The organism is Amycolatopsis sp. NPDC000009 (assembly GCF_055563465.1).
Map to the genome: position 1 here is coordinate 502,244 of NZ_JBVHDI010000003.1, position 113,781 is coordinate 616,024.

Consider the following 113,781-nt stretch of genomic DNA (forward strand, 5'->3'; position numbering starts at 1 on the left):
GAGAACCGACGGCACTGTCATCGCTTCATCACAGGCCGCCCGGACTGGCCACCGAGGCAAGGTCGCGAAAGTGGCTTTCGCGACACGCCCTCGCTACCCGACCGAGGTACCGCCGAGGCGACCGTCCGTCCACTCTGGACCCAACCGCTGCCTTCAACGAATGCCGCGACGCCGATTCGCCGCGACCAGCGCGACAATGCTCAACGACGCGGTCGCCAAAAGATAGTAACCGGGCGAAACCGGTGATCCGGTCGCCGCGATCATCGCGGTCGCGATGGTCGGCGTGAATCCGCCGAAGATCCCGACGGTGGCGTTGTAGGCGAACGAGAGTCCCGTCGCCCTGGTGTTCGCCGGGAACACGTCCGCCATCACGGACGGAAGCGCGCCGAAGTAGGTGGCCTTCAGCAGCCCCAGGATCGTCATCGTGATCGTGAGGGTCAGGAACGACGGCGACGTGGTGACCCACAGGTACAGCGGCACCACGCCGGCCCCGATCACCGCCGCGGCCGCGATCATGATCCTGATGCGGCCGTGCCGGTCGGTGAGCAGCCCGACGATCGGCGTCACGACGGTCAGGATGGCGGCGGTGATCATCAGGGCGACGAACGACAGTGAGTCGTCCAGGCCGAGGTTCTTGATCGCGAACGTCGGCAGCGACTGAAGGATGAAGTTCAACGAGGTCGAGACGACCAGCGCACCCCCGGCGATCAGCAGGCCACCCCATTGGAAGCGGAACAGCGTCCGGACCGGCGTGGACTTCGGCTGCTCCTCCTTCGTGGCCTCGGGTTCGTCGACATGGCGCCGGATGTAATAGCCGACCGGGCCGACGAGCAGCCCGAAGACGAACGGGATCCGCCAGCCCCAGGACGTCATCGCGTCGGCGCTGAGCGAAGCGGTCAGCCCGGCGGCGAACCCGGCGGACATCAGTGTCGCGAAACCCTGGCTGGCGAACTGGAAGCTGCCGAGGAAGCCTTTGCGGCGATCGTCCTGTTCGATCAGGAACGACGTGGCCGCCCCGAATTCCCCGCCCGCGGCGAAGCCCTGGATCAGCCGCGCCACGATCACGCCGACCGGGGCGAGGAAACCGATCGTCGCGTAGCCCGGCATCACCGCCAGCAGGAACGTCCCGGCGACCATCAGCCAGATGGTCAGCACCAGCGCCTTCTTGCGGCCGAACCGGTCGGCGTAGGCGCCGAGCACGAGACCGCCGAGCGGACGCACGAGGAACGTGATGCCGAAGACCGCGTACGCCTGCACGAGCTGGACGGCGGCGTTCCCACCAGGGAAGAAGGTCTTACCGATGTAGGCCGCCATGAGCGCGTAAACGCCGAGGTCGAACCATTCGAGCGCGTTGCCGATGGTCGCGGCGGCGATCGCGCGCCGCGTGGACGACGGCGTACGCGGCCTCGCCACCGTCTGCTCGCTCATCACGCCTCCCCGCCGCGCCGCCCGAGCGCGTGGAACAGGGCCGCGGCGAGGGCGATCCCCTCGCGGGCGATGGGCGCGAGCAGGTGTTCGTCGGGCGCGTGTTGCAGGCATCCGGGGTAGGAGTGCGGCAGCCACAGCGTCGGGAGGCCGAGGAGATCGGTGAACACATGGTTCGGCAGTCCCCCGCCGAAGCTCGGCAGGATCGCCACGCGCCGCTCGGAAACCTCGTCGAGGACGCTCTTCGCCCAACCCACCCATGGGTCGTCGACCGGCGTACGGCTGGCACGGAAACTGCCCTCGGCGCTGACGTCGACCATGGAGAACCCGTGTGCGGCAAGGTGTTTCGTGATCGCCTCGCCCACCCCGTCGACGTCGGTGCCCGCGACGTAGCGCAGTTGCAGCATCGCCCGCGCGCGGCCGGGGATGGCGTTGACCGGCCGGTCGATGTCCGCGGCGCCGAGCGAGAGGACTTCGAGGGTGTTCCAGCCGTACAGCCGCTCCGCCGCGGTCAGCCCGGTGTCGCCCCAGCTCGCGTCGAGCGCCGGATCGCCCGGTGTGTTCCCGATTTCGAGTTCGGCGAGCGCCGCGCGGACGCTGTCCGGGAGGGCGGGTGGCAGGAGTTCCGGCACCTGGACGCGGCCGTGGCCGTCGACGAGACAGGCGATCGCCCCGGCGAGGGTGGTGGCGGGATTGCGCAGCACACCGCCCCAGTTCCCCGAGTGGTAGGCGTCGGGGCGGAGGTCGACATCGAGAGCGATCCGGACACTGCCCCGCGCGCCGAGGAACAGCGTCGGTGTGGCCGCGTCCAGGCGCGGGCCATCGGACGCGATGAGGACGTCTGCGCTCAGTGCCTCCCGGTGCGCCGAGACGAACTCGTCCAGCCCCGGCGAGCCGATCTCCTCCCCGGTCTCGAACAGGAACTTGAGGTTGAACCCGAGCGAACCCGTCTCGGCGAGGAGCAGCCTGAGTGCGGTCAGGTTGATCAGGTGCTGCCCCTTGTTGTCCGCCGAACCGCGGCCGTACCAGCGCTCGCCGTCGGCGGTCAGCGTCCACGGGTCCCGGCCGTCGCTCCACCGGCCTTCGTGCCCGTCGACGACGTCCGCGTGGCCGTAGCACAGGAGTGTCGGCAGCTCTGGCGACTCGATCCGGGTGCCGAGCAGGAACGGTCCTCCACCGGGATCCGGATTGGGAAAGGTCTCCACGGAACAGCCGAGCGCGGTGAGCGCCGGGGCCAGTACCTCATCCAGGTATGCCTTGATGGCAACGCGGCCGCTCGGATGATCACTCACGGTCGGATACCGGACGAGCTCGGCGAGTTCGGTGAAGAACGCACCCGAGTCGACGTGCTCGTGGGCTTTCGCGACCAGTTCTGCAGGGGTCACCGCGCTGTCTCCCGATTCGCTCGACGAGTGTCGCAGAGGAGCGTAAGTCGGTTTGCGCACCCTGACCATTGCCGTTTACCGTGCTCCGCGTTCTCATTACGGCAAACCAGCGGAGATCTGATGCGACTACTGCCGATCGCGTTGACGTACTTCCTCGAAGTCGCTCGCACCGGCTCGGTGTCCGAGGCCGCGACGGAACTGACGGTGGCGCCCTCAGCGATCAGCCGTCAGATCGCCAAACTCGAAGCAGGTCTCGGGGTGCCGTTGTTCGTCCGGCATCCCCGCGGCATGGTGCCGACCGAGGCCGGGACCCGGCTGCTCGACCACGTCCGGCGCAGCGAGGCCGAATCGGCCGTCCTCGTCGACGAACTCCGCACCGGCCGCGGCCTGCACGCCCGGTCCCTGACGGTCGCCTGCTCAGAGGGGTTCGCCCGCCGTGTGGTCCCCCAGGCGATCGCCGCCTTCCGGCGCGACCACGACGTCACGTTCCACATCGACGTCGTCACCAGGGATGAGGCGACCCGGCGGGTGCTCGACGGCGCGGCCGACGTCGCCGTCACGTTCGCGACCGGGCCTCAGCACGGAGTGCGGGTCGAGAGCGCGGTCGTCGTCCCGGTGTACGCGATCGTCCCGCTCGATCATCCGCTGACCAGTCGCGACTCCGTCGGACTCGCCGAACTGTGCCGGCATCCGCTCGCGCTCCCGGCGCCTGGCCAGAGCCTGCGCGATCTGTTCGACATCGCCGCCCGGATCGAGAATCTCACGGCCCATCCGGTGCTGGAGTGCAACGAACTGAGCCCGAAGTACGAGTTCGTCCGCTGCGGCGGCGGGATCGCGCTCGTCGGCGGTCTGGGTGACATCGAGCAGGACGCGGCCACCGAAGGCGTCGCCTACGTGCTGCTCGACAACGCCGTGTTCCGCAAACGCGAAGCCCAGGTGCAGACCATGGCGGGACGGACGTTGTCCCTGGCGGCCATGCGGTTCACCGCGCTGCTGACCTCGTCCGTCCGTCCGCCGGTCAGCCGATCAGCACCCCGGGATTGAGGATTCCCGCCGGGTCGAGCGCGGCCTTGGCGGCGGCCAGCGCGGTGGCGAACGGGCCGGGACGCTGCCGGTCGTACCAGGGCCGGTGATCGCGGCCGACGGCGTGATGATGGGTGATCGTGCCGCCGTGGACCGCGATCGCCTCGGAAACCGCGGCCTTGATCTCGTCCCACTGGGCGACCGTGCTCCCCCAGCGCCCGGCGGCGTAGATCCCGTAGTACGGCGCGGGGCCGTCGGGGTACACGTGACTGAACCGGCACGTGACGACACCGGCGCCGCCGCACACCTCGTCGATCGCGGCGCGTGCCGCCGAGATGATCGCGTCGTGGAACTCCGGGAAGTCGTCCCAGGTGCAGGCAGTCTCGAAGGTCTCCACGATCAGCGACCGGCGGGCGAGCGCGTCGCGTTGGTAGGGCATCCGCAGGAAGGACGACCGCCACGTCGAAGCACTGTCCTGTCCGGCGGATTCCTTGCTACGCCTCGCTTTCACGACACCACCGTGACCGGCCGCCAGTTCCAGCGCGCGGTCGAGCCAGATGTCGACCGGGTGATCGGCGGATTCGAACGCGACCAGCAGGAGACCTCCGCCCACACTCGCGCCCGCGTTGATGAACGCCTCCGCCGGGTCCAGGAGGCGGCAGTTCGACGGATGGAGCGCGGACTGCGCGATCGCCCGGGTGGCGGCGACCGCGTCCTCCTGCCGTTCGAAAGCGACGGACGCCGTCACCTGCCACACCGGCCGGTCCTGCAGCCGCATCCAGGCTTCGGTGATCACGCCGAGCGTGCCTTCGGAGCCGAGGAACATCCGGTCCGGCGAGGGTCCGGCGCCCGAGCCCGGCAGGCGCCGCGATTCACTGATCCCGGCGGGCGTGACGATGCGCAGCGCTTCGGTGAGATCGTCGATATGCGTGGCGAGCGTGGCGAAATGCCCGCCCGCTCGGGTGGCGAGCCAGCCGCCGAGTGTCGAATGGGCGAACGACTGCGGGAAATGCCGCAAGGTCAGTCCCAGCGGGCGAAGGCGGTCTTCCAGGGCCGGCCCGAAGATCCCTGCCTGGATCCGCGCCGCACGGCTGACCGTGTCCACTTCGAGCACGTCGCCGAGGCCCGCCAAATCCATCGAGATCGCCGGGCCGTCGAACCGCGGCTCGACCCCGCCGACCACGGAACTGCCGCCACCGTAAGGAATCAGCGGGGTGCCGGAAGCGGTGCACCAGTCCAGGAGGTCGACGACGTCCTGTTCCGTACGCGGGCGGGCGACCAGATCCGGGACGTGGTCGACCTGCCCGAGCAGATTGCGGACGACGTCGCGGAACGCCTTGCCGCGGGCGTGGGACAGCCGGTCGGCCGGAACGTCACTGCACAACGCGGCGAGCGTCGCGGGCGGGCGGAGCCGCGATGCCGGGACGCCGAGTTCCGCCGGGTCGGGCGGGGCGTGGTCGGTGAAGTCGTGGCCGGGCAGCACACCCGCGGTGCGGGCGACCAGCGCGTCGGACTCCTCTCGGGACAGTTCGCCGTCGAGGGTGCCCCAGCCCCACCAAGACCGCTCTTCGGTCGGCATCTTCGCCTCCGGTTGATCTGACTCCCCAGTAAGTTACTTATCGGTCAGTTATCGTGTCAACGAATACCGATAACGTGTGCCGCCGTGGCACCAGGTCCCCTGATCTACCTCGATGTCGATGGCCCGCTCATCCCGTTCGGACTGGAACCTTCCCGCTATCCGTTGTTCGGTCCCTCGCCACGGGATGACGAAAATCCGCTTCTCGGCAGGCTCGATCCCTCGCATGGGGCGCGCCTGAAGGCACTCCCCGGAGAACTCGTCTGGGCCACGACTTGGCTGCACGACGCCAACGACTCCCTCGCCCCAAGGCTCGGCCTGCCCCGCTTGCCAGTGCTGGACTGGCCCGAGCCGTCCGACACCGATGAGGTCGACGCCCGCATCGGCCTGCACTGGAAGATCCGGCCCCTGCTGGAGCACGCCCGGGGCCGTCCGTTCGCCTGGGTCGACGACGAGATCTCCGAGATCGATCGTGACTGGGTGTCCGCCCACCACGCCGGGCCCGCCCTGCTCCACCGCGTCGATCCCCGCCGCGGCCTGACCGGCGCCGACTACCGCGAACTCGACGCGTGGCTGCGGGAATCCCACTGCTCCTGACACACAGGACAGCTCTTCCGCCCAGGACCGATTCGAGGCCGTCGACGCTTTACAACGTTGTATCAACGATGTAAAAACATCCTGACGGCCAGCCGTGGCCCGGCTCACACCGGTTCCCATCGGCCACGGGGCCGTGGTTTCACGCCTGCACAAGTCCAGTGGGAGGCGCACCTCCGCCGAGGCGGCCGCCCCCGGAGAAGGGTGTCGAGCAGATGTTGCCAACGTTGTCACCACAACGCCCCCGGAGGCCGAGACGCTTCCGGAAACCCCTGACCGCCGCGCTGGTCGCCCTGACCGCCCTGGCGTTGACGTCGGGGACCGCGACGGCCGCGGAGAGCGGCTGGAAGATGGGCAAGCCACGCCTGACCACCCCGTGGACGAACCAGGTGTCGCCCACCAACGCGTTGCCCGAGTACCCCCGCCCGCAACTGGTGCGCGATAACTGGCAGAACCTCAACGGGGTCTGGGAGTTCGCCGGCGCCGCCCCCGGCGAGGTCCCGCCCTTCGGCGAGAAGCTCGCCGAGAAGATCCTGGTCCCCTATCCCACCGAATCAGCGCTTTCCGGGATCCAGCGGCACGAGGACTTCATGTGGTACCGGCGGACGTTCACCGTGCCCCGGCACTGGAACGTCGGCAGGGACAACACGCTCCGGATCAACTTCGGCGCCGTCGACTACAAGGCGAAGGTCTACGTCAACGGCAAGGAGGTGGCCGCACACCAAGGCGGCTACGGCGCGTTCTCCGCGGACGTGACCTCGGCGCTGAAACCCCGCGGAGAACAAGAGATCATCGTCGGCGTCGAGGATCGCGCCGACGCGACCTGGCAGCCCGTCGGCAAGCAGCGGCTGGTTCCCGACCGGGGGATCTTCTACGAGGGCGCCTCGGGTATCTGGCAGACGGTCTGGATGGAGCCGGTCGCGGCGAAGCACATCGGCACGCTCGGCATGGTCCCGGATCTCAAGTCCTCCACGCTCAAGCTCACCGTCGACACCGGCGGAAACTCCGGGCTCACGGTCGAGGCCGTGGTCCGCGACGGCAGGAAGGTGGTCAGCCGCAGCAAGGCGTCCTCGGCCGGGACGATCTCCCTGCCGGTGCCCAAGGCGAAGCTCTGGTCGCCGGATTCGCCGTTCCTCTACGACCTCGACGTCGAACTGAAGGACGGCCGCCGGACCGTGGACAAGGTGTCGTCCTACTTCGGCATGCGCGAATTCGGCACCGCCAAGGGCGCCGACGGCAAACTCCGGTTCACCCTCAACGGCAAGATCCTCTTCCTTCAGTCCACTTTGGACCAGGGCTACTGGCCGGACGGCATCTACACCGCGCCGACCGACCAGGCGCTGCGCTTCGACCTCGAACAGCACAAGGTCCTCGGCTTCAACACGGTCCGCAAGCACATCAAGACCGAACCCGACCGCTGGTACCACCACGCCGACAAACTCGGCCTGCTCGTCTGGCAGGACATGCCGTCGATGCGCACCGGCGGGCGTCCGCCCGCCGACGCCCAGCGGCAGTTCCAGGTCGAGCTGAAGGAACTGGTGGAGCAGAAGAAGAACTGGACCTCGATCGTCGGCTACGTGCCGTTCAACGAGGGCTGGGGCGAGTGGTCGCGCGAGACCACCGGCAAGATCGCCGACGACGTCAAGGCCCAGGATCCGACCCGGCTGGTCAACGCGCACAGCGGCGTCAACTGCTGTGACTCCCTCGGCGACTCCGGCAAGGGTGACGTCATCGACTGGCACGCCTACCCCGGCCCCGCCAAACCGATGCCCGACGCCAAGCGGATCTCGATCGACGGCGAACACGGCGGCTACGGCCTCGAAGTCGAGAACCACATGTGGTTCGGCGAAGGCCACGCCTACGAGATGGTCAAGGACCAGGCGACCTTGAACAGCCGCTACGTCCAGAATCAGCGCGACGTGCTCGCGTCGGCGCAGAGCTGCGGCATCAGCGGCTCGATCTACACGCAGATCACCGACGTCGAGCACGAGGTCAACGGCTTCTTCACCTACGACAGGCAGGTGAAGAAGATGGACTTCGCGCAGGTGCGCGCGGTCAACCAGGCGATCATCCGCAACGCCGACGGCAGCGGCTCCGGCGCTCCCGACCCGGGCCCCGGCACTCCGGGACTCACCGGCGTGCACGCCTACAAGTTCGACGAGGGCACGGGATCCAGCGCCAAGGACTCGGTCGGCACCGCGCACGCCACGCTGACCAACACGCAGTGGGCGGGCGGTGTCCAGGGCGGCGCGCTGGCCTTCGCGGGCAACGGGCAGGCCGACACCGGGGCGAATCTCGTGAACACGGCCGGCAGTTACTCGGTTTCGGCGTGGGCCAAGCTGGACGAGGCGAGCGGCACGTTCCAGACCGTCGTCAGCCAGGACACCGGCCGCGACAGCGCGTTCTTCCTGCAGTACTCCGGACAGGACCAGCGGTGGGCGATGAGCTTCATCGGTCTCCGCGCCCTGTCGCCGGAGAAGCCGGAAGTCGGCCGCTGGTACCACCTGGCCGGGGTCCGCGACGCCAAGGCGGGCACGTTGTCGCTCTACGTCGACGGCAAGAAGGTCGCCGCGCAGAACGCCTGCTCCGCCGCGCCGAGCACCGGGCACACGGTGATCGGCCGTGGGCAGTACGGCGGTCAGCAGGTCGACTTCCTGCGCGGCGCGGTGGACGACGTCCGGCTCTACGACCGGCCGTTGACCGACGCCGAAGTCGCGACGCTCGCGAAGCGCGACTGAGCCCGGACACGCGGCGCCGGGGTCACTCCCGGCGCCGCGTGCCGTCCACCCACTCCCGCACGATGCCGTCGAGCACGGGCAGCGGCACCTGTCCGTTCCTCAAGACGACGTCGTGGAAATCCCGGATGTCGAAGGCCTCGCCCAGTTGCTCCTCGGCGAAGGCGCGTAATCGCTGGATTTCCAGCCTGCCTGTCATGTACGACAGGGCCTGACCGGGCCATTCGATGTACCGGTCGGTCTCGGATCGCACTTCGACGTCGCTGAGCACGCACTGTTCGATGAGGTAGTCCACGCAGTGCTGCCGCGTCCAGCCCAGCGCGTGCAGCCCCGTGTCCACCACGAGCCGCGCCGCGCGCAGCGAATCCTCGGCGACCATGCCCAGCCGCATGACGTCGTCGGAGTACAGACCCATCTCGTCCGCGAGCCGCTCGGTGTAGAGCGCCCAGCCTTCGTCGAAGGCCGAGAGCGGGACGAGTCTGCGCAACCGGGGCACGTCTTCCAGCTCGTAGGACACGCAAGCCTGGAAATGATGCCCTGGAACGGCTTCGTGGAAAGCGACCGATTCGGCGATGAACCGGAAGCGTTCGGTCACCCGGTAGGTGTTGGTGGAGTAGACGCCGGGCCGGGTGCCGTCGGCCGAGGGCGGCATGTAGTACGCCTGCGCGGCGGAGGGCCCGTCGGCTTCCGGCACGGCCCGCACCACGCATTCGGCCGACGGCACCCGGCGGAACCAGTCCGGCGCGGCGGCCGTGGCCCGCGCGACCGCTTCCGTCGCGGTCGTGATCATCTCGTCCGCGTCCCGCCAGCGCAGCGACGGATCGGCGCGCATCCGTCGCCGGACCGCGACGGGGTCGTCCTCGCCGAACACGGCCGCACCGAGTCGCCGGTACTCGTCGTCCAGCGCCCGGCCGAGCGCGAGGCCGGTCTCGTGCAGTTCCTCCGGCGAGATCCCGGTGGTGGTGTGCGTCTTGACCAGACCCGCGTAGCTCTCCTTGCCGCCGTCCAGCCAGCAGAGGCCCGGCCGATCGTCGGGACGGCCATGTCCGGCGATCTCGCGGGAGAGCACCTCGCGATAGGTGACGAGTGCCGGGCGCACCTTCTCCGTGAACAGCCGCTGCCGTCGCTCCGCGCGGTCGCCGGTCAGCGGCGGGACGAGCAGCGGGTTGGGCTCGGCGGCCAGGAACCGGTCGACGTGGTCGATCGCGCCGCGCACCGCCCGTTCCACCGGCGTCCGGCCCGCCGCGACCCCGGCGCGGTGACGGTCGGCCAGCGCCGCGAAGAATTCGGGGAACGCGGCCAGCCTGGCCAGATAATCCTCTTCCGCCTGCTCCCCCGACGGCGCGAGCTGCGGAAGCCAGGACAGCACCCCGGTCCCCTCGGCCACCATCTGGTCGGCGAGGACGAACTCGGTCAGCCGTGAATCCAGTCTGGTCAGCAACGATTCGGCGTGGTGGGCGATCACCGCGAGGGTGGTCCGGTCCGGATCCGTGGACCGGGCGGCGTGTGCGGCGATACGAGCGGCCTGCTCCCTCAGCCGGTCGTCGCCCGCCTCCGAGACGTCCCGCAGCTCGTGATCGTGTCCCGGGACGTTGTCGAAGGTCGCCATCAAGGGCATTTCGGTCGCGAGGACGTCGAGGAGTTCGTCGGCAAGCTCCGCCGCTGTGGGCTGTTCGCTCATATCCGATGACTACCAGAATCCTCGCGGCGCCCGCCCGCAGGTATTCGCACTCGCGAACGCGCCCGGACAGCGCTGAGGCGTGCGCCACAAGCTCCACATGGTCGGACTTCCGACTTTTAGGGTGGCTTCGTGAATGACGTCCAGTTCCTCGTCGAGAGCGGAATCGGCCGGATCACGCTGAACCGGCCGCGTGCGCTGAACTCGCTGAACCACGGCATGGTCCTCGCCATGCTCGAGAACCTCGAAGCGTGGCGCACCGACCCGGGTGTCCGCGCCGTGCTGATCGACGGCGCCGGCGATCGCGGGCTCTGCGCGGGCGGCGACATCCGTGCCATCTACGAGGACGCCCGTGCCCGCGGCACCGCGTCCCTGCGATTCTGGGCCGACGAGTATCGCCTCAACACCGTGATCTCGCGCTATCCGAAGCCCTATCTCGCGCTGATGGACGGGCTCGTCATGGGCGGCGGGGTCGGCGTCTCCGCGCACGGCAGCCACCGGATCGTCACCGAACGCTCCCGGGTCGGCATGCCCGAGACCGGGATCGGCTTCGTCCCGGACGTCGGCGGCACGTACCTGTTGTCCCGCACGCCCGGCGAACTCGGGACGCATATGGCGCTCACCGCCGGGGCGATCTCCGGGCCCGACGCGATCCATTGTGGACTCGCCGACCATTTCGTGCCCAGTGAACGGATCCCGGACCTGCTCGACGCCCTCGCGACCCGCACTCCGGACGACGCCCTGGAACTGATCGCCGAACCCGCGCCGCCGAGCACGCTGGCCGCCGACGCCACCTGGATCGACCGGTGCTACGCGGCGGACACCGTCGAGGAGATCCTGGCGAGGCTCCACGCCGAGGGTGACATCGCGGCCACCGCGGCCAAGGAGATCGAGGCGAAGTCACCGACCGCGCTGAAGGTGACCCTGCGGGCGCTCCGGTCGGCCGCCGCGATGCCCGATCTGGAAACCGCGCTGGCGCAGGAACTCCGGATCTCGACCCACGCGTTCTCGACCGCCGAGTTCGCCGAGGGGATCCGAGCACAGATCATCGACAAGGACCGCTCCCCGAAGTGGTCCCCCGCCACACTGTCCGAAGTGGACGACGAGCTCGTCGGCGCCTACTTCGCCTGACCGGTGATCGCCCGGTAGAGCGGCCGCAGCAGGGCGGTGACCGACGTTCCGTCCACTGTGGCCGTGAGCGGCGGGACCTCGTCGAGCAGTCCCGCCGGGTCCCCGGCCCGCGTCCGCCGCGTGTTCGTGACGTCGCCGGCCGGACCCCAGCCGAAGAAGTCGTCCATCACCTCGTCGAGCGCTGGAGTCTCGGCCTCCGCCGGCGGGGCGGTCACCCGGGCGCCCGCCTGCCGTCCGATCTCCTCGAGCAAGGCCGTCCGGTCCCGCCCGCGGAGCGCGAAGATCGCGAACGGGTCCGCCTCTTCTTCGAGCGCGATCAGCGCGGCGACGAGGTGATCGCAGGGAACGCGGGTGCCAGGGCACGTGCAGTCCAGCGACAGTTCCCACGCCGCCTCGGGGAACAGCGGCACCTGCTCGGCGGCGAAGAAGCGATCGATGTCGTCCGGGACCCGGCCGTCGAGCAAGGCCGTCTTCGTGGCCTCGTCCTCGGCGACGGCGGCGATGACCGCCGTCCACACCTGCTTGCCGAACGTCGGCAGGCCGATGCGGACCTCGTAGAACCGTTGCCGGGTCACCCGGACGACGGCGACCGCGGCGCCGGGACCGATCGTGAGCGTGTCGACCCGGCAGGGCGGCACGAGTCCTTTGTGGACACCCAATTCGCCGAGTGCCCGGCGGAATCCGTCAGTCATCGCCCGCCTCCCGCCCGAGCGCGAAGACCTCGCGCAGTGACTCGGTGGACAGCTCCGTGAGCCAGTCCTCCCCATCGGTGACGACGAGTCCGGCCAGCGCCTCCTTCTTCGTGATGACGGCGTCGATCCGCTCCTCGATGGTGCCGGGGCAGACGAACTTCCGCACCTGGACGCTCCGCCGCTGGCCGATCCGGAAGGCGCGGTCGGTGGCCTGCTCCTCGACCGCCGGATTCCACCACCGGTCGAGATGCAGGACATGGGTGGCCGCGGTGAGCGTCAGCCCCGCTCCCCCAGTCTTCAGTGACGCGAGCAGGATCGACGGGCCCTCGCCCGACTGGAAGTGCTCGACGATGGAGTCGCGGCGCCGCTGCGAAAGCCCGCCGTGCAGGAAGGCGATCTTCGCGTTCAACCGATGCGAAAGATGCGGTACGAGCAGGTGCCCGAATTCCGCGAACTGGGTGAAGCACAACGCGCGATCACCGGCCTCCAGGATCTCCGCCAGCAGCTCTTCGAGCCGGTTGACCTTGCCGGAGCGGTGCCCGATCGGCGAGCCGTCGTGCAGCAGATGCGCGGGATGGTTGCAGATCTGCTTGAGCTTGGTGATCGCGGCGAGGATGTTGCCACGCCGTTTGACCCCGGCACTGTCGGCGATCTTGGTCATCATCTCGTCCACGGTGGCGCGGTACAGCGTCACCTGTTCGCGGGTGAGGCGGTACTCCTGGAGGATCTCGATCTTCTCGGGAAGATCGGCGAGCACGGTGGGATCGGTTTTGAGGCGTCGCAACAGGAACGGCCGGGTCAGCCGCCGCAGTTCGGTGGCCGCGGGAAGATCGCCCCGGCGCTCGATGGGCACCTCGAACCGCTCGCGGAACTCCTGTCTCCCTCCGAGCACGCCGGGGTTGAGCAGATCCGAAAGCGACCACAGGTCGGCGAGCCGGTTCTCCACGGGCGTCCCGGTCAGCGCGATCCGGTGCCCGGCGGGAATCCGGCGCAAGGCCTGCGCGGGCCCGGTGTTCTGGTTCTTGACCGCCTGCGCCTCGTCGAGCACGAGCCGATGCCACCGGATCGCCGCGAGCTCGTCGGCGTCGCGGGCGGCGGTCGAGTAGGTGGTGACGACGAGATCCGCGCCCTCGGCCCGCACGCGTCCGCGATCCGCGCCGTGGTGGAGGTGGACACGCAACTCCGGGGCGAATCTGGCGGCTTCACGCTGCCACGTCCCGAGCAACGACATCGGACAGACCAGCAGTGTCGGCCCCGTGTCGTCCTGAGCCCGCTCGATCGCTTCGAGCGCGAGCAGCTGGACGGTCTTGCCCAGCCCCATGTCGTCGGCGAGGCAGGCACCGAGCCCGATCGACGCCATGAACGACAGCCACGCGACACCACGGCTCTGATAAGGCCGGAGGGTCGCCAGGAACGCCGGCGGCGGCTCCACCGGCTCGATCGTCCGCTGGACACGGCCGGCGAGGAAGTCGTCGATCCAGCCGCCGGTCGTGACCTCGGTGACCGGCAGGGGTGTTTCGAAGCCGCCGCGGAGCAACGCCAGCAGGTCCGCTGGAGTGGGCAGGGGAGGTTTCTCGCGGTCCGGATCGCGACGGAGGTATTCGAGCCCGGCGCGCAGCAGGTCCGGGTCCACGCTCACCCAGCGGCCGCGTAGCCGGACCAGTGACGACTTCGCGGCCGCGAGCCCGGCGAGTTCTTCGTCGGTCAGCGCGTCCTCCCCGACCGCGAGCGCCCAGCGGTAGGAGGCGAGCTGGTGACGGCCGAGCCGGTGCACAGCGGCCTGGTCCACCGGCGCGCCGCGGACGGACAGCTTGAGCGCGAGTTTGCGCCTGCCGCCCCAGCTCGCCGGGAGCTGGACGTCGAATCCGGCCGCCACCATTCGTTCCGCGCCGCCGTCGAGGAACTCCACGGTTTCGGCGACAGTGAGGTCGTAGATCCCCGGCTTCTCCACCTCGACCGCGGGGCCGAGCAGCGGCAGGACGCCGGCGGCGCGCTCCAGCTCGGCGCTGAACAGGCCCTCGGGATCGGTGAACCTGGCGCCGGCCTTGCCGGACCAGACGTCTTCCGCGGGAAGCAGGAGGCTCGGATCGGCGGTGGAGCGCAGGAGGAACCGCAGCTGCCACTTGGTCCCGTCGCCGGTCTGGTCGTCGGGGTCGTCGGCCGGGCCGTGCAACGTGGGAACCTCGTCGAGCCGCACGCAGACGGTGCCCTCGGTCAGGTCGGTGTCGCCGACCGCGTCCCAGGCGGCGATGCCCTCGGCGACGATCCCCATGCGGCCCGGGGCCTGGCCGATCCGGTCGTCGGCGCTCTTCAGCGCGTGGAGCCACGACCCGAACGGGCCCTCGCGGCCATCGCTTTCCGTGGCGTGGCCGGCGGCGGCGAGCCGATCGCGGACCGCGGCGTCGACCAGGGTGTGGAGCGCGTCGGTGACGAGCGCCGCCGGATCCGGCCCGGGATGTTCGGCCCGGCCGACCGGCGGCGTGGCCGCGATCAGCGCCCGGACGGCGACCGCGTCACCGCCCCTGGCCACGGGCCGCCAGCGGGCCCGCGCGACGATCTCGTCGCGCACGAGCGTGGGCAGCACCCGGCCGCGGCGCACCAGATCGTCCGCCAGGCGGACGACGGCGCGGAGATGGCGGACCGACGTGCCGTAGCCGACCGTCTCGGCCAGGTCCTCCAGCTCCGAGGGGTCGACCAGGAGCGCGGGCACCGACCACGATTCCAGTGTCAGTTCCTGCTGCGGGCGGCTTCGGGAGCCCAGTTCGGGTGAGGCGACCGGTCCGCCGCGACGCGACGGAAGCAGAAGGACGGCCGACGCCGGTTTGCCGGGGTGCAGGGCCGTCAGATCCGCGACCGAGGCGGCGAACGGATGCGGCCGGGCCGCGCTCGACGGCCGCATCGACGTCGTCGCCGGGCGGTCACCGTGCTCGCCCCAGAGCACGATCCCGCGGCCACGGGACCACAGGCCGTGCACGACGAGTGGCGACATGGTCCTCCTTCCGCGGTCGGGTCCCTCCAGCATGCCCGGGACCGATCAGCATCCGGTCAGCGAGGCGCCTTAGGGTTCGCGGGTGACCGTTCTGAACGCGATCGAGCCGAGCGAGAGCCTGATCGTCCTCGGCCCCTCGAAGGCGAAGAACCGAGGCGGCGACGCCACCGCGGAATCCGGCGCGCTTTGGCCCGAGCCGATGCTTCGCGCACGGGCCGAGGTCCTGACGCGGTCCAAGGTCGACGGCGGCGGCTTGCGACCCGCGTGGCTCCGCTACACGGGGAACTTTTACCGGAACGCCGGTGGTGCCCTCGGCGAGGCCGCCGCGTCCGGGCGGTTGCTGATTCTCAGCGGTGGCTACGGAATCCTGCGCGCCGACGAGCCGATCTCCTCCTACGACCGGAAACTCAAGCTCGGCGACTGGCCGCCGGGAGTGCTCGAAGACGCCGTGCTCGGCGAGGCCCGCCGCATCGGGGCGTCGAAGGTGGTCACCTTCGTGTCCGCCAGTGCCGACTACGCGAAGCTGATCCGGCGAATCCCTTGGGACACCACGGAAACCGGCGGAGTGCTGGTCACGATCGACTTCCACGGCGGCGGCGCGCAGGTCGAGGTGCCGCGGCGGCTGGCTCAGGCCTTCGGCGCTTGGTGGCGGCATTCGCCGTCGGACTACCCGCCGGGGATGGTCACCGAAGTCCTCGGGTGAACCCGGTCACGGCCACTCGGCTTCGGACAGCACACGCGCGGCGCGAAGGAAGGCTTCGCGATCGGCGGCGGGAAGCCGGCCGAGCAGCCGCTCCTCCTGCTCCTGGATCTTCGACTGGGCCGACCTTCGCGCGGCACGGCCGGCATCGGTGATCCCCAGCAGCCTGACCCGGCGGTCCTTCGGATCCGGCTCGCGGGTGATCAGCCCGTCCTCCTGAAGTTCGTCCAGGGTGCCGATGATCCGGGTCTTGTCCGCCCCGATCGCCTTCGCGAGGGCGGCCTGCGTGCGGACGGGTCCGTCGTCGAGCGCGCTCAGCACCACGTAACCCCACATGGTCAACCCGTGCTCGGCCAGCACCGGCGTCTCGGCGTTCATCAGCCGTCGCATCAGTCCGCCGAGCATCGCCGCGAGATCCGGCCTCCCCTGCTCCGCCATGCGCAGACCATACCGACCTGGTGCGCGAAACCTGTTGACGAACTCGTACGCACATGTAGATGATATGCGTATGCCTATCGATGAACTCCGCATCCTCGACGCCCTCGTGACCCGGACCAGCCTCGACCTCGTCAGCAAGATCACCCCCGCCGATCTGACCAAGCCAACCCCGTGCAGCGCCTGGACTTTGCACGGACTGCTGGCGCATATGACGACCCAGCACCACGGTTTCGCCGCCGCGGCCGAGGGCGAGAGCCACCTCGACCATTGGCGCCTGCTCCCGCTGGGCGACGACCCCATCGCCACCTACCGCGCCTCGGTGAACCGGGTCCTGAACGCCTTCCTCCCCCACGACCTCGCCGAGCGAAAGTTCGCCCTTCCCGAGTTCTCCACCGAAATCACCTTCACCGCCGAACAGGCGCTGGGCTTCCATTTCGTCGACTACCTGGTGCACTCCTGGGACGTGGCCAAAACCCTCGGCCTGCCGCTGAAGTTCCAGCGCGAGGTACTCGACGCCGGGCTGGACTTCGCCAAGGCGATCCCGGACGGGAAGAACCGGAAGGCTCCAGGCGCCGCCTTCGCCCCGGCCGTCGACGAGAAGGGGCCGTCCGACCTGGACACGATCGTCGCCCTGCTCGGCCGTTCGCCGTCATGGCCGGATCAGGTGGCCGCGGCGTGACGAGCGGCCTCGAGGATCCGGACGGTGACCAGCTCCGGCTTCTCCAGGGAAAGCCCATGAGTCGTCCTGGGAACGACCTCGACCTCGATATGCGGGTTCAGTGAATCGAGCCGGGCCGCCACCTCGCGGGCACGGTGGATGACGCTGCGCTCGCCGACGATGATCCGGGTCGGCACGTCGATCGCCGACAGCTCGTCGTCGCCGAACAGGTGCATCTCCGGTAGCCGCTGTTTGTACTTGAGCGCGGCGAACAGCAGGGGCCGCACGGTGTGCCGCACGTCCGGATCGCCGGACGCCACCAGCCGCAGGACCCACTTGGGCAGGAACCAGAGGAAGATCTCCCGGAAGCTCCACCAGATGAAACTCCGGCCGATCACGCCGAACCCCGCGGCTTCGATGGCGACGACACCGGCGATCCGGTCGGTCGTCCGGGTGGCGAGGTTCAGGGCGAGCCAGCCACCTCGCGAAACACCGGCGAGGTGGACCTTTTCGTGGCCGGTTCCCGCGAGCACTCCGTCGACGACCTCGGCGAGCCAGTCCGCACAGTCCTCTGTGGACTCGATGGGCGCGGTCTGGATCGACCGCCCCGGCTCGCCGATGCTGTCCACCGCGTGGATCCGGTGCCGGGCGGCGAGTTCGGCGATATGCGGATACCAGGACAGCGACGTGCCCATTCCTCCCGAAAGCAGCACGATCGGCGGACCGTCTTCCGGCCCGCAACTCCGGACGCGGGTCGGCCCGAATCTCGTCGCGATGTCCAGTTCCTCGGCGGGGACCGGCCACTTCCGCAGGATCGCGTCATAGGTCGCGAAGAACCGCTCTTCGGCCTTCTTGTCGACGAATTCCCCCAGCATCGGACCTCCTCGAATTTTTATGGTGCACTTGCACCATAACAGTGGGTGGTCGTTCCGGCCACCCCTGGCCGGCATGGCAGAGTGATCGCGTGCCGAAACGTGTCGACCACCAAGAGCGCAGGCGCGAGATCGCGGAGGCCCTCTTCCGGATCGCCGCCGCCCAAGGCCTGCAGGCGGTCACCCTGCGTGCGGTGGCAGCGGAGGCGGGCATCTCGATGAACCTGGTCCAGTACTACTTCCCGACCAAGGAGGAGATGCTGCGGTTCGCCTGGCAGCGGGTCGTCGAACTGACCGGCGAGATCGCCGGAAAGACCATCGGCGAAGCGATGAAGACGGGGGACGAACGCGCCATCGTGCGCGCCTACCTCACCGCCGTCCTGCCGGACGGCGAACGCCGCCGCATGCTGGCCGCGGTCCAGATCGCGTACTTCGCCGTCGACGTCACACGCGGGAGCCAGGATCCCGCTCAGGAACCGCTGCTACCCCATCTGGTCCACGCGATCACCGAACTGCTCCGGGCGGCCCAGAAGAAAGGCGACGTCCCCGCCCGCCTCGACCCCCAGCTGGAGGCGGACGCGCTCGCGACGATGTCCGCCGGCCTCGTCACGGGGATCATGGTCGACGCCTACACGGCCGAACGCGCGTCGGAGATCGTCGACTACCGGCTCGACGGGGTGTTCACCGGCGCTCGATGAGCGCCTCGATGCCGTCCAGGATGCGGCCGAGACCGAACTCGACGTCGGCTTCCTCCATGCCCTCTTCGCCGTACGCCTCACCGGAAACCACGGCGGCGACGCGCGCGTAGCCCCGCTCTTCGAGGCGCGGGCCGAGGAACGCGCTCAGCGCACGGACCTGATCAGGCGGGCTCGCGTTCACGTCCCGGAGCAAGGAAGCGGTACTGCGGACCCATCCGTCGACCAGGACGGCGCACCCGGTGACGTCCTGGACGCTCAGACCCGTGCCGGCCATTCCCTCCAGGAAGTTCTCCAGCCACCCCAGCAGATTCGGCGTACTCGGCACGCTCCGCACCGGCAGGTCGATCAGCCACGGATGGCGGCGGCAGCGTTCGAGGAGCGCTCGCGCCCAGGCGGTGACCGCCGCGCGCCACTCGCCGGGCACCGGCTCCGGCGGCGGGCCCCACGCCGCCTCGGCCATCAGCACGAGTAACTCCTCTTTGGAGCTCAGATACCGGTAGAGCGCGTTCGCGGTGACGCCGAGACGTTTGGCGATCGACGGCATGGACAGCGCCGCATAACCCTCCGCGTCCGCCTGCGCGATGGCCGCGGCGACGATCTGCTCGAGGCTGTATCCCGGCTTCGGCCCACGCCGGGGCGCCGGGGTTTGCCCCCACGCCAGCGCGGTGCCCGGCGGCAGCAACTCGATCTCGACGTCGTCCATGGCCGCATTGTTGCACCCAAAACAGGTAAAGGCATACACTGTTCATGTCATACACAGTTACTTGACTATCTGGGGGATCGACCATGACCGAACCGACCAGGCGGAACGTGCTCCGCGGGGCGGCCGCGCTGGCCATCGGCGGTGCCGCCGCGACCTTCGCGAGCAGCGAATCGGCCTTCGCCGCGCCGAATCCGCGCTACCCGTTCGTCGAAGGCGCCTTCGCGCCGGTGAAGGAGGAGGTGACCGCGTTCGGCCTGCCGGTCACCGGCCGGATTCCCCAGGATCTGTGCGGGCGATATCTGCGCACCGGGCCGAACGTGCTCGGGCTCGAAGACCCGCGCGCCCACCACTGGATGCTGGGCGAGGGGATGGTGCACGGCGTCCGGCTGCGCGACGGCAAGGCCGAGTGGTACCGCAACCGCTGGGTGCGTTCGTCCGGCGTCGCGGCGAAACTCGGCGAGCGGTACCCGTGGCCGGTGCCCGCCGAGGACTTCGCGCCGAACACACACGTGGTCAGTCACCACGGCCGCATCCTCACCCTTCAGGAGTCCGGCGCACCGCCGTACGAGCTCGACGGCGAACTGAACACGTTGGGGCCGTTCGACTTCGGCGGTTCACTGGAAGGCTCCTACACCGCGCACACCAAGTTCGACGCGCGCGCCGACGAGCTGCACGCGGTGACGTATCACCCGACATGGGACCACGTTCGGCACCTGATGGTCGACCGGACCGGCCGGGTCGTGCGGACCACCCGGATCCCCGTCAGCGACAGCCCGATGATGCACGACTTCGGGCTCACCGAGAACTACGTGGTCGTCTTCGACGTGCCGGTCACCTTCGATCCGCGGCCGGGCAAGATCGTGCCGTACAAGTGGAACCCGGACCATCCGGCCAGGGTCGGGGTGATGAACCGCGACGGCGGCCCGGTCCGCTGGTTCGGGGTCGACCCGGTCTTCTACTCGCACACGCTCAACGCCTACGAACAGGGCTCCACGGTGGTGGTCGACCTGACCACGATGCCTGCCCCGTTCGAGGTGGCGGGCAAGCAGGGCTTCGGTGGCCCGTCGGCGTCGGGTCCGCCGGTGCTGGAGCGCTGGACGATCGATCTCGCGCGGGGACGGGTCCGGCGCCGCGTGCTCGACGACCGGCCGCAGGAATTCCCGCGGGTCAACGAAAGCCTGGTGTCGCGACGGCACAGGTACGGGTATTCGGCCTCGCCCGGTGAACTGTTCGACGTCTACCTGGACAAGCCCTCCGGTTCCTTCGGCAACGCGCTGATCAAGCACGACCTGCGGAACGGACGTTCGGAGGTGCACCGCTTCGGCCGGGGCGCCGACGCGAGCGAAGCGGTGTTCGTGCCGTCGTCCCGCAGCAAATCCGAAGACGACGGTTATGCCCTCGCCTACGTGAACAATCCCGATCGCAACGCCTCGGACCTGGTGATCCTCGCGGCACAGGACTTCAGCGCGAAGCCACTGGCCCGCATCCACCTGCCGAGGCCGGTGCCGCTGGGCTTCCACGGCAGCTGGGTCGCCGACTGACGGATCGGGCGGTCGCCGGACATCCGGCGACCGCCCGCGGGTTCACACCCCGGTGAGCACCTCCTCCAACGCGGCGGCGGACTCCGGGTACCGCTGGAGCAGCGCCAAGCCGGCGGGCGCTGTGCTCCCCCACGGTTCCTCGCAGCCCAGCAGGCCCGCCACGGCATCGCAGGCAGCCGGATGCGCTGCGAGCAAGGCGAGTCCGCCGCCCCCGGACTTCCTCGTCACCGCACGGGGTTCCGGCTGGTCCTTCCACGGCGGGACCCATTCGTCGAGCGCCGCGAGCCTCCCGGGGAAGATCCGCCCCGCCTCACGCACGAGCAACGGCACCAGCTCCGCGCCGCGGGACCGCAGCGTGGTGATCAACGTCGGCAACCACGGCAGCAGCAACCTGTCCGGTAGCTCGGCGAAAGCGTTCGACACCGCCTCGACGACGAAGTCGGCCAATCCGGGCGCCGGTTCCAACGCGTGGACGAAACCGCTCAGGTAGCGCGGATACGCGGGCAGCACCATCGGGTTCGCCAGCAGCCCGGCGCACCGCTCACGCAGTTCGGCACGCGTGAGGCGGCCGAGCTGGACCTGCGCCGCCCACAACAGCGCCACCTTCGACGGCTCCTCCGGATGCGATCCGGCGATCGCCAGCTCCAGCTGCGTACGGTCGCACCCCAGCGACAGGGCGAGCGACTCCATGCTGAACAGGAAGCCCAGCATCGCGGCGACCTGCTCGACGCCGGCCTCCTCGTCGGCGAAGGCGGCCGGGAGCAGCGTGCAGTAGTGCGCGTACCCCGTCCGCACGAAGTCCTCGATCCACCGCGGCAGCACCGGCTCGCTGGTCCGGTAGTGCGCCAGCAGCCTCCGCACCCGTCGCAGCACTTCCGGGGCGCCGTCGACGGTGCGTTCGGTGGCCAGGACCTCCAGGGCACGTGTGCCCAGCTCCCCCGCCAGCCGGGCGCTGCGGAGGTAGAGCGTCGCGTCCTCGACCGCGCCGAGTACCTTCGCGGCGGTGGCCTGCGGGTGGTAGGCCGCTCGCCGAAGCCGTTGCTCCAGCACCTGTTCGACGCTGACGCCCTCGTAACCCAGCTCGATGAGGGCCCGCTGGTGGGTGCCCAGCGCCAGATCCCACGATTCCTGGATCGGCCGTTCCCCGAGCCGCCGCTCCCCCATGATCGGCCGCGCCGCGCCGCGCGGCATCAGGTACCGCAGCATCCACAGGAGATCGGAGCAGTGCTCCAGCTCCGGCCTCGACGCGATGTCGAGCAGCGCCCGCTGCACACCTCGTTGCTGCAGCTTGAGGTTCAGCGGCTCCAGCCTGTCGTGCACGTCGCGCGCCAGCGGCGGCAACGCGTCGTAGCCGACCTGGCCGATCCGGTCGCCGCCCATCATGATCTCGACGAGACGGCGCACGTCGCGCCTGCCGGGCACGACGTCCTTCTCGATACAGGTGACCGCCGCGTCCTGGAAGTCGTACGGCGTCGGCTTGGCCCGGTCGCGCAGACCCGCCAGCAGGATCGAGGTCTCGAACACCGCGATGGCGTCGGCCGTCGAGGCCAGGTACCCGTTGCGGCGCGCCGCCCGGACGATCTCGACCGACCAGCCCAGCAGCTCCGCCTCGTCCAGCCGGTCGAGCACCGGAGGTCGTTGCAGGAAGCCGGACAGCTGGTCCGATGGATCCACCGGATCCGGCGTCGGCGAGGGCAGCTCCGCGGCCTTCTTCCGCTTCGGCGCCCCGACCTGTCTTTCCAGCTGGAACTGCTTCACCTTGGTGCGCTTCAGATTCTTCGCCCACTCGGTCGCGGCGATCGACACCGATCCCCCGGCGAGCCCGAACTGTGCCTCGATCGAGGCGTGGCTCGACGGAATGAGCCCGTACTGCCACGTGCTCTCGCTGCGCGGGCTGATCACGAAGCCGTCCGTGCCGTCGACACCGAACTCCGCGACCCGGCTGGCCGCGTGGAACGCGCCGCAGATGTAGAGACAGTCCGCGGGATCCGCGCCCGAGGCGGCGAGGTGCTCGCGCATCCGGGTCCACATGTAGCGCTCGCGGTCTTCGTCGACCCGGACGCGCCGGGTGTCGCCCGGCGCGAGACGGCGGAACAGGCTGCCGATGAGGAACATGACCTGGCGGTAGGTGTCGTGGTCGCTGTCGCCGAGCGGCAGCTCGACGTACTGGTGCCACCACTCCGACCAGTGCCGCACCCGCCCGTGCCGCAGGAGGTGTTCCTCGAGTTCGGCGAACCGGGGCCGGAGATCACCGATCTCGACGCCGACCGCGTCACCGTGCAGCGCCGCCTCTTCCTCGGCGGGCGGCGCGTCCGGATCGGAGGGCGGCTCACGCTCGTCCCACTGGAACACGTGGTCCGCCGACCGGTCGACGAGGACGAGCTCGACGCCCGGGGTGTCGAGGGCGTACGCGATCGCCTGGTACTCCGCCGAAGCTTCGGTGATCGGCGCGACCACGGACAAGGGCGCCCACTCCGCGGGGAATCCCTTCACGTCCGTCGCGAAAGCCTGGACCGCCACCGGGAGACGGCAGTTGCGCAGCTCGGTCAGCAACGGCGCCATGTCTTCGCACAGTTCGAGGTAGACGACCTTCGGCTGCTTCTCCCGCAGCCGCCGCGCCATCGCCACGGCCGAGGCCGGGGAATGGTGGCAGACCGGAAAGATCTCCAACGGCTCGCGCACCGCGCGATCGACGTCGTCGACGAGCCCGAGCAGGATGCCCTCCAGCGCGCCGGGCCCGTCGGCGAAGGCGGCCGCGGCCTCCTGCAACTGGCCGCGCAACGCCTCGAAGGCGCCGCTCACGAGAGGGAGGCGATCGCGTCGCGGCCGCCGTCGAGGAACTCGGGCCAGTCCCCGCCCTCGTCCTTGCTGCGCGGCTCGACGACACCGTGCAGGTACTTGTTGAGGATCGCCAGATCCTCCGGCTCCCGCCGGGCGAGCGAACCGACCAGGGAGGACGCCAGTGTGCGGGCGGTCAGCTCGCGTTCGCCGAAGAAGTTGCTGTGCAGTACCGCGTCTTCGAGCACGCCGATCTGCTCGGCGGTGGACAACGCGGACTCCAGCTTCTCGTCGTCGCTGCCCGCCGACGCCGCCGCGGCACGCAGGTCGCCGAAGCTGCGCAACAGCACGTCGAGCAGCGTGGGCGGCACGTCCAGCTCGATCTGATGGCGGCGCAGGAGTTCCTCGGTGCGGAAGCGGACGATCTCCGCCTCGCTCTTCTTGTTGGTCACCACCGGGATGCGAACGAAGTTGAAGCGGCGCTTGAGCGCGGACGACAGGTCGTTCACCCCGCGGTCGCGGCTGTTGGCGGTGGCGATCACGGAGAACCCGGGCTTGGCGAAGACGATGCCGTCGCTGTCCAGCTCCGGTACCGAGATGTACTTCTCCGACAGGATCGAGATCAGCGCGTCCTGCACGTCGCTGGTGGAGCGGGTCAGCTCCTCGAAACGGCCGATCGAGCCCGCCTCCATCGCGGTCATGATCGGCGACGGGATCATCGACTCGCGGGACTGGCCCTTGGCGATGACCATGGAGACGTTCCACGAGTACTTGATGTGGTCCTCGGTGGTGCCGGCGGTGCCCTGCACGACGAGCGTGGAGTTGCGGGAGATCGCCGCGGCCAGCAGTTCGGCGAGCCAGCTCTTGCCGGTGCCGGGGTCGCCGATCAGCAGGAGACCACGGTCGGAGGCGAGCGTGACGATGGCCCGCTCGACGATGTTCCGGTCGCCGAACCATTTCTGCGAGATCTCGCGGTCGAGGCCGTCGGCGCGCTCGGAACCGAGGATGAACAGGCGCAGCATCTTCGGGGACAGGCGCCAGGCGAACGGCTTGGGGTTGTCGTCGACCGACTCCAGCCAGTCCAGCTCTTCGGCGTACTTGAGCTCGGCGGGGGCGCGCAACAGGTCGGACATGTCTTGCCTCTCGGGAGGTTCAGGAGGTGAGGAAGGTCTTGAGTTCGTGCACGAGCTTGGTGATGTGGCCGGAGATCACCGGGGTGCCGAGATCCTTGAAGCGTTCGCGGAACCACGGGTTCACGCTGCCCCGGCCGGCGCTGGTGACCGAGCCGACCGGGATGAACTTCGCCCCGGACCGGTGGATGGCGGCCATGCTTTCGAAGAGCTGCTCGACGCGGGTCTCGTAGAAGTCGGAGATCCACACCACCACGGTGTTCGCGGGTTCGGCGATCTTCGGCTGGGTCAGCGCCATCGCGACCATGCCGTCGTTGCCGCCGCCCAGATTGGTGCGCAGCAGTGTTTCGAAGGGGTCGTGCACCCACGGCGTGAGGTCGAGCGCCTGTGTGTCGTAGGCGATCAGGTGAACGTCCACTTTGGGCAGTCCGGCGAAGATCGAAGCCAGCACCGCGCAGTTGACCATCGAGTCCACCATGGAGCCCGACTGGTCGACGACCGCGATGAGCCGCTGCGGTGTGGTCTTCTTCGCGGTCTGCTTGTAGTAGAGGCGATCGACGTACAGCCGCTCCTCGTCGGGGCTCCAGTTGGTCAGGTTCTTCCAGATGGTGCGATCGAGGTCGAGGTTGCGGAACACGCGCTTCGGCGGGACCGAACGGTCCACCTTGCCCGTCGAGGCCTTCTCGACCTGGGTCCGCAGGACCTCCGCGATCTCGTCGACGTAGCGGCGGATGAGCGATTTGGCGTTGGCCAACGCCACTCCGGACAGGTTGTCCTTGTCCCGCAACAACTGTTCGATGAGCGACATGCTCGGGCTCAGCTTCGCCGCGAGCGCGGGGTCGGCAAGGACCTCGCGCAGATGCATCCGTTTGACTAGGTCCGCCTCGATACCGCCGAGCTCCGGGCCGATCACCGGGAGCAGGGTGCTCAAGTCCGGCGCGGCGCCACCGCCGGTGCCGCCGAGGCCGGTCGGGGCGCCGCCGGGACGACCTCCGCGCAGCTCGCCCGGGCGGCAGCCCAACGCGCGTTCGAGCCAGCCCGCGTCGGCCTGCCAGCTGGACAGCTGCCCTGCCGTCACCGTGTGCGGCGCCTGAGCGAAGACGTTCAGCAGCACTTTCGACACGAGCGCCGCGCGCCGCACTTCCGCGGCCTTGTCCCGGCTGTCCTCGGCGTCGGGGACCATCAGCCCGTCGAACTCGGCCGCCAGCTCCGGATGACGCTGGACGACCGAGTCGACCGCGACGTTCGGATCCAGCACCGCCGTCGGCAGGCCGATGTCCTCGACCACGGCGACGCTCGCCGATTCGAGCGTGGCCTGCTCCTCGGCGTCGAAGAGCCGGGCGAGCAGCCGCCAGTACAGGACCTGGCGGCGGTTGTCCTCGGGTTCGGTCATTTCCGCAACAGCCTTCCGGCGCGCTCGCGCAGCACGGCCGCGGCGTCGGTGGCGGCCTTTTCGGCTTTCACCCCGGCCTTGTCCGTGGTGCCGCCGGCCCAGGCTCCGGCGTGCACGGCGGTGGTCTTCTTGCGCACGGTGGTCTCGACGGCGAGCGGCTGGAGACGGAATCCGCCGTCCCACCGGATCAGGCCGATGCACGCGCTGGAACCCGCGACCGCCTTCGGTGTCAGCGGGCCGGCGGCCGGGATGCGATCGGTCTCGACGGGGAGCCGATTCTCGCCGAAGGCAAAGGCGAGCGCGTCTTCGTCACCCTCGATGCCGTACCCCTCCAGGAAAACAGGAACGGCGAGCCGCACCGGGTGCCGGTCCAGCGGCGCGACCGGCGGCAGGACGGCCTTCGGCAGAACGACACGCGCCGTGGAGAACGCGTCCGCGGGCTCTCCCGGACGAGCGTGTTCGTCTCGCCAGAGCAGGTCGCCCTCCGCGGTGACCGGCATGTCGGCGAGGTCCATCGAGCGGCCCTCGCTGATCGCCGTGAGCAGGGAAAGGTGCGGGCGTAGCAACTGCCAGATCCCGGCGCCGATGATCGTGTCCGGCTTCGGCACCGTCACGTTCGCGCGCACGAACCGTGGCGGGGTGCCGTCATCGGGCTCCAACACGGCGTGGACCTGAGCCTGTGCGGCCGTCGCATGTTCCAGCAGATCGACCCCGAGGGGTAGCAGGCGGCCGGTGACCGTACTGATCGTCGAGGTCTCCCGGGGAAGGGTCAGCAACATCCCACGCGACCACAGGTCGCCCCAACGCCTGGTGGGCACGCGTTCCAGCGCAGCACCAGGACAGGAGGCCGCGAGCTCGGCGGCGAAACCGTCGAGCAGGACGGCCGGCCTCCGCAGGCTCGGCTCCGCGAGCAGCGCGGAGATTACCTGCGCCGAAGCCGAGATGAGGTCGTGGTCGATGCCCTGCCAGCCCGCGCGGGCCAGATCGGACAGCCAGGATCGTGCGGCGACCAGAAGATTGGGCGGTTCCGGGTCGGCGGTTTGCCCGGCGGAGTCTTCGCCCAGCGGCCGGCCGGTCGCTTCGACAAGCCGCGCGAGAACCGCGTCATGTACGGATCCGAGAACCGCGACCCTTGCGGCCGCAAGGGAAACGAAGTGCTCCTCCCCCGCGGCACCGGCCGCGGTCTTCTCCGCTGCCTCCGCGACCCGCGCCGCCAGCGGCGCCCCTGCGACGGCATCGGCCAGCGCGGTCAAGCCCGCGACCTTCTGGGGACGGAGCAAACCGGTGACGAGCACGTCGTCGAAGGCGTCGACGACCGCCAGCGCCTCGTCGAGACCGGCGATGGGATCGGTGAGCAGATCGACGCGCATCAGACCACCGCCCTCGTCGGCGGGAACCACTGCAGCTCCGGCACCGGTGCCGTCGACGGCTCGAATTCGAGATATGCCAAGTGGCGCAAGAACTGGCTGAACACGGAAGCGGCGGCGATGTTGTCGCCTTGCGACGGACGCGTCGCGCTCATGGTCTGGGAAATGGCCTGCGCGGTCGGCTCCGCTACCTCGACGCGCAAGTAGCGCGCGACCCGCTCGGCGCCGTACTGAAGGGTGGATTCGTTGATCAGGGCGAGAATATGGTTGCAGAACATGCCGCGAGCGCCGCCGCAGGGCCGGTTGTTGTTGGTACTACAGGAGAATTCGTACGTACTCGCCGCGACCGACGAGACGTACACCCGCCCGATGTCCGATCCGCTGGACACCACGCCCTGCACCCGTCCGTCGGCCAATTCGACGAACGGGACCTTCGCGAGCTTGCGCGGGCGAGCGGGTGGCAACACCCTGGCCGTGCTTGCTCTTTCCCAGTCTGACAACGCATCTTCTCCTTGCGGGGTGCCTCGGTGGGGACTGGGATGAACCTAGCGGGAGGCACCGACAGTTTTGCTCACATCCGGAGATTCGCGAGCTGAGCGGCGAGATCGGCGAGGCCGTCGGCATGGAAGTCGAACCTGTCCTCCGCCGAGGGCGGGTCACCGACGGGCCTGGCGACGTAGGCGGTCCGGAGACCGACGCTCTGCGCCCCCCTCAAGTCCCACGCGTGGGCGGCGACCATCAACAGCCGCTCCGGCTTCGTGCCTGAAGCCTCGACGGCCAGCTCGTAGACGGCCGGGTCGGGCTTGTAGGTCCGCGCCTCTTCGGCGGAGAGGGCTTGGTGCCAGCGGAGACCGGCGTAGGCGTTGATCCGGAGCAGGCTCGTCCGGCTGGCGTTCGAAAGACCGATGATGGGGTAGTGCCCGGCGAACCTCGCTAGTCCTTCGACGGAGTCGGGCCACGGCGAGAGCTTCGGCATCACGTCGGTCTTGGTGGCGGCCTGGGCCGCTTCGCGGTCGAGAACGTCACTCGGCGCGTACGGCCTCTCCCCTGCGACGATGCGCCGCTGCTCAGTCTCGACATGGCCTTGCCACAGCTCGACCAGCTCGTCAGCGTCGGCGTCCGGCGCCGCCTGCCGGACGGCCGCGCGGATCCCGGCCGGCTCGTCGACGAGCGTGCCGAGTATGTCGAACACCAACGCGTCGATCTCCACGGTGAACCTCCCGTAAGGGTTAAAGTGTCGGTTAACCACGAACGTACGAGAGGCCGGTAAGGGATGCAAGTGGTGTTAGACGATTACGTCTGGGCGGCGGGCGTTGCGACCGACCTGGTCAACACCGCTCCTGAGGTCTGGCACGGCGAAGACCAGCTGCCAGACCTGGCGTCGCTCATCACCTTCGCTGAGCTTCGCTCCATACCCGTGAAGGTCCGGCCCGGTGACCTGCGTGCCGTTCATCGGCTGCGCGCCACCGTGCGCGATCTGATCGACCATCCAGCCCAGGCGCGTCTCATCACCGAGGCCGGCGCGCTCACCTCTGCGATCGGCAACGTCACCCTCGATGTCACCTCGGGCCGCCCACGATGGACGGTTTCGCTCCGACCGGGCGCGACCGCCGTCGACGCGCTTTCCCTGATCTGTGGCGTCGGAATACTCGGCGTCATCCAGTCTCTCGACGTGACGCGATTCCGTGCTTGTGGCGCACCGACTTGCCAAGGTGCCTTCATCGACACCACGCGTCCGGGACGGCGGCGCTACTGCATGCCAGGACTGTGCGGAAACCGCGTCAACGTCGCCAACCATCGGGCACGTAAGGCCTCCGCACCCGCAGCGGGCGGTTCCGTGCCCGCCGCGAATGGCGGTTGGTAGCCGAAGCCCTTGGCCGGAGACGTACGTCTGGCTCTTGAGGCCGTTTCGCGAGTCAGGTGTCGACCGAACGTGCGTGGTTTGTGCCGGCGTGGAGGCTGCTCAGCAGTGCGAGGGCGTGGGCGCTGGGTGTGCCGGGTTCGGCGTGGTAGATGATCAGTTGCTGGCCGGGGGCGCTGCGCACGTCGAACGCCTGGTAGGTGAGGGTGAGCGGGCCGACGTCGGGGTGCACGAGGTGCTTGGGTTCGCGGGTCTTGCCGCGCACCTGGTGGGTTTCCCACAAGGCACGGAAGTGTTCGCTGCCTTCGTTGAGTTCGGCCACCAGGTTCCGCAGAGCGGGATCGTGTGGGTCGAACCCCGCGGCTACCCGCAGGTTCGCCACGGTGGCCTGTGCGGTCCAGTCCCAGTGTGCGTAGAACCGTCGTCCCGCGGGATCGAGGAAGGTCATGCGGGCGAGGTTGTCCGCCGCGCGGAATGGTGAGAGCAGCGCGTCGGCGAGGGTGTTGGTGGCCAGGACGTCCAGGATGCGGTTGAGCACGAAGGCGGGGGTGCGCGGATAGCCGTCCATGAGTTGCCGCAGTTCGGGGCTCACGGCTTGAGGTACCGGAGCGGGTGTGTTGTCCGGTGCGGCGCCGGCCAGCCGGTACAGGTGCTCGCGGGCGTCGGGGGCGAGATCCAGTGCGCGGCAGAGGGCGTCGAGCACTTGCGGTGACGGGTGGGTCTCGCGGCCCTGCTCCAGGCGGGTGTAGTAGTCGGCGTTCACCCCGGCGAGCACGGCGACTTCCTCGCGGCGCAGTCCGGTCACCTTGCGACGGCCGGAGTACAGCACGCCCGCGTCTTCCGGAGATCGTTGCGCACGGCGCGCTCGCAGGAACGCCCCCAGCTCACCACTGGCCATGACGATCATGGTAAATCGCCGTGCGTCCGGTTGGGTGGGTGCGGCACACCCAGCCACCACACGTCCTGCCATCGCTTTTCGCCGTCGCCGACGCTGGCCGGTATGACAAGCGATATCGACGTGGTCGGCATGTGGGTCACCGCGGACGGGCATATCCGGCAGGAGCTGCGCGCCGACGGGCGCTACGACGAAGCGCGCGGCGAACGGCGCAGCGCCTACACCGGTCGCTACACAGTGACCGGGAACCACCTCGACTACGTGGACGACACCGGTTTCACCGCGACGGGCGACATCCGCGACGGCGTGCTCTACCACGAGCATCTCGTCCTGTATCGCGAGTCCGCCGCCGAGCACCGAGGGCAGGTACGGCGATGAGCGTGGGCGATGAGCTGGCGGGCAAGGTCGCGCTGGTCACCGGCGCCGCCCGCGGGGTCGGCGCGGCCACGGTCGCCTGGTTGCATGCCCACGGCGCGCGAGTGCTGGCCACTGACCTCCGCCCCGAGGTTAATGGTCTCGCCACCCGGTTCGACCGCGTGTCCACCCTGGTCGGCGACGTGTCCCGGGAGGACACCGCGGTGCGGTCGGTGGCCGCGGCGATCGACCGGTTCGGCAGCGTGGACATCCTGGTCGGCAACGCCGGCCGATCCGTGAACAAGCCGATCACCGAAACCACCGCGGCCGACTGGGACGAGTTGATGTCGATCAACGCCCGCGGCGCGTTTCTGCACGCCCGGGAGGCGTTCCGGGTCATGCGCGACCACGGCGGGGGTGTGATCGTCACCGTCGGGTCGTTCGCCTGCACCGTCGGGTTGGCCGAAGCCGCGGCCTACAGCGCGTCCAAGGGAGCGTTGGCGCAGTTGACCAAGGTGCTCGCGCTGGAGGGCGGACCGCACGGCATCCGCGCCAACGTCGTCGCCCCCGGGGTGATCGAGACCGACATGCTCGACAACTTCCGGGCCGACAGCCGGGAGTACCTGCGCTCCTTCGGCGACGCCCACCCCCTGGGCCGCGTCGCGCAGCCCGAGGAGATCGCCGAGGTGATCGGTTTCCTGGCCTCGCCCCGCTCCAGCTTCATCACCGGCGCGGTCGTCGCCGCCGACGGCGGCTACACCGCCGCCTGACTCCCAGCGAACAACGAGAGAAGGAGAACGTCATGCGTGGACGCCTCGTCGGCAAAGTCGCGTTGATCACGGGCGCGACCGGCGGTATCGGTCAAGCCACCGCGGAACTGTTCGCCCGCGAAGGAGCCGGCCTGGTCGTCACCGACATCTCCCAGGACATCACGGACGAGCTCGCCGCGCGCCTGAAAGCCGAGGGCACCGATGTGCTGGCCGTCCGGTTGGATGTCTCCTCGCCGGAGGACTGGAGCGCGGCGATCGAGCTGACCCGGCTGCGCTTCGGCCGCCTCGACGTCTTGGTCAACATCGCCGGTGTCGTGGACTGGCCCGGCATCGAGGAGACCACAAAGGACGGCTGGGACCAGGTGATCGCGGTCAACCAGACCGGCACCTGGCTCGGGATGAAGACCGCCATGCCCCTGCTGCGCGCCTCCGGCAACGCCTCCATCATCAACACTTCCTCAGTGCTCGGCCTGGTCGGCAGCGGAGCCGCCGCCGCATACCAGGCGAGCAAGGGAGCGGTGCGGCTGCTGACCAAGACCGCCGCCGTCGAATACGCCACCCGCGGAGTCCGGGTCAACTCAGTGCACCCCGGGGTCATCGCCACCCCGATGATCCAAGATCTGCTCGACGAGCAGGGCGACCGACAACCCGATATCGTGCGCACCCCCATGCGCCGCGCAGGCAGCCCCGCCGAGGTCGCTCCTACGATGCTCTTCTTGGCCGGCGACGAATCCTCGTTCGTCACCGGAACCGAGCTCGTCGTCGACGGCGGGCTCACCGCGTACTGATGACCGGTCCGGGATGCCCGGCGCGACAGGGAGGCGATCTTGATCGCTGCAGATGACCTGGTTCATGGTTCTTCTGTCCTGTGCCGGGATGGCGGTTCATTCTGGATCTCCTCGCCATCGCCTCCGGACGAAGGTACGCATGGGCGCAAGACGGCCGATAGCCGAGGTCATCCGGCCGTGCCTTCGAGGTGTGCCTTGATCAGTTCCAGGCCGGGCTGGATGAGTGCCGGGTCTTCGACGGGGTGCGGGCCGGGCGGCTCGGTGTCCGGGATCAGCCGCTCGAACAGGCGGCAGAACAGGGTCGTCCCGTCGCCGAGGTCGAAGGTGGTGAAGGTGGCGATGGCGTGCATCGGCGCCAGGGTGCCGTCGTCGTACACGTCGCGGCCGACCACCGTCCACAGCTTGCCGGGGACACGCGCCACCACGGTGTAGAGCTTCGGCTTCTCGTTCAGTTCCGGCTGGATGGTTTCGAGCAGCTCGTCGCCGAGTCCGGCGGGGACGTCCGCCGTGCCGCGCCGCACCTCGGTACCAAGGGCCATCGGCAGCCATTTCGGCAGGTTCGACCAGGTGGTCACCCAGTCGTACACCTCCTGTGCGGGGCGCTTGATGACGATGCGGTTTTCGACGAACCGGATGTTCAGGTCGTCCGGGATCTGGGGGACGTACAATTCCACTGACACGACTTCTCCTTTTCCGATCAGGCGCGGGATTTCCGGCACCTGGAGTCTTTTCTCGCTTTCCGGTGACACGTCGGCCGGCCGGGAGGCCGCCACGGTCACCGGGAGGGTGCGTGCTGTCCGGTCATGAGCGCGGCGAGGTCGTCCGGCTCCAGGAACGACGGTGGCGGTGGCGGGCCCCAGCTGAACAGGCCTTGCGCGCCTTCGAAGACCTCCGGGGTCCAGATCTCGTCCTCGGGGATGCAGTCCATGTCGGCGTAGTACTCGCTGAAGTTGCCCGCCGGATCCTTGAGGTACCAGAAGAAGTTGGAGCCCGCGTGGTGCCTGCCGAGGCCCCAGACATGCCGGTCGGGATCGCCTTCCAGCATCGCCTTCGCTCCTCGCCCGACGTCGTCGATGTCGTCGACCTGCCAGGACGTGTGGTGCAGGAAATTCACCGGCGCCGCGAGTGCCAGCACGTTGTGGTGATCGACCGAGCAGCGCATGAAGGCGCCCTTGTCCCCGATGTAATCACTGATCTTGAAACCGAGTCCCTCGGTGAAGAACCGCATGGTGGCTTCGAGATCGGTCGTGCCCACCACGCAGTGGCCGAGCTTCTTGGGCCGGATCGGGTCCTCGCGCAGCACCCCTGGCGCACGGCCGGACCGCTCGATGCGGCCGGGTCCGTTGTACGGGGTGGCCGGGACGGGCTCCTGTGCGATCCGCGGCGCGATCTCGACGCGGACAGTGAACCCGGACACCGGTTCGATCGCGGTGACCGCGGTGCCGTCCGCGCCGCCCGCGACGCCGAGATGGTTGAGCCGCGACGCGGTCCGCGCGAGGTCGTCGACATCGTCGACGCCCACCCCGAGTTCGAGCAAACGGCGGGACATGGCGTGCCGGACCCGCAGCTGCTCGCCGCCTTCGCGGGTGGTGAAGGCCCCGTCGCCGAGGTGGGTGAGCCCGAAATCGGTGTAGTAGTCGATGGTCTCCGCGACGTTCGGGACACCCATCGTGACCCGGGTGAGCCGGTGCATGCCCATGTCAGTCCTCCTGTCCGGTGACGAAGGTCTGGCGCATCTCACCGATGCCTTCGATCCAGCTGACGAGTTGTTCCCCGGCGCGCAGGAACCGTTTCGGCGTGCGGCCCACGCCCACGCCCGACGGGGTCCCGGTGAAGACGAGGTCACCCGGATACAGGGTGATGGTCCGCGACAGCGCGGAAATCAGCTTGGCGACCGGGTAGATCAGGTCGCGGGTGCGGCCGTCCTGCACGACCTCGCCGTCGACCGCGCAGCCCAATGCCAGGTCGTCCCGGTTCGCCAGCTCGTCGGGGGTGACCAGCCACGGCCCGACCGGCGCGAAGTTCGGGAACGATTTGCCAAGGCTGAACTGCGGGGCGGGACCGGCCAGCTGCGAGACGCGCTCGGAGAGATCCTGCCCGATCGTCACCCCGGCGACGTGGTCCCACGCGTCCGATTCCGCGACGCGGGTGGCGGTCCGGCCGATGACGGCGACGAGTTCCACCTCCCAGTCCACGTCCCCTCCGGCAGGCAGCACGACCTCCGCGTCGGGACCGGTCAGCGCGGACACGAACTTGGTGAACGTCGGCGGAAGCCCGTGCGGTGCCTCGAAACCGGACTCGGCGGCATGGGCGTCGTAGTTCAGGCCGATCGCGACGATCTGCCGCGGGGCCGGCGAGGGCGAGCCCAGCTGCGCGCGGGTGAAGGCAACGCCGGGCCCGGCGGGCGGCTGCTCCGCCCAAACCCGGAACCCGTCCCAGTTTTCGTACACGGACACGAGACCAGGACCGAACTTGCCGCCCGACGCCGTCTCGACGTCGACTCCGCTGTCGTCAGCGGTCAGGACCACCGCACGTCCGTCCACATTAGCCAGTTTCATGTTCTTTCCTTTTCAGCGCTTCGCCACCGGGTCAGCGTGCGTGGCCGCCGACCGGTAGTCGGTGTAGGCGTTGGGGTTGTCGAGGACCTTGGCGCCGGGGATCTCCGGGTTCATGCCCGATGGCCGCGATCCGGCCGTCAGTTCACGGGCATCGATGGCTCCTCGTGTCGCTGTCGGGTCCGGACTTGATAATTCGAAACTATGGCAGAACTTTCGAAAGTTCAAGCTGGATTCGTAAAGTGCTAGGATGTGTGACATGACCACGAGCGGCGGAGCGACCCGCACCGACGGCATCCACCAGGCGTTACGCGCCGACATCCTCGCGGGCCGGCTGACGCCGGGAGGACGGCTCAAGTTCCCGGACCTGGCCGACCGCTACAAAGTGAGCGTCGGCGCCACCCGCGAGGCGCTGACGAGACTGGTCGCCGAAGGGCTGGTGGTGGCGAGGCCGCGTCAGGGCTACCTGGTCCGGCCGCTGTCCCATCAGGACCTGGCCGAGCTGACGCAGGCGCGAGCGGAGATCGAAGCACTGGTGCTGGGGCTCTCGATACGGGAAGGCGACACGCGCTGGGAGGCCGATGCCGTTGCCGCACACCATCTTCTGGAACGCACGCCGTACCGCGACCCGGCGGATCCGGATCACCTGTCCGACGAGTGGTCGCAGGCACACGCCGCCTTCCACCACGCACTGCTGGCCGGCTGCCGCAACCAGCGGCTGCTCGACGCGGCGCGGTCGTTACGGCAGGAGGCCGAGCTGTACCGGCAGTGGTCGGTGTCCTTGGGCAACGAACCCGGCCGCGATGTCGCCGCCGAGCATCGAGCGCTGCTCGACGCCGTTCTCGCGCATGAGGCCGACCGCGCGCAGGAACTGTTGCGCGACCACATCGCGCACACCGCCCGGCTGTTGATCAGCTGCGCGTCCGATCACCCCAACCAGGCCGAGTGAGCAGCCGAAGAACGGTGCCGTGACGGAAGCGGCCATGGCGGCACCTCGACCGACCAGCTGCGGGCTGGGGCGGATCCCAGCGGAATCGAATGGTGCCGTGGCGATCCGGCGGACACAGTTGGCACCCGCTGATTCCGAACGCGGCCCGGCGGTCCTCGGCGAGGGCGGACGAAGCCACTCGATCGTATTGAGGGTCAAGTCAAAGGTGGCGTGGCCGGGTTCGCCACGAGTTGTCCGCCTGGACACGCGTGTCGTCCGTCTGATCACGCGTGTCGTCCGCCTGATCACGCGAAACCGCCCGACTGTAGGTAGCTGAGACATGACCGTGAGGCGGAGGCGGCGCACTCGACTCGCCAACACAGCGCCACCACCAAAACGCGAAGGGGCCCTCAGCCCAGCTGACGAGCACGCCACCTTTGCCTTGTCCCTCAATCGAACTCCACAACGGTGACGGGCCGGGCCGAAGAACGGGGCCCTCGTCGGCAACAGCCGAGGAGGGCCCCGCTACAGCCAGACGACAGACGTCAGACCCCGGCCACCTGCTGAATCCAGGGCCGGTACCGCGTGATGTTCGTGTACGCGGTCGTGGTCTGCCGGTCGCTCGTCGACGCGACGCCGACCTGACGGCCGGAGGCGAACATCGGGCCACCCGAGTCCCCGCCGGCGGTGATGCCGTCACCGCGGCGCGCGCACACCGCGATGCCGCCGTTGTAGTCACGGCAGGAGACCGACGTGACCGAGACGTTGGCGACCTTCAGATAGCGGGACTGGCAGTTGATCTCCGAACCGCACCGGCTGGTCGCGCCCCAGCCGTAGACCTGGACGGTCTGCCCCACCGAGACGTTGGCGGTGGTACCCAGCGGCGAGTACGTGGCGTTCACCGGGGCGGTGAGCCGCACGATCGCGAGGTCGGCGCTCGGGTGCCGGGTGACGGTCGAGCCGGTGGCCATGGTGCCGCCGCTCTGCTGGTCGAGGCTGCCGATCCGGAAGGTGAACGTGCCGCTGCTGGCGACACAGTGCTTCGCGGTCAGGATGTACTGCGGCGCGATGATCGTCGAGGTACAGGTCTGCCTGCCGTTGGCGAAGAGCCTGGCCGCCCACGGGCCGCTCGTCGCGTTCTGGCCACCGATGATCATCGGCTGGACGTCGGAGGACGGTTCCGCGGCGGACGCCACGGGGGCGGTGACGCCGAGCAGCGCCGCGAAGGCGGTGCCGGCGATCAGGGCGAAGGACCGAAGTCGCATGGTTCCGACTCATTTCTGCGGCCGGGTTCGGCCGCGCGATGGGGACGGGTGCGCTGATTCTGGTGCGCGGCAAGAGAAACCGGACACCGACGAAAGTCGTGCAGTGGATACCTAATCTCCACGCCGCGACGACCGCTAAGTGGCGCTCTGGGTACCGGAAACACCCACCGGTTACGACGACCGGCGTCCGTCCACTTGAGACAGATGGCGGCATAACTCCAGGGACATAACCCGGCTCCGGGGCTTCCCGAAAGCCGGATCCGGCGCCAGAATCGCCACCATGACCACAGCACAGTGGACCCCGACCTACGGCGACCCCTTCGAGCCGGTGCCCTACCGCCCGGCGCGTGTGTCCGCGGAAGAATCGCTGACCACCGCCGCCGAGTTGCGCCGGCGCATGGACACCCGCCGCACCGTGCGGATGTTCTCGACGGACCCCGTGCCCGAGCAGGTGGTGGTGGACGCCATCGCGGTGGCGGCGACGGCGCCCAGCGGCGCGCATCAGCAGCCGTGGACGTTCGTGCTCATCAGTGACGCCGAGACCAAACAGCGGATCCGGCAGGCCGCCGAGGAGGAAGAACGCGTTTCGTACGAGGGCAGGCTCGGCGAGGAGTGGTTGTCCGCCTTGCGTCCGCTCGGCACCGACGCCGTCAAGACCCACCTCACCGACGCCCCGTACCTCATCGTGGTGTTCCAGCAGCGCTATTTCCTCGACGAGGACGGGACCAAGCACAAGCACTACTACGTCGACGAATCGGTGGGCATCGCCGTCGGCATGCTGCTCACGGCACTGCATCTGTCCGGGCTGGCCGCGTTGACGCATACGCCGTCGCCGATGCGGTTCCTCGGCGAACTGCTCGAGCGGCCGCAGAACGAGAAGGCGTTCGCCGTCATCCCGGTCGGCTATCCGGCGGACGACTGCGTGGTGCCGGACCTGGTGCGCAAGTCGATCGACCAGGTACTGATCCGCCGGTGACCGTCGGCGCGGCCCGGGTGTACGCGCACCCGGGCTGCGCGAAACACCCGAGAACAAGCAGCCAAACTGCTCATTAGTGCAGTTTACTGCGCACTTTGGCGCATCTCTTGACATATCCGGCGGCGATTGGACAAGGTCTGGGCACCGAAGGCGACACGAAGGAGTGTTCTTCATGGCCGACCTGCCCTCAGTCTCCCGGCGGACACTGTTCGGCGGCGCGCTCGCCGCCGGGGCGCTCGCCGCGATCCCGACGAGCGCGACCGCGGCGGAAGAGGCGGCAAGCGCGCCCCGCCGTCCCGGCCAGCGCAGCATGATCGGGGTCCCGTTCGAGCGGCACCGGACCGTCCGGATCGCGCTCATCGGTCTCGGCAACCGCGGCATGTCCATGATCGGCGGGTGGAGCGCCGTCCCGGGCGCCGTGGTCACCGCGGTCTGCGACATCCGCGCCGAGCGTGCGAAGGCCGCCGCGGACAAACTCGCCGCCGGCGGGCGCCCGCGCCCGGCCGAGTACGGCGGATCCGCCGGCGCCTACCAGAAGATGCTCTCCCGCGACGACATCGACCTCGTCTACATCGCCACGCCGTGGGAGTTCCACTACTCGCAGGGCAAGGCCGCGCTCCTGGCGGGCAAGCACGTCGGCGTCGAACTCCCCATCGCCACCGAGCTCGACCAGTTGTGGGATCTCGTCAACACCAGCGAGCAGACCGGCAAACACCTGTTCCTCGCCGAGAACTGCAGTTACGGCCGCAACGAGCTCGCCATCCTCAAGATGGCGCACGCGGGCGTCTTCGGCGAGGTCACCAACGGGCACGGCGGCTACCTGCACGACCTTCGCGCACTGCTGTTCTCCGACACGTACTACACCGACGCGTGGCGCCGGAAATGGCACACCCGCAGCACCGCGAGTTTCTACCCGATGCACGGTCTCGCGCCGATCGCGGCCTGCATGGACGTCAACCGCGGCGACCGGTTCGCCACGCTGCGCGCCACGGCGACCGAGCCGAAGGGCCTCGCCGACTACCGGAAACGCCACATGCCGCCGGGTCATCCTTCGTGGAAGGAGACCTACATCAACGGCGACCTGGTGACCTGCCTGATCGAGACCGAACAGGGCCGGATCATCCGCGCCGAGCACGACGTCAGCTCGCCGCGTCCGTACAGCCGCATCAACAGCCTCGCCGGCAGCCGCGGCATCGTGGAGGACTACCCCGCCCGCATCTACGTCGAGCCCGACCACGGCGGCCACGCGTGGAAGGATTTCGGCCCGTACCGCGATCGCCACGACCACTGGCTGTGGAAGAAGCTCAAGGACGACCCGAACCTCGGGGGGCACGGCGGCATGGACTACGTGCTGCAGTGGCGGATCGTGCAGCAGATGCGTGCCGGGCTGGTGCCGGACATCGACGTCTACGACTCGGCGGCCTGGTGCTCCCCCGTGCCGTTGAGCGTGACCTCCCTCGCTCGCGGCGGGAAGCCGGTCGCGGTGCCGGACTTCACGCGCGGCGGCTGGACGAAGCCCCGGCCGGGGCTGGACTCACAGCCTTCGGAGATGCCCGGCTAGGAGTTCGAGTACCGGGGCACGACCCGGTAGACACGGAGGTCCTTCGGGGTCCCCTTGGCGCGGAAACTCCGGCGCGGTCGCACGATGACCGCGCCGGGGTCCAGCTCGTCGACGACGCTTCCGCTGGCCAGCACCTCGTCGCCGTCGGCGGCGGCCATGATGCGGGCCGCGATGTTCACGTCGACGCCGAGGTAGTCGTCGCCGACCCGTCGCGGATTCCCTCGATGGAGCCCCGCGCGCAGGTGCGGGAGATAGCCCTCGGCCTTGATCACGCTCACGGCCGAGCACGTCTCGTAGGCGGCGTTCACCGCCTCGCCCGGGTCGGCGAACACGGCCATCACGCCGTCGCCGAGGCCCTTCACGATGCTGCCGCGATGTCCGGTGACGACCGATTCGGTCACCTCGGCGACCGAACGCAGCAGCTCCAGCACGCGTTCGTCCCCCGCCTGCAACGCCCACGTCGAGAAGCCGACCAGATCGGTGAACAGCACCGTGATCCCGTCCGCGGACACCGGCGGCGTGCCGGACCGGCGGACGGCCTGCCAGGCCTGCACGGCGGCCAGCCCCAGCTCGCGGGTGGCGCTGGGCCGGTCCGCGCCCGCCTCGGCGAGCAGCCGGGCGAGGCGGTCGGACGAGCGGCCAGTCGACGGCGCCAGCGGGTCGCCCGGGACCAGTCTCCGGAGGAACCGCGCCCCGCGCACCAGTTCGCCGCGCTGGTCCGTCGCGCGCAGGAACCTGCGGGTCCGGCGGTGCCACGGCTCTGGTCGTTCGGTCACGATCAAGACCCTAGCCCGCTCGCCGCCGGTCCGGCGCACCTGTCACCGGCGTGACAAGAACGCGGACGCCATTTCCCCTTTCCTCCTTGGCATGACAATTCACGAACTCACCATTCCACATACGCATGACAAGATCGAAGCGTAAAGAAAACGCGAGAGATCTTTTCCTTTCCTCGTTGGTGACTTTCCACCTACATTCGGTTTCGAGCCTATTCAACGACGAAAGGACCCGACATGACGAAAACCCTCGTACGGAAGGGTGTTCGGCGGTTCTGCGCGGCCGGGATCGCGGCCGCGGTCGCCGGGACGGTCATGCTCGCCGCGGCGGGAACCGCTGCCGCCGTCGAAAAGAATCTCACGTACAAGGGCGGCTTCCCCATCATCGGCGACCAGAAGGTGGCGGTGGTCGTGAAGGCGGAAATCCCGGCGACGGCGAAAGCCGGGGAGCCGGTTTCGGTACCGTTCACCCTCGACGTCGACGCCGGTCAGGCCGCGGGCGACGGGCTCCGGCTCGTCGGCGCCAAGAAACTGTCCGGAACGATCAGCTCGAAGGTGAACATCGCGCTCGGCGAGCAGAAGATCTCGATCCCGATCGAGCTGCCGATCCCGGACACCGAGGTACCCGCCGAAGGACCGCTGAAGTTCACCGCGGAGGGCAAGGTCGACTTCACCGTCCCCGCGGGCACCCCCGCCGGTGAGGCGACCAGCAGCGTGGACGCCGCGGCGACCTCGCATATCGTCACCGACAGCTCGCTCGGCGAGTTCGACGTCCAGCTCGCGCTCGACCCGCCCGACCAGGACGCCGTCCTCGGCAAGACGACCATCAGCTGAACCCCGTCTTCCCCCGGCTCGCCGAGCCGGGGGAAGACGCGTCTTGACCTCCAGCGCACTGGAGGTCGCAAGCTGTCGATCATGTGGATTTGCGACAGATGCGGTATCGAACATCCCGCCACTCCCGAACCGCCCCGCTGCGTTCTCGACCGCGGTGAGGTCGGCATCGAGGAAGCCGGCGATCTCGGCGCGCACACCGGACGCTGGTGGACGCACGAGGAACTGATCTCCGTGCCGCACCGGACCGTGCACCGGGATCACGGACGCGGCCTGCACAGCGTCAAACGGGAGCCGAACTTCGCGATCGGGCACTGGTCCTTCATCGCGGTGACCCCGGCGGGCACCCTGCTCTGGGATCCGCCGTCCTGGTTGGACACCGAGGTGCTCGACGTCGTGCGCGGGCTCGGCGACGTCGCCGTGATCGCCACCAGCCACCCGCACATGTTCGGCGCACAGCTCGGCTGGAGCCGCGCGCTGGGCGGGGTCCCGGTACTGGTCAACGAACGCAACCGCGAATGGCTGCCCGCCCCCGATCCGGCGTTCGAATTCTGGGACGAGCACGTGGAACCCTTGCCCGGCCTCGAACTGATCCGGCTCGGCGGGCATATGCGCGGCAGCGCAGTGGCCAGGACGCCGGACGGGAGCATCCTGGCCGGGGACACGATCTCGGGCGGGCTGGCGCCGGACTGGGTGTCGTTCCAGCGCAACTTCCCCAAGCACGTCCCGCTTTCGGCGGCCGTGGTCCGGCGGATCGTCGACCGGCTCGACGAATTCCCCTACGACCGCCTCTACACCCTCGGCGGCGACACCATCGACCGGGACGCCCGCGCGGTGGTGCGCCGAAGCGCCGAAACCCATATCCGGTGGGTGAACGGCGACTTCGACCACCTCACTTGATCGCGCGTTTGTCCTTCCCGCGGAAGGTCAGCGCGATGACCCCCGCCATCGCCATGAAGAACGCCACGGCCCACATCCCGGCGCGGAAACTCCCGGTCAGCCCCTGCAACCAGCCGGTGAGGTAGGGGCCGACGAAGCCCGACAGGTTACCGAAGGAGTTGATCAGGCCGATCCCGGCGGCGGCGCCGACCCCGGTCAGGAAGGCGTTCGGCAGCTGCCAGAACACCGGGATCGCGGTGAAGACGCCGACCGCGCAGAGGGTCACCGCGACCATCACCCACAGCGGCGAGCCCAGATACAGCGCACCGGCGATCGCGACGGCGCCTACGAACGCGGCGATGGCGACATGTCCGGCCCGTTCGCCGGTGCGGTCGGAATGGCGGGCCCACAACACCATGGCGACGGCGGCCACGGCGTACGGGATCGCCGTGATGAGCCCGATCTCCACGATGCTGTAGTCGGTCTGGAACTGTTCCTGGAAGCCCTTGATCACCTGCGGGAGGAAGAACGCGAGCACGTACAGGCCGAAGATGATCCCGAAGTAGACGGCGCTCAGCGCGAGCACGCGCGGGTCGGTCAGCGCCGATCGGGTGCTCACCTCCTTGCCGACCTCACGGACGTCTTCCGCGTCGATGGCCGACTGCAACGCCGTGCGCTCCCCCGGGGTCAGCCACTTCGCGTCCTTCGGCTTGCTCGGCAGCAGGAAGAACACCGCCACCCCGAGCAGGATCGAAGGCACCCCTTCGGCGAAGAACATGAACCGCCAGCCCGCGTCGAAGCCAAGGACACCGTCGCCGTGCTTGATCAACAGGGAGGAGACCGGGCTGCCGATGACCGACGACAGCGGCACCGCGAGGAAGAACAGCGCGACGATCTTGGCTCGCTGCTTACGCGGGAACCAGTAGGTCAGGTACAGGATGATGCCGGGGAAGAACCCGGCCTCGGCGATCCCGAGCAGCACCCGGACGATGTAGAAGCTGACCTCGCCCTGGATGAACGCGGTGGCCGAGGCGACGATGCCCCAGGTGACCATGATCCGCGCGATCCAGATCCGGGCGCCGACCTTGTGCAGGATCACGTTGCTGGGCACCTCGAAGAAGAAGTACCCGACGAAGAACAGGCCCGCGCCGAGACCGTAGGCGGCCGAGCTGATGCCGAGATCGGCGTTCATGGTGAGGGCCGCGAACCCGACGTTGACCCGGTCGAGATAGTTGAGCAGATAGAGCAGCCCGAGTAACGGGACCAGCCGGATCATCGCCTTGCGCACCGCTGGGGCGGTGGACACCTCTGCCGTCTGTTCGTCCATCCGCGGGAGTGTAGAGGGCGATCAGAACAGCGGAGGGAGGAACGCACCGAAGTTCCCGCCGGCGGCCCGATCGGCCGGATCCGGATCCACCTGGACCGAATCGGGGTTGCGCGGGTCGTAGGTGACCTTCACCGTCGAACCGCGGGCGGGAGCCTGCAGCGGCGGGGTGATCATCGTGGTCACGACGGTCCGCTCGCCGCCGTCGGCGGGGAACCGGACCTGCACGGTGAACCGCGGATTCCCCATCACCCAGACGTTCGTGAACTCGACACCGAGCACCTGGCCGATCACCTGCCTGCCCGTCTGAGCAAGTGCCTGCGCGCGGTCGTCCGCCTCGGCCCTGGTGACGAACGCCCGCCCCAGCACCATGATCATGACCAGTGCGCTCACCCCGGCCACCGCCGGGACGAGATACGGCTCGTAGTAGACGATCCAGTCCACTTCGGTCCACGGTTCGGACGGCAGCCGCTTCCCCACCGCCTCGGGCGGCGTCCACGACGGGATCGCGACGCCGCTGCCCAGCGCGATGCCGAGGGACGCGGCGAGACTGCTCGCCCGGAAGCCGACACCCATGCCTCGCAACGACATCCCACCGCCCCACAGCATCGCGAACCCGAGTGACGAGGCCACCGTGATCGAGACGCTGAAGAACAGGACGAGCGAAACCGCCGGGCCCGCGTCGGGCCCCCACGCGTCGACGCGGTTCAGCGACATCAACCGGAAGCCGTCCAGCAGCCCGAGGGCGCCCGACCAGCCGGCCGCCGCCCAGGCGAGTGTCGTCGGCACACCTAGCAGCCAGAGCCGCAGGCCGGGGCGGCGGGAGTCTTCCGGTAGACCGAACTCGAAGGTCCCGAACATCGTCTGCCGCCTAACCGATCGGGCCGAACACGGCGACCTTCGCCGGGTCGGCGGGGTCGACGCGGGCTTCGTGCCGGGTGCCGGGCGCGTACTGCTGGATCGTCGCGAGCGGCGCGATCAGCTGCGTCACGGTCCGGTACGTGGTGCCGTCGGCGCGGGTGACCTCCAGCGTCGCGGTGTACTGCGCCTGCCCGGCGATCTTCCGGCCGGTCGGCTCCAGCTCGCGGACCACCAGGGTGGCGGGCTCGCAGGTGTCGTAGAGCCTCCGCAGTTCGGTGCCGTAGGCCTGCAGTTCCTGCTGCTGCCGCAGTTGCTCGTCCATCGGCAGGGCCAGGAACGCCGCCATGTCCGGGTCGGCGTTCAGGCTCCGGAAGGCCTGCGCGGCCAGCTGCGGCGTCGGCAGCTGCGGGGTGATGTCGTGGCCCTGCGCGGCGGCCGCCTGCCGGAACTGCTCCGCGTGACGCTGGAAGTCCTGTGCGCCCCGCGCCATGCCCTGCTGCGTCGCGTCGTTGATCTTGTCGCGGATCTTCTTGAACATCGGGTGCCGCCTTTCGCCGTGTCGTTCGTGCTGGACACAGCTTCGGCGGACCGGTCCGCTACCGAACCCAGGTTTTCCCGTCGTCGGTCGCGTCGAGGCAGGTCAGCGGCGCCCAGAAGACCGGCGAGGCCGCGGGTTCGGGCTTCTCGCGCCAGCGGGCGAGCCGGGATCGCTGCCAGGCGCACAGTTCGGTGACTGGATCGTCCCCGGCGAGCGCGGTGTCGACGGCGATGACGAGATCGGACATCGGGTCCGAACCCGGCACGGCGGCGGAAGTCGGCAGCGCCCAGACCGTGGCGGCGACCAGTCCCGCTCCGGCCGCGACGGCGGCGAGCAGCACGCCGAACGGTTCGGCCAGGCCGAAATCGCTCGCGCTGGCGCAGCCGATCAGCGCCACCCGTGCGGGCATGGTGTCCATTTCGGACAGTGCGAGATCGGCGGCGGTGAACGGCCGGTGCGCGCCGATCGGCGCGGCAGTGCCGGGAAGATCGGCCGAACAGGACAGATGGAGCGCGGTCTGCGCGCCGTATTCGTCGCGGACGCGGCTGACGTGCCCGACGAACACCAGCCGGGAACAGGGGCCTGCCAGGAGTCCGGCGAGCAGACGGCGGTCGGTGTCGGTGCGGCGGACCAGGTCGAGCCCGCGGGCGGCGGCGGGCAGGACCGGGCCCTCGGCGAGCCGCTCGTCGAGATGGCGGACCAGCGGTGACGACGGATCCTGTTTGCCCAGCACGGAACCCAGCTCGCCGAAGGCACTCTGCCCGGGAATCCGCGGGTCGAGCAGGTAGATCGGCGGACCGTCGGCGGCGGGCGGACGACGTGGAATCGCGGACGGAGCGAGCAGCGAGACATCGGCGACGTCGAGAACACGCTCGTCACTGTCGAAACAGCTGCCGATCTCATCGATCTCGAGCACGTGGCCTGCCCGCCGGTCGGGCAGGGCCAGCAGTCCCCACGGGACGCCGGCGAGGCTCGGTGAAGGCTGGATCCGCAGGAGCGGACGGGTTCCGGCGCGCCGCAGCCTCTCGACCAGGTCCGCGGGCAGGAGGTTGAGGGCGAGGACGCGAGCCAGGCGTTGTTCACCGGCGAAGCTGCCGAAGGCGTCTTCGCTCAGGGAGCGACGGACGGCGTCGGCCACGCTCTCGCCTTCGCGCGGTGTGGGGGACGCGGCGTCCAAGTACTGGCGAGCGGTCGCGACCAGGGCGAATTCGATCGGATGGGTGTGGACGGTGTCGAGGTCCTCGGTGGTCCGCCAGGTGAGGAAGGTGTGGCCGGCGTCGGCGTAGCGCAGGAGGAAAGTCTCGCGTCCGGGCTTCGCGGACGGCCAGGTCTCGACGGTTTCGGCGACCGCGCGGGGCAGCCGGTACCGCTCGGCCGCGAGGCGGAGCCACGGGTCCAGCTCCATGGGCGACGAGGGTGACCAGCGCAGCGCGGGTGGCGGGGCGAGCCGCAGCGGAAGCGCCGACGTCACGGAACCCAGTGCCGCCAACGGAAGCCCTTCGGCGACCGGGCCCACTTCGAGAGCAGGCAGTCCGCCGGTGAGGTCGAGCGAACGCCCCTCCACGCCCGTGTACGCCCCGACGGCACAGGTGCGTTCGATCAGCTCCGCCGCCAGCCTCGGCTTCTGGAGCCTGGCCAGCAGCGCCATCAGCATTTCCGTCGCCGGACCGGCGACGTCGCGCGCCCAGGCCGTGCGTGCCTGCGGCGAGGTGAACTCGAACCGGTACTCCGCCGCCGCGAGCGCCAGCGGAAGCAACAGATCCAGCACGGCCGGGAGGTCGTCGCCGTGGGCGAAACCGATCGTGGCCGCCACGAAATCCGTGTGCAGGCGGTCCGACCAGTCCCCCGCCGTCCGCGCCGACTCCCGGGCGCGGGTCACGTGGTCCCGCGCCGTCGCCCAGTCACCTTCCGCCATCGCGCAGCGGGCGAGCGCCACGTCGAGGCGCCGCAGACCCGGAACGTCGGCGTTGGCCGCCCAGATCTTCCCCGCGTGGCCGAACTGCTCCCTGGCCTGCGCGACGTCGCCGGTGTACAGGAGCAGGGTGCCCAGCGCGTGGCTCGCCTCCGCGACATCGCCGTTCAGGCCCGCGTCCGCGAGTTCGTCGCGGGCGGCGACGATCATGGCGACCGCTCCGGGGAAGTCGCCGCCGAACGCCCGGTCCGCCGCCAGCTCGATACTCGCCCTGGCGGCCAGGGGACGGCCTTCGTGCTGGGCGCTCAGCCGCAGCAGATCCGCACGCGCGTCGGCGTCTTCGCCACCGGCCTGGCGGACTCGGGCTCGCTCGGCTCGCGCCATCGCCTGCAGCGCCACCACCTGCCCGCGGACCTCGTCGATCTCCGCGATGGCGTCCAGCGCCGTCAGGATCTCTTCGATCGCGGTCCGCGCGCCCGCCACGTCCCCGGCGGCGATCTGGACGCGCACGTCGAAGATCCGCAGTTCCAGCTCGTCCGCGCCGTGCACGTCGAGCAGCTCGGGCGGGTACTGTTCCGGCCCCTCCTCCTTGCGCAGCGCCGCCCGGCGACGTTGCCCGGCGATCAGCTCACGCGCCTTGACGACGTCACCTTCTTCGGTGCTCAAGGAGATGAGCACGCGCTCGGCGACCTCTCGGCAGCCTTCGATCATCCGGAGTTCGACGTACTGTCCATAGTGGACGATTGCGGTGGCACTGACCTTGAAGGCCTGGAGCACGGCTTCGGCGCACTGGCGAGCGTTCCGAAGGTCTCCGGCGGAATAGCAGACGGTGGCCAGATCGCTGACCGCGGCGAGGTCCAGATCCGTCCGGTCGAGCCGTTGCGCGATCTCCCGCATCTCGCCGTACGTCCGATGCGCGCCGGCGACGTCCCGGGCGACGGCGAGCCGTTTGGCCTTGTCCTGGAGCTTGACCGCGTCGACGAGCAGCTTCCGGTACTGGCGTTCGGACAGCGAGCACGCGGGCAGCTCGCCGTACGGTGCCGGGTCGAGGCCGAAATGCCGCGCGACACAACGACAGTTGTAACCATGCGAGGTCGCCGGGCCCAGTTCGGGCGGCGGCGGACGGTCCGGCCGGTTCCGGGGCGGTGGCATGCCGACGAGCACGTCAGAACTCCTCGTCGGCGGAAGCGGCCGCCGCGCGTTCGGCGAGTGTCCTGGCCGCCGGCGGACGTGCCCGGACGAGCGCGACCACCTCCGCCCGGTCTTCCGCCGTGGTCCCGGCGACGCTCTCGTCCGCCACGCCGATGGCGACCACGATCTGTCCACTATGGACCCGGGCGGCGAGCCTTGTCGCGGCGTCGTCCAGCTCCGCGATGCCGGAGAACCGCCCGGCGCCCAGCTCCAGCGGCACCTCCGCGAACGGCTCGCCCGCGTGACTCGCGAACGCGGTGATGGCCGCGTCGGCGAACGCGCCCGCGACGACGACTTCGAGCCTGGCGGCGGCCGCGGCGGCGACGATCCGCCAGGTCACCGTGTCCTCTCCGGCGTCCAGGATCCCGGGTGGCACCCGTGCCCAGTCGACGCTCGCGCGTCCGGTCGCCAGCACCCCTTCGCCGGGTGCGAGCGGATCGAGGCCCGCGGCCAGCGCGTACGAGCGTTGGCCGGGTGTCGCCGTTTCCAGCCGTGCCGGCATTTCCGCCGCGGCCTCGGCACGCACGACGTCGTCCTGGTCGTCGAACCACTCCGCGAGGCGGGCACACAGGCCCCGAACCTCCTCGGCAACCGGCGGGGCCGCCGCCAGGAGGGCATCGGCCGCGATGGCCGCGTCGAACAGCTCGGCCGGGGAAGCTTCGAACCCGTCGAGGAGACCTTCGGCCAGATCCTCCACGTCCGCCGTCGCGACCGCCGTTTCGAGGTCCAGCAACGCCGGGTCCAGCGAAGGGATTCCGAGCGACGGGCCGGCGGGCCACCAGCGACGCAGCCAGAGCAGCAGGGCGAGCCTGCCCAGCTCAGGCCTGGCGGCGACTTCCGCGTGGCCTTGGCCGAGTGCGGCGAGCGTGGCTTCCGCGCCGGCGAGCCGGGCCAGCCACGGTTCGGCGGCCCCGGCATCGGTGAGTTCGATGTGCATCGTGGCGGCCCCGCCGGCGAGAAGTTCGGCGAGGGCGAAGCGGATGAGCGCACCGTCGGCCGCGATGACGGGCGTGTGCACCGGATGCGTCACGAAACGGCCTCCAGCTCCGGCAGACGGGCCATGAGCGCGCGCCGCACCTTCGTGCGCAGATCCAGTGAGGTGGAGCGGACCACGCCGGTGACGAGGTCGCGCACGTCCGCCGCATCGGCGGGAAGGTCGCCGCGGACGTCGAAACCGTGCAGCCGGACCCACAGCCTGCCGAGGAAGTGTTTGGCGAACTCGCGGAGATCGCGCAGGAGTTCGGCGTCGGGCCGCGGGGTGAGCGGGGTGGCACCGGCCAGGGCCCGACGAGCGTGCAGGACGTAACCCTCCCGGGCGACTTGAGCGTTGAGCTGCCGCGCGAATTCGGGGACCCCGCCGGGCGCCGCGCCGTCGAGTGGCCGCAGCGCGGGCGCGAGGACGACACCCAGCGCGAAACACGCGGCCAGCGCGGGCAGGCCGAGCCCGAATCCGGTGGCGACCCTGGTGAGTTCGTCGTCGACGAGGTCTTCGACGGAGCCCCGCTCGTCCGGCGTAAGACGGCGAAGGGTCGCGCGTACCCGCCGTTCGACACTGCGCTCGAGAAGTTCGGTGCCGGTTTCGCCGTTCCGGTTCAGCGGCGGGACGGCGGTGCGATCTCCGCGCTGCAGACCGAGATCCGGTGCGGGCAGCCCTGAAACCTCTTGGACGACTTCGCTCAAGGCGCGGGCTCCGCCCGGCTGCCGCAGCATGAGTCCGAGAGCGTGCCCGGCGGCCGAATCGGCGAGAGCTCGCCAGGCGGAGTCGGAAAGCCCGTCGACGAACGCCTGGAGCGCGGTGATGTCCTGCGGTACGGCGGTTTCGGCTTGCCAGCGGCGCCGCAGTTCCGCGGTCAGCCAGGCCGAGTGCCGCGGATCCGCGAGGTACGCGGCGAGCTGATCGACGCCCACCGCGCCGCCCTCACCGTGCAGATCCCGCAACGCCGCCGCGGCCGTCTCCGCCGCGTCCGGACCCGGCGACCCGAAACCCGTCGCCAACTCGTAAGCCAGCGGGAAACACACGTCCTGGACGTTGCCCGCGGTGATGCGCAGAGCGCGCCGCTGCCGTTTGAGGTGGGTGAACCACGCGGCCGTCGCGCGCAGCCTGTCCGCGTCGGCCAGCAGCAATCCCGTCAGCTCGGCCGCCGTGGCCGGGTCCAGCACGGGACGGCCGAGCCGGGGCCGCGCGGCGGTGCGGATCACCAGCGGGTCGATGATCTTCTTGATCGTCCGGGTCAGCGGACCGCCGTCGGCCGACGACAGGACCTCGACCCCGTCGATCCGTTCCCATGCCTGTGTCAGAACGGCCGAACGCAGCCGGGACTCGCCCGATCCCCTCGTCACTCGCCCTCCCCACGGCTCCGGCCGCAACTCTATCCGAGGGACCGTTCGGACTAACTTTCGTCCGTTCTGTACATACTTTCGTTGACTTCGACCGAAAGTCCTCTTAGGTTCAGCGGCGTCACAGAGGTGCTCCGCCGCCGACCCGAGGAGCAACGATGCTTCCGACTGTCCGCAAGCGCTTCAACCGGTCCATCGTCGCCTCGCTGGCGCTGGTCACGGCAGTGTCCGGGCTGGTGACAGCCCCGGCAGAAGCGGCCATCCCACCCCAGCAACCCGGTGTCACGCTCCGCACGTACGACCTGCAACGCGAACTCACCAAGCTCTGCGCGATCAAATCCGGTCAGACTCCCAACGTCGACAAGCTGATGCCGACGATCAACTGGACCACCACGGCCGATTTCGGGCTCAACGAGCAGTTCGTCTCCGAGGTCATCGGGAACATCGCCATCGCCACGGCCGGGCAGTACGAATTCCGGCTCACCAGCGATGACGGCTCCCGGCTCCGGATCGACGGCCAGACGGTGATCAACCACGACGGCCTGCACGGCGCGACCCCCGCGACCGGTTCGGTCCAGCTGGGCACGGGGTATCACGCGCTGCGGATCGACCATTTCGACAACCTCCACGACCAGCAGGTCACCCTCGAATGGCGGCCACCGGGCGCGGCGGACTTCGCGCTGGTGCCGAATTCGGTCCTCAGCACCGACGCCGACGTCGTCCGGGTGACCTCGCCGGGACGCAAGGAATGCGAGGGTGCCACGGATTCGCCGGGTGACGGCCTGCCGCTGAACGGCGTCCACCCCGGCTTCACGCTGACGAACCTGCGTCCCGAGGGATTCCAGCCTCAGGTCACCGGCATGGACTGGCTGCCGGACGGACGGCTCGCCATCGCCACGTGGGGTGGCTCCGACAAGGTCCTCGGTGAGGTCCACCTGCTGAGCAACGTCAGCGGGAACACCGACCCGGGCAAGGTCCGCACCCAGCGCGTCGCCAGCGGGCTGAAGGAACCGATGGGCGTCAAGTACGTCGACGGCAAGCTGTACGTGTCGGAGAAGACGAGGCTCGTCGAACTCAACGACACGAACGGCGACGGCGTGACCGACGACTACCGCACCGTCGCCACCTGGCCGTTCGGCGGCAACTTCCACGAGTTCGCGTTCGGCCTGCTGTACAAGGACGGCTTCTTCTACGCCAACCTTTCCGTGTCCATCAACTACGGCGGCGCCACGACGGATCCGCAGCCCGCGCCGAACCGCGGCACCACGATCAAGGTGAACAAGGCCACCGGCCAGGTCTCCTACATCGCCGGTGGGTTGCGCACCCCGCACGGTATCGGCTGGGGCCCGGAAGGCGACGTCTTCGTCACGGACAACCAGGGCGGCTGGCTGCCGGCGAACAAGCTCGTCCGGGTCAAGCAGGACCGCTTCTTCAACCACTACACCAATCCCCCTGGCCCGTTCGACTCGAAACCGGTCACCGCACCCGTGTTGTGGTTGCCGCACAACGAGATCGCGAATTCGCCGAGCAACATGGTGATGCTGTCGCAGGGTCCGTTCGCCGGGCAGATGGTGTACGGCGACGTGACCTACGGCGGGCTTCAGCGAGCCTTCCTGGAGAAGGTCAACGGCGAGTACCAGGGCGCCGTTTTCCGTCTGACGCAAGGACTCGAGTCGGGGGTCAGCCGGATCAGCCTCGGCCCCGACGGCGCGATCTACACCGGCGGGATCGACGGCGGCGGCAACTGGGGTCAGCCCGGCAAACTCGCCTACGGCCTCCAGAAGGTGACGCCCAACGGCACGAACGCCTTCGACATCCGCGCCATGCGGGCCGTCGCGGGCGGGTTCGAACTGGAGTACACCCAGCCGCTGTCGGCCGAGACCGCGCAGAACCTCGCGGCGAAGTACCAGGCGCAGCAGTGGCGATACCAGCCCACTCCCGCGTACGGCGGACCGAAGATCGACGAGCAGACCCTGTCCGTCACGTCCGCGAGCCTCTCGGCCGACCGCAAGAAGGTCACGCTGCAGATGTCGGGATTGAAGGCGGGGCACGTCGTCCACGTGCGGTCGCCGCGTCCGTTCGCGGCGGAGTCCGGTGCGGCGCTGTGGAGCACCGAAGCCTGGTACACGTTGAACTCGCTGGTCGGTGGACCCGCGGCGAGCACCACCTACGAGGCCGAGCGGGCCGCGCTGAGCGGTGGCGCCGGGACGAACACGAACCACGCCGGCTACACGGGTACCGGATTCGTCGACGGCTACTGGAACCAGGGTGCCGCGACGACGTTCACCGTGAACGCGCCGAAGACCGGCGCCTACAACGCGGCCTTGCGCTACTCGAACGGCCCGGATCCGGCGCCGGGGACCAAATCGGTAACCGTCTACGTCAACGGGACGAAGGTGAAACAGGTCAGGCTCGCCAGTACCGGCAACTGGGACACCTGGAACACGCAACCCGAGACGCTGAACCTGAAAGCCGGGTCGAACACGATCTCCTACCGCTACGACACGGGCGACGCGGGCAACGTCAACCTCGACAGTCTCACGCTGACCGAGTCGCGGCGGATCCAGTTGTTCAAGGGCACCGACCTGAACGCGTGGGAGAAACGCGCCGGCGGCGCCGCGACCTGGCCGGTGACCGGCGGGGCGATGGAGTCCTACGGCGGGGACATCCGCACGAAACAGCAGTTCGGTGATTTCCGGCTGCACGTCGAATGGAACGAGCCGAACTACCCGCCGGAGGTCACCGGACAGGCCAGGGGCAACAGCGGCGTCTACCTCCAGGAACGCTACGAGCTACAGGTGCTCGAATCCTTCGGGGACACCACGCTCGCCAACAACGAAGCGGGCGCGATCTACTCGAAGAAGGCACCTGACCGGAACATGGCGACGGCTCCCGGAACCTGGCAGACCTACGACGTCACCTTCCGGGCCGCACGGTTCGACGGTGCCGGGAACAAGACCGACAACGCCCGGGTGACCGTGGTCTGGAACGGTGTCGTGGTCCACAACGACGTGGCGATCGACGGCGGGACGGGCGACAGCATCCCGGAGAGCGCGGCGCCGGGCGCCATCCGGCTGCAGGACCACGGGGACCCCGGGGAGAACCCGCGGTTCCGCAACATCTGGATCGAGCCCATCGGCTAGGACGGCGCTGTCCGCGAAGGCCTCCTTGCGGGACTCTGGGTCCCTCAAGGAGGCCTTCACGCCGGTGCGCGGATGGCGCTATCGCGTGACTGAACGGACGACACACGTGATTGGATGGCCGACACGCGTGATTGGACGGACGACACGCGGCGGCGCCCGGCCGCGCGTCGTGTCGTCCGTCCGGTCACGGGACGACGCCTGCTGGACCTCGTGAGTGATCCGGGTCGCTGGAACGACCCGGATCACTCACGACCAACCCGCCTCAGCGGCGGCAGGGGCCGAGGTCCACCCCGCCGGTGACCTGCCCGGCGGTGACCGGAATCGGTGTGGCGGAAGCGAAATCGGCCGCGTCGCGGTGCCAGCATTCACGGTCGGTGTAGTACCTGATCTTGACCTTCCCCGTGGTGAGGCCGTTGACGGTGTACTGCCCGTTCGAATCCGGCGTGGTCCAGTCGACGATGTCCCCGGTGCGCGCGTTGTAGGTGTACACGTAGCCGAAGGTGGGCTTGCCGTCCGCACCGAGGATCCGTCCGCTGACCGAGCCGCTCGGCACGAGCGCCGCGTTCTCGGTCACCGTCGCGCCGGGCCGCACCCGCACCGGCCTGGCGGCGAACCGGTCCGCCGCTCCTCCCGACCACTGCCACGCGTAGTCCCCTCGGGACGAGGCGAACTCGAGCGGCCACTTGTACGGTCCGAGACCCTTGATCGTGTAGGTCCCGTCGCTCCGGGAGCAGTTCGCGCCGAAGCGGAAGCCGATCCGGGGATCGACCGCGTACGGGTAGACGCAGACGCCGCCCACCGGAGCCGCCGTGGCCCGGTCGGTGACCTTGCCGGTGATCGTCCCGGCGGGGTCCATCTTGATGTCCGCCGTCGTGACCACCTTGCCGAGTTCGGCGGTGACCGTGCGGGCCTGCCCGATGTCGCCGGTGCCACCGTCCGTCCCGGCCCACTGCATGCCGTACCGCTCGTCCAGCGACTTGACCAGCAGCTTGTACGCGCCGGGCTCGATCGGCCCGATCACCAGCTTCCCGTTCTCGTCGCTGCAGTGGTACAGGTAGTCGGCGTCGAGGACACCGACGACCGGAAGGGCGTAGGTGTCGACGCAGACCCGCGCCAGCGGCGCCTTGGTCTTCGCGTCCCGCACGGTGGTGACGATCGAAGCGGCGGGTTTCATCGACGCCCGGAATTCGGTGGTCTCTCCCGGGGTCAGGTGCACCCGCTCCCAGTTCACCGGCTGGTAGGAACCGTCCGGCCCCCAGACGCTCAGCGTGTAGTAGCCGAACGGCGGCATGTCCTCGTAGAGCATGACACCGTCCGCGCCGGCGCATTTCCGCAGCTGCGGCGGATGCCCTTGCTCGACCTGCGAGCACGCACCCGCGACGGGCGCGCCGGTCTTCTCGTCCGTCGCGACCACCCGGAGCTTCCCGTACGGTGCGATCGCCTCGTCGACGACGGCGACCTGGTCATCGGCGACAGTGAAGGTCTCCGCCTCCGGGAAGCTCGCCTTCTGCCGGATCCATTGCGTGCGATCGCCGTAGGTGACCGCCATCGTGTAGGTGTCCGCCTTCACACCGCTGAAGGAGTACGTGCCGTCCGCGGCGGTGAGGACCGTCGACCACCACCGCTGGTTCTGGTCGGTGAGGCTCACCGACGCCCCCGCGGCGGGCTTTCCCTGGTCGGTGATCTGGCCGCGGACGGTGGCCGTGCCCTGCCGCAACCCGAAGTCCAGTCCGTGCGGCAGGTCCAGCACTTCCGCGGCGAGCGCGCTTCCCTTGTTGTACGCCCAAAGCTCGGCGTATCCGGCGGCGGTCGCGCGCGCCTTGTACTTGCCGGGAACGACCCCCGCTATCTCGTAGCGGCCGTCCGCGCCCGCACACCCCGAGCCCGTCTCCTTCAGGTCGAGATCGAACAACGTCACGCACGCTCCGGCGATCGGCTCCCCGGAGCCCGCGGCTTTGACCACCCCGGACACGATTCCTTCGGCGGCGACGGCAGGACCGGTCACCAGCATGGCCGCGATCGGTATGGCGGCGGCCATGAACAACGCTCTTTTCATCGGAAGCTCCCCTCAGTGTCACGCCAACGATGGCGCCGGGGAGCCGCGGTGTCTGCGTCATCTGACACAGACGAAGCTCAGGCCGCCTCCGCCGCGAGGACCTCACGAGCGACGAGGACACCGCCGACGAAGCCCACCGGCATCACGATCAGCGCGGCGAACGGGATCAGGCACAGCAGCGACACGGGAAGTCCCAGCCCGAGGGCGAGCGCGCGGTGCCTTCGCAACAGCGGACGCCGCTCCTTCAAGCCCATCCCGCGCCGGTAGAACGGCACGGCGATCAGCTCCAGCGCCAGGAACCACGCCGTCACCATGGCCAGCAGGACCGGCACGACCGTTTGCCCCACCACGGGGATGAAGCCCGCGATCAGCAGCGGGATCGTGAACAGCAGCGAGCGGAGTACGAGAGCGAGACCGTCCTTCAGGCCCAGCACCAGCAACCGCCACCACGAGAGGTCCACCGCGCCGGGCACGCCACCGAGGTCGTCCTCCACCTTCTCCGCGATGTGCTCGTAGAACGGCCCGCCGACGGCGAGGGTGATCGCCGTGAAGCCGATCATGGCGATGGCCAGCACCACCCCGAACACCGCGACCCCGGCCGCCACCCGGATCGTCGTCCGCCAGCCCGGCGACCAGTCGTCGGCGAACGGGGTGATCAGCAGCGAGAGGTCGTCGATCCAGAACGCCAGCGCGACGATGCCGCCGATCAGCAACAGCGTGGTCAGCAACGCGGGCAGCGCGCCGATCAGCAGCAGCCTCGGCGACCGCAGAAGGATGCCAAGGCCTTGCCCGAACATCCGGAAACCCCTGAAGAAATCCCGCATCGGACATTTCTACCAGTGGCCGCGGACCTCAGGGCACCCGCAGGCACTGGCCGGGGTTGAGCAGGTTTCCCGGCGCGTACCGGGCCTTGGCGTCGGCGAGTTTCGGCCAGGCGCCGCCGAAGTGTGCGCGCCAGTCCTCTGTGGACATCGGCAGCGCGTTCGACGGATAGACCTTCCCGCCGAGGTCGCGTGCCTTCCGGTAGAGGTCCACATTGAGCTCCAGCAGCCGCGCGTTGTGCAGCGGATCGCTGGGCGAACCGGCGCGCAGCGGCGAGAACAGCCAGGAGATCTCCCCCGGCGGCACGGTGAACAGCGGAGTCTTCAACCGGTCGTTCCGCACCGGGTAGAGCAGGACCAATCCCGTGGCACCCAGTTCGGGTTCGCCGGTGGCGGCGAGGGTTTCGGCGACGAACTCCTCGACCGAGTCGTCCGTGAGGAACACGTTCAGCCACGGATGCGGATGGAACCAGCTTCCTTCCGCCCGCAGGGCGGCCTCGCCGTCGGCCATCCGGTTCAGGAAGTCGAAATAGGCCGTGTCCTCGTCTTCGGACTCGTCGAAACCGAGCGAGTCCAGCAACGCGTCCTCGTCCGGTCCGGCGGGCGTCGAGTAGTAGGCCACCGCCTCCAGCATGTACCGCCAGCCGTCGCCGACGGGGATCAGCTGACCCTCCACGTAGTCGAAACGACCGTCACGGACAACGGCGCGCTGGTCCGTCAGGAACGCCGGAAGCGAGTCGTAGTAGAGCTTCCACCGCCGGGCCCGCGCAGGGGCCGGGGTCAGCCGCAGCGTCGCACGGGTGATCACCGCGCATTGCCCCAGACCGCCGAGGACCGCGTCGAACAGGTCCTCGTCGCTGTCGCGTGAGCAGGTGAGCACCTCGCCGGCGCCGGTGACGACCTCCAGCTCCACCACGCCGTCGGTCTGCGTGCCGTGGTGGTGGGTGGCGCCGCCGATCCCGCCGACCACCAGGGTGCCGGCGACGGTCAGCTCGAGATAGTCGGTGAGCACCGGAGGCGCCAGCCCGTGCGGCAAGGTCGTCTCCAGCACTTCCCGCCAGCGGGCGCCCGCGTCCACCGACACCAGCTCACCGGTGACCACCCTGCGCGGCGGCAGCGAAGTCATGTCCAGCAGGATCCCGCCCTCGACCTGCCCCTGCCCGTAGGGCGAATGCCCCGCTCCACGGGCGGCGACCGGCAGTCCTCGCGCTGTGGCGAACCTGAGCACGACCGCCACGTCGGTCACCGAGGCCGGCCTCACGACCAGTCCCGGCCTGGTGTGGATCAGGTTCCCCCAGTCCTTCCCCGCCAGGGACAAGGCGGCTTCTCCGGTGAGGATCTCTCCTGCGATGGCGGGCAGGATCTCGTCGGTCATGCCCCGCACGCTACCGAGCACGGGCCGGGATAGGCGACTTTCACCGACGCGAACGCCGGTGTCCCGCTGCGAGATTGGTGGCGTGACGAACACGTTGGCGCCGACGCTGCGAGCCCGCGGCACCGTTCTGGCCGCGGCACCGCTGACCATCATGGCCGCGGCGATCATCGCGCCCAGTCTGCCCGCGATGCGAGAGGTCTTTTCCGATACTCCAGGCTCCGCTCTTCTCGTGCGGCTGACGCTGACGGTGACCTCCCTCGCGATCGCGATCAGCGCGCCGCTGTCCGGGATCGTCGCCGACCGCGCCGGACGGCGCCCGCTGCTCTTGGCCGGCCTCGGGCTCTACGCGATCTCGGGTACGGCCGGATTCTTCGTGGACGACCTCTACCTGCTGCTGATCACCCGGGTGGGGCTGGGTTTCGCCGTCGGCGGGATCATGACCGCGGTCAGCGCCCTGATCACCGACTGGTTCTCCGGCGAGCGCCGCGCCTCGTTCCTCGCGTTGCAGCAGGCTTTCGCGAGTCTCGGCGGTGTCGTCTTCCTGCCCTTGGCCGGAGTGCTGGCCACCGTGAGCTGGCAGACGCCGTTCTGGATCTATTCGGTCTCGGCGATCGTGGCGATCTTCGCGATCACGTCCCTGCGCGAACCGGTCCGGAGCAGCCCGGCGGTCAGCGAACGCGAGCGGACCCGGCTGCCCGCCCGCGTCATCGGCGTCTATGTCCTCGCGTTGGTGGTGACGCTGGTCTTCTACATGGCGCCGACGCAGTTGCCCTTCCTGCTGGAGGGGTTCGGCAGCGGTCCCGCCGTCGTCGGGGCCGTGGTCGCCGGGAGCACGGTGACCAGCGTCGCCGGAGCGCTGGCGTTCCCTCGCCTGCGTGAGCGCTTGAGCCCCACCGCGATCACCACGGCGAGTGTCGCGCTCATGGGCGCGGGCTGGCTGGTGATCGGCACGGCGGGCACCGTCGCCCAGGTGGTGGCCGGGCTGCTCGTCGGAGGGTTCGGAGTCGGTTTCGTCGTCCCGAACCTCAACCTTCGCCTGGCGGAGTTCGCCCATCCCGCGCACCGCGGCCGCGTGCTCAGCGGCCTGGTCGCCGGGATCTTCCTCGGGCAGTTCCTGTCCCCTCTCGTCGTCCAGCCACTCGTCCAGGGCGTCGGCATCGCCGGCGCGTTCACCTGGACCGGTGTCGCCCTGGGCGCCGGAGCGGCACTCGCCGCTCTCCTCCCGAACCGGAACAACGGAAAGGAAACACGATGATCTACCACGGAAACCGTTTCACCCTGCGCCCCGACGCCTCCCCGGAGCAGGTCGAGGAAGCCTTGGAAAGCCTCCGCAACCAAGGCCGGGTCATCCCGTCGGTGAAGTCCTTCGTCGTCGGCCGTGATTTCGGCGGCGACTACGAATGGGGCGCCGTCTTCGCGATCGAAGACCTCGACGGGTACTGGGAGTACCTCATGCACCCGGCGCACCGGAACACCGACCGGGTCGGGTTGCCGCTGGTCGACCGGTTCGCGTCCTTCGACGTCACCGACGACCCGGATCCGGAGATGGGCGCGAAGATCGCCGAGCTGCACCAGCGCCGCTACGACAACGACGCCGAGCTGACCTCGCTGATCTCCGACCTCGGCGAGTACTCCGGCAGCGCCGCGCCGGGAAAGCACGGATCGGCTTCAGCCACCGTCCGCGAGTGAGCCACTGCCGTCGGGGCCGGTCACGATCACCCGGGTGCTCACCGCGGTGCCGAACGGGACGATCGTGACCTGCCACGTCCGCGGTTCCCCGACGTCGATGGTCTCTTTCGCCCGGTGTACCAGTGCAGGGACGCGGTCGGCCTTCAGTGCGCGGAGGTCGAACCGCGGTACCTGGGCACCGGTCGGCGCGAAGACCACGGTCAGCCGCCGGTCCTCGACGACCGCGGTGATCACCTGTGACACGTCCGTGGCCTGCGCCAATGAGTCGATCACCCGGCGCAATTCCCCTTCGCCCAGCAGGGACCGGCCGACGTCGACGGTCGCGGATCCCGAGGAGGACGTGGTCACGCCGGCCTGGGTTTCCTCCGCTCGGGCAGGCTCTTCCGGCGCGAACAGCTCCGCACGGAACAGGAACAGCACCAGCGCCGCGCCGAGCAGGAACCCGAGGACGGCGAGCGCGCCGACCCCGCAGCCTTCCGGCGGTTCCTGCACCAGGGTGGACTCCGGAGCGGATTCGATCGTGGCTTCGGCCGCGCGGCGTTCCCACGCCGGTGACGGCCGCTCCACGACCTCCGCCTTCCACGGCCGGTCCGGCGGATACCGGACGACGAGGACGTCGCCCGGCCGGTAGTCGGGGATGTCGACCAGGTTGATGTGGTGGGCGACCTTCAGCCGGAACGTGGCCATACCGTCGGGGGCGACGGTGAAGACGAAGTCGACCGGGATGTCCCCGGTCTCGGTGCCCCCGGCACGGAGGCTTTCGACCTTCGCGAGCGCGACCACCGGAACGATCTTCGCCTCACGGGCGCGTCGCGGCGCCCCGGCGAGGCGGAGCAGGATCCCGTAGACGACGGGAAGCCCGACGCCCGTGACGGTCAGCGGAACGTACTCGATGACGATGCCGACGATGAACGCGCACAAGGTCGTCCCGCTGATGATCCCGGTCAGGAATCCGCGGACAAGGGTGAACGGCATGAGCACAGCCTCCGCCGGGCCCGGCGCTACCGAACCCAGGTTTCGACTTCCTAATCGCATTAGGTAAATCCCAAATGGACTATGGTACGCTCTCGCCATGGCGAGAGCGGGACTGACGACGGAGCGCGTGGTACGGGCAGGTGCGGAGCTGGCCGACGAGATCGGCTTCGAGCACGTGACCCCGACCGAGCTCGCGAAACGGTGCGGCGTCAAGACGGCGAGCCTGTATTCGCACGTGAGGAACGCCCACGAACTGAAGACCGAGATCGCCTTGCTGGCCTTGGCCGAGCTCGCCGATCTCGCCGCCACCGCGGTGGCGGGCCTGGCGGGCAAGGACGCGTTGATCGCCTTGGCGAACGTCCACCGCGACTACGCCCTCGAACACCCGGGCCGGTTCACCGCCGCGAGGTTCCGGCTCGCACCGGACAAGGCGGCCACCAGCGCCGGTGTCCGCCACGCCGAAATGACGCGGGCGATCCTGCGCGGTTACGACCTCGCCGAACCGCATCAGACGCACGCGGTCCGGCTGCTGGGCAGTGTGTTCAGCGGCTTCGTCGGCCTGGAGGCCGCCGGCGGTTTCAGCCACAGCGCCCCCGGCTCGCAGGAGAGCTGGACCGAGATCCTCGACGCGCTCGACGTCCTGCTGCGCGCCTGGCCCCGAACGAAATGAACGGAAGAATGCTCACCACCCCGATCACCGCCGCCCTCGTCCGCGGCGCGCTCGACCTCGAATCCACCGGACGCGGCGTGCTCCCCCACCGGCTGCCCGCGCGGGCGAGGCGGCAGATCCCCGACGGCCAGCTGACCATGGCGGAGTCGCAGCCGTCCGGCGTGCGGCTGGTCTTCCGCACCACCGCGTCCCTCGTCGAACTCGACGTGCTGGCCACCAAACGGGTCTTCGCCGGCACACCGCCCCGGCCCGATGGCGTCTACGAACTGTTCGTCGACGGCAAGCTCTCGGAACAGGCGAGCGTGCCCGACGGCGACACGATCAGCGTCGACCTGGCCACCGGTGCCGCACGACACGAGCCCGGACCCGTGCGCACCCTGCGATTCGACGGCCTGCCCGGCCACGAGAAGACCGTCGAAATCTGGCTGCCGCACAACGAAACGACCAGGCTGGTCGCCCTGCGCACCAATGCGTCTGTCCACAGTGTACAGTCGGACGGCCGCAGGACCTGGCTGCACCACGGCAGTTCCATCAGTCACGGCTCCAACGCGACGACCCCGACCGGGACATGGCCAGCCACGGCCGCGGCCCTCGCCGGGGTGGATCTGGTCAATCTGGGTTTCAGCGGCAGCGCGCTGCTCGACCCATTCACCGCCCGCGCGATGCGGGACACGGCCGCCGACGTCATCAGCGTCAAGATCGGCATCAACGTCGTCAACGCCGACCTGATGCGCCTGCGCGCGTTCGGCCCCGCGGTGCACGGTTTCCTCGACACCATCAGGGAAGGCCATCCCGCCACGCCGCTGCTGGTCGTCTCGCCGATCCACTGCCCCATCCACGAACACACGCCGGGGCCGGGCGAATTCGACCCGGACGCCCTGCGCGAGGGGAAAGTGCGGTTCCGGGCCACCGGCGACCCCGCGGAGGTCGCCTCGGGAAAGCTGACGCTCACCGTGATCCGCGACGAACTCGCCCGTATCGTCAAGGAACGGAGCGCGGCCGACCCGAACCTGCGCTATCTCGACGGCCTCGAACTGTACGGCGAGGCGGACCACGCCGAACTGCCGCTGCCCGACGCCCTCCACCCGGACGCGGCCGCGCACCGGCTCATCGGGGAGCGCTTCGCCCGGCTGGCCTTCGACACCGCGCTCACGTGATCACCGTTTGCTGTGCGCGTATCCGTCGGTAGCCCGAACGGCGGGTACCTATTTTTCTTCCTGTCCAACGAAAGTCGGTATCCGCCACCGGTGCGGCGGATCACCATGATCGGCACCGGATCACCGGCGCCGGGTCGCCTTGGCCGTGCCCGGCTACCCCACGTGTCCAGTGCGGCCACCCCTCGCGCTGGATGTCCCCTCGCGAAAGTGAGACACCGGTATGCGCACAAACCCCTTAGCCCGTACCGCCACGACACTGGTGGCCGCGGCCGCGGTCGTCGGCTTCCTCGCCCCGTCCACGGCCACCGCCACCACCATCGCGGGCTACTCCCCCACGGTGCAGCACGAGGCGGTGACGTCCCTCGCCGCCGAAGCCGGGATCAGCCAGGCCGCCGCCGTCGAGTTCCTCCGGACGCAGACGGCGAGCGTCGAGAAGCTGCAGAAGGTCACCGCTTCGCTCGGCGCCCGTGCCGCCGACGGATACCTCGACGACTCCGCCAAGCCGGTGGTGAACGTGCTCGACCAGGCCGCCGCGGACCAGGTCACCGCGACCGGGGCGCAGGCCCGGGTGGTCAAGCACTCCAGTGCCGCGCTGGCGGGGGCGCAGAACGCCCTGCAGGCGCTGCCGTCGGTCGCGCACACGTCGATCGGCCTCGACCCGAAGGCCAACCAGGTGGTCTTGACCATCTCCGACGCGGCGAAGGGCACGGACGCCCTCGTCAAGGCCGCCGAAGCACTCGGCGACCGTGTCCGCGTGGAGCGGACCACCGGCGAGATGCACACCGCGATCTACAACGGTGAGGCCATCACCGGCGGTGGCACCCGGTGCTCGGCCGGGTTCAACACCAACCGCGGCGGCCAGAACTACATCCTCGACGCCGGCCACTGCACCCGCGCGGTCTCGCAGTGGAACGTCGGGCCGTCGCAGGGCGCCAGCTTCCCGACGAACGACTACGGCCTGATCCGCAACACCACCGGCAGCGCGCCCGGCGCGGTCACCCTGTGGAACGGCTCCACCCAGCGGATCGCCTCCGCCGGGTCCGCCACCGTCGGGCAGCGGATCAGCAAGAGCGGCAGCACCACGCGGCTCACCTCGGGTTCGGTGCAGCGGCTGAACGTCACGGTGAACTACGCCGAAGGCTCGGTGTACCAGCTGATCCAGACCAACGCGCTGGTCAACCCCGGTGACTCGGGCGGCTGCCTGTTCTCCGGCAGCGTCGGACTCGGCATCACCTCCGGCAAGGGCGGCGGAAGCTCGTACTTCCAGCCGATCGGCGAGGCGATGAGCGCCTACAGCGTCACGCTCAACCCGTAACCGCGCCACCGGGCCCCGGTCACCTCGGCCGGGGCCCGGCCGGTGCGTGGAAATGGCCGACCAGGTGATCGCGAAACCGTTGGGCGGCAACGGAAAGGTACGTGTCCTCGCGCCACGCGACGCTGAGCACGCGACGGCAGTCGGGATCGTCGACGTCGAGCCAGACCACCGCCGAACCGGTGACGGCGCGCAGCCCCAGCGAAGGCACCAGCGCGATACCGAGCCCCGCGTCGATGAGCTGAAAGAGCACCGCGGCCTCGTCTCCCTCGCAGACGACGTGCAGTTCGAGACCGGCCTTCGCGAAAAGACGATCGACGAGCGCACGCTGCCAGTAACCGGGTCGCGTGGTGAGGAACGGCTCGCCTTCGAGATCCGCCAGGCCGACACTGCCTCGATCGGCGAGCCGGTGCCCGGCAGGCACGCAGAGCATCACCGCTTCGTCGAGGAGCACCCGGCTGCGGATGTCCTCGCCCGTCAAGGGTTGCGAGGTGACGCACAGGTCGACGTCGCCGGCTCGCAGCTTCTCCGCCATCCCCTCCGCCGATGCCTGGGAAAGCCGCAAGTCCACCAGCGGATAGCCGGGGACGAAGGTACGAAGCGGTTCGGTGAGGACGAGGAGGCTTTCGGCCGCGACAGCGACGGTGCCGCGTTCGAGCCCGGCGGCGTCGTCGAGTTCCTGACGGGCGTCGTCGAGTTCGGCCAGCGCCCGGTCCACGCGGCGGAGGAAGGCGGTCCCGAACCGGTTGAGCCGGATCCGGCGGCCGTGCCGGTCGAAGAGCGGTACGCCGAGGTCGTTCTCCAGCCTGGCCAGGGTCCGGCTGAGCGAGGGTTGCGCGACACGCAGCTTCTCGGCGGCGCGGCCGACGTGTTCGAGCCGGGCGACCGTCTGGAAGTACCGGAGCGCCAGAAGATCCACTGCTGATACCTCACCTGTTATGAACAGATAACCGATCTTGTCTTGGACAGCATAAGGCGTCGGCTCCTACGTTCGATCCCGTGAGTGAAACCCTGACCAGCCCGGGCCGGAAGGCGAACGGGACGCTGGTGGTGAACCGGGTGCTGGTGACCGCACACGCCGTCGCGATCATCGGCCAGCCGGTCTTCGCCGGCGGCTATCTCGGCGGCGATTACGACATGCTCTGGCTGCACCGCTGGGGTGCCGACGCCGTGTCGTACCTGGCGTACGCGCAGATCCTGGCGGCGCTGGTCCTGTGGCTGGTCCGCGGCCCGCGCTGGCTGTTCTGGATCAGCCTGCTGCTCGCGCTGGGCGAGACCGGGCAGTATCTCGCCGGAATGACGGGCGCGCTCGATCTGCACATCCCGCTCGGTGTCGCCCTCGTCACCGCGACGGTGCTGACGACCATCGCCGTCTGGCGGCCGCAGACCTGGCGGGCCGGCCGATGAGCAGGCGGCTGCCCCGCAGAACCTTCCTCGGCCTCGCCGGCGGGGCCGGTGTCCTCGTCGCCGCGGGGATCACGGCTCCCCGCCTGCTCGCGCAGGGCGCTCCGGGGACCGGCGAGCTGCTGCGCAGCGGACTCCCGTTGCCGGAGCCCTTCCGGGTACCGCTGCCGATCCCGCCGGTCCTGCGTCCACAAAGGACCGCCGACGCCGATCACTACACGATCACCCAGCGGGCGGCGACGGCCGAGATCCTGCCCGGTGTCCGGACGCCGATCTGGGGCTACGACGGGATCTTCCCTGGCCCGACGATCGAATCCCGGCGGGACCGGACGGTGGTGGCGCGGCACCGCAACGAACTTCCCGTGCCGACCGTGGTCCACCTGCACGGCGGGCACACCCCGGCCGACTCCGACGGCTACCCGACCGATCTCGTCCTGCCGCGGTCCGGCTGGAGCACCGCGCACACCGGGCACGGCATGGCCGATTCCCGTGCCCGGGTCTCGAACGGGGAGCGCGACTACGTCTTCCCGTTGCGGCAACGGGCCGCGACGCTGTGGTACCACGACCATCGCATGGACTTCACCGGTCCGGCCGTGTACCGGGGCCTGGCCGGGTTCCATCTGGTTCGCGACGACGAGGAGGACTCGCTCGGGCTCCCGTCCGGGGAGCGTGAAGTGCCGCTGATGATCGCCGACCGGTCCTTCGACGAACACGGCGCCTTCGCCTATCCCTCACTCGACCGGTCGCTGCGGACCACACCCGGAGTGGAAAGTGCATACGTGGAAGGCGTTTTCGGTGACGTCATCCTGGTCAACGGCGCGCCGTGGCCGGTGCACGAGGTGGCGGCCGTCAAATACCGCCTGCGTGTCCTCAACGGCTCCAACGCCCGGCGCTACGACCTGGCGCTGGACCCGCCGCCGCCCGGTGGCGGTGGTTTCGTGCAGATCGGCGCCGACCAGGGCCTCCTGGACGCGCCGCGCGTACACGACCATCTCCCCATCGCGCCGGCGGAACGGTACGACCTCGTCGTCGACTTCGGCCGGTATCCGGTCGGCACCGAGGTCACCCTCGTGAACCGGCTCGGGACCGGTTCGACCGCCCAGGTCATGCGGTTCGTCGTCGCGCGCCGCGCGGCGGACGACAGCCGCGTTCCGGCGAAACTCGGCGAAATCGCGCCGCTCGCTCGCGAACAGGCCACGACCACGCGCGAGTTCTCGTTCCGGGCCGGCACCGTCCACGGCCGCGAGGGCTGGGTGATCGGCGGGGAACCGTTCTCTCCGGACGTTATGTCCGCGAGCCCGCGCCTCGGCGACACGGAGATCTGGCGGTTCGTCGCCGACATCCACCATCCCGTGCACCTGCACCTGGTGGGCTTCCGGATCCTCTCACGCGGCGGGCGGCCGCCGGGGCCGTTCGACGGGGGCATCAAGGACACCGTGGACCTGGCTCCCGGCGAGTCGGTCGAAGTCATCGCGCGGTTCGACGGGTATCGCGGTCGCTACGTCTTCCATTGCCACAACGCCGAACACGAGGACATGGCGATGATGGCGAACTTCGAGGTGGTCTGAGCTCCAGGTCACTGCGTTAATCTGTTGGACTTTTCGTCCAACACTTATACAGTCGGTCTCGTGACAAACGAGCATCCGTACCCGCCCGCCTTCCGCAGCGGCGACCTGGTTTCCGTGTCCGGGCGGCTCGGCGTGACCGAGACCGGCGCGCTGGTGCCCGGCGGGTTCGACGCCGAATGCCCGCGGGCCTTCGGCAATCTCGACGCCGCGCTGCGTTCGGTGGGCGCGACGAGGGCCGACGTGGTGAAGGTCGTCGTCTACCTGACCGACATCGCCGACCGCGACGGCCTCAACCGGGTCTACGAAGAGTTCTTCTCCGAGCCTCGGCCCGCCCGGACCTGCGTCGGGGTCGCGTCACTGCCTTACGGCGGCGTGGTCGAGGTCGAAGCCCTCGCCCGAGTACGCGATGTCTGAGCAGGACGCGATCCTCGACGCGCTCGCCCCGGTCGCCGACGGCATCGCGGCGACGCTCGGCTCGTTCTGCGAGGTCGTGGTGCACGACTTCCGCCGTCCCGAGAAGTCGGTGGTCGCGATCGCCGGCTCGGTCACCGACCGCACCGTGGGCGGCTCGATGAGCGAGATCGGCATGGGCCTGCTCGCCCGCGGTGACGACGCCGAAGACCAGCTGAACTACGTGACCAGGACGGCGTCCGGGAAACTCGTGAAGTCGTCGACCATGCTGCTGCGCGACAGCGGCGGCTCGGTGTTCGGCGCCTTGTGCGTGAACCTCGACGTCACCGCGCTGGGCCAGCTCAAGACCCTGGTCGGTGAGCTCGCCGACGTCGGTGCCGTCACCGAAACGCCGACCACCACCTTCGGCGACGACGTCGACGCGGTGGTGGACGCGATCGTCGACGAGCATCAGCTCCGGCTGAACAAACCCTGGGCCGCGCTCAGCCGCGAAGAACGTCTCGACCTGTTCCGCAGCCTGCACGCGCGCGGTGTCTTCGCCGTGCGGCGGGCCGTGCCCCAGGTCGCGGCCCGGATCGGTATCTCCCGCGCCTCCGCTTACAACTATCTCGCCGAAATCCGTGATCAAGGAGCATCATGACCGCCCCCGTGACCATCGACGACATCCGCGACGCCGCCACCCGCCTGGCCGGGGTCGCGCACCGGACCCCGGTCGTCCGTTCCCGGACCCTCGACGACCTCGTCGGCGCCGAGGTCTTCATCAAGTGCGAGAACCTTCAGCGCGTCGGGGCTTTCAAGTTCCGTGGCGCGTACAACGCCGCTTCGCGCCTCTCGCCGGAGCAGCTGGCCAAGGGCATCGCCGCTTACTCGTCGGGCAACCACGCCCAGGCCGTCGCGCTCGCCGCGCGGGAACTCGGGAGCAGCGCGGTCATCCTGATCCCCGAGGACACCCCGCAGTCCAAAAAGGACGCGACCGCGGGCTACGGCGCCGAGATCGTCACCTACGACCGGTACACCGGCGACCGCGTCGCGATCGGTGAGGCACTGGCGGCCGACCGCGGTCTCGCGCTCATCCCGCCGTACGAGCACCCGCACGTCATCGCCGGGCAGGGCACCGCGGCGCTGGAACTGCTGGAGGACACCGAGTCGCTGGACACCCTCGTCGTCCCGGTCGGCGGTGGTGGCCTGATCGCGGGCAGCTCGACCACCGCGAAGGCCGTGCGGCCCGGCATCCGGGTCGTCGGCGTCGAACCGGCCGAGGGCGACGACACCAAACGCTCGCTGGAGGCCGGCGAACGCGTGTCGATCCCGGTGCCGCGGACCATCGCCGACGGTCAGGCCGCCTCCATTCCCGGCGAACTGACCTTCTCGATCAACCGGCGGCTCGTCGACGACATCGCGCTGGTCACCGACGACCAGGTCCGGGAGGCGATGCGGTTCGCGTTCGAACGGCTGAAGCTCGTCATCGAACCGAGCGGGGCGACCGGGCTCGCGGCGCTGCTCAGCGGCCGGATGCCCGCTTCGGGACGGGTCGGGGTGATCATCAGCGGCGGGAACGTGAGCCCGGAACGCTTCGCCGAACTGATCGCAGGCTGACCTCTCCGCATTTAGTCCTCTCGATGCGGTAGGCCCGTGAACGGCCTGCGGTGTGCGGGTGTCGCGAAAGCCACTTTCGGGACGTCTGATGTCCCGAAAGTGGCTTTCGACGCACCAGGTAAGCGCCGACAGCTCATTTCACCACCGCCCCCACCGGCCGACGTTGCGAAAGCCACTTTCGCAACGTTGAAGGTTGCGAAAGTGGCTTTCGCAACGCCTTGGCGAGGATCTAGCGCGCGACTCGCGTGATCAGACGCCGCACTCACGTGCTTGGAGACGTAACTCGCGTGCTTGGAGACGTAACACGATGTGCGGCCTCTGATCACGCGAGTTACGTCCCTGATCACGCGAGTTACGCCTTCGAGCACCCAAGATACGGGTCTGGTCACTTCACAGGCCGAGCCCACCCGCCAGAACCGGCCAGGAGTTCCGCAGCGCCCGTTGCCAGTACGGCCAGCTGTGCGTGCCGTCCCCGTAGTAGTCGACGGTCGCCGGGATCCCCTTGGCCTTCAACCGATCCGTGAAGCTCACCGAGGAAGCCAGCGCCTGGGGCTCGAAGATGTCGGACTGTCCCGGCGGGTCGAGCGGGCCGGTCTTCCCGTTCCCGCAGGAGATGTACAGCGCCGTGCCACGCAGGCCGTCGACGTTGTCGTACGGGTTGTTCGCCGTCCAGATCGGCCGCATCCCCCAGGGGTCGCCCCAGAGTTGCAGGTAGTTGAAGATCCCCGCCCGCGCCAGGATTCCCTGGATGAACAGCGGAGCGCCCTGGTTGAGGGTGTTCGGCACCCCGCTGTAGGACGCCGCTGCGGCGAACATCCCCTTGTGCTTGTACGAATACGCGAGCGCGCCGTACCCGCCGATCGACAGTCCGGCGACGACCCGGCGCGTGCCCGCGCGATAGCCGCGTTCGACGATCTGGCGCACCTCCAGGGTGTGGAAGGTGTCCCAGTCGGGAGTGCTCATGAGCCCGAAGTTCCACCACTTGGTGTACATCCCGGCGGGTCCGCCGGTCGGCATGACGACCAGGGCCTCCTTGTCCGCGGTGAACGCCTTGACGTCGGTGAACTGGTCCCACGAGCGGTAGTCGACCGGTTCGCAGCAGCCGTGCAGCAGGAACAACGTCGGCCAGGTCCGCGTGGGCTGCGCGGCCCAGCCCGCCGGGACCAGCAGGCGGACCATGCCGGTGGTGCCGAGCGCGGGCGAACTGATCTTGAGGTCGACGGTGCGCGCGTCCAGCCAGGTCTCCTCGACGACCTTCGCGCCGTTGTCGGCGGTGACCGGCGCGGGCGCCGCGCTCGCGGGGACCGGGCTTCCGAGCAGGGTGACCATGGCCAGCGCCAGCAGACCCCACCGCCGGGTTCGCTTCATCGTTTCTCCTCGCTCACAACGGGATGTTTCCGTGTTTCTTGGCCGGGAGGGTCTGCCGTTTGGTCCGCAGCGCGTGCAGCGCCCTCGCCACGTGAAGGCGGGTTTGCGACGGCGCGATGACCTGGTCGACGTAGCCGCGTTCGGCCGCCAGGTAGGGATTCGAATGCCGTTCGCGGTACGCGTCGGTGAGCCGTCGTTGTTCGGCGGACCGCTGCTCCGGGGGCAGCGCGGCCAGTTCGTGCCGGTGCAGTACGCGCACCGCGCCCTCCGCGCCCATCACCGCGATCTCCGCGGTGGGCCAGGCAAGGTTGACGTCCGCGCCGAGATGTTTCGACCCCATCACTGCGTAGCCGCCGCCGTAGGCCTTGCGGATCACCACGGTCACCTTCGGGACCGTCGCCTCGGCATAGGCGTAGATCAGCTTGGCGCCGCGCCGGATGATCCCGTGCCGTTCCTGCGCCTCGCCGGGCAGATACCCGGGGACGTCGGCGAGGGTGAGGATCGGGATGCCGAAGGCGTCGCAGAACCGCACGAACCGCGCGGCCTTCTCCGAGGCGTCGATGTCGATCACACCCGCCTGGTGGCGCGGCTGGTTCGCCACGACACCGACCGTGCGGCCCCGGATCCGGCCGAACGCGCAGATCATGTTCGGCGCGAAGGCATCGTGCACCTCGGTGAACTCGCCGTCGTCGACGAGGCGGACGATCACCTCGGCCATGTCGTACGCCTGGTTCAGCGCATCGGGCACCAGCCGGTCGAGTTCGAGGTCGGCGGCGGTGAGGTCGGGCGCGGTCTCGTCGGCGTATTCCGGGACGGTGTCGAGGTTGTTGGACGGCAGATAGCCAAGCAGGGTCCGCACCCAGTCGATGGCGTCGTGCTCGTCGGTGGCCCGGTGGTGGGCGTTCCCCGAGACCTCGCTGTTCACCGCGGCCCCGCCGAGCCGCTGGGCGGTGACCCGTTCACCGCTGACGGCGTGCACGACGTCCGGCCCGGTGACGAACATGTGCGCGGTCTCGTCGACCATCACGGTGAAGTCGGTGATCGCCGGCGAGTAGACCGCCCCGCCCGCGCAGGGGCCCATGATCAGCGAGATCTGCGGGATGACGCCGGACGCCAGGGTGTTGCGCCTGCCGAGTTCGGCGTAATAAGCGAGCGAGACGACGCCTTCCTGGATCCGGGCGCCGCCGGAGTCGTTGATCCCGACCACGGGACAGCCCAGCGTCATCGCCAGGTCCATCACCTTGAGGACCTTCTCGCCGAAGACCTCGCCCATGCTGCCGCCGAACACGGTGAAGTCCTGGGAGAACACGCAGATCTGCCTGCCGTCGACGGTGCCGTGCCCGGTCACCACGCCGTCGCCGTAGGGCCGGTTGGCGGCCATCCCGAATTCGGTGCACCGATGCCGGGCGAACTGGTCGAGTTCGACGAAGGAACCCGGATCCAGCAACTCCTCGACGCGTTCGCGCGCGGTCAGCTTCCCGCTGGCGTGCTGCCGGTCGACGGCCCGTTTCTCGGCGATCCGGAGATCTTCCCGCCGGGCGGCGAGGTCGGCGATCCGGAACGCCGTCGTGTCGGTCATGGCCGCGCCGCCTTGGGTGCCCCGAGCCGGGCCGCGAGTGCCGCGGCGACGACCTCGACATGCGGTGGGTCGATCATCGAAAGGTGATCGCCCGGCACCCGCACGACCTCCAGATCCGGGCAGAAAGCGTCCCAGCCCAGAGCGTCGTCGGTGCGCAGGTAACGCGGATCGAGCGAGGTGGTCAGCGGATGCGGCTCCTGCGCGCGCAGCAGCAGCACCGGCCCGGCATAGGGTTCCGGCTCGTACCGTTCGGCGACCCGTGCGTCCACATAGGACTCGTACTGGTGCCGCAGCACGCCGTGGCCCAGCCCGGGCACCCGGGCGGCCAGCTGGGCGATCACGAGCCGGATCTGTTCGTCGTCGCCGAGCCGGGCGAGGTCTTCACGCGGGATGTCCAGCGGGACGCCGTAGGTGCGCTCGACGTGCTCGGCGAACCGGCCGAACCGGTCCAGCAGGATCTCCTGATCCGGTTTCCCCGGCGCGGGCAGCGGCAGGATGCTGTCGATCATGAACACGAGATCGACCCGCTCCCCGGCCGCGGTCAGCCGCCGCGCGGTCTCGTAGGCGAGGCAGCCCCCGAACGACCACCCGCCCAGCCGGTACGGGCCCCGCGGCTGGATTTCCCGGATCAGCTCGGTATAGCACTCGGCCTTGTCCTCGACGGTGTCCTCTTCGTCGATCCGTTCGAGCCCGTAGACGGCTCTGCCCTCGGGAAGCAGGCGGACGAGCCCCTCGTAGACGCTCGTCGGACCGCCCGCCGGATGGAACAGGAACACCGGGTCCGTGCCGCCTTCGCGCAACGGCCGGACGGGGCAGCCTCCGCGTCCTTCGATGTCGTCGCGCAGGAGGTCGGCCATCGCGGCGATCGTCGGTATGGCGAAGAGCCGTTCGGGGACGGCTCCCAGTTGCCCGGCGAACACGGCCCGCAGCCGCTCGGCCGCCGCTTCGTCGCCACCGGCCGCGAAGAAGTCTTCGTGGACGCCGGGCTCCGCGCCGCCGAGTTCCGCCCGCCAGTGCCGGGCGATCCAGCGTTCGGCCGGATCGCGTGGCCCGACGGGCTTGTCCGGCCCGGCGGGCCGGGCGTCTCCCGCACCGAACCCCGCCTGATCGGCGAGATGGTCGGCGACTTCGGCGAGCCCCGCGCCCCGCAACAGCAGCGGAATCGGCAGTTCCAGGCCGAAGTCGCGGTCCACGACCCCCTTGGCACGCAGGGCGGCGAGCGAATCCAGGCCGAGCCGGGTGAGCGGCGTACGCCGGTCGATCTCGTCCGCGGCGAGGCCGAGCATCCCGGCGACGAGCTCGGCGAGATAGTCGGCCAGCATCTCGCGGGCGGCCTCCGGGAGGACCGCCCGCAGCGCGTCCAGTCCGTCCCAAGTGGACGGTCCGGCCACCGTTTCCTCTCCCGGTACCAGGATCCCGAAGAACGGACGACCGGCCAGCCGCGGGAAGAGCGCGAGGACGGTCCCGGCGTCGACCCTGGCGATCCCGGTCGACGCGCGGTCACGGCGCAGCACGGCGTCCATCGCCGCCAGCGCCTCCTCCGTGCCGAGCGGTTCGAGGACGGGGTTGCGGCTGCCGACGGCCGCTCCGGCCTCGCCCCACGCTCCCCAGCCGATGGTCGCCGCCGGCAGTCCCGCCGCGCGCCGCCACGCGACGAGGGCGTCCACCCACGCGTTCGCGGTGGCGTAGGCGGTCTGGCCCGGTGATCCGAACAACGCCGCCGCCGACGAGTACGTCAGCCACCAGTCGAGTTCGTGCCCGGCCGTCGCCTCGTGCACTCGCCAGGCCCCCAGCGCTTTCGCGCGCCAAACCGCCTCGACGGCGTCGTGGCCGAGGCTGACGGCGGCACCGTCGGACAGCACGCCGGCCGCGTGCAGCACCCCGCGCAACGGCATGCCACCTTCGGTCGCGGCCGCGACCAGCGCTTCGGCCGTCCCCGGCTCGGTGATGTCCCCCGTCACCACGCGGACGTCGACGCCCTGCTCGCGCAGGTCCGCCAGAAGCGGCTCGGCGGCGGGGCTCGCACCGCGCCGTCCGGAGAGGACGATCCTGGTCGCGCCACGCGCCGCCAACCAGTCCGCCGCGACCAGGCCGAGGCCGCCGAGACCACCGGTGATCACGTAAGCGCCGTCGCGCACGACGGTTTCGCGGCCGGGTTCGCCGAGCTCCGGGCGGGCCAGCAGCCGCGTGTACCGGACGCCCTCGCGCCAGGCGATCTCGTCGTCCGGCGCGTCCGCGCGGATCTCCGCCACCAGCTTGCCGACCCACAGGTGCGCCGGGTCCGGCTCGGCGTCGAAGTCCACCTGGCTCGCCCGAAGTTCGGGGTGCTCGAAGGCGAGGACGCGGACCAGACCGCGCAGCCAGGCCTGGCCGGGGTCGCCGCGTTCGCCGGGTTCGACGGCCGAGGCACCCGCGCTGACGAGCCACAACCGCGGTGCTTCTTCGACCAGTTCGGCGAGGACACCGGAGAACTCGGCGACCCTCCGCGCCGCGCTCATCGGATCGGGCACGCCCGAAGTCCCGGCGCACGCGAGTACCCCCGCTACCTCGCGGGATCTCAGGGCTTCCGCGAGCGCCTTCCGGTCCCCTGGCCGGACCGTCACCAGCTCGTCCCCTGCTTCGGTGAGCCGGTCGCGCAACGCCGTCAGCCACGGCGCGTCTTCGTGCAGCACGACCCAGCGACGCGAACCCGGCGCCGCCACCGGCAGGTCGGCCTCCCGCCAGACCGTTTCGAACAGCAGGTCCGACATCGGCATCGGCAGCGCAGACCGCTGGAACCGGCGGCAGTAGACCTCGCGGAACTCGACCAGGACCACGCCGTCCGCGTCGACCAGCTGGACCCCGCCGACCAGGCCGTCGCCCGCCGGATCGAGGGAATCGAGGACCGCGTCGACCCGGACACCGCGGCGTGGATCACCGGCGAGGACGACTTCGCCCAAGGTCAGCGGCAGGAACGCGCCATCGGCTTCGCGGAGCGCGTCCCCGGCCGCGGCGGCCAGCGCGTGCAGGCAGGCGTCGGCGATCACCGGGTGCAGGACGTAGGCCGGATCGTCCGTGGGCAGGGTGATCGACGCCGAGGCCCGGCCTGGCGCGGCCAGGACGTCACGCAGCCCGCGGAACGCGGGACCGTAACTCTGCCCCGCCCCGGCCAGCACCCGGTAGAGGTCGAGGGGCCGGGCGTCGTCGCCGGCCGGGCCGAACGGCACCACCGCGGTGTTCCCGTCGCGGACGCGGGCGGTGGCGTGCCGCACCCAGCCGCCGTCGGCGGACCGCGCGTAGACGTCCACGCTTCCGGCGTTCAGGCTGGTGGTCACCTCGGTGTGCGCGGCGAGCGGAAGCACCCGGTGCAGTTCGAGACCACCGATGCGCAGCCGCCCGGCGGGACGCGGCACCGTTTTCGCCGCCGCGAGCGCGAGTTCCAGGAATCCGGCGGCGGGGAACAGCGGGACTCCCATCGCCGCGTGGTCGGCCAGCCACGGCAGCGCCTCGGTCCCGACGTCCGCGCACCACAGGTGCCCGCCGCCGGTCGGCTGTTCGATGTGGACACCCAGCAACGGATGTGCGCCGGCGGTCCGGGCCGCCGGGCGCCGCGGCCAGAACCGCCGGTGCCGCCAGCGCGGGCCGGGCAGGTCGACCGGAACCGGACGGGGGCCGCCGTCGTCGAGCACGACGGGCAACCCGAGGGTGTGGAGCCGGGCGAGCGTGGTCAGGAACGCCACGGCTTCGTCGCCCTTGCGGCTCGCCGTCGGAAGCGCGAGCGCGCCGGTGCTCTGCTCGATCGCGGCCAGCGCCACCGGATGCGGCGAGATCTCGACGAACACGCCGTACCCGTCGGCCGTCGCCGATGCCAGTGCCTGGCTGAAGCGCACGGGACGGCGCAGATTCGCCGCCCAGTACTCGACGTCGAACAGCGGCGACCCGTGTGGATCGTCGAAAACGCTGCTGTAGCAGGGGATCTCCACCGGCCCCGGGGAAAGGTCGCCGAGTTCGGCACGGAAGCGGCCGAGGACGGCGTCCACGGCTTCCGAATGGCCCGCGCCCCCGACCGGCAGCCGCTTCGCCAGCCTGCCGAGGCTCTCGACGTGTGACACGAGCGCCTCGACCTGTTCGGCGCCGCCGCTGACGGTGCACTGGACCGGCGAGGCGTAGACCGCGACGGTGATCCCGGGGAAGTCCGCTTCCAGATCGGCGAGTTCGGCCGGGGACAGTTCGACCACCGCCATCGCGCCGTCGCCGGACGCGTCGACCTCGGCCAGCAGCCGGGCGCGGGTGGCCATCACGCGAAGGCCGTCGGCGACGTCCAGCGCCCCCGCGACGACGGCGGCCGCGACCTCGCCCATCGAGTGCCCGAGCACCGCGGCGGGGACGACGCCGTGCGCACGCCAGAGCCCGGCGAGGGCCAGCTGCATGCCGAACAACGCGAGCTGTGTCGCCGCGAGGTCCGGCAGGTCACGCGCGCCGGAAAGCACGTCGCTCAGGGAAAACCCCGCTTCGGCCCGGAACACCGGATCGAGTGCCTCGACCTCCGCCCGGAACGCGGGCTCGGCGCGCAGCAGGTCACGGCCCATCCCAGGCCACTGGGAGCCGTAGCCGGAGAAGACGAACACGACGCCGGACCCGGGTCTGGCGTCGCCGCGGACGACGTCGCCGTTCGCGCGTCCGGCGGCCAGTTCCCGCAACGCGGCGGCCACCCGATCGCGTCCCTCCGCGATGACGGCGCCACGGATGGACAGGTGGTCACGGCTCCGGGCCAGTGTCGCGGCGACCGTGTCCAGGGGGATCGGCCGATGGGCGGGGTCTTCGAGCCAGTCCGCCAGATCGGCCGCCCGCGCCCGGAGCACCTCTGCCGACCGCGCGGACAGCGCGAAGATCCGCGGGCGCCCGGTGTCCGTCCCGCGAACGGCGAACGACGCGGCAGGCCATTCTTCGAGGACGACGTGGGCGTTGGTGCCACCGAAGCCGAACGCGGAGACCCCGGCGCGCACGACGTCGGAGTAGCGCGGCCAGTCCGTCCCGGTGTCCACCACCCGCAGGCCGAGACCGGCGAAGTCGGCATGCGGGCTGGGTTCGTGATGATGCGGGGTCGGCGGCAGCCGCCGGTGGACCATCGCGAGGACGACCTTGATCAGCCCGGCCATCCCGGCCGCGCCCTCCAGATGGCCCAGGTTCCCCTTCACCGAGCCGATCAGGAGCGGACGGGCGGGTTCACGTCCGGCTCCGAGCACCTCTCCGAGGGCAGCCGCCTCGATCGGATCCCCCACCTCGGTCCCGGTCCCGTGCGCCTCCACGTAGTCCACAGTGGACGGTTCGACGCCCGCCGCCGCGTACGCGTCCCGCAACAGGTCCGCCTGCGCGCCGGGACTGGGCGCGACGAGACCGTTGGACCGGCCGTCGGAGTTGACCGCGCTGCCCCGGATCACCGCGAGCACCCGGTCCCCCGCGCGGCGGGCGGCCTTCAGCGGTCTGAGCACGATCACGCCGCAGCCCTCGCTGCGGGCGATGCCGTCGGCGGCGGCGTCGAACGGTTTGCAGTACCCGTCCGGGGCCAGCACCCCGGCCCGCCGGAAGGACTCGGTGACCGCCGGCGAGAGCAGCAGGTTCACCCCGGCGGCGAGGGCCGTCCCGCATTCGCCGCGACGGAGGCTCTGCACGGCTTGGTGCACCGCGACCAGCGAGGACGAGCATGCGGTGTCGACGGTGAGACTGGGTCCGCGCAGGTCGAACAGGTACGACAGCCGGTTGGCGGCGATACTCGTCGCGGCGCCGGTGGCGGACCAGACGTCGACGGCGGCGGGATCGGCCATCGTCAGGTGGCCGTACTCGCCTGCCGAAAGCCCGACGAACACCCCGGTCCGGCTCCCCCGCAGCGTGGACGGCGGGATCCCGGCGTGCTCCAGCGCCGTCCAGGTCACTTCGAGCAGCATCCGCTGCTGCGGATCCATCGCTTCGGCCTCACCAGGGGTGATGCCGAAGAACTCGGCGTCGAAACCCGCGATGTCGTCGAGGAATCCGCCACGCGCGGGGATCTCCCAGCGACCCTCCGGCACGTCACGGATGCCGTCGCGTCCGGCGTCCAGGAGCCGCCAGTAGAGCTCCGGGGAGTCCGCACCGCCTGGCAGGCGACAGCCGACGCCGACGATCGCGATCGGTTCCTCTTCGCCGCCTTCACCGCGAACGGTCGTGGAATCCTCCACTGTGGACAGACGCTCCGCGAGGGCGGTGATCGTCGAGTACTGCCACACCAGGGTCGGTGGTAGCGGACGCCCGAGGTATCCGCCCAGCTCCGCCGCCAGTTCGATCGACTCCCGCGAGGAAAGCCCGCTCTCGTGCAGCGGCCGGTCCGGATCGACCTGCCCCACGGGAAGCCCGGTCCGCTCGGCCACCCGCGCGACGAGCCAGGCACGGATCTCCGCGGTCACCCGAGCCGCCGGGCGGTCAGCGAACCGTCCAGATAGGACTTCCGGCACCGGGCCCGGCTGATCTTGCCGCTGGAGGTGCGCGGCACCTCGCCCGGGGAGACGAACACGACGTCGTGCGGCCGCAGGCCGTGCGACGCCGAGACCATCCTCCGGAGTTCCGCGGTCGCCACGGCGAGGTCGGCCTGGGTCCCTTTCGCCAGCTCCGCCAGCACGACCGCCGCTTCACCGTCTTCGTGCTCGATCGCGAAAGCCGCGGCGGAATGCGGCCGGACCGCGGGATGCGTCTCCACGGTCTGCTCGATGTCCTGCGGGTAGTGGTTGCGGCCGTCGACGATGACGAGATCCTTGAGCCTGCCGGTCATGAACAGTTCGCCCTCGTACCGCACGCCGAGATCTCCCGTCGCGAGCCAGCCCGCGCCGGAGTCCGGGTCGATCGGGGGCAGGCCGAAGACGCCCGCGGCGGGCCGTCCCCAATACCCCACACCGACGTTCGGGCCGTTGACCTGGATCTCCCCCACCCTGCCCGGTTCGACCAGCGCGCCGGTGACCGGATCGGCGATACGGACCCGTTGCCCCACCGGGAATCCGCAGGAGACGAGCGTGGTGGAGGCCGCACCGGGCAGTGCGGGTGCCGCGAGTCCGGCGGCGAGCCGGTCGCGGTCGAAGGCGACCTGCCGTGGCGCCTTCCCCGCCTCCGTGACGGAGACGAGCACCGTCGCCTCGGCCAGCCCGTAGGAGGACCGGTGCACCTCCGGGCGCAGCCCGCATTCCTCGAAAGCGCCGTGGAACTTCGCGATGGTCGAAGGAAGAACCGGTTCGCTGCCGTTGATCAGCGAGACGACCCGGCTCAGTTCGAGATAGCTCTTCTCCGCCTCGGTGACCCGGGAGGCGGCGTAGGCGTACGCGAAATTGGGTGCCGCGCTGATCGCGCCGGGACTGGCCGAGAGCGCGCGCAGCCACCGTGACGGACGTTCCAGGAAGGCGTGCGGATCCATCAGGACAGATGCCGCGCCCGCCGCCAGCGGCGCGCCGATCCCGAGGATCAGGCCCATGTCGTGGAAGAGCGGCAGCCAGCTGACGGCCGACGTCGTCCCGGTTTCGATCGCGTAGGCGTCGCACGCCTGACGGGCGTTGGTGATCGCGTTGCGGTGGGTCAGCATCACGCCGGCCGGCGTCCGCGTGGAACCGGACGTGTACTGGAGATACGCCAGTCCGTCCGGTTCCGGTCGCGGCCAGGAGCGATCACCGGCCGCGACCGGAGCAGTGGTGTCGACGGCGAGCACGGCGGGCCGCTCGATCTCCGTCGAGGCGAGGAAACCGGCGGCGGCGCCGAGTCCGTCGGTGGTCGTGAGCACGACCCTCGGAGCGCAGTCGGCGAGCACGGCGGCCAGCCTTCCCGCGTGCCCGGGAAGGTCCGGGGAGAACAACGGGACGGCGACCAGCCCGGCCCGGATCGCGCCGAGGAAGGCGACGACGTAGTCGACCGACTGGCGGGCCAGGATCGCGGCCCGGTCACCCGGGCCGGTGAACCCGGTCAGCCGGGTGGCGAGTGCGTCGACCCGGTCGTCGAGTTCGCGCCACGACAGGGTGATCGCCCGGCCGTCCGCCCCGGCACGATGGTCGAGGTAGGTCAGCGCGACGTCGTCGCCGAGCCGCCACGCCCAGTACCTCAGCAGCGTCGCGAACGACTCCCCGCCGCGTGCGTCGTCCGGTTCGTGGACGGCGACGATCGATTCCGAAATGGTTTCCATGGCCCCTCGTTGTGACGACTCGTACAGGAGCGGGTGAATTCGGAACGGCGCCGTTGCCGAAAGCGGATTCCATTCCGGAGACCGTTCTTTATCTGTCCGGAACTGTATGGACGTGCCGGGAAGAGTGTCAATGAAAGGATGATGGAACGCCCTCGAAAGCGCGGACGTGCTCACGGGGACGTGAGAAAGGGGGCACTCCGCTTGTCACTTCGGAACGAACTTCGGGGGTTCAGGAGCCGGAGCGCGAGGAGCGCTCCGGCGAGTTGCAGCGCCGCCGCGGTCAGCAGCCCCGCCGTGTAGCCGTCGGCCAGCGCGGCCGGGGCGCCCTCGTCGAGCCGGGCCGTGCGGACCACCGACAGCACGGCCCCGATCAGCGCGACCCCCAGCGCGCTCGACAGTTCACGGGACGCGGTGAGCAGTCCGGAGGCGGTGCCCGCGTGCCGTTCCGCGACGATTTCCAGCGCGTACGAGGTCAGCGGCGTGGTCAGGGCCGATCCGACGCCGATCAGTACCAGCCCGGGAATCCTCGGCGGTACTTCCGGCAGGTGGTTGACCGCGGCGATCGCCAGCAGTCCGGCGGCCACCGTGGCCAGCCCGGCCGCGACTGTCCGATGTGGACCCCACCGTGGTACGGCCCAGGGCACCAGCGGCGTGGCGGCGACGACCGCGACGGCCACCGCGACCAGCGGTAATCCGGCGAGCGCCGGCCCGAGGCGGAGGGATTCCTGATGCAGCAACGGCGTGAAGAAGAAGACCCCCGAAACCCCCAGCCCCCACAGCGACTGCACGGTGAGCGCACCGGTGAAGACCCGCGTTCCGGTCAGCTCCTTCGGCACCAGTCGCACGCGCGCGCGTCTTTCCCTGAACAGGAACCAGATCGCGAAGGCCGCACCCACCGCACCGAGCACCGCGCTCGGTTCCACCACGGCGGCGGTGATCAGGACCGTCGCGGTGGTCACGACCAGCATGGAGCGCACGGCGGGCCGCCCGGCCGCCGGGTCAGGCTTCGCGAGGGCGACCCTCCGCACCAACGCCAGCATCGCCGCCACGAAGGGGAGATTGACGAAGAAGATCCAGCCCCAGCCCAGATATTCGCTCAACGCCCCGCCGAGCGCCGGGCCGAGCGCGAGGGCGGCCGCCAGGCAGGCTGTCCAGACCGTCGCCCCGAAAGCCCGTCTTCGCGCGTCGAGATCGGTGCGGAGCAGGCTGAGCAAGGCCGGGACCAGGAACGCCGCGGCGGCACCCTGCAGCACCCGCGCGGAGATCACGAGCCACGCCGTCGTGGCGAACCCTCCGGCGGCCGCGCCGGCGCCGAACGCGAGCAGCCCCGCCCGCAGGGTCGCGGCCTGGCCCCAGCGGTCCACCAGCGTTCCCGCCACCGGCAGCAATCCGGCGAACGGAAGCATGTAGCCGATGCTCACCCATTGCAGCGTGGGGAGATCGAGCCCGAGTTCCCGGGCGAGCGAAGGCGCGCCCGCCGCGACGATCGTGTTGTCGAGGGTGGTGACGAAGGCCCCGAGCCCGATCATGAGCAGCGTCGCTCTCATTGTCCATCCTCGTGAGTGGCAAAGACGGTTCTAACCGTCCTTACCACTCACGAGACGCGGCCCCATGCTCCCGTGACAATTCCCGCCCACCGTCTTCACACTCGCGCTATAACCAGCCCCGGCGCGACGCCTGCGCTCCCAGCTGGAAGCGGGTCCGCGCGCCGAGCAGTTCCTGCAACCGGCTGATCCGCCGGAGCACCGTGCGCTCACTGATGCCGAGCTCGCGCGCGATCGCCTCGTCGGTCAGGCCCCCGCTCAGCAGCGCGAGCAGGCGGCGCGTGGCGACGGTCGGTTCCTGCGTCGCTTCGGCGTCGTCCGGGCCGCCCGCCCGCACGGGCACGGCCATCCGCCAGAACGATTCGAACAACTCGATCAGCGCGCTCAGCAGCATCGACGGATGGATCAGCAGGGCGAGGACGTCACCGGCGTCGGAATTCGGGACGGCGATCAGCGCCCGGTTGCCGTCGGCGATCACCAGCTTCAGCGGCAGCCCGGGGAACACCCTGGCCTGCTCCCCGAGCGCGATACTCGACTGAACCTGGGCGAATCCGTCGTCGTCCTGCAGCACGGACGAGTCGTAGACGACGCGGTACGCGATGCCGCGTGCCATCGAGCCGGGCTGCACCGTGCTCACTTCGGCCTTCGGGCTCATGTACGACCCCGGGTCCAGCGCGACGATGTCGACACCCGCCTGGGTCTGCATGGCTTCGAAGGTGGCGATCACCTCGTCCCGGCTGCGCAGCACCTCGACGAAGTCCGCGTCCCGGCCCGTGCGCAGCGAATAGGCGGCGCCGAGCACCTCGGCCGCTTCCCGCGCGCGGATCGCCGCGGCCTCGTGCTGCGCCGCGAACGCCGACAGCGCCGCACGCGGCGGGCACACCTCGACACCGGACGCGCCCGCCCGGATCAGGCCGAACCGCTCCAGCTCCGCCAGCTCGGTGCCGGGCGTGATCGGGCGCCCGTCCAGCAGGGCCCGGTACAGCTCCTCGGCCTCCATCGACAGTCCCCGCGACTCGGCGAGCATGACGCTTTCTCCTCCCCCACCCCGGGATCGATCGGCGTGACATCGATGTCACGCCTGGCGGAGCGGCGGTTTCCGCTCACAGGTCTTGAGGGGGAAAGGCGCCTGTTCGTGCGCCTGAACCGATAACGAAAGCGTCACGGATCATGCCGGAGAGGCTCCCGCGGGCTGGATCGGCCCGCGGGAGCCTCTTCTCGACGCCGCCGGAGGTCAGGCGTTGGCGGGCATCCCCTTCTCGTCCGCTTCCGGCGTCGCGGCGCCTTCCAGCAGCTCACGGACGATCTCGTTCGCCTTGCGCACCTCGGGCGTGATCATCTTGATCTTGATCTTCCCGTCGTGCCCGAGGTGACCGCCGACCTCGACCGTCTTGTCCTCACCCGGCAGCGGCAGGCCCTGGCAGCCGGTGAACTTCTTCTTCGGCGTGAACCCGGTCTGGAAGTAGGCGACGATCGGGTCGTCGACGCAGTCGGTGTTGTACGGGAAGATCCCGTGGCTGCCTTCGTTGTCGACGCTGATCATCTTGGCGCCCGGCAGGCCGTTCGCGGTGGCGAGCGCGCCCTCGTACGGCGTGGCCGCGTCGAGTTCGGTCTGCGCGATCAGCAGCTTGGGGAACGTCTTGGCGTCCGGCGCCGGCTTGGCGTTGGTGGTCGGCCAGAACGCGCACAGCGGCGCGCCCGACAGGGCCATGATCGGCGCGATGAACGGCGCGTTCACGGTCAGATCGGCCTGCCAGTAGTTCCAGTAGTGCAGATTCTGGTTCCACTGGCCGTCCTGGCAACGGATCGCCTCGAACGCCGCGTCCCAGGTCTCGACCTCGGCGCCGCCCTGGTAAGAGGCCTTGCGCTCGACCGAGTCCTTCTTCGCGATGGCCTCCAGCGCGTTGCCCTTGGCCTTGTTCAGGAACGCCTTGTTCGCGTCGGTCAGGCCGGGGGTGGCGAGAGCCTTCGCGACGACCTGCTCCAGCTTCTCCGCGTCGGTCCCGGTGGGCGCCGGTCCCTTCGCCAGCGCGGCCACCATGGAGGCCGCGGACGGGTACTGGGTGGTGTCGTACATCGCCGGGATGATGAACCACGCGGCATAGAGCATGCCCGCGAACTCCCGGGTGCCGCCCGCCTTCTCCCAGTTGCGGCGGATCTCGAGCGGGTCGGTGCCCGCCTTGTACTTGGCGTCGTTGCGCGCGACGTAGGGCAGCAGCGCCTCCTGGAACTGGCGGTCACGGCTGCGGGGCTGGAGGTCCCAGGTCTTCTCCAGCGTCGAGCGGCTCGCGTCGGTCGACGAGTCGAGCAGGAACCGGTGCGCCTTGGACGGGAAGGTGGTGGCGTACCAGGTGCCGAGCCACGTGCCGTACGAATAGCCGATGTAGCTGGTCTTCTTCTCCCCGAGCAGCACCCGGATGAAGTCCATGTCGTAGGCGGTCTGCTCGGTGGTGATGAACTTCGTCAGCGGGTTCTTCAGGCAGCCCTCGACCTTCGCCCGGCTGATCACGTTCTGATCCGTGCTGTCCGGGACGGTGTAGCTACAGGTCAGCGGGGTGCTCTGGCCGACACCGCGGGGGTCGAAACCGACGAAGTCGTACTGCGAGGCCAGCACGGGGCTCCGCATCGCCATCGCGGCGCCCCACGGGAGGCCTTCGCCGCCGGGTCCGCCGGGGTTGACCAGCGCGATGCCCTGCCTGCCGGTGCCGGGGTAGGCGGTCGCGGTCTTGGAGACGCGGACGCCGATGGTGTTGCCGTCCTGCGGGTTGTGCCAGTCACGCGGCACCTGGACGGTGGCGCAGGCGAGGCCCTTGACCTTCTTCAGCTCGGCTTCCGTCGCCGGCGCGACCGAGGGGAACGAGCACTCGCCCCAGGCCACGGCCTGCTTGGTCAGCGCACCGGCGAGCGCCGCGGTGTCCGGCTCGGCCTTGACCGCGGGTGCCGCGCCCGCCGCCGGGGCCAGCACCATGCCGGAGGCCAGGAACGCACCGGCGAGCACGGCCACCGTGCCCCTCCGCGTCTTTCTCGTACTACTGATCACCATGATCCCTTTCGACAGGAGCCCCCGACGTCCGTACGTGAAGTAAAGACGGGTGATCAGCTTTCCCACACGGCCGGAAGCTGGCGGATACCCGACATGGCAGGATCTCGACACCGCGCAACTCGCGTGATCGAACACGTGACTCGCGTGCTCAGAGGCGTAACTCGCGTGTTCCGCCTTCAAGCACGCGAGTTACGCCTCTGAGCACGCGAGTCACGCCTTCCGTCACGGATGCAGGCCCGGGCCGTGATCGGGGTCCGGCGACGGCGCGATCGGGGTCGGGCTGAGCGACGCCTCGTCCTCCCCCTCCTCCAGCAGGGTCGCCGCGGCGCCGACCACCTTCAGATCCGGATCGCCCACGGCGTCCGCGTCCTTGTCCGCGTAGTCCACGCGAGCGAGGACACTGCGCATCGCCTCGACGCGCGCCCGTTTCTTGTCGTTGCTCTTGACCACCGTCCACGGCGCGATCTCCGTGTCGGTGGACCGGAACATCGCGACCTTCGCCTCGGTGTAGGCGTCCCAGCGGTCGAGGGACTTGATGTCGTTGGGGCTCAGTTTCCATTGCCGTACCGGGTCGACCTGCCGGATGAGGAACCGGGTGCGCTGCTCGGATCTCGACACCGAGAACCAGAGCTTGACGAGGATGATCCCGTCGTCGACGAGCATCTCCTCGAACGTCGGCGCCTGCCGAATGAAGCGCTCGTACTGGTCGTCCGTGCAGTACCCCATCACCCGTTCGACACCGGCGCGGTTGTACCAGGACCGGTCGAACAGCACGATCTCGCCCTCGGTGGGCAGGTGGTTCACGTAGCGCTGGAAGTACCACTCCCCCTGCTCGCGTTCGGTGGGCTTGCTCAGCGCCACCACGCGCGCGCCGCGCGGGTTGAGGTGTTCGGTGAACCGTTTGATGGTGCCGCCCTTGCCCGCCGCGTCGCGCCCCTCGAACAGGATCACCATGCGGCCGCCGGTGTCCTTGATCCAGTACTGCAGTTTCAGCAGTTCGATCTGCAGCGACCGTTTCACGACGTCGTAGTCCTCGCGCGACATCCGCGTCGTGTACGGGTAGTTCTCCCGCCACGTGTCGACCGGCGAGCCGTCGGCGCGGAGCAGGACCGGGTCGTCCGCGTCGTCGTAGTCGACGACGAGACGCTGGTCCCTCAGTTCCGGGAAGTACGAGTGATCGAGCACGCGCCGCTGATACCCGAGCCGGACGGCGCGCAAACGCCGTGCGTCAGCCACCGAGCCCTTCGGCGAACCGCCGCGCCGCTTCGAGATCGGCTGTGCCGGGCCGGTTCTTGCTGATGCCCCCGACGAGCCTGAACGGGAGCCAGGTGTCGAAACCCCGGCACGAGAACGTGCCCGCCACCTCGAACCCCTTGCGGCCGAGCGACCGTGCCAGACGACGGATGTAGCGCCGGAACGGCGGTTCGGGCAGCCCGCTCGTGGTGAACACGAACGCCTTCCCCCGCTGCTTCGGCGGCATCTCCTCGACGAACCGCCGCAAGCTCGGATGGAAGTCCATGCCGAAGATCCCCGAGCCGAAACCCACGAGGTCACAGGTATCGAGGTCGGCCGGGTCGATCTCCTCGGGGCTGACGACGCGGGCGCCCAGAACCCCGGCCAGTACTTCGGCGACCCTCGCCGTGTTGCCGTGCGACACCGAAACGCACACGATGACGACCTTCATGCCAATCCTCCACTTCGCCGGTCCTTCCCCTGAGAACCGGGCAGCGGCGGAAAACGTGACATCACCCTTCGCGCAGGTGATCCCGCAGCGCCCGCGCCACGCGGGCCATCAGCACTTCGGCCTCCGGCTGGATCGCGGCGGGCACCCGGGATCCGGTCAGCGCGGCGATCGCGTACCGCCCGCCGTCGGCGTGTTCGACCACCCCGACCTCGTGCCGCAGGTTCAGCACCGTGCCGGTCTTCGACGACCATTTCGTGGCGTCGGAGACGAAATCGGGGCTCAGCCGCTGACGCAGCAGGTTCAGTCCCATGAGTTCACGCACCCGCGCCGCCACCTGCTCGTCCACTTTGGACGGTTTCCACAGCGCTTCGAGGAGGTTCACGAACGCGCGGGCCGAACCGGAACTCGCGCGCGTGACGTCGAGCTGCGGAACAGGATGGCCTCGCCCCGCGGTGCCCGCGTTGATCGCGAGTGCGTGCGCGAGGTGGACGTCGGCCGGGGCGAACCGTTCGGCGGGCGTGTCACTGAGGTCGGCCGCCGGATGCCGTGCGGTGATCCCGGAAACGCCCCATTCGCGGGTCATCCGGGTGACCTCGGCGGGCGGTGTCAGCGCGAAGAGCGCGTCCGCGGCGGTCTCGTCGCTGATGGCCATCGTCAGATAGAGCAGGTCGTCGATCGCCACCCTGGCCGGATGCCGGAACCGCGTCAGCCCGGTCGGTCCCGGGGCGGTGGCCCGTCCCGGCTCGACGTCGATCGGCGCGGAGCCGTCCAGTTCGCCCCGGCGGATCCGCTCCAGGGTCGCCGCGGCGAGCGGGATCTTCACCAGCGAGGCGCTCGGGAATTCCAGGTCGGGGTCGATGCCGATCTCGTATCCGGTCCGCAGATCGCGCACGAGGAAGGAACCGCGCAGGCCGCCGTCGTCCAGTTCGGCGCGCAGCCCGAGGAGCAGCGCCTCCGTGTTCATGTCGTCTCCTCCGCGCCGAGACACCGGGCGATGTCCGGCCACAATCGTGCCCGGAGCCGCTGCGCGTCCTCGCCGGGCCCCGCCGTGATCTCGAACCCGCGCGCGAGCCGGAGTTCACCGATCGGCCGCCAGTTCAGGCCGAGCCCGGTGGCCTGGGCCGCCGAGCAGAGCAGCAGATCGTCCGAACCGAACACCGCCGCGGCGGCCGCGGTGAGGGCTTCGGCGACGGACACCTGCGCGGGCCGCAAGCCCACCGAGTCGCGGATCCGGAAGAGGCGATCCCGGATATGCGGCACGTCGTCCTCCGGCTGGATCCAGACCCGGCGGGGCGACCGGCCGGACCGGCCGACGCGCAGCGTTTCCAGGTGGAGCGCGTCCGCCCGCGGCCTTCCCCCGCCCGCCAGCCCGAGCGGCACCGTCCAGGTGCCTTCTTCGGCGGGAACGGCCGTGAGTGCCGCGCGGACCTCCTGTGTGCGCACGAGTTCCGCCCGTTCCCCCGGCGGCGCCTGCCGGAACTCCAGGAAGACGTCCAGCGCTCGCGCCGCCGCGTCGAGTTCGGCGAGCTCGCGGACGGTGCAGGTATCCGGCATCGCCAGCCGCATCGGCCGCAGTTTGGCGCGCTGCGCGTCGTGCTCCATCGCGTCGGCCAGTGCCACCAGCCGTTTCGCCGACGGCAGCATGTCCCGGCCGAACGGCGTGAGCACGGCCCGGCGGGTGGAGCGATCGAACAGCCGCTCGCCGAAATGCCGTTCCAGCGCGGCGATCCGGCGGCTCGCCACCGGCTGGGGGATACGCGCGATCGCGGCGCCCGCGGTGAAGGTCCCGGCCTCGCTCACGCTCACGAACGCCCGGCAGCTCCCGATCAGGTCCACGAACACATACTATGCCGATCACGCATGAAAGAGGTCATTCGTGTCTTGGACAGCATGACCGGTGCTGGGCAGACTGCGGGCATGTCCGTCACTTCTCGCCGCTGGGCCGCCCTGCTGGCGCTCTCGGTCGCGTCACTCGCCGCGTGTTCCACGCCTGCCCCCGCGCCACCGCCCGCCGCCGCTTCGCCGGTCGCGACGACCGGGCGAGCCGACTTCGAACAGCTCGAACGCACCTACCGCGCCCGGCTCGGGGTGTATGCGGTGGACACCGCGACAGGCCGCGAAGTCGCCTTCCGCGCCGACGAACGTTTCGCCTACGCCTCGACCCACAAGGTGTTCAGCGCCGGTGGCGTCCTGCGGCGGACACCGGTCGCCGAACTGGACCGCACGGTGACCTACGACCGGAAGGACCTGGTCGTGAACTCGCCGGTCACGGAGAAACACGTGGCGAAGGGGATGCCGCTGCGCGCCGTCATGGACGCGACCCTCCGGTACAGCGACAACACCGGCGGGAACCTGCTCTTCCGCGAACTCGGCGGCCCCGAGGGTCTCAACGCGGTCCTGCGCGCGATCGGCGACACCACGAGCCACGCCGACCGGATCGAACCGGAACTCAACGACACCTTCCCCGGCGACACCCGGGACACGAGCACACCGCGTGCGCTCGCCGCGAGCCTGCGCGCCTTCGCCCTCGGAGACGCCCTCCCCGAGGACAAACGCAAGATCCTCGTCGACATGATGCGGGGCAGCACCACCGGCGATCAGAACATCCGCGCCGGGGTGCCCGGCTGGCCGGTCGCCGACAAGACCGGGACGGCGTCCTACGGGACACGCAACGACATCGGGGTCGTGTGGCCGCCGAACCGGGCGCCGATCGTCATCTCGGTGCTGACCGACCGTTCGGAGAAGGCCGCCGAGATCGACAACAAGCTCCTGGCCGACGCGACCGCGGCCGCGGTGAAGGCGCTGCCCTGAACGAACCGCAGGGACGGACGAGGTTCCGTCCGTCCCTGCGGGTTTCAGCGACTCAGCGACGGCAGGGGTTGCCCGCCGGATGCGCCGAGGTTCCGTGCACGTCGGCCTGGGACTCCGCGAGCACGATCTTCGCGAGCGCGGTGTCCAGTGCGACGGCCTGCTGCTTCACCACGCCGTTCGCCACGGTCTGGCCGTTGAGCTTCAGCGAACCGATGACCAGCGGGATGGTCAGCGGCGCCGAGCCCACGGTGATCGACTCACCGTTGATCTTCAGCGAAGCGACATTCGAACTGCCGGCCAGCACCGGGGCGAGCCCGCCCGGCGACGGCTGACAGGTCGCGGTCGCCTGCGACTGGATCACGCCGAGTTCGATGGTCAGCCCGAGCGTGCTGATCACCGTCTTGTCGATCTTGGCCGACGCCAGCGCGCGATCGCCCGCGGCCGGGGCCGCCGACTGGTCGTCCGGCGTGAGATCGGTCGACGCGGTCAGCACCTTGGTGTCGACCTTGATCAGGCCGGCGTTGAGCGTCGCGGCGGCGACGGTGCTGCTGTCGTCGGCACAAGGCAGGTTCGCCGGATTGGCCCGCGCCGCGGTCACCCCGAGGACGTTCGCCGCGGTGCCGGTGCAGGAGAAGACGCCGTCACGGTCGTCGTCGACGATCGTGCCGACCCCGGTCGCGTCGATGAGACCGGCACCCGACGGGGCCGAAAGATTCACCGTGAACGTCTCGTCCGGCTCGTCGACGGTGTCCGGGTTGACCAGGACGGTCACCGGCCTGGTCGTCTGGCCCGGGGCGAACGTGACCGTCCCGCTCGCCGCCGTGTAGTCGGCGGGCGCGGACGCGGTGCCGTTGGCGGTCGCGTACTGGACCGTCACCGGATTCGGGCTGGGGCCGCCGAGCAGCGACACCGTGAACGTCGCGGGCACCTGCGCGCCACCGGAGCCCTCGCCGACGGTCACGTCGTCGATGCTCAGGCCGAGAACGCGCACGGTCGTGGTCTCGATGTATCCCCGCGAAGCCCCGTCGACCTGGTAGTCGACGACGCACTGGTAGGTGCCGGGAGCGGCGCCGGCGGCGGCCTTGATCGTCTCGGTGAACGTGGCGACCCCGCCGCTGGCCACCGTGACGCTGCCCGGCTCGTTGGTGACGGTGAGCTGCGGATCGCAGCTGGTCACCTTCGGGGTCACCGTGACCTCGATGGACTTGATGCCGTCCAAAATGGCCTGGGAGACCTGCCCGGCCGGGACGTTGTTCAGCAGCACCCCGCCCGTGGCCGAGGTGATGGCGGAAGCCTGCCCCGTGGCGTCGAGCGCGCCGACGTTGACGGCGACCACGCGGATCTTCGCCGCCTGCAACGCCGCGATGGTCTGGGCCAGGGTGTGCCCGCCGCTCGGGTCGTGCGACGGCGCGTCGCCGAACCACGCGATGATGCGGGTGCCGTCCGGCCGGAAGGCGACCGCGCCGGTGGCCAGCTGGTAGAGCGCGTTCAGGTTCGCCTCGGGCGTGTCCCCGCCGCCCGAGGCCACCCACTGGTTGATGCCCGCCTGCACGGCTGTCGTGTCCCCGGTGATGCCCTGATTGACCTTGAACGGCACCGAGTCGGTGAAGTCCTTGTACTCGGCGACACCGAACTGCGCGGTCGGCTGCGCGGCCAGGACGTCACCGGTGATGGCGCCGGCGTTCGACCGCACGTTGCCGATCGGCCCGCCCATGCTGCCCGTGGTGTCCGCGAGCAGGACGAGATCGGGATTCGGCGGCACGGCCGAGGTCGTCACGTTCTTGGTCACGGTCGTGCTCTGCCCCGCGTTCAGGGTGAGGTCGAGCGTGGCCGGGTCCACTCCCGGCGGAGCCGCGGCGGCGACCGCGGTGGACGCGAGCATCGCCGAAACGGCGGCCAGGACGACGAGCAATGGTCTTCGTGACATGGACTTCCCTTTCGAGACCCGGCCGGGGCCGGAATTCCTGTGGGCTCGGTGAAGAAGACGGAATATTTCGCTTTTCGTTAGCGGGAGGACCGGACTTCACCCGGAGCGCCCTGCGTCACGCACCCAACGGCCTGTTACCGGGGATCCGGGCTACTCGGACCAGGTCCGCGTTGCGCCGTCCAGTCGAAGGACGTTCGGCACCTCTCACTCTTCAGTGTGAGAGGTGCCGAAGATTTCGGCGTTTCCCGTGATCACTCTCGCCGGGCGAAAATCTGAAGTCACCAGCGAATGCGCACCGAATGTCGCAACGCGGCCCGCCGGCCGATACCGCGGCGAGACCTCGTGTCGGGCGGGTCAATGGTGGAGCGCGGGTCGTGAGTGGCCCTCACCTAAGCGAGATCGGCGGGCCGTGTCCGCAATTTCGCGGCGATCCGGGCCAGCGCCTGCTGATCCTCCGCGGTCAAGGGGTCAAGGACGAGCTCCCGCACCGAACGGACGTGCGTGGGCGCCGCCGCGACGACCACGTCGTAGCCGTCGTCGGTGAGCACGGCGAGCGTGTACCGGCCGTCGCCGGGGTCCGGCATCCGCTCCACCCAGCCCCGCTGCTCGAAGCGTTTGACCACATTGGACAGACGCGAGAGCGAGCCGTTGGCGAGGTAGGCCAGCTCGCTCATCCGCAGCCGCCGGTCCGGAGCCTCCGAAATATGACTGAGGGTCAGGTACTCGAACAGCGTCAGCCCGGCGTCCTGCTGCAGCGGCGACTCGAGCCGTCCCGGCAGCAGGAGGACCAGGGAGACCAGTCCGGTCCAGGCCTCCTTTTCGGCAGCGGACAGCCACAGCGCTTCGTCGGGGTCCGGGGTGGCCATGGCGGAACCTTACCCAGAACTCGATGCCTTCACATGTGAAGTCAAATCGTGCTACGTTCACTTCAAGGATGAAGTCAGCGAGAGGATCCACCATGCCCCAGCCGGAGTTCTTCGCCACGCCTGGATACGGCGACCGGCAACTGAAAGTGATGCGCTACAGCCAGGCGGTGCGCGTCGGCGATCGCGTCGAGATCTCGGGACAAGGAGGCTGGGACGACGACTTGAACTTCCCCGAATCGCTCGAGGAGGAGATCGTCAAGGCCTTCGAGAACGTCGAGCGGACCCTCGCCACGGCAGGCGTCACCTGGCGCGATGTCATCGCCGTGAACTCGTACCACGTCCCGGAAACCCCCGGTTTCCTCGGCGAGACCCACAACCGCGTGATGGTCGAGCAGTTCCGCGCGCATATGGGCGACCGAGCGCCGATCTGGACGGAGACCGGCGTCCCGGCCCTCGGCGCGCCGAAGATGCGGGTCGAGATCAGGGTCACCGCGATCGCCGGGACTTCCGACGTGTGAACCCCGCGCTCCGTGGGTATCTCCCGACTGCGCCCATGCTCTTGGCCAAGCTGGGAAATCCGCTAAGGAGAACGCGTGGGTATAACGAGAACACGACAGGCTTACGAATGCCCCGCCGGCATCGCCCCGCCGCTCGGGGAGATCCGGGCCTGGCTGCGGGAGCGGCTGAGCGAGGTCGGCCGCACCACCATCGCGGACACCGAGTTGCTGACCACCGAACTGGTCACCAACGCGCACGAACACGCGGACGGGGTCGCCGAGCTCAGGGTCTCCGTACCGTCCGGCCGGGACGTCGTCCGTGTCGAAGTCGACGACCACCGGCCGCGCCTGCGGCCGTACCGCGTGACCAAGGCGGACCCGACGAGCCCCCGCGGGCGAGGGCTGGCACTGGTCGAGGCGATCAGCGCCCGGTGGGGTGTGATCGCCCGCGCGGGACGCAAAACGGTGTGGGCGGAGATCCCGGTGCTCTGACACGCTCGCCGGCGGTCAGCTCACGAGACGCGGATCCACGGTTCCCCCGAGCCAGGCGCGAAGGACTCCGTTGAACAGTTCCGGGTTTTCCACGTTCCAAATATGGTGCATCCCCGGCACGAGCCGCGACCGCGTCTGGGGCGCGGCCCGCGCGATTTCCGAAAGCGAGCGTCGCACCGCCGCCGAATCCTTCTCCCCCGCTGTCGCGAGCAGCGGCCCGGTATAGCGGCCCACTTCCGCGGGCACACCGCCCGCGCAGACCTCGGCGGCCATCGCGGACGCGGTTTCGCGGCGCACCGAGAGACCGTGCTCGACATACCGGGCTCGTGCGTCGCCGGGAAGCCCGAAGACAGCCGCCTGGGCGCGCCAGTACCAGCGAGCCCGCGAGAACGCCGTTTGCAGCCCGCAGTACAAGCGCATCCCGGCACCGGCGGGCACGAGTGGCGCGCTGGTGAGGAACGCCGAACTCACCCGGCCCGGATGCCGCGCCAGCACGCGCAACGCCGTGAGCGCTCCGAGGGACAGCCCGACGAGATCGAACGGACCGTCGACGCCGTGCCCGGTCACTCTCGCGACGACGTCGTCCGCCACCGCGTCCAAGCCCGGCCAGTCCTCGCCGACCCGTTCGCCGAAGCCCGGCAGATCCGGCGTGAGCACCGTCCGATCGTCGAACGCGGGAAGTTGCGGCTCCCACATCCAGTTCGCGACGTTGCCGCCGTGCAGCAGCACCACCGGCCGCTCCGCCGTGGCCGTCCCGGCGGAATGCACCTCGGGGAACGCGCTCACGCGAGTTCCTTCTCGAGCGCGTCGAGCCAGTCCAGTTCGACGCGCAGGTGTGCGATTCCGTTGTCCAGTGTGGACAGTCGAAGCCTGGCCGCCCGGTCGGGCGCGCCAGACTCCGCCCGCGTCCGTTCGAACCGCTCCAGCCGCGCCCGGGTCACCTCGCGGTGCGCCGCCAGGAGGGAGCGGAAGGCGTCACCATCGAGATCCGCGCCGAAGAACACCCGCGCGAGGAACGGATCGCGTTCGACGTGCCGCTCGGGCTCACTCGCCAGCCACTCGGCGAGCGCCGCCCGCCCTGCCGCGGTGATGCGGTGTTCCTGCCTGTCCGGCGCCCCGGAACCGGCCACCTTCTCGACCTCGGCGAGCCCGTCCGTGACGAGCCGGGCAAGGGTGCGATAGATCTGCGCCTTGTCCGCCGCCCAGAAGTGCCCGACGGTCGAATCGAAATGGCGTTTGAGGTCGTAGCCGGTCATGGGCGCGAGGGCGAGCAACCCCAGGATGAGGCGGGAGAGAACCATGTCACTAGTAGACTAGTCACCTATAGGACTTGTCAACTAGTGCGCCCCCGGTCGGCTCGATGCGCATGCCCCGACGATCACGTACTACGCGAGGTGTTTTCGCGCCCAGTCGGCGAATCCGGTGAGCGGGAGGCCGAGTTCCCGCGCGAATTCCGGTCGCCCGGGCTGGCCGACCACGTTCAGCCACTCGTGCGAGGCACCCATCGGCGGCATCCCGGCGGCGACCGCCTGCTCGACGGTCATGTCCGGCGCCGTCAGCGGCGTGCCCAGCACACTCGACAGGACTTCGGCGATCTCCGCCATGGTCAGGAAGTCGCTCGCCAGCTCCAATTCGACCCCGGCGAACCGCTCCGGTTCGGCGATGGCCGCGGCGGCCGCGGTGCCGATGTCGTCGACGGCCGCCAGAGACAGCGACGTCGACGGCTTGATGACGCTCACCAGACCGCCGTCCACCCCGCGCGGGAACAGGAACTTCATGTCGGGCAGGAAGTTCTCCATGAAGAAGCCCGGCTTGAGCAGTGTCCACTGGGGAAATCCGGCTTCGCGGAGCCGGTCCTGGATCGCAGCCTTGGCGCCCAGCGTGGGCTCCATCGACATCCAGCGCCCTTCGGCCCATCCGTCCGCCTCGACGTGCTGACCGGCGCCCGAAACGGAGGTGTGCACGAACTGCGGCACCCCGGCCGCCCTCGCGCCTTCGATGAGGTTGACGCCTTGACTCACCTCGCCGGCGAAGTCGAATCCTTCGGCGCTCATGCCCGGCATCTGCACCGAGAAGACGGCACGCGCGCCCTTGGCCGCCCGGATCACGGAATCGACGTCATGGAGATCGCCGACGACGAGTTCGGCGCCGAGCGCTTCGAGGGCTTTCGCCCTGGCCGGGTCGCGCACCAGCGCGCGGACGGGAACACCGGCCGCGAGCAGGGCCCGGGCGGTCGCACCGCCCTGCCTGCCGGTGGCGCCGGTGACCAAAACGGGTGCTGGGGACATGGTGACTCCTTCGGTCGACTAAGTGGCGGGGCCCGCCACTTATCGTCCGCTACAATATGGCGGGGCCCGCCACTTATGCAAACTCCGAGGTGAAGACATGTCCGACGGCCGGCGCGCCGACGCACGGCGCAACTACGCGCGCATCCTCGCGGTCGCCGAGGAGGAGGTCGCGGCGCACGGCTCCGGCGCTTCCCTGGAGCAGATCGCGCGGACCGCCAACGTCGGCTCGGCGACCGTCCGGCGCCACTTCCCCACTCGCCGGGCGCTGCTGGAGGCGGTCTCCGCGAACCGGATCGCGGCGTTGTGCGCCCGCGCCGCCGAGCTGACCGGCGAGGACGACAGCCGGAAGGCGCTCCTGACGTGGCTCGACGAGGTCGTCACCTACTGCGTCTCCGCCAGGGGTTTGGCGGCCGCGCTCGCCTACGACGGCCCACTGGAGCACGAGAACTCCTGTTCCGTCGCGATCGAGGAAGCCGGGGATCCGCTCGTGCGGCGGGCCGCGCGGGACGGTGTGGTGTCCCCGGACGTCACCGTCGCCGACCTGATCACCCTGATCGTCGGCATCGTCCTGGCCACCGAGCACTACCCGGATCCCGCCGCCCAGGCGGACCGGCTGTTCCGGCTGGCCATCGCGGGTCTGAGCCCCCGGCCATGAAACAGGGCCGGAGCGGTCTCCCGCTCCGGCCCCGGATCACCTCCGGCCTACCGTGTACGGCGGCCCGACGAGACCACCGCCGGCACCGGCCCGCCGTTGATCACGAATTGCGACCCCGGCTGACGAACGATGTCGCCGTTCGCGGAGTTCGTGATCGTCACGTTCGTCAAGGTCGCGCTGCCGCGGGCGCCGCTCATCGCGAGGATGCCCGCGCCGTTGTTGGACTTGTCGATCTTGACGCCTCTGAGGGCGGCGGTCACGACGCCGCCACCCGTTTTGAACTGGACACCGTCGTAGGTCGAATCGTGGATCTCCGTGTCCCGTAGCACGACCCCGGGGATGTCCTTGCCCTGCGCGAAGAACGTGATCGCGCCGAACTCCTGCTGTTCGCCCCAGAACACGCCGCCGCAGCGGTACAGGGCGTTGTTCGCGATGAGCGTCTCCCCGGAGAACGGCAGCGGATCGTGGTCCGTCGCCAGCATGATGCCCGGGTAGTTCATCGTGTCGTGGACGATGTTGTTCTCGATCTTGTTGCCGTAGCCGCCGTAGACCGCGATCCCGTTGGCACGCCACGGGAGCTGGATCGTGTTGTTGGCGAACACGTTGTCGTGCGCGATGTCCTGCGACGGATCCTTCACGTATTGGTTCGCCCACACCGCGAGCGAGTCGTCACCGGTGGTACGGAACGACGAGTTGAACACCTTCGAGTTGCGGGTGCCGTTGGTGAAGTTGATGCCGTCGGCGTAGGTGTTCCGGATCCGCATACCGCTGAACTCGAGGCCGTCACCCGGGCCCCAGAGCGCCGGGACGTTGCTGTAGTCCCGGCCGACCCACGCGCCGACGTTGGCGTGCTCGATCCACACGTTCGTGATCTTCGTGCCGGTGCCGAACCGGCCGTTGAGACCGACACCGCCCTCCGCGCCGCCGTCCCCGCCACGGATCCGGCCCGAACCGAAGATGGCGATGTCGGAGATCTGCGTGTTCTTGTCGATGTCGAACCCGAAGTTGCCCTCGTGCGGATGGTTGATGCCGCCCGCGTTCTGCGGCTCGATCAGCGAGTACAGCTGCGAATGCCACATCCCGGCGCCACGGATCGTCACGTTGGAGATGCCGATCTGGTTGTACTGGCCGCCGCCGTTGGGCACGTTCGGGTCGTCGGTCAGGATCTTCTTCTCCTGCCGCCACTGCCCCGCCGGGATCCAGACGCAGGTGATCACGCCGTTCTGGTCGTCGGTCACCGCGCGCTGGATCGCCGCCGAGTCGTCGTTCCCGTCGTTCGGCACGGCGCCGTACTCCGTGATCGACACGCAGTTCGCGGGCTTCGCAGACGCCGGGGCGACCTCTTCCAGATCGATGAGGTCGACGATGTAGAACGCCGCGTTGTCACCGCTGTCCCGCTGCAGCTTGAATTTCGTGCCCGGCGGATACGACCGGGACAGCAGCGCGTGCGACTCGTCGAACAGCCGTCGCGCGTTGGCCTGCGGGGTGTTGGTCAGGCCTTCGGGATCGTCGGTGCTGCCGTAGAGCCAGCTGTGCTTCGACGACAACGTCAGCTTCTGCGCGAAAGTCCCGTTGACGTACAGGCTGAGCGTCGCGTCCTGCCCGCCACCACCGGGGGCGTCGGGAATGGAGTTGCGCACGACGATCGAGTTCGCCTGGTTCGCCGACGTGAACTCCACGTACTGCCCCTGATTCGCCAACCGCACGGACTTGCGGCCAGAGGATTCGGTCGCGAAGTTCGTGTGGCCGAACGTGCGAAGCGGGTCGGCTTCCAGCAGTTGTCCTTGGTACTGCGCGGATTCCGCCTCGTATTCGACGTACGGGACCGCCGCGCCGCGGCCCACGACGATCGCCCTCGACAGGCTGTTGTTGGACTCGTTGGTCTCCGTGACCGCGCCGTTCGCGTCGGCCGTCGCGGTCAGGGTCGCGCCACCGTCGGCGGCGGTCCACGTGCCCGAGATCGCGACGTTCGCGGTGGCACCCGCCTCGATCGCACCGGTGGTGCCGGTCAGCGTGGTGCTGCCGACAGCCAGCCGCGTCACCGAAGCGCCCGCCACGCTCGTGCCGCGGTTGTGCACCGCGACGGTGAAGGACACCGCCGAACCGGCCGCCGGGTTGGGCGGATTCGAGGTGATGCCGGTGACCACCAGGTCGGGCCCCGGCGCCTGCGCGACGATCAGCGATGTCGGCGACGTGTAGGTGTTGTTGGTTTCGTCCTGTTCGGCCACCGTGCCCGCCGGGTCGGCGGTGGCGGCCACGGTGTAGGTCCCCTGTGGACGCGTTCCCGCGTCGACGGTCACCGTGGCGGACTCGCCGGCGGCGAGCGCCCCGACCGCCGCGTCACCGACGACGGCGCCGCCGAGGCTGACGTTCACGGTGGTGGCGGCCGCGTTCGCGGTACCGGTGTTCTTCACCGTCGCGGACACGGCCAGCCTGCTGGTCTCCGTCGGGTTCGACGGCGTCCAGGTCGTGCCGGTGACGACGAGGTCCGGGTTCGGCGCGGGAGTGCCGATCACCTGGAATTCCGCGACCTGACCACCGGGCGCGCCGGAGTTGGCGAAGAACTGCAGGCGCACCTCCGAAGCGCGCCCGCTGACCGGGACGACGACCGAGTTCTGGTTGGTGGCGGGGTCGAAGCGGTGGTCGGCTCGCGCCGCAAGCGTGGTGAACGCGGTGGCACCCTGCGCCCGGCCGAGAACCTCGAAATTCTGTGTCCGCGCGCCCCAGATCGCGTCCGGGTTGAGCTTCACCACGACCGAATCGACGTCCGCGTCGACCCCGAGCTTCACCGTCAGCGCGTTCGGGTAACCCGCCGCGGATTCCCAATACGTGGCGGTGTCGTTGTCGTTGGCGTTGGCCGCGACGAACGAATGGACGGTCGACGTGGCCTCGATCGGTTTGCCCGCCGCCAGGTTCGCTCCCGCGCTCGTCCCGGAGCGCACGACGTGGTTGCTGTCGACGGATTCGTTGCCTGCCGCGTCCTTTGCGCGCACGAAGTACTCGACCCGTGTCCCCGCGGGCCTGGATTCGGTGAACGTGGTGCCGATGATCGTGGTGACCGGCGTCCCGTCGCGATAGACGGTGTAGCCGGAGACGCCGACGTTGTCCGCCGAGGGCGACCAGGTCAGCCGGATCTGACCGGCGGCGGGCTCGGTCAGCGCGAGATTCGCCGGCGCGGTCGGCGCCTGCGTGTCGCCGGTGTCCGGCCCGTACAGCTCGAATTCCGAGAGCTGCGCGGCGGGCCACCGCGAGTTCGCGGTGACCTGCAGCCGCACGTAGCGGGCCGACGTGGTCATCGGAATGGTGACCGTGTTGGTGCCGGGAGCGAACGCGTAGCCGGCCGGCGCGGCGAGGTCGGTGAACGCCGTGCCGTCGGTGCTTCCGCGCACGGCCAGCGTCTGGGTGCGGGATTCCCAGCCGACGGGCAGTTTCAGCACGATCCGCGAGAGGGACTTCGCCGTGCCGAGATCGGCCTGGATCCACTGCGGGAAGGCGTTGTTGGCGGATTCCCAGTAGCTCTCCCGGTTTCCGTCGACGGCGTTCGCGACGGGATAACCGGGCAACGCGCTGCTCGCCGACACCGTGCGCGTCAATGGCACTTCGGCGAGCGCGGCCGGAACGGGGGTGGCGACGGGATCGGGAGGTGGCCCGCTCGCGGCGGAAGCGAGGGAGAGTCCGGCGACGGAAAGCCCCGAGACCAGGAGACCGGCGATGAGCCGGGACAGGCGCATACGTGTCATGGCGTCTTCTCTTCTTTGAGACGGCGGGGAGGGAGCCAGAGCCGTACGAGCATGCAACAACCCGGGGACAAAATGCAAGAAGTTGACACGTTTCAGAAATTTTGCGACTGCCGCTGGATGCCGTGTCGACCGGCCGCTCCGCTTACGCACGTACTCCAGCTGTCGCCTCTTTTGGCGCCCGCAAAGGAATACGGGATCGCGTATTCCTCAGATACGGAGTACAGCTGTACACTGAATGCAGTGGAGCCGCGTGGAGGTCGATCCCTGATGGACGTGACGAAAACCCTGAGGTCCGCGCTCACCGGGACGCCGAACGAGTCGAGGGCCGCGGTCCGGGAGCTGCGACGGGAGACCGAAGACCTCGTGGCGCGCCGTGCGGGCCGGACGGCGAACCGGCTGACCGAACTGGGCGAGCGGCTCGCCGATCTGGTCCTGCTCTCCGGCGGCAGGCTCGCGGGCCTCGCCGAGCGGCACGGCATGCCCGCGGGCGAGGGAGTGCGCCGGGAGGCGGGCCGGATCGGCGACTCGGTCGAGCGGTGGTCCGTCACGCTGTCGGAGCGGACGATCCTGCTCGCCGAGGAGCTGCTCGATCCGCAGCCGTCCCGGAAACGCCGCCGCTGATCGGCTGAGACGTGTCGCGAAAGCCACTTTCGCGACGCCTGATGTCCCCAAAGTGGCTTTCGCGACACGCCGATCGCCACTCACGACGCCGCCCGTGACCCATCGGTGCCATCGGCACTCACGTGCCGAAAGCGCTGGTCCGGTTCCCGTCTTTAGTCGCTATCAACCGCCGTATCCGCCTGCCTAGCATGGGAAAACCGATATCGGATCCGGCCGGGCGATCCCTGGTGATCCGCCATGGCCGTGAACGGGTGACCCGTCGATTCCCCATTCCTTTCCCGATTCCCCTGCATTGGAAGGCACCCATGCGCATCCGAGGTCTCCTCACCGCCCTGCTGTGCGCGGCCGGGCTCACGACTGTCGCGCCCGCCGCCGTCGCGGCCCCCATCATCGACGGCGAATACGCCCAGTCCGGCCCGTGGGCGGCCATGATCGAACAGAACGGGCAGCAGTGGTGCTCCGGTTCGATCATCAGCTCCCGCTGGGTGCTCACGGCCGAGCACTGCGTCGACGAACCCGGTGCCGACTACTCCGTCCGGGTGGGCGACGTCGACCACCGGGCCGGAACGTACGCCGTGGTCACCGGCATCCACACCCCGTCCAGCGGCGCCGACATCGCGCTGCTGAGGCTCGACCGCTCGGTGAGCACGACGTACGCGTCTCTCGGTACTTCCGTCGCCGTCGGCGACACCGAACACGTTTATGGCTGGGGTTACAACGAAGACGGCGACCTGCAGCGCTACCTCAAGGTCGCCCGGATGACGGTGACCAGTGTCGGGAGTGGACTGATCAAGGCCCGCCGGGGTGACGGGCTGACCAACGGCGGCGACTCCGGCGGCCCGGTCTTCGTCGGCGGCAAGCAGGTCGGCGTGCACATCGCCGGCAACAAGGTGGACACCTCGACCCACACCAGCATCTCGGCGAACCGCTCCTGGATCCGCGACACCTCGGGCGTCTAGGGTTCGGCGAACCGGTCCGGGAGCGGTGGCGGCACCGCTCCCGGACCGCTGAGAGGCAGGTGGAAAGTGGAATCGACGGCTCCCCCGGACGGGCTCGGCGCGCAGCTGACCAGGCTGGGTCTCGGCGAGACCGCCGCCCGGATCTACCGGCGGATGCTCGAAAGCGCCCCCGTCACCGCCGGCGAGCTGGCCTGGAGGGAGGGCGACGCGGAGACCGTCCAGCTGGCACTGAAGGAACTGGCCGACGCGGGGCTCGCGGTGGAGTCCGGAGTGGACGGGTCCGCATACCTCCCCGCGAACCCCAGCGAAGCGCTCACGGCACTGACCACGCGACGGCAGGCCGAACTGCACGACGCGCGGCTCGCGGTCCAGACCGCGTATCGCGCCTTCCGGCGCGCGCATTCGGGGATGCCGGACGCGCAGGACCTGCTCGAAGTGGTCACCGGCGACGCCATCGTCCCCCGGCTGCGGCATCTCGCGACCACGGTGCGGCACCAGGTGCGCCGCCTCGACTCCCCGCCCTACTTCACCGGTGGCCGCCGGAATCTCCTGGAGGAGGAGCAACTACGGCGCGGGATCAGCTACCGATGTGTCTACAGTGGAGCGTCGCTCGGCGATCCCGGCTACCTCGCCACGAACATCCTGCCCTGCCTGCGGGCAGGCGAACAGGCCCGCCTGCTGCCCGAGCTCCCGGTGAAGCTGACGCTGTTCGACGACCGTGCGGCGACCATCGCGCTGACGATCCGCGAGGCGGATCGCAACCAGTCCATCGTCATCGTGCGTCCCTGCAGTCTTTTCTCCGCGCTGGAAGGACTGTTCGAAACCTCGTGGGCGGCGGCGCTTCCGCTCGACCGGCATGCCCGCACGGCCGACCAGCCGATCAGGCCGGTCGAACGGGAACTCCTGCTCCTGCTCGCGGCCGGACGGAAGGACGACGAGATCGCCGCCGAACTCGGCGTCAGCAGGCGCACCCTGTTCCGCTATCTCGAAACCCTGATGGACCGGGCGGGCGTGTCCAGCCGGTTCCAGCTGGGAGTCTTCGCCGCGCACAACGACTGGCTCTGACCACCTCCGCATTTAGTCCTCTGAATGCGGTACTTAGCGATCGAATTACCGCATTCAGAGGACTTAAATGCGGGGGTGGGCTCACCCGGCCGGGGTCACCCGGATGGACCTTCCCCGCTGCGCCGAACGCGCCGAGAGCGGATGGTGAGGTGGGAAGGAGGGCGGAATCATGGGGAATCACCGGCACCACACCGGCACCGCGTCGCTCCGGATCGCCACCGCCGGCCTGCGGGTGATCGCGGTCGTCGTCGCGGTCGCGGCCTGCGCCTGGCTCGCGCTCTGGCTCGCGTTCACCCTCTGAGTCCCGCCGGTCCCGGCTGGGCTTCCGGCGGGCTCTCGGGCTCCGGGATCGGGCGGTCCGGCCCCGGATCGGGAACCCGTTCGGGCACCCCGGGATCCGGGACCGGCTCCGGCCTGCCCGGGTCCGGCACCGGTTCGGGAATCCCGGGGTCGGGGACGGCGGGGTCCGGCGGCATGGGGTTCGGCGGCGCCGGAGGCGCGGTCATTCGAGTACTCGTCATCGCACTACCTCCTGCCCACGCCACTACCCGCTCCGCCGCCGGACGAAACGAACCGTTAGGCCGTTCGGGTGGCGATCCAGTCCGCGATGACGTCGGCGCGCGAGGTCGTCTCGATCCCGGCGTGCGGGCAGTCCGGCCCGGTGGCCTCCAGCGACACCAAGACGCCGCTCTCGCCTCCCGGGACGAAGTACGGCGCACCCGAGTCGTACGTGCAGGCACTGGTCGTGATCGAGGGTGCCGCGCCGCGGACGCCGATCGTCGTCGGGGCCACCGTCGCCACCTGGACCGTGCCTTGCTGCATCCGGGTGGCCGGAGCGGGGTTCTTGGCGGTCAGGCTGCCCCAGCCCGCCAGCGTCAGCTGCTGGCCGATCTTCGGGAGCACCCGGTTCACCGTCAGCGGGGTCACCGTCGTCACCGGGGTGTCCAGTTTGATGAGCGCGACGTCGTTTTCCTTCGCCTGCAGCACTTCGGTCGCCTTGCGGGCCACGCCTGACTCGATCGACTCGTCGACGAGGCCCAACGTCACCAAGGTCGGGTACGGCACCTTGCCCGCGACGCGCTTGCGGTGCGCGTCGTGGAAGCAGTGCCCGGTGGTGACGACCCAGCCGGGCGCGATCAGCGCACCCGTGCAGTAGCTGCTGTAGGTCGAGCCGTCCGGGCGTGGGATCTTCGTCATCGCGATCTTCGCGACGAACCCGAACTGCCCTGGTGGGACATCGGTGCCGTGGGCGACGTCCGGCGCGGCGAGCGCGGCCGGAGCGGTGGTGATGGTCAGGACAGCAGCGGCCAGCAGGGCGCGCAGACGCAATTTCTTACCCTTCGTCGAGGAGGTGATCCGAGGCTAGGACCCCTGCGCGACAAGGGGAATTCCCCGACCAGGTGTCACCCGATGGCACGCCGGGACGGTGGTTCGCGACGTTCGAGCCAACACCGGTAGGGGTGGCTGCTTTCGGTGTCGGACCGGTAGGCCGCTTCGGCCGCGGCGATCAAGACGGCGCTGTCCGCGCCGAAAGCGCCTTCCGTGCTCCAGGCGATCAGATACCGCATCCACAGCGGATCCCCCGTGAGTGGCCGGATCGCGATCCCGGGTGAGGCGGGAAAGGTGACCTGGCACGGGGAGATCGCCCGGCCGGCGGCGATCAGCCGTTGCAGGGGCCGCAACTCGGTGCTCCGGTGCGCCACCTGCGGCCGGAATCCCGCCCGCGCACAGGCTTCCTCGAAACACTCCGGCCAGCCGGCACCGTCGGACGGTCCGAGCACCCACCGCTCCCCGGCCAGGTCGGCGAGGTCGATCTCCGCGCGGCGCGCGGCCGGATGGTCCGCGGCGATGGCCACGAACACCGGTTGCGTGGCCAGCGGCCGCGACGCCACCCCGCGGGCGGGCGGCAGGACGTGCCCGGGATAGTCGGCGACGACGGCCGCGTCGAGTTGCCCGCCTGCCACGAGATCCAGCAACCGCGAGGGCGAGAACTCGGTGGTCACCGAAACCGCTTGCCCCCGGCCGGAATCACCGAGGCGGTCCGCCAGCTCGACGACCATCGAACCGCCGATCCCACCCAGCGCGACAGGACGCTTTTCGCCGTCCGCCAGGAAACGCGCCGCGTCCCGGTGCATCGTGTCCGCCGCGGCGAGGACGGCGCGGGCACGGACGAGCACGCATTCACCGAACGCCGTCGGGAAGACCCCGTCCCGCCCCCGGACGAACAAGGTTCCCCCGAACGCGCGCTCGATCCGTTGCAGGGCAGCGGTCAACGCGGGCTGAGTGCTCCCGAGCCCGATCGCCGCGCGCGTGATGCTGCCCGCGTCGGCGACCGCGCACACCACTCGCAGGTGACGTAACTCGACGTCCATCACGCGGACCTTATGGCCACTTGGGATGTGCCGGAAGCCGTCGAAAGTCGGGATCGTTTTTCGTATTCCCCTCCCTCCCCGCAAGGAGTACGCATGCGACGCGCCTGCCTCATGGTCGCGCTGACCGTCACTCTCGCCGCCACGTTCCTTCCCGCGACGGCGTCGGCGGCTCCCCCGTTCACGACGTCGATGGAGGCCTTCGAACCAGGAGGAACCATCACCAGGGTGGACGTCACCCGGCCCGCTTCGGACCGGACCGCCGCACCGCAGCAGATCACGAACGCCGCCGCGGTGACCCCGATCGAAACCAACGGCCCGAGCGAGACCACCTTCGACCTGGTCTTCGTCGGTGACGGGTACACCTCCACCCAGCTGGGCACGTACTCGCAGCACGTGCGCAACAGCATCGCGGCGCTGTTCGCCATCGAGCCGTACAAGAGCTACCGCAAGCAGTTCAACCTCTGGCAGGTCGACGTGGTGTCACCGCAGTCCGGTATCACCAACGACCCGACCCAGGGCATCCGGCGCAACACCGCGCTGGGCTCGTACTTCTGGTGCGGCGGTATCGAACGGCTGTTGTGCGTCAACGAAACCAAGGCGAACCAGTACGCCGCGGCCGCGCCGGACGTCGACCAGGTCATCATGCTGGCGAACACCACGAAGTACGGCGGGGCCGGTGGCGGCGTCGCGACCTCTTCGGGTGGCAACATCCAGGCCAGCCAGATCGTCGCCCACGAACTCGGGCATTCCATCGGCGGGCTCGCCGACGAATACGACTACGGCACCTGCGACGCCCGCGAACCCCGGGAGCCCAACGCTTCCGCGCTCACGGCCCAGCAGATGAAGGACCGCCGCGCCAAGTGGTACGCCTGGCTCGGCAAGCCCTCCCCGGACGGCGGCACGGTCGGCGTCTTCGAGGGATCGCGCTACTGCAAGACCGGAATGTACCGCCCCAGCGTGAACTCGCTCATGCGCACGCTCGGGCAGCCCTTCAACCCGCCGAGCACCGAAGCGATGATCGCGGGCTTCCACCGCGAAGCCGCCCATCGGCACTGATTCCCGTCATGGCTTCTCGGCCGGGCCGCCGGCGTGCTCGGCGAGCCCGGTCGCCATGCCGCGCATGAAGCGGCGAAGGTACCAGCGGAAGATCCACGCGTTGCCCTTGCCGACGCGATACGTTCCGTGCCAGCGGATCCGGGTTCCGCCGCCGGGTGTTTCGCACAGGTCGACCGAGGCCTGGTAATCGACCATCACCGGGACGTCCACGCCCTCGTAGGCGAACCGTCGTTCGGGGTCGAGGGCGGTGATCCGCTCCTTGGTGACCGTCTTGCCGGTCCGGAAGGCCCGCACCGCGCCGACGTCGTCGCGTCCGTCGGCGGAAAGTCCTTGTGACGCGGCGACTTCCAGGGATCCCACCCGTGACCAGACCGGCCAGCTGCGGGCGTCCAGCAACAGTGCCCACACCGCGGCGGGCGGCGCCGTCGATTCGGCGGTGACGTCGTACAACTGCATTCCAGAGCTACTCACATCCCTCACCCTAGAAATGGGCGGGCGGGGCCACCATGCGCCGGATTGCGGGACGACGATCAGGAATTGCGGTACTCCGACGGGCGCGCTCCGGTGTGTTTCAGGAAAGCGGCCGACAAGGCGCCCGGAGTGGCGAACCCGCATCTGCCCGCGATCCGGGCGATCGGGAGATCGGTGTCGCGCAGCAGCCGTCGCGCTTCCTCGATCCGCAGGCCGCCGAGAAAACGGTGCGGGGTCTGGCCGGTCTTCTCCTTGAAGACCCGGATGAAGTGGTAGACGCTCAAATGCACTTCCGCGGCGATTTCGGCGACGCTGAGCGGTTCGGCCAGCCGCTCGCGCATCATCGCCACCGCGGCGCGGACCCGGTGGTCCTCCCGGCCCGCGCTCGGCGGCTCCGGTTTCCGCGTGTGGCGGGTGAGCAGATGCACGGCGAGGAAGGCGGCCGCGGATTCCGCGTAGAGGTCGTCCTGCTCCCTGGCGTTGCCGACCGCCCGGACCAGCTCGTCGAGCAACGGGTCGCCCCCGGCGACGGACGCGGCCATCGCCTCGTGGTCCACCGCGCGGCCACCCAGCCGCGCCGCCACCGATTCCACCGTCGTGCCGGGGATGTGCACCTGCAGGCTTCGCATCGCTTCGTCACCGCGGTAGCGGCGCTGCAGGGGCATGCCGGGAACGGCGAGTTCGAGCCGTCCCGGCCCCCACTGGTGCCGGTTCCACCGGCCATCGCCGCGGGTCTCCATCTCCGCCCGCCCCGAAAGCGGCAGGACCAGATGCAGATCCGCGACGCCGGGCAGCCGCATGTCCTCGGCGACGGGAACGTGGTCGAATCGCTGGACGAGCAACGACTCCCAGCCGGAGTCCTCCCAGCTGCAATAAGTCCGCCGGACATAACGGGACATGTCGAAACCGGTGTACGGCTGAAGGTCGAATCGCTCGGAATCGAACACCACGCCTTCGAGGCTAGCCGAGCAGCTCCTTCACGCGCGGGACGACCTGCTCGCCGTAAAGCCGGATCGAGTTCAGGCGCTGCTCGTGCGGAAGCGCGCCGACGCTGTATTTGAGCTGGAAACGCGACAGGCCGAGGGCCCGCACGGCCCACGCGATCTTCCGCGCGACGGTCTCCGGAGAGCCGACGAACAGTGCGCCGCGCGGCCCGGCCATGGCGTCGTAGTCGGCCCGGGACATCGGGCCCCAGCCTCGTTCGGCGCCGATCTTGGCGAAGGCGGCCTGGTGATGCGAGAAGTGCTGGGCGACGGCGAGTTCGTCGGTCTCGGCGACATGGCCGGGGCTGTGCATCGAGATCGGCAGCTCCTGGTGACCCGCCTCCTTCACCGCGCGCCGGTACAGGTCCGCGAGCGGGGCGAACCGCTCCGGCGACCCGCCGATCACGGCCATCACGAGCGGCAGGCCGTACGCGGCCGCGCGGACGACCGACTGCGGGGTGCCGCCGACGCCGACCCAGGCGGGCAGGCTGCCCGATTCGGTGACCGGGAAGGCCTGCGCGCCCTCCAGTGCAGGGCGGACGGTCCCGGACCAGTCGACAGGCTTCTCCCCCTGCAAGTGCGTGAACAGGTCGAGCTTCTCGGCGAAGAGCGCTTCGTAGTCCTCCAGCGAGTAGCCGAACAGCGGGAACGACTCGGTGAACGAGCCCCGGCCGAGCGTGACCTCGGCGCGTCCCCGGGAAACGGCGTCCAGCGTGGCGAACCGCTCGTACACGCGCACCGGGTCGTCCGAGCTGAGCACCGTGACCGCCGTGCCCAGCCGGATCCGCTCGGTCCGGCCCGCGATCGCGGCCAGCACGACGTCCGGCGAGGACACCGCCATCTCGGCGCGGTGGTGTTCGCCGACGCCGAAGTAGTCGACGCCCACCTGGTCGGCGAGGACGCCCTCGGCCACGACCTGGCGGATGGCTTCGGCCTGGCTCACCGGCTGGCCGTCCGCGCCGTTCTCGACGTCGCCGAACGTGTCGAGGCCGAAGGTCGGCTCCTGCGGGGTGCCCAGGATCTCGTATCCCATGTCCAACTCCTCAAGTAGTTGAACGCTCAAACGTCGGTCACGGTGATCGTATTCCGCCAGGCGCGCCAGGGGCCTCGTGAGTGGCAAGGACGGTTAGAACCGTCCTTGCCACTCACGAGGAGGTGAGGTCAGGCGCCGGCGATGTCCCGCGCCAGCTGACGGGCGTCGTCCATGGTGAACTTGCCGGTGATCTGGGTTTCCCCGCCGATGATGGCGGACTGGATCATCGGCGCGGTCAGCACCCGGCTCTTCAGCACCATCGCGACCTGCTTGCCGACGTTCGCCGCGGTCCAGTCGGCCCACGTCCGCGCGCCCGCGTCGGTGAAGCTGAGCCCGACGAGCGGGCCACCCGACTGCGAATCGAGCTGGGCGCTCGCCCGGCTGAGGTCGGCACCGGTGAGGAAGGCAGGCCCGAGCAGGTATTTGGTGCCCTGCACCCGGTCACAGCCGACCAGCGGAAGCGCCGGATCGTCACGGCCGTCCAGCGGATCCGTTCCCGCCGAGCAGTCCAGTGCCGCCGCGGCGGCCTGCTGTTCGGCGGGATCGGTGCTCTGCCGGTTGGCCGCCGCGCCGGTCGCCGGACCAGGCGGAAACTCCGTCAGTACCGGGCGGAACCGCAGCCGCGACCCGTCCTTGATCGCGAAACTGTCGCCTCCGGGCTCGGCTTGACCGGAAACACCGCCCTGACATCCGGTGACACCGAGCAGGACGAGGGCGACCGCCACAAGGATGTTCCGCACAGAGGCATTCTGTCGTGTTCAGTGCCCGGGCGTGGGCGAAACGGCTCGACGCCGCACGGTCCGCTCGAGAATCCCGAGCGTGGCCTTGAGCGAGGACTCGGGGACCACGGGGAAGGTGATCCGTTCCTTCCACTCCTCGCCGACCTCCGACCAGTCGTAATAGGACGTCACGAGCGTGCCGCCCTCGGCGGGCTCCAGCCGGTAGCCGTAGATGTGCCGGGCATGCGGGCGGATCCGGCCCTCGACGGTCCAGGCGATCTCCTCGTCCGGGACGAGGGTGGTGATGACGACCTCGACGTCGTACTTGCCCAAGGGCACGTCGCCCAGGGCCTCCCGGTCCATGTGCACCACGAACCGGTCACCCGCCCGCTCGACCGGATCCCCTTCCGCGTCGAGGAGCATGCCCGACGCGTCGATGTCGACATGACCTTTCGGGTCGCTCAGGACCACGAAGACGTCCTCGGCGGGAGCCGGGACGAGCCGGGAGACCTCGATGCGTTCGGGCCCCGGGGTCTCCGCCGTGGCGACCAGGACCGCGCGACCGAGGACATGCTGGGTGATGGTGAAACCGAGGAAGGCGGGTGTGCAGTCGGCCGGGACGCCGAGCGACTCGACGTCGAGGGCGTGCACCACGACGAAGTAGCGGTGCACACCGTGCCCGGCGGGCGGCGCGGCACCGAGGAAACGGGCCAGGCGGGCGTCGTTCGGCACTTGGAAGGCACCGTCGGGAAGCCCGGAGCCGCTGTCGTCGCCGGCGCCTTCGGGCAACTCGGTGACGGCGGCGGGGATGTCGGCGACCGCCCAGTGCCAGAAACCGGAACAAGTCGGGGCGTCGGGGTCGTAGACGGTGACGGCGTAGCTCTTGGTGCCGAGCGGGGCACCACTCCAGCTCAGCTGGGGCGAGACGTCCTTTCCGGCCCTTCGACCAGGTGACCAGTCGACACCGGAGGTACTGGTGACGACGAAGGAGGCCACCTCGGGCAGCCGGGCGAAAGGATCGTTGGCGTGGGTCATAAATCGACCATAACATAAATAATCGATTATCTAGTGCTTCGTCTATGCTCCAGGGATGGCTTCACCGGACAAGCAGATGCTCTCCGAGCAGGTGTACGCGCGCCTGCGGGACGCGATCATGCGCGGCGACCACGCCCCCGGCGCCCCGCTCAAACCGCAGGATCTCGCCAAGGAACACGGCGTGAGCCTGGCGGTCGTCCGCGAGGCCCTCGTGCGCGTGGTCGGCGACGGCCTCGCCGACCGGCTCCCCAACCGCGGTTTCGCCGTCCCGGCCTTCTCCGATCGCCGCTGGCAGGAGATCACGGAGGCCCGCCGGACCATCGAACCGCTCGTGCTGCGCCTCTCCATCGAGCGCGGCGACCTCGACTGGGAGGCCCGGGTTCGGGCCGCGCACCACCGGCTGAGCCGCACGCCGCCGTTCGTGCCCGAAGAAGGCGAATACATCAGCGGGGCCTGGTCGGAAGCCCATCGGGTCTTCCACCGGACCTTGCTGGACGGCTGCGGGAACCCCGTCCTGCTGGAGACCTTCGACCGGATGTGGACGGCGAGCGAACTGGCTCGCCGCTGGGCGGCGCACCGCTCCCCCGGCCGCGATCACCTCGCCGAACATCGCCTGCTGGAGGAAACGGCGCTGGCCCGTGACGCCGACGCGGCGGCCGAGGCGCTGACCCGGCACCTCACCCTGACGGCGGCCGCGCTGACCGACGAGTCGTAAGTCCGGTCAGTCCACCGCGACCGTGATGGCCGCCGTGTGCACCCGCCCGCCGTGGGAGAATTCGAGGAACAGCCGGTACTCCCCGCGTTCCGAGAACAGCGAGTGGAAGGTCAGCTCGCCGTCGACGAGCGCCGCGCCGAGCGGCTGCACCGGATGCAGATGCGTGGCCGACAACAGCATGGTGTGGAATCCGGTCATATGCCCGTTGGCGCCCAGATGCGGGTCGACCGAGGTGACGAGCGCGCCGTCGGGCCCTCGGATGGCGAAGCGGAGGACCTCGGCCCGCATCGCCGGGATCCGGGTCTCCCCGTCCACCCGCGCCACGCGGTATCCCGTGGACGTCACGGTGTCGCCCGCCGGAGCGGGCACCGGAACGAAGGTGGTGTCGCCCGGCACGGTGAACGGGACACCGAGCACCACCGGATGCTTCGGATCCTTCGTGTCGAGCGGGACGAACTCGGCGAACATCCGGTAGGCGCCGCCGTCGGTCAGCGCGAGGCTCGTGTGCCACGTGTCCCCGTCCAGTACCGGGTGCACGTGCTGGAAGACGTTCATGTCGTCGCGCACGGCGAAGAAATGCATCTGTTTGGTCTGGTTGTCCAGGAAGCGGGTGACCGGCCGCCCGTCGGGCCCGAGGATCCGGAACGCGACCGGTACCTCGGGGCCGCGGACGGCGGGCGTGGTCACCCGCTCGAACCGGTACCCGCTTTCCGCCTCCGACAGCCCGTCGCTGTGCGCGGCGGGAAGCAGATCCGCCGTCACGACGGGCTGCCGGTGAGCGGAATGCGCGGAGCCGGGTGTCGGCCGGAGTGCGAAGAACACCGCGGCCGCGCCGATCACCAGTGCCAGCGCGAGGAACAACCAGTCCGTGATCCGGGGCTTGCGCACGCCTGCCCTCCGGTCACTTGCCGCCGAGGTTCGGCTTCACCACGACCAGGCCCTGTTCGATGCCGTTGACGATGACGATGCCACTGGAGAAGTACGGGTAGTTGCTCCACGCGCCGTTGAAGCGCGCCGCGTTGCCCGCCGGGTAGATGTCGAAGTAACCGACCTCGGAAAGCTTCGCCGAAGCGACCCCGCTGACGTCCAGGATGCGCAGACCCGCCTGGTAGTTCGCCTGGTAGGAGTACTGGCCCTTGATGTACTGGTTGTGGTCGATCGCGGTGGCGGGCGAACTGTAGACGCCGGTGTGCACGGGTGCGGACAGCTTGGCCAGGTCCCAGACGTAGGTCTTGGTGCGCTTGTCCGTGCCGCGCGACTCGTCCAGTTCGTCGTCGAGCAGGAAGTACCGCTGGTCACCGGTCAGCCAGCCCTGGTGCGAGTACTGCGCGCCCGAGTAACCCTTGCGCGAGATCTGGACCGGCCTGGCCTTGTCGGTGACGTCGACGATGGTGAGCGTGTCCTCGTTGGCGTTGAAGCAGATCTCCCTGCCGCTGTAGGCCGAGTCCGGCCCGCGGTAGACGACGCATTGCGTGTCGTGGGTGTAGCCGTCCTGCGACACGCAGCCCGCCTTGGCCGGCGCCTTCGGGTTCTGGATGTTGACGATATGCGGTCCGCCGCTGCACGTGTTGGAGCCGATCGCGTAGGCGAAACCGGTCTCCTCGTTGATCGCGATGTTGTGCGCGGGACCGAATTCCCGGTAGAGCGCGTCGGCGGTGAAGGTCTGCGGTGTGGTGACGGTGCGCAGCCTGGTCAGGTCGAACACCTGCATCCCGTGCCCGGTGATGAAGTCGGCCACGATGAACGCGTGGTTCTTGTACACCTTCATGTCCCGCCACGAGCTGCTGCCGCCGTTCGAGGGCAGGTTGCCGAGGAACTTCGGCGATGTCGGGACGCTCAGGTCGACGAACGCGGTGCCGTTGGTCCGTCCGACGATGGCGTATTCCTTGCCGGACGACGGATCGGTCCAGCCCCAGATGTCGTTGCCGTTCCCGCCGCCGAGGCCGGACAACGGAAGCACGCTGAGCAGATCGACGTTCTTGCACGGGTACTTGTCGGCCATGCCGTTGACGCACGGGACGCCCGCCGCGGTGCCGGTGACGGCGTGCCGTTCCGCCGGGACGTGGTCGGCGAGGAAGGTCCGGGCCGCGGCCTGTCCCTCCGCCGTCTCGGGATCGTGCGCGGACGCCGCCGTCATCGAGAACACCAACGTGGAGGCCGTCAGCACGGCCAGCCCCATCATGCGCACGAGTTTCATGGAGGTACTCCTCACCGGAATCGATCGGCTTCCGACGGTAAGAGCACCCCGGTCCCGTTGTATCCCCTCGAACGTAGGGGGCTTTTAACCGTTTATGCGAGGTCCCGGAACGCTTGCCTGATTTCGGTCGCCAGGAGGTCCGGCTGCTCGAGTCCAGGGAAGTGCCCGCCGCGGTCGGGTTCGCTCCACCGGTGCAGGTTCCGGTAGCGGCGCTCCGCCCAGCGTCGCGCGGTCGGCCAAGGATCGGCGGGGAACAGCGAGACGGCGGTGGGCACGGTCACCGGCCGCGCGTTCTCCTCCTCCGCGCTGCGCGGCACCCACCGCATCGCCTCCCAGTACCAGCGAGCGCTCGAAGCGCCCGTCCTGGTCAGCCAGTACAACGTGATGGTGTCGACCTGCTCCGCCGGACTCACCCCGCCGCCGTACTCCGGCCGGTCGTCGGCGTAGGCGGCGAACTTCTCGCCGAGCCAGGCGGCGAGCCCCGACGGCGAATCGAGCAGCGAGTAGCCGATCGTCTGCGGGCGCGTGCCCATGAGCATTCCGAAGCCGTATCCGTCGGACAGATGCAGGTCACGCCGGTCCAGCGTGCGGCGTTCGGCCGCGCTCGGCGCCGCGAGGTCCTCCGGCAGCGGCGACGCCGAAGGCATCGTCAGGTGCAGGCCCACGACCCGCTCGGGCGCGTGGCGCGCCAGTTCCGTGCTGACGACCGCGCCCCAATCCCCGCCATGGGCCCCGAAACGCCGGTACCCGAGCGCGGTCATCAGACCGGCCCACGCCCGGGCGGTCCGGCCGGGATGCCAGCCGCGCTCGCGGGGCCGTCCACTGAAACCGAAGCCCGGCAACGAAGGTACGACCACGTGGAAGGCATCGCTCGCGGAACCGCCGTGGGCCACCGGATCGCTGAGCTGCCTGATCACCTTCTCGAATTCGAGGATCGATCCCGGCCAGCCATGGGTCAGGATCAGCGGAAGCGCCGCGAGCTCGGACGAGCGGACGTGCCAGAACCCGATGTCCAGCCCGTCGATCCGCGTCCGGTAGTGGGGAATGGTGTTCCACCGGATCTCCCTCGCCCGCCAGTCGTGTCCCCGCCATTCCTGGAGCAACGCCGTCAGCCGGGCCAGCTCGATCCCCTGGGTGTCGTCCGAAACCGTCTCGGCTTCGGGAAGACGGACCCGGGCGAGGCGAGCGTGGAGGTCGGCCAGATCGCGATCGGGGACGTGGATGGTGAAGGGTTCGATATCGGGCACAGCGCCGAAACTACGGGCGGGTCACGAGGTTTCCCATGCTCGGAATTGACGTTCGGCGGTCAGGGATTGCGCAGTTCCGGCCGCATGGCATGCCGGGAGCTCCGCCGCGAGCCGCCTGTCCAGTCACGCGTGTCGTCCATCCCCGCACGCGTGTCGTCCATCCCCGCACGCGTGTCGTCCATCCAGTCACGCGAACCCGCCCCACGCGATCGGGTGCTCCCAGCTGAAGGCATGCCGAAGGGCCCGTCGCCGGTGTGGCCGACGGGCTCCTCGGAGGTTCAGACGTGGTGCAGGGTGTTGCGCCGGGGTATTCGGAGCGGATCCCGGTACTGGGGCGGGATGAACTCCGGTAACCCATCGGC

Annotated in this window: 100 protein-coding genes (1 of these 100 running past the window's edge); 38 read left to right on the forward strand and 62 right to left on the reverse strand. The window is 69.7% G+C overall.

Annotated elements, in window-relative coordinates; all coding sequences use genetic code 11:
- Window positions 1-153: 153 nt before the first annotated feature.
- A complete protein-coding gene (locus tag ACZ3HL_RS12210) occupies window positions 154-1,428 on the reverse strand; it encodes an MFS transporter (RefSeq protein WP_465420516.1) in 1,275 nt (424 codons plus the stop codon).
- Entirely contained in the window at window positions 1,428-2,810 is a 1,383-nt protein-coding gene (locus ACZ3HL_RS12215; RefSeq protein ID WP_465530635.1) for a M20 family metallopeptidase, read from the reverse strand. Before ACZ3HL_RS12215 ends, ACZ3HL_RS12210 begins: the two co-directional genes overlap by 1 nt.
- Before the next feature lie 120 nt (window positions 2,811-2,930).
- Between ACZ3HL_RS12215 and ACZ3HL_RS12220 the strand changes: the two genes are divergently transcribed.
- Entirely contained in the window at window positions 2,931-3,854 is a 924-nt protein-coding gene (locus tag ACZ3HL_RS12220; RefSeq protein ID WP_465530637.1) for a LysR family transcriptional regulator, read from the forward strand.
- Here ACZ3HL_RS12220 and ACZ3HL_RS12225 read toward each other — a convergent pair.
- Window positions 3,829-5,412, reverse strand: a complete 1,584-nt coding sequence (locus tag ACZ3HL_RS12225; RefSeq protein ID WP_465530639.1) for an FAD-binding oxidoreductase — start codon at window positions 5,410-5,412, stop codon at window positions 3,829-3,831. The genes ACZ3HL_RS12220 and ACZ3HL_RS12225 overlap by 26 nt on opposite strands.
- A gap of 84 nt (window positions 5,413-5,496) precedes the next feature.
- Here ACZ3HL_RS12225 and ACZ3HL_RS12230 point away from each other — a divergent pair, with 84 nt between their 5' ends.
- Window positions 5,497-6,006, forward strand: coding sequence for an HAD domain-containing protein (locus ACZ3HL_RS12230; RefSeq protein ID WP_465530641.1), 510 nt, complete (start codon window positions 5,497-5,499; stop codon window positions 6,004-6,006).
- A 212-nt stretch (window positions 6,007-6,218) separates the two neighbouring features.
- Window positions 6,219-8,741: a LamG-like jellyroll fold domain-containing protein gene (locus tag ACZ3HL_RS12235; RefSeq protein ID WP_465530643.1), complete on the forward strand. Its 2,523-nt coding sequence runs from the start codon at window positions 6,219-6,221 to the stop codon at window positions 8,739-8,741.
- Window positions 8,742-8,763: 22 nt separating this feature from the next.
- Here ACZ3HL_RS12235 and ACZ3HL_RS12240 read toward each other — a convergent pair whose 3' ends face one another.
- Window positions 8,764-10,419 (reverse strand): DUF885 domain-containing protein, encoded by a 1,656-nt coding sequence (locus ACZ3HL_RS12240; protein WP_465530645.1) that lies wholly within the window; start codon window positions 10,417-10,419, stop codon window positions 8,764-8,766.
- 129 nt (window positions 10,420-10,548) lie between these two features.
- On the opposite strand from ACZ3HL_RS12240, the gene ACZ3HL_RS12245 reads away from it, so the two are divergent.
- The gene (locus ACZ3HL_RS12245) at window positions 10,549-11,547 is read left to right on the forward strand and encodes an enoyl-CoA hydratase/isomerase family protein (protein WP_465530647.1); all 999 of its coding nucleotides are present in this window, start codon (window positions 10,549-10,551) and stop codon (window positions 11,545-11,547) included.
- On the opposite strand, the gene ACZ3HL_RS12250 is transcribed toward ACZ3HL_RS12245, so the two are convergent.
- A complete protein-coding gene (locus ACZ3HL_RS12250; RefSeq protein WP_465530649.1) occupies window positions 11,535-12,239 on the reverse strand; it encodes an SWIM zinc finger family protein in 705 nt (234 codons plus the stop codon). The two genes, ACZ3HL_RS12245 and ACZ3HL_RS12250, sit on opposite strands and share 13 nt — an antisense overlap.
- On the reverse strand, window positions 12,232-15,228 hold the full coding sequence (locus tag ACZ3HL_RS12255) for a DEAD/DEAH box helicase (protein ID WP_465530651.1): 2,997 nt from the start codon (window positions 15,226-15,228) through the stop codon (window positions 12,232-12,234). The genes ACZ3HL_RS12250 and ACZ3HL_RS12255 overlap by 8 nt, the downstream gene beginning before the upstream one ends.
- An 82-nt stretch (window positions 15,229-15,310) precedes the next feature.
- Here ACZ3HL_RS12255 and ACZ3HL_RS12260 point away from each other — a divergent pair, with 82 nt between their 5' ends.
- Window positions 15,311-15,931, forward strand: a complete 621-nt coding sequence (locus ACZ3HL_RS12260) for a YaaA family protein (RefSeq protein ID WP_465530653.1) — start codon at window positions 15,311-15,313, stop codon at window positions 15,929-15,931.
- Window positions 15,932-15,937: 6 nt separating this feature from the next.
- Here the strand turns inward: ACZ3HL_RS12260 and ACZ3HL_RS12265 are convergent, their stop codons facing one another.
- Window positions 15,938-16,366, reverse strand: coding sequence for a MarR family winged helix-turn-helix transcriptional regulator (locus ACZ3HL_RS12265; RefSeq protein ID WP_465420535.1), 429 nt, complete (start codon window positions 16,364-16,366; stop codon window positions 15,938-15,940).
- 70 nt (window positions 16,367-16,436) lie between these two features.
- Here ACZ3HL_RS12265 and ACZ3HL_RS12270 point away from each other — a divergent pair, with 70 nt between their 5' ends.
- On the forward strand, window positions 16,437-17,045 hold the full coding sequence (locus tag ACZ3HL_RS12270; RefSeq protein ID WP_465530655.1) for a TIGR03086 family metal-binding protein: 609 nt from the start codon (window positions 16,437-16,439) through the stop codon (window positions 17,043-17,045).
- On the opposite strand, the gene ACZ3HL_RS12275 is transcribed toward ACZ3HL_RS12270, so the two are convergent.
- Entirely contained in the window at window positions 17,027-17,899 is an 873-nt protein-coding gene (locus tag ACZ3HL_RS12275) for an alpha/beta fold hydrolase (protein ID WP_465530657.1), read from the reverse strand. The genes ACZ3HL_RS12270 and ACZ3HL_RS12275 overlap by 19 nt on opposite strands.
- 89 nt (window positions 17,900-17,988) lie before the next feature.
- Between ACZ3HL_RS12275 and ACZ3HL_RS12280 the strand changes: the two genes are divergently transcribed.
- Window positions 17,989-18,594, forward strand: a complete 606-nt coding sequence (locus ACZ3HL_RS12280; RefSeq protein ID WP_465530659.1) for a TetR/AcrR family transcriptional regulator — start codon at window positions 17,989-17,991, stop codon at window positions 18,592-18,594.
- Here ACZ3HL_RS12280 and ACZ3HL_RS12285 read toward each other — a convergent pair.
- A complete protein-coding gene (locus ACZ3HL_RS12285; protein ID WP_465530661.1) occupies window positions 18,578-19,297 on the reverse strand; it encodes a TetR/AcrR family transcriptional regulator in 720 nt (239 codons plus the stop codon). The genes ACZ3HL_RS12280 and ACZ3HL_RS12285 overlap by 17 nt on opposite strands.
- Window positions 19,298-19,380: 83 nt before the next feature.
- Here ACZ3HL_RS12285 and ACZ3HL_RS12290 point away from each other — a divergent pair, with 83 nt between their 5' ends.
- The gene (locus tag ACZ3HL_RS12290) at window positions 19,381-20,838 is read left to right on the forward strand and encodes a carotenoid oxygenase family protein (RefSeq protein ID WP_465530663.1); all 1,458 of its coding nucleotides are present in this window, start codon (window positions 19,381-19,383) and stop codon (window positions 20,836-20,838) included.
- A 42-nt stretch (window positions 20,839-20,880) separates the two neighbouring features.
- Here the strand turns inward: ACZ3HL_RS12290 and ACZ3HL_RS12295 are convergent, their stop codons facing one another.
- The 6 genes from ACZ3HL_RS12295 to ACZ3HL_RS12320 all read right to left on the reverse strand — a co-directional run bounded on the left by ACZ3HL_RS12295 (window position 20,881) and on the right by ACZ3HL_RS12320 (window position 28,716).
- Window positions 20,881-23,640, reverse strand: a complete 2,760-nt coding sequence (locus ACZ3HL_RS12295; protein ID WP_465530665.1) for a DUF5682 family protein — start codon at window positions 23,638-23,640, stop codon at window positions 20,881-20,883.
- Window positions 23,637-24,749, reverse strand: coding sequence for an ATP-binding protein (locus ACZ3HL_RS12300; RefSeq protein WP_465420551.1), 1,113 nt, complete (start codon window positions 24,747-24,749; stop codon window positions 23,637-23,639). The genes ACZ3HL_RS12295 and ACZ3HL_RS12300 overlap by 4 nt, the downstream gene beginning before the upstream one ends.
- A gap of 19 nt (window positions 24,750-24,768) precedes the next feature.
- Complete coding sequence (locus ACZ3HL_RS12305) at window positions 24,769-26,139, reverse strand: VWA domain-containing protein (RefSeq protein ID WP_465530667.1); 1,371 nt, start codon at window positions 26,137-26,139, stop codon at window positions 24,769-24,771.
- On the reverse strand, window positions 26,136-27,509 hold the full coding sequence (locus ACZ3HL_RS12310) for a hypothetical protein (RefSeq protein ID WP_465530668.1): 1,374 nt from the start codon (window positions 27,507-27,509) through the stop codon (window positions 26,136-26,138). The genes ACZ3HL_RS12305 and ACZ3HL_RS12310 overlap by 4 nt, the downstream gene beginning before the upstream one ends.
- Window positions 27,509-28,006 carry a hypothetical protein gene (locus ACZ3HL_RS12315; protein ID WP_465530670.1) on the reverse strand — a complete coding sequence of 166 codons (498 nt, stop codon included), beginning with the start codon at window positions 28,004-28,006 and terminating at the stop codon, window positions 27,509-27,511. The genes ACZ3HL_RS12310 and ACZ3HL_RS12315 overlap by 1 nt, the downstream gene beginning before the upstream one ends.
- Before the next feature lie 71 nt (window positions 28,007-28,077).
- Window positions 28,078-28,716 carry a haloacid dehalogenase type II gene (locus tag ACZ3HL_RS12320; RefSeq protein WP_465420562.1) on the reverse strand — a complete coding sequence of 213 codons (639 nt, stop codon included), beginning with the start codon at window positions 28,714-28,716 and terminating at the stop codon, window positions 28,078-28,080.
- A 63-nt stretch (window positions 28,717-28,779) separates the two neighbouring features.
- Here ACZ3HL_RS12320 and ACZ3HL_RS12325 point away from each other — a divergent pair, with 63 nt between their 5' ends.
- Window positions 28,780-29,370 carry a CGNR zinc finger domain-containing protein gene (locus ACZ3HL_RS12325; protein WP_465530672.1) on the forward strand — a complete coding sequence of 197 codons (591 nt, stop codon included), beginning with the start codon at window positions 28,780-28,782 and terminating at the stop codon, window positions 29,368-29,370.
- A gap of 52 nt (window positions 29,371-29,422) precedes the next feature.
- On the opposite strand, the gene ACZ3HL_RS12330 is transcribed toward ACZ3HL_RS12325, so the two are convergent.
- On the reverse strand, window positions 29,423-30,265 hold the full coding sequence (locus ACZ3HL_RS12330; RefSeq protein WP_465530674.1) for a helix-turn-helix transcriptional regulator: 843 nt from the start codon (window positions 30,263-30,265) through the stop codon (window positions 29,423-29,425).
- Window positions 30,266-30,367: 102 nt separating this feature from the next.
- Between ACZ3HL_RS12330 and ACZ3HL_RS12335 the strand changes: the two genes are divergently transcribed.
- From ACZ3HL_RS12335 to ACZ3HL_RS12345, 3 genes are read left to right on the forward strand one after another with little or no spacing between them, the layout of a single operon-like run.
- Window positions 30,368-30,640 carry an Atu4866 domain-containing protein gene (locus ACZ3HL_RS12335; protein ID WP_465530676.1) on the forward strand — a complete coding sequence of 91 codons (273 nt, stop codon included), beginning with the start codon at window positions 30,368-30,370 and terminating at the stop codon, window positions 30,638-30,640.
- On the forward strand, window positions 30,637-31,386 hold the full coding sequence (locus ACZ3HL_RS12340; RefSeq protein ID WP_465530678.1) for an SDR family NAD(P)-dependent oxidoreductase: 750 nt from the start codon (window positions 30,637-30,639) through the stop codon (window positions 31,384-31,386). Before ACZ3HL_RS12335 ends, ACZ3HL_RS12340 begins: the two co-directional genes overlap by 4 nt.
- Before the next feature lie 32 nt (window positions 31,387-31,418).
- Entirely contained in the window at window positions 31,419-32,174 is a 756-nt protein-coding gene (locus ACZ3HL_RS12345; protein ID WP_465530680.1) for an SDR family NAD(P)-dependent oxidoreductase, read from the forward strand.
- A gap of 167 nt (window positions 32,175-32,341) precedes the next feature.
- On the opposite strand, the gene ACZ3HL_RS12350 is transcribed toward ACZ3HL_RS12345, so the two are convergent.
- The 3 genes from ACZ3HL_RS12350 to ACZ3HL_RS12360 form a co-directional block, all read right to left on the reverse strand.
- Window positions 32,342-32,854: an SRPBCC family protein gene (locus ACZ3HL_RS12350; protein WP_465530682.1), complete on the reverse strand. Its 513-nt coding sequence runs from the start codon at window positions 32,852-32,854 to the stop codon at window positions 32,342-32,344.
- 95 nt (window positions 32,855-32,949) lie between these two features.
- Complete coding sequence (locus tag ACZ3HL_RS12355) at window positions 32,950-33,873, reverse strand: VOC family protein (RefSeq protein ID WP_465530684.1); 924 nt, start codon at window positions 33,871-33,873, stop codon at window positions 32,950-32,952.
- A gap of 1 nt (window position 33,874) precedes the next feature.
- Window positions 33,875-34,732, reverse strand: coding sequence for a fumarylacetoacetate hydrolase family protein (locus tag ACZ3HL_RS12360; RefSeq protein ID WP_465530686.1), 858 nt, complete (start codon window positions 34,730-34,732; stop codon window positions 33,875-33,877).
- 256 nt (window positions 34,733-34,988) lie between these two features.
- Here ACZ3HL_RS12360 and ACZ3HL_RS12365 point away from each other — a divergent pair, with 256 nt between their 5' ends.
- Window positions 34,989-35,678 carry a GntR family transcriptional regulator gene (locus ACZ3HL_RS12365; RefSeq protein ID WP_465420582.1) on the forward strand — a complete coding sequence of 230 codons (690 nt, stop codon included), beginning with the start codon at window positions 34,989-34,991 and terminating at the stop codon, window positions 35,676-35,678.
- A gap of 524 nt (window positions 35,679-36,202) precedes the next feature.
- Here ACZ3HL_RS12365 and ACZ3HL_RS12370 read toward each other — a convergent pair.
- Window positions 36,203-36,922 (reverse strand): S1 family peptidase, encoded by a 720-nt coding sequence (locus tag ACZ3HL_RS12370; protein WP_465420585.1) that lies wholly within the window; start codon window positions 36,920-36,922, stop codon window positions 36,203-36,205.
- A 280-nt stretch (window positions 36,923-37,202) separates the two neighbouring features.
- Here ACZ3HL_RS12370 and ACZ3HL_RS12375 point away from each other — a divergent pair, with 280 nt between their 5' ends.
- Window positions 37,203-37,898 carry a nitroreductase family protein gene (locus ACZ3HL_RS12375; protein ID WP_465530688.1) on the forward strand — a complete coding sequence of 232 codons (696 nt, stop codon included), beginning with the start codon at window positions 37,203-37,205 and terminating at the stop codon, window positions 37,896-37,898.
- Window positions 37,899-38,070: 172 nt separating this feature from the next.
- On the forward strand, window positions 38,071-39,459 hold the full coding sequence (locus ACZ3HL_RS12380) for a Gfo/Idh/MocA family protein (protein ID WP_465420589.1): 1,389 nt from the start codon (window positions 38,071-38,073) through the stop codon (window positions 39,457-39,459).
- Here the strand turns inward: ACZ3HL_RS12380 and ACZ3HL_RS12385 are convergent.
- A complete protein-coding gene (locus ACZ3HL_RS12385) occupies window positions 39,456-40,241 on the reverse strand; it encodes an adenylate/guanylate cyclase domain-containing protein (RefSeq protein ID WP_465420591.1) in 786 nt (261 codons plus the stop codon). The two genes, ACZ3HL_RS12380 and ACZ3HL_RS12385, sit on opposite strands and share 4 nt — an antisense overlap.
- Window positions 40,242-40,469: 228 nt before the next feature.
- Between ACZ3HL_RS12385 and ACZ3HL_RS12390 the strand changes: the two genes are divergently transcribed.
- Window positions 40,470-41,066, forward strand: a complete 597-nt coding sequence (locus ACZ3HL_RS12390; protein WP_465420593.1) for a DUF6801 domain-containing protein — start codon at window positions 40,470-40,472, stop codon at window positions 41,064-41,066.
- Between the two features lie 81 nt (window positions 41,067-41,147).
- A complete protein-coding gene (locus tag ACZ3HL_RS12395; protein ID WP_465530690.1) occupies window positions 41,148-41,963 on the forward strand; it encodes an MBL fold metallo-hydrolase in 816 nt (271 codons plus the stop codon).
- On the opposite strand, the gene ACZ3HL_RS12400 is transcribed toward ACZ3HL_RS12395, so the two are convergent.
- The 6 genes from ACZ3HL_RS12400 to ACZ3HL_RS12425 are packed head-to-tail and all read right to left on the reverse strand — an operon-like array spanning window position 41,956 to window position 50,108.
- Window positions 41,956-43,269: an MFS transporter gene (locus ACZ3HL_RS12400; protein WP_465420597.1), complete on the reverse strand. Its 1,314-nt coding sequence runs from the start codon at window positions 43,267-43,269 to the stop codon at window positions 41,956-41,958. The genes ACZ3HL_RS12395 and ACZ3HL_RS12400 overlap by 8 nt on opposite strands.
- A gap of 21 nt (window positions 43,270-43,290) precedes the next feature.
- On the reverse strand, window positions 43,291-44,127 hold the full coding sequence (locus ACZ3HL_RS12405) for a DUF3592 domain-containing protein (RefSeq protein ID WP_465530692.1): 837 nt from the start codon (window positions 44,125-44,127) through the stop codon (window positions 43,291-43,293).
- 10 nt (window positions 44,128-44,137) lie between these two features.
- The gene (locus tag ACZ3HL_RS12410) at window positions 44,138-44,665 is read right to left on the reverse strand and encodes a hypothetical protein (protein WP_465530694.1); all 528 of its coding nucleotides are present in this window, start codon (window positions 44,663-44,665) and stop codon (window positions 44,138-44,140) included.
- A 58-nt stretch (window positions 44,666-44,723) separates the two neighbouring features.
- A complete protein-coding gene (locus ACZ3HL_RS12415) occupies window positions 44,724-47,741 on the reverse strand; it encodes an ATP-binding protein (protein ID WP_465530696.1) in 3,018 nt (1,005 codons plus the stop codon).
- 1 nt (window position 47,742) lies between these two features.
- On the reverse strand, window positions 47,743-48,798 hold the full coding sequence (locus ACZ3HL_RS12420) for a hypothetical protein (RefSeq protein ID WP_465530698.1): 1,056 nt from the start codon (window positions 48,796-48,798) through the stop codon (window positions 47,743-47,745).
- A complete protein-coding gene (locus tag ACZ3HL_RS12425) occupies window positions 48,795-50,108 on the reverse strand; it encodes a hypothetical protein (RefSeq protein ID WP_465530700.1) in 1,314 nt (437 codons plus the stop codon). Before ACZ3HL_RS12425 ends, ACZ3HL_RS12420 begins: the two co-directional genes overlap by 4 nt.
- A 155-nt stretch (window positions 50,109-50,263) precedes the next feature.
- On the opposite strand from ACZ3HL_RS12425, the gene ACZ3HL_RS12430 reads away from it, so the two are divergent.
- A complete protein-coding gene (locus ACZ3HL_RS12430; RefSeq protein ID WP_465530702.1) occupies window positions 50,264-53,248 on the forward strand; it encodes a 3-keto-alpha-glucoside-1,2-lyase-like domain-containing protein in 2,985 nt (994 codons plus the stop codon).
- Window positions 53,249-53,510: 262 nt separating this feature from the next.
- On the opposite strand, the gene ACZ3HL_RS12435 is transcribed toward ACZ3HL_RS12430, so the two are convergent.
- The 3 genes from ACZ3HL_RS12435 to ACZ3HL_RS12445 all read right to left on the reverse strand — a co-directional run bounded on the left by ACZ3HL_RS12435 (window position 53,511) and on the right by ACZ3HL_RS12445 (window position 57,500).
- Window positions 53,511-55,304: an MSCRAMM family protein gene (locus ACZ3HL_RS12435; protein ID WP_465530704.1), complete on the reverse strand. Its 1,794-nt coding sequence runs from the start codon at window positions 55,302-55,304 to the stop codon at window positions 53,511-53,513.
- A 77-nt stretch (window positions 55,305-55,381) separates the two neighbouring features.
- Window positions 55,382-56,128, reverse strand: a complete 747-nt coding sequence (locus tag ACZ3HL_RS12440) for an EI24 domain-containing protein (protein ID WP_465530706.1) — start codon at window positions 56,126-56,128, stop codon at window positions 55,382-55,384.
- A gap of 28 nt (window positions 56,129-56,156) precedes the next feature.
- A complete protein-coding gene (locus tag ACZ3HL_RS12445) occupies window positions 56,157-57,500 on the reverse strand; it encodes an FAD-binding protein (RefSeq protein ID WP_465530708.1) in 1,344 nt (447 codons plus the stop codon).
- 82 nt (window positions 57,501-57,582) lie between these two features.
- Here ACZ3HL_RS12445 and ACZ3HL_RS12450 point away from each other — a divergent pair, with 82 nt between their 5' ends.
- Together ACZ3HL_RS12450 and ACZ3HL_RS12455 are read left to right on the forward strand one after the other, a co-directional pair.
- Complete coding sequence (locus tag ACZ3HL_RS12450) at window positions 57,583-58,755, forward strand: MFS transporter (RefSeq protein ID WP_465530710.1); 1,173 nt, start codon at window positions 57,583-57,585, stop codon at window positions 58,753-58,755.
- Window positions 58,752-59,189, forward strand: coding sequence for a Dabb family protein (locus ACZ3HL_RS12455; RefSeq protein WP_192744715.1), 438 nt, complete (start codon window positions 58,752-58,754; stop codon window positions 59,187-59,189). Before ACZ3HL_RS12450 ends, ACZ3HL_RS12455 begins: the two co-directional genes overlap by 4 nt.
- On the opposite strand, the gene ACZ3HL_RS12460 is transcribed toward ACZ3HL_RS12455, so the two are convergent.
- Window positions 59,169-60,164: a hypothetical protein gene (locus ACZ3HL_RS12460; RefSeq protein ID WP_465530712.1), complete on the reverse strand. Its 996-nt coding sequence runs from the start codon at window positions 60,162-60,164 to the stop codon at window positions 59,169-59,171. The genes ACZ3HL_RS12455 and ACZ3HL_RS12460 overlap by 21 nt on opposite strands.
- Window positions 60,165-60,261: 97 nt before the next feature.
- On the opposite strand from ACZ3HL_RS12460, the gene ACZ3HL_RS12465 reads away from it, so the two are divergent.
- The 3 genes from ACZ3HL_RS12465 to ACZ3HL_RS12475 all read left to right on the forward strand — a co-directional run bounded on the left by ACZ3HL_RS12465 (window position 60,262) and on the right by ACZ3HL_RS12475 (window position 63,306).
- The gene (locus ACZ3HL_RS12465) at window positions 60,262-60,834 is read left to right on the forward strand and encodes a TetR/AcrR family transcriptional regulator (RefSeq protein WP_465530714.1); all 573 of its coding nucleotides are present in this window, start codon (window positions 60,262-60,264) and stop codon (window positions 60,832-60,834) included.
- Window positions 60,835-60,842: 8 nt separating this feature from the next.
- Window positions 60,843-61,991, forward strand: a complete 1,149-nt coding sequence (locus ACZ3HL_RS12470; RefSeq protein WP_465530716.1) for an SGNH/GDSL hydrolase family protein — start codon at window positions 60,843-60,845, stop codon at window positions 61,989-61,991.
- Window positions 61,992-62,211: 220 nt separating this feature from the next.
- Window positions 62,212-63,306, forward strand: coding sequence for a S1 family peptidase (locus tag ACZ3HL_RS12475; RefSeq protein ID WP_465530718.1), 1,095 nt, complete (start codon window positions 62,212-62,214; stop codon window positions 63,304-63,306).
- Window positions 63,307-63,325: 19 nt separating this feature from the next.
- Here ACZ3HL_RS12475 and ACZ3HL_RS12480 read toward each other — a convergent pair whose 3' ends face one another.
- The gene (locus ACZ3HL_RS12480) at window positions 63,326-64,222 is read right to left on the reverse strand and encodes a LysR family transcriptional regulator (RefSeq protein ID WP_465530720.1); all 897 of its coding nucleotides are present in this window, start codon (window positions 64,220-64,222) and stop codon (window positions 63,326-63,328) included.
- Window positions 64,223-64,302: 80 nt separating this feature from the next.
- Between ACZ3HL_RS12480 and ACZ3HL_RS12485 the strand changes: the two genes are divergently transcribed.
- The 5 genes from ACZ3HL_RS12485 to ACZ3HL_RS12505 are packed head-to-tail and all read left to right on the forward strand — an operon-like array spanning window position 64,303 to window position 68,282.
- The gene (locus ACZ3HL_RS12485) at window positions 64,303-64,710 is read left to right on the forward strand and encodes a hypothetical protein (RefSeq protein ID WP_465530721.1); all 408 of its coding nucleotides are present in this window, start codon (window positions 64,303-64,305) and stop codon (window positions 64,708-64,710) included.
- Window positions 64,707-66,275 (forward strand): multicopper oxidase family protein, encoded by a 1,569-nt coding sequence (locus ACZ3HL_RS12490; RefSeq protein ID WP_465530723.1) that lies wholly within the window; start codon window positions 64,707-64,709, stop codon window positions 66,273-66,275. Before ACZ3HL_RS12485 ends, ACZ3HL_RS12490 begins: the two co-directional genes overlap by 4 nt.
- 60 nt (window positions 66,276-66,335) lie before the next feature.
- Window positions 66,336-66,689: a RidA family protein gene (locus tag ACZ3HL_RS12495; RefSeq protein ID WP_465530725.1), complete on the forward strand. Its 354-nt coding sequence runs from the start codon at window positions 66,336-66,338 to the stop codon at window positions 66,687-66,689.
- On the forward strand, window positions 66,682-67,326 hold the full coding sequence (locus tag ACZ3HL_RS12500) for a helix-turn-helix transcriptional regulator (RefSeq protein ID WP_465420636.1): 645 nt from the start codon (window positions 66,682-66,684) through the stop codon (window positions 67,324-67,326). The genes ACZ3HL_RS12495 and ACZ3HL_RS12500 overlap by 8 nt, the downstream gene beginning before the upstream one ends.
- Window positions 67,323-68,282 (forward strand): pyridoxal-phosphate dependent enzyme, encoded by a 960-nt coding sequence (locus ACZ3HL_RS12505; protein WP_465530727.1) that lies wholly within the window; start codon window positions 67,323-67,325, stop codon window positions 68,280-68,282. The genes ACZ3HL_RS12500 and ACZ3HL_RS12505 overlap by 4 nt, the downstream gene beginning before the upstream one ends.
- 390 nt (window positions 68,283-68,672) lie before the next feature.
- Here ACZ3HL_RS12505 and ACZ3HL_RS12510 read toward each other — a convergent pair whose 3' ends face one another.
- From ACZ3HL_RS12510 to ACZ3HL_RS12560, 11 genes are all read right to left on the reverse strand, one after another.
- Entirely contained in the window at window positions 68,673-69,650 is a 978-nt protein-coding gene (locus tag ACZ3HL_RS12510) for an alpha/beta hydrolase (RefSeq protein ID WP_465530729.1), read from the reverse strand.
- A gap of 13 nt (window positions 69,651-69,663) precedes the next feature.
- Window positions 69,664-71,229, reverse strand: coding sequence for an acyl-CoA carboxylase subunit beta (locus ACZ3HL_RS12515; protein ID WP_465530731.1), 1,566 nt, complete (start codon window positions 71,227-71,229; stop codon window positions 69,664-69,666).
- On the reverse strand, window positions 71,226-77,648 hold the full coding sequence (locus tag ACZ3HL_RS12520; protein ID WP_465530733.1) for an SDR family NAD(P)-dependent oxidoreductase: 6,423 nt from the start codon (window positions 77,646-77,648) through the stop codon (window positions 71,226-71,228). The genes ACZ3HL_RS12515 and ACZ3HL_RS12520 overlap by 4 nt, the downstream gene beginning before the upstream one ends.
- Window positions 77,645-79,399 (reverse strand): fatty acyl-AMP ligase, encoded by a 1,755-nt coding sequence (locus ACZ3HL_RS12525; protein ID WP_465530735.1) that lies wholly within the window; start codon window positions 79,397-79,399, stop codon window positions 77,645-77,647. Before ACZ3HL_RS12525 ends, ACZ3HL_RS12520 begins: the two co-directional genes overlap by 4 nt.
- Before the next feature lie 170 nt (window positions 79,400-79,569).
- A complete protein-coding gene (locus ACZ3HL_RS12530; protein WP_465530737.1) occupies window positions 79,570-80,946 on the reverse strand; it encodes an MFS transporter in 1,377 nt (458 codons plus the stop codon).
- Window positions 80,947-81,052: 106 nt separating this feature from the next.
- The gene (locus ACZ3HL_RS12535) at window positions 81,053-81,970 is read right to left on the reverse strand and encodes a helix-turn-helix transcriptional regulator (RefSeq protein ID WP_465530739.1); all 918 of its coding nucleotides are present in this window, start codon (window positions 81,968-81,970) and stop codon (window positions 81,053-81,055) included.
- 207 nt (window positions 81,971-82,177) lie between these two features.
- Window positions 82,178-83,947, reverse strand: coding sequence for an alpha/beta hydrolase (locus ACZ3HL_RS12540; protein WP_465530741.1), 1,770 nt, complete (start codon window positions 83,945-83,947; stop codon window positions 82,178-82,180).
- Between the two features lie 261 nt (window positions 83,948-84,208).
- Entirely contained in the window at window positions 84,209-85,204 is a 996-nt protein-coding gene (gene ppk2 / locus ACZ3HL_RS12545) for a polyphosphate kinase 2 (protein WP_465531057.1), read from the reverse strand.
- Between the two features lie 10 nt (window positions 85,205-85,214).
- Entirely contained in the window at window positions 85,215-85,670 is a 456-nt protein-coding gene (locus tag ACZ3HL_RS12550; protein ID WP_465530743.1) for a flavodoxin family protein, read from the reverse strand.
- Window positions 85,671-85,731: 61 nt separating this feature from the next.
- Window positions 85,732-86,634, reverse strand: coding sequence for a serine hydrolase (locus ACZ3HL_RS12555; protein ID WP_465420659.1), 903 nt, complete (start codon window positions 86,632-86,634; stop codon window positions 85,732-85,734).
- Window positions 86,631-87,512, reverse strand: coding sequence for a LysR family transcriptional regulator (locus ACZ3HL_RS12560; RefSeq protein ID WP_465530745.1), 882 nt, complete (start codon window positions 87,510-87,512; stop codon window positions 86,631-86,633). The genes ACZ3HL_RS12555 and ACZ3HL_RS12560 overlap by 4 nt, the downstream gene beginning before the upstream one ends.
- 75 nt (window positions 87,513-87,587) lie before the next feature.
- Here ACZ3HL_RS12560 and bla point away from each other — a divergent pair, with 75 nt between their 5' ends.
- Window positions 87,588-88,481: a class A beta-lactamase gene (bla, locus tag ACZ3HL_RS12565; protein WP_465530747.1), complete on the forward strand. Its 894-nt coding sequence runs from the start codon at window positions 87,588-87,590 to the stop codon at window positions 88,479-88,481.
- Window positions 88,482-88,533: 52 nt separating this feature from the next.
- On the opposite strand, the gene ACZ3HL_RS12570 is transcribed toward bla, so the two are convergent.
- Entirely contained in the window at window positions 88,534-90,408 is a 1,875-nt protein-coding gene (locus tag ACZ3HL_RS12570; RefSeq protein ID WP_465530749.1) for a Calx-beta domain-containing protein, read from the reverse strand.
- A 389-nt stretch (window positions 90,409-90,797) separates the two neighbouring features.
- On the reverse strand, window positions 90,798-91,274 hold the full coding sequence (locus ACZ3HL_RS12575; protein WP_465530751.1) for a MarR family winged helix-turn-helix transcriptional regulator: 477 nt from the start codon (window positions 91,272-91,274) through the stop codon (window positions 90,798-90,800).
- Between the two features lie 92 nt (window positions 91,275-91,366).
- Here ACZ3HL_RS12575 and ACZ3HL_RS12580 point away from each other — a divergent pair, with 92 nt between their 5' ends.
- Window positions 91,367-91,792 carry a Rid family hydrolase gene (locus ACZ3HL_RS12580; protein WP_465530753.1) on the forward strand — a complete coding sequence of 142 codons (426 nt, stop codon included), beginning with the start codon at window positions 91,367-91,369 and terminating at the stop codon, window positions 91,790-91,792.
- Between the two features lie 75 nt (window positions 91,793-91,867).
- On the forward strand, window positions 91,868-92,263 hold the full coding sequence (locus tag ACZ3HL_RS12585; RefSeq protein ID WP_465420672.1) for an ATP-binding protein: 396 nt from the start codon (window positions 91,868-91,870) through the stop codon (window positions 92,261-92,263).
- 15 nt (window positions 92,264-92,278) lie between these two features.
- On the opposite strand, the gene ACZ3HL_RS12590 is transcribed toward ACZ3HL_RS12585, so the two are convergent.
- The 3 genes from ACZ3HL_RS12590 to ACZ3HL_RS12600 form a co-directional block, all read right to left on the reverse strand.
- Window positions 92,279-93,049, reverse strand: a complete 771-nt coding sequence (locus ACZ3HL_RS12590; RefSeq protein ID WP_465530755.1) for an alpha/beta fold hydrolase — start codon at window positions 93,047-93,049, stop codon at window positions 92,279-92,281.
- Window positions 93,046-93,564 (reverse strand): PadR family transcriptional regulator, encoded by a 519-nt coding sequence (locus ACZ3HL_RS12595; RefSeq protein ID WP_465530757.1) that lies wholly within the window; start codon window positions 93,562-93,564, stop codon window positions 93,046-93,048. The genes ACZ3HL_RS12590 and ACZ3HL_RS12595 overlap by 4 nt, the downstream gene beginning before the upstream one ends.
- An 84-nt stretch (window positions 93,565-93,648) precedes the next feature.
- Entirely contained in the window at window positions 93,649-94,551 is a 903-nt protein-coding gene (locus tag ACZ3HL_RS12600; RefSeq protein ID WP_465530759.1) for an NmrA family NAD(P)-binding protein, read from the reverse strand.
- Window positions 94,552-94,648: 97 nt separating this feature from the next.
- Here ACZ3HL_RS12600 and ACZ3HL_RS12605 point away from each other — a divergent pair, with 97 nt between their 5' ends.
- Window positions 94,649-95,206, forward strand: a complete 558-nt coding sequence (locus tag ACZ3HL_RS12605; RefSeq protein ID WP_465530761.1) for a TetR/AcrR family transcriptional regulator — start codon at window positions 94,649-94,651, stop codon at window positions 95,204-95,206.
- Between the two features lie 47 nt (window positions 95,207-95,253).
- Here ACZ3HL_RS12605 and ACZ3HL_RS12610 read toward each other — a convergent pair whose 3' ends face one another.
- Window positions 95,254-98,946, reverse strand: a complete 3,693-nt coding sequence (locus ACZ3HL_RS12610; protein WP_465530763.1) for a CARDB domain-containing protein — start codon at window positions 98,944-98,946, stop codon at window positions 95,254-95,256.
- Between the two features lie 267 nt (window positions 98,947-99,213).
- On the opposite strand from ACZ3HL_RS12610, the gene ACZ3HL_RS12615 reads away from it, so the two are divergent.
- The 4 genes from ACZ3HL_RS12615 to ACZ3HL_RS12630 all read left to right on the forward strand — a co-directional run bounded on the left by ACZ3HL_RS12615 (window position 99,214) and on the right by ACZ3HL_RS12630 (window position 101,892).
- Window positions 99,214-99,567 (forward strand): hypothetical protein, encoded by a 354-nt coding sequence (locus ACZ3HL_RS12615; RefSeq protein ID WP_465530765.1) that lies wholly within the window; start codon window positions 99,214-99,216, stop codon window positions 99,565-99,567.
- A gap of 305 nt (window positions 99,568-99,872) precedes the next feature.
- Window positions 99,873-100,526, forward strand: coding sequence for a S1 family peptidase (locus ACZ3HL_RS12620; protein WP_465420688.1), 654 nt, complete (start codon window positions 99,873-99,875; stop codon window positions 100,524-100,526).
- A gap of 66 nt (window positions 100,527-100,592) precedes the next feature.
- On the forward strand, window positions 100,593-101,591 hold the full coding sequence (locus ACZ3HL_RS12625; RefSeq protein ID WP_465530767.1) for a LuxR C-terminal-related transcriptional regulator: 999 nt from the start codon (window positions 100,593-100,595) through the stop codon (window positions 101,589-101,591).
- A gap of 169 nt (window positions 101,592-101,760) precedes the next feature.
- Window positions 101,761-101,892 (forward strand): hypothetical protein, encoded by a 132-nt coding sequence (locus tag ACZ3HL_RS12630; protein ID WP_255432080.1) that lies wholly within the window; start codon window positions 101,761-101,763, stop codon window positions 101,890-101,892.
- Here ACZ3HL_RS12630 and ACZ3HL_RS12635 read toward each other — a convergent pair.
- The 3 genes from ACZ3HL_RS12635 to ACZ3HL_RS12645 all read right to left on the reverse strand — a co-directional run bounded on the left by ACZ3HL_RS12635 (window position 101,882) and on the right by ACZ3HL_RS12645 (window position 103,963).
- Entirely contained in the window at window positions 101,882-102,112 is a 231-nt protein-coding gene (locus ACZ3HL_RS12635; protein WP_465420692.1) for a hypothetical protein, read from the reverse strand. The two genes, ACZ3HL_RS12630 and ACZ3HL_RS12635, sit on opposite strands and share 11 nt — an antisense overlap.
- Before the next feature lie 55 nt (window positions 102,113-102,167).
- Entirely contained in the window at window positions 102,168-102,920 is a 753-nt protein-coding gene (locus tag ACZ3HL_RS12640) for a trypsin-like serine protease (RefSeq protein ID WP_465420694.1), read from the reverse strand.
- Between the two features lie 74 nt (window positions 102,921-102,994).
- Complete coding sequence (locus ACZ3HL_RS12645) at window positions 102,995-103,963, reverse strand: LysR family transcriptional regulator (protein ID WP_465530770.1); 969 nt, start codon at window positions 103,961-103,963, stop codon at window positions 102,995-102,997.
- A 93-nt stretch (window positions 103,964-104,056) separates the two neighbouring features.
- Between ACZ3HL_RS12645 and ACZ3HL_RS12650 the strand changes: the two genes are divergently transcribed.
- Window positions 104,057-105,019 (forward strand): M64 family metallopeptidase, encoded by a 963-nt coding sequence (locus ACZ3HL_RS12650; protein ID WP_465530774.1) that lies wholly within the window; start codon window positions 104,057-104,059, stop codon window positions 105,017-105,019.
- Between the two features lie 6 nt (window positions 105,020-105,025).
- Here the strand turns inward: ACZ3HL_RS12650 and ACZ3HL_RS12655 are convergent, their stop codons facing one another.
- From ACZ3HL_RS12655 to ACZ3HL_RS12675, 5 genes are all read right to left on the reverse strand, one after another.
- Window positions 105,026-105,475 carry an SRPBCC family protein gene (locus ACZ3HL_RS12655; protein WP_465531059.1) on the reverse strand — a complete coding sequence of 150 codons (450 nt, stop codon included), beginning with the start codon at window positions 105,473-105,475 and terminating at the stop codon, window positions 105,026-105,028.
- A 74-nt stretch (window positions 105,476-105,549) separates the two neighbouring features.
- On the reverse strand, window positions 105,550-106,440 hold the full coding sequence (locus tag ACZ3HL_RS12660; RefSeq protein ID WP_465530776.1) for a helix-turn-helix domain-containing protein: 891 nt from the start codon (window positions 106,438-106,440) through the stop codon (window positions 105,550-105,552).
- Window positions 106,441-106,450: 10 nt separating this feature from the next.
- A complete protein-coding gene (locus ACZ3HL_RS12665; RefSeq protein ID WP_465530778.1) occupies window positions 106,451-107,506 on the reverse strand; it encodes an LLM class flavin-dependent oxidoreductase in 1,056 nt (351 codons plus the stop codon).
- A 128-nt stretch (window positions 107,507-107,634) separates the two neighbouring features.
- Entirely contained in the window at window positions 107,635-108,246 is a 612-nt protein-coding gene (locus ACZ3HL_RS12670; RefSeq protein ID WP_465420704.1) for a SecDF P1 head subdomain-containing protein, read from the reverse strand.
- 18 nt (window positions 108,247-108,264) lie between these two features.
- A complete protein-coding gene (locus ACZ3HL_RS12675; protein ID WP_465530780.1) occupies window positions 108,265-109,260 on the reverse strand; it encodes a YbhB/YbcL family Raf kinase inhibitor-like protein in 996 nt (331 codons plus the stop codon).
- 76 nt (window positions 109,261-109,336) lie between these two features.
- Between ACZ3HL_RS12675 and ACZ3HL_RS12680 the strand changes: the two genes are divergently transcribed.
- Window positions 109,337-109,975, forward strand: a complete 639-nt coding sequence (locus tag ACZ3HL_RS12680) for a GntR family transcriptional regulator (protein ID WP_465531061.1) — start codon at window positions 109,337-109,339, stop codon at window positions 109,973-109,975.
- A gap of 6 nt (window positions 109,976-109,981) precedes the next feature.
- Here the strand turns inward: ACZ3HL_RS12680 and ACZ3HL_RS12685 are convergent, their stop codons facing one another.
- The 5 genes from ACZ3HL_RS12685 to ACZ3HL_RS12705 form a co-directional block, all read right to left on the reverse strand.
- A complete protein-coding gene (locus ACZ3HL_RS12685) occupies window positions 109,982-110,863 on the reverse strand; it encodes a hypothetical protein (RefSeq protein ID WP_465530782.1) in 882 nt (293 codons plus the stop codon).
- A gap of 13 nt (window positions 110,864-110,876) precedes the next feature.
- Complete coding sequence (locus ACZ3HL_RS12690; protein ID WP_465420710.1) at window positions 110,877-112,172, reverse strand: choice-of-anchor B family protein; 1,296 nt, start codon at window positions 112,170-112,172, stop codon at window positions 110,877-110,879.
- Window positions 112,173-112,264: 92 nt separating this feature from the next.
- Window positions 112,265-113,419 (reverse strand): epoxide hydrolase family protein, encoded by a 1,155-nt coding sequence (locus ACZ3HL_RS12695; protein WP_465530784.1) that lies wholly within the window; start codon window positions 113,417-113,419, stop codon window positions 112,265-112,267.
- A 59-nt stretch (window positions 113,420-113,478) separates the two neighbouring features.
- Window positions 113,479-113,601, reverse strand: a complete 123-nt coding sequence (locus ACZ3HL_RS12700) for a hypothetical protein (RefSeq protein WP_465530786.1) — start codon at window positions 113,599-113,601, stop codon at window positions 113,479-113,481.
- Between the two features lie 96 nt (window positions 113,602-113,697).
- Window positions 113,698-113,781: the final stretch of an HNH endonuclease signature motif containing protein gene (locus ACZ3HL_RS12705; protein WP_465530787.1), read on the reverse strand. It continues 1,170 nt past the right edge of the window; the window shows 84 of its 1,254 coding nt (coding positions 1,171-1,254); its start codon lies off the right edge, out of view; its stop codon occupies window positions 113,698-113,700.

Excerpts from the sequence above, each read along its gene's own strand:
- ACZ3HL_RS12210 (WP_465420516.1), bottom strand. The coding sequence starts at position 1,428 with ATGAGCGAGCAGACGGTGGCGAGGCCGCGTACGCCGTCGTCCACGCGG.
- ACZ3HL_RS12220 (WP_465530637.1), top strand. The coding sequence starts at position 2,931 with ATGCGACTACTGCCGATCGCGTTGACGTACTTCCTCGAAGTCGCTCGC.
- ACZ3HL_RS12225 (WP_465530639.1), bottom strand. The coding sequence starts at position 5,412 with ATGCCGACCGAAGAGCGGTCTTGGTGGGGCTGGGGCACCCTCGACGGC.
- ACZ3HL_RS12235 (WP_465530643.1), top strand. The coding sequence starts at position 6,219 with ATGTTGCCAACGTTGTCACCACAACGCCCCCGGAGGCCGAGACGCTTC.
- ACZ3HL_RS12240 (WP_465530645.1), bottom strand. The coding sequence starts at position 10,419 with ATGAGCGAACAGCCCACAGCGGCGGAGCTTGCCGACGAACTCCTCGAC.
- ACZ3HL_RS12250 (WP_465530649.1), bottom strand. The coding sequence starts at position 12,239 with ATGACTGACGGATTCCGCCGGGCACTCGGCGAATTGGGTGTCCACAAA.
- ACZ3HL_RS12255 (WP_465530651.1), bottom strand. The coding sequence starts at position 15,228 with ATGTCGCCACTCGTCGTGCACGGCCTGTGGTCCCGTGGCCGCGGGATC.
- ACZ3HL_RS12265 (WP_465420535.1), bottom strand. The coding sequence starts at position 16,366 with ATGGCGGAGCAGGGGAGGCCGGATCTCGCGGCGATGCTCGGCGGACTG.
- ACZ3HL_RS12270 (WP_465530655.1), top strand. The coding sequence starts at position 16,437 with ATGCCTATCGATGAACTCCGCATCCTCGACGCCCTCGTGACCCGGACC.
- ACZ3HL_RS12275 (WP_465530657.1), bottom strand. The coding sequence starts at position 17,899 with ATGCTGGGGGAATTCGTCGACAAGAAGGCCGAAGAGCGGTTCTTCGCG.
- ACZ3HL_RS12285 (WP_465530661.1), bottom strand. The coding sequence starts at position 19,297 with ATGGACGACGTCGAGATCGAGTTGCTGCCGCCGGGCACCGCGCTGGCG.
- ACZ3HL_RS12290 (WP_465530663.1), top strand. The coding sequence starts at position 19,381 with ATGACCGAACCGACCAGGCGGAACGTGCTCCGCGGGGCGGCCGCGCTG.
- ACZ3HL_RS12300 (WP_465420551.1), bottom strand. The coding sequence starts at position 24,749 with ATGTCCGACCTGTTGCGCGCCCCCGCCGAGCTCAAGTACGCCGAAGAG.
- ACZ3HL_RS12305 (WP_465530667.1), bottom strand. The coding sequence starts at position 26,139 with ATGACCGAACCCGAGGACAACCGCCGCCAGGTCCTGTACTGGCGGCTG.
- ACZ3HL_RS12310 (WP_465530668.1), bottom strand. The coding sequence starts at position 27,509 with ATGCGCGTCGATCTGCTCACCGATCCCATCGCCGGTCTCGACGAGGCG.
- ACZ3HL_RS12325 (WP_465530672.1), top strand. The coding sequence starts at position 28,780 with ATGCAAGTGGTGTTAGACGATTACGTCTGGGCGGCGGGCGTTGCGACC.
- ACZ3HL_RS12330 (WP_465530674.1), bottom strand. The coding sequence starts at position 30,265 with ATGGCCAGTGGTGAGCTGGGGGCGTTCCTGCGAGCGCGCCGTGCGCAA.
- ACZ3HL_RS12335 (WP_465530676.1), top strand. The coding sequence starts at position 30,368 with ATGACAAGCGATATCGACGTGGTCGGCATGTGGGTCACCGCGGACGGG.
- ACZ3HL_RS12340 (WP_465530678.1), top strand. The coding sequence starts at position 30,637 with ATGAGCGTGGGCGATGAGCTGGCGGGCAAGGTCGCGCTGGTCACCGGC.
- ACZ3HL_RS12345 (WP_465530680.1), top strand. The coding sequence starts at position 31,419 with ATGCGTGGACGCCTCGTCGGCAAAGTCGCGTTGATCACGGGCGCGACC.
- ACZ3HL_RS12355 (WP_465530684.1), bottom strand. The coding sequence starts at position 33,873 with ATGGGCATGCACCGGCTCACCCGGGTCACGATGGGTGTCCCGAACGTC.
- ACZ3HL_RS12360 (WP_465530686.1), bottom strand. The coding sequence starts at position 34,732 with ATGAAACTGGCTAATGTGGACGGACGTGCGGTGGTCCTGACCGCTGAC.
- ACZ3HL_RS12365 (WP_465420582.1), top strand. The coding sequence starts at position 34,989 with ATGACCACGAGCGGCGGAGCGACCCGCACCGACGGCATCCACCAGGCG.
- ACZ3HL_RS12370 (WP_465420585.1), bottom strand. The coding sequence starts at position 36,922 with ATGCGACTTCGGTCCTTCGCCCTGATCGCCGGCACCGCCTTCGCGGCG.
- ACZ3HL_RS12375 (WP_465530688.1), top strand. The coding sequence starts at position 37,203 with ATGACCACAGCACAGTGGACCCCGACCTACGGCGACCCCTTCGAGCCG.
- ACZ3HL_RS12380 (WP_465420589.1), top strand. The coding sequence starts at position 38,071 with ATGGCCGACCTGCCCTCAGTCTCCCGGCGGACACTGTTCGGCGGCGCG.
- ACZ3HL_RS12390 (WP_465420593.1), top strand. The coding sequence starts at position 40,470 with ATGACGAAAACCCTCGTACGGAAGGGTGTTCGGCGGTTCTGCGCGGCC.
- ACZ3HL_RS12395 (WP_465530690.1), top strand. The coding sequence starts at position 41,148 with ATGTGGATTTGCGACAGATGCGGTATCGAACATCCCGCCACTCCCGAA.
- ACZ3HL_RS12400 (WP_465420597.1), bottom strand. The coding sequence starts at position 43,269 with ATGGACGAACAGACGGCAGAGGTGTCCACCGCCCCAGCGGTGCGCAAG.
- ACZ3HL_RS12405 (WP_465530692.1), bottom strand. The coding sequence starts at position 44,127 with ATGTTCGGGACCTTCGAGTTCGGTCTACCGGAAGACTCCCGCCGCCCC.
- ACZ3HL_RS12410 (WP_465530694.1), bottom strand. The coding sequence starts at position 44,665 with ATGTTCAAGAAGATCCGCGACAAGATCAACGACGCGACGCAGCAGGGC.
- ACZ3HL_RS12430 (WP_465530702.1), top strand. The coding sequence starts at position 50,264 with ATGCTTCCGACTGTCCGCAAGCGCTTCAACCGGTCCATCGTCGCCTCG.
- ACZ3HL_RS12435 (WP_465530704.1), bottom strand. The coding sequence starts at position 55,304 with ATGAAAAGAGCGTTGTTCATGGCCGCCGCCATACCGATCGCGGCCATG.
- ACZ3HL_RS12440 (WP_465530706.1), bottom strand. The coding sequence starts at position 56,128 with ATGCGGGATTTCTTCAGGGGTTTCCGGATGTTCGGGCAAGGCCTTGGC.
- ACZ3HL_RS12445 (WP_465530708.1), bottom strand. The coding sequence starts at position 57,500 with ATGACCGACGAGATCCTGCCCGCCATCGCAGGAGAGATCCTCACCGGA.
- ACZ3HL_RS12455 (WP_192744715.1), top strand. The coding sequence starts at position 58,752 with ATGATCTACCACGGAAACCGTTTCACCCTGCGCCCCGACGCCTCCCCG.
- ACZ3HL_RS12460 (WP_465530712.1), bottom strand. The coding sequence starts at position 60,164 with ATGCCGTTCACCCTTGTCCGCGGATTCCTGACCGGGATCATCAGCGGG.
- ACZ3HL_RS12465 (WP_465530714.1), top strand. The coding sequence starts at position 60,262 with ATGGCGAGAGCGGGACTGACGACGGAGCGCGTGGTACGGGCAGGTGCG.
- ACZ3HL_RS12470 (WP_465530716.1), top strand. The coding sequence starts at position 60,843 with ATGCTCACCACCCCGATCACCGCCGCCCTCGTCCGCGGCGCGCTCGAC.
- ACZ3HL_RS12475 (WP_465530718.1), top strand. The coding sequence starts at position 62,212 with ATGCGCACAAACCCCTTAGCCCGTACCGCCACGACACTGGTGGCCGCG.
- ACZ3HL_RS12490 (WP_465530723.1), top strand. The coding sequence starts at position 64,707 with ATGAGCAGGCGGCTGCCCCGCAGAACCTTCCTCGGCCTCGCCGGCGGG.
- ACZ3HL_RS12500 (WP_465420636.1), top strand. The coding sequence starts at position 66,682 with ATGTCTGAGCAGGACGCGATCCTCGACGCGCTCGCCCCGGTCGCCGAC.
- ACZ3HL_RS12505 (WP_465530727.1), top strand. The coding sequence starts at position 67,323 with ATGACCGCCCCCGTGACCATCGACGACATCCGCGACGCCGCCACCCGC.
- ACZ3HL_RS12510 (WP_465530729.1), bottom strand. The coding sequence starts at position 69,650 with ATGAAGCGAACCCGGCGGTGGGGTCTGCTGGCGCTGGCCATGGTCACC.
- ACZ3HL_RS12515 (WP_465530731.1), bottom strand. The coding sequence starts at position 71,229 with ATGACCGACACGACGGCGTTCCGGATCGCCGACCTCGCCGCCCGGCGG.
- ACZ3HL_RS12525 (WP_465530735.1), bottom strand. The coding sequence starts at position 79,399 with ATGGAAACCATTTCGGAATCGATCGTCGCCGTCCACGAACCGGACGAC.
- ACZ3HL_RS12530 (WP_465530737.1), bottom strand. The coding sequence starts at position 80,946 with ATGAGAGCGACGCTGCTCATGATCGGGCTCGGGGCCTTCGTCACCACC.
- ACZ3HL_RS12535 (WP_465530739.1), bottom strand. The coding sequence starts at position 81,970 with ATGCTCGCCGAGTCGCGGGGACTGTCGATGGAGGCCGAGGAGCTGTAC.
- ACZ3HL_RS12550 (WP_465530743.1), bottom strand. The coding sequence starts at position 85,670 with ATGAAGGTCGTCATCGTGTGCGTTTCGGTGTCGCACGGCAACACGGCG.
- ACZ3HL_RS12555 (WP_465420659.1), bottom strand. The coding sequence starts at position 86,634 with ATGAACACGGAGGCGCTGCTCCTCGGGCTGCGCGCCGAACTGGACGAC.
- bla (WP_465530747.1), top strand. The coding sequence starts at position 87,588 with ATGTCCGTCACTTCTCGCCGCTGGGCCGCCCTGCTGGCGCTCTCGGTC.
- ACZ3HL_RS12570 (WP_465530749.1), bottom strand. The coding sequence starts at position 90,408 with ATGTCACGAAGACCATTGCTCGTCGTCCTGGCCGCCGTTTCGGCGATG.
- ACZ3HL_RS12575 (WP_465530751.1), bottom strand. The coding sequence starts at position 91,274 with ATGGCCACCCCGGACCCCGACGAAGCGCTGTGGCTGTCCGCTGCCGAA.
- ACZ3HL_RS12580 (WP_465530753.1), top strand. The coding sequence starts at position 91,367 with ATGCCCCAGCCGGAGTTCTTCGCCACGCCTGGATACGGCGACCGGCAA.
- ACZ3HL_RS12595 (WP_465530757.1), bottom strand. The coding sequence starts at position 93,564 with ATGGTTCTCTCCCGCCTCATCCTGGGGTTGCTCGCCCTCGCGCCCATG.
- ACZ3HL_RS12600 (WP_465530759.1), bottom strand. The coding sequence starts at position 94,551 with ATGTCCCCAGCACCCGTTTTGGTCACCGGCGCCACCGGCAGGCAGGGC.
- ACZ3HL_RS12605 (WP_465530761.1), top strand. The coding sequence starts at position 94,649 with ATGTCCGACGGCCGGCGCGCCGACGCACGGCGCAACTACGCGCGCATC.
- ACZ3HL_RS12610 (WP_465530763.1), bottom strand. The coding sequence starts at position 98,946 with ATGACACGTATGCGCCTGTCCCGGCTCATCGCCGGTCTCCTGGTCTCG.
- ACZ3HL_RS12615 (WP_465530765.1), top strand. The coding sequence starts at position 99,214 with ATGGACGTGACGAAAACCCTGAGGTCCGCGCTCACCGGGACGCCGAAC.
- ACZ3HL_RS12620 (WP_465420688.1), top strand. The coding sequence starts at position 99,873 with ATGCGCATCCGAGGTCTCCTCACCGCCCTGCTGTGCGCGGCCGGGCTC.
- ACZ3HL_RS12630 (WP_255432080.1), top strand. The coding sequence starts at position 101,761 with ATGGGGAATCACCGGCACCACACCGGCACCGCGTCGCTCCGGATCGCC.
- ACZ3HL_RS12635 (WP_465420692.1), bottom strand. The coding sequence starts at position 102,112 with ATGACGAGTACTCGAATGACCGCGCCTCCGGCGCCGCCGAACCCCATG.
- ACZ3HL_RS12645 (WP_465530770.1), bottom strand. The coding sequence starts at position 103,963 with ATGGACGTCGAGTTACGTCACCTGCGAGTGGTGTGCGCGGTCGCCGAC.
- ACZ3HL_RS12650 (WP_465530774.1), top strand. The coding sequence starts at position 104,057 with ATGCGACGCGCCTGCCTCATGGTCGCGCTGACCGTCACTCTCGCCGCC.
- ACZ3HL_RS12655 (WP_465531059.1), bottom strand. The coding sequence starts at position 105,475 with ATGCAGTTGTACGACGTCACCGCCGAATCGACGGCGCCGCCCGCCGCG.
- ACZ3HL_RS12665 (WP_465530778.1), bottom strand. The coding sequence starts at position 107,506 with ATGGGATACGAGATCCTGGGCACCCCGCAGGAGCCGACCTTCGGCCTC.
- ACZ3HL_RS12675 (WP_465530780.1), bottom strand. The coding sequence starts at position 109,260 with ATGACCCACGCCAACGATCCTTTCGCCCGGCTGCCCGAGGTGGCCTCC.
- ACZ3HL_RS12680 (WP_465531061.1), top strand. The coding sequence starts at position 109,337 with ATGCTCTCCGAGCAGGTGTACGCGCGCCTGCGGGACGCGATCATGCGC.
- ACZ3HL_RS12690 (WP_465420710.1), bottom strand. The coding sequence starts at position 112,172 with ATGAAACTCGTGCGCATGATGGGGCTGGCCGTGCTGACGGCCTCCACG.
- ACZ3HL_RS12700 (WP_465530786.1), bottom strand. The coding sequence starts at position 113,601 with ATGGACGACACGCGTGCGGGGATGGACGACACGCGTGCGGGGATGGAC.